This window comes from Streptomyces sp. NPDC018833 (assembly GCF_044390825.1).
Lineage (GTDB): Bacteria > Actinomycetota > Actinomycetes > Streptomycetales > Streptomycetaceae > Streptomyces.
This window is the reverse complement of sequence record NZ_JBIRZM010000013.1, coordinates 1-110805: the sequence shown is the minus strand read 5'-3', so window position 1 is coordinate 110805 and position 110805 is coordinate 1. Positions and strand designations below refer to the sequence as shown.

The 110805-nt window shown below is 71.6% G+C and carries 104 protein-coding genes, 7 tRNA genes and 4 pseudogenes (1 of these 115 only partly in view); 35 read left to right on the top strand and 80 right to left on the bottom strand.

What is annotated here, in order from left to right; translation table 11 throughout:
• On the bottom strand, positions 1–849 hold the 5' portion of the coding sequence (gene hisS / locus ACH5AF_RS24780; RefSeq protein WP_398904306.1) for a histidine--tRNA ligase. The gene continues 414 nt to the left of window position 1, outside the view; only the first 849 of its 1263 coding nucleotides appear in the window; it begins with the start codon at positions 847–849; its stop codon lies off the left edge, out of view.
• 11 nt (positions 850–860) lie between these two features.
• On the bottom strand, positions 861–1571 hold the full coding sequence (locus ACH5AF_RS24775) for an MBL fold metallo-hydrolase (protein WP_398904304.1): 711 nt from the start codon (positions 1569–1571) through the stop codon (positions 861–863).
• 232 nt (positions 1572–1803) lie between these two features.
• Here ACH5AF_RS24775 and ACH5AF_RS24770 point away from each other — a divergent pair, with 232 nt between their 5' ends.
• Together ACH5AF_RS24770 and ACH5AF_RS24765 are read left to right on the top strand one after the other, a co-directional pair.
• Entirely contained in the window at positions 1804–2592 is a 789-nt protein-coding gene (locus ACH5AF_RS24770) for a peptidylprolyl isomerase (RefSeq protein ID WP_398904303.1), read from the top strand.
• Between the two features lie 175 nt (positions 2593–2767).
• A complete protein-coding gene (locus ACH5AF_RS24765; protein ID WP_398904300.1) occupies positions 2768–3997 on the top strand; it encodes a DUF349 domain-containing protein in 1230 nt (409 codons plus the stop codon).
• Between the two features lie 137 nt (positions 3998–4134).
• On the opposite strand, the gene ACH5AF_RS24760 is transcribed toward ACH5AF_RS24765, so the two are convergent.
• The 15 genes from ACH5AF_RS24760 to pgsA form a co-directional block, all read right to left on the bottom strand.
• On the bottom strand, positions 4135–6618 hold the full coding sequence (locus ACH5AF_RS24760; protein ID WP_398904299.1) for a RelA/SpoT family protein: 2484 nt from the start codon (positions 6616–6618) through the stop codon (positions 4135–4137).
• Positions 6619–7417: 799 nt separating this feature from the next.
• Positions 7418–7963 (bottom strand): adenine phosphoribosyltransferase, encoded by a 546-nt coding sequence (locus tag ACH5AF_RS24755; protein ID WP_398904297.1) that lies wholly within the window; start codon positions 7961–7963, stop codon positions 7418–7420.
• The gene (gene secF / locus ACH5AF_RS24750; RefSeq protein ID WP_398904295.1) at positions 7960–9066 is read right to left on the bottom strand and encodes a protein translocase subunit SecF; all 1107 of its coding nucleotides are present in this window, start codon (positions 9064–9066) and stop codon (positions 7960–7962) included. Before secF ends, ACH5AF_RS24755 begins: the two co-directional genes overlap by 4 nt.
• Position 9067: 1 nt before the next feature.
• Complete coding sequence (gene secD, locus ACH5AF_RS24745; RefSeq protein WP_398904294.1) at positions 9068–10852, bottom strand: protein translocase subunit SecD; 1785 nt, start codon at positions 10850–10852, stop codon at positions 9068–9070.
• 147 nt (positions 10853–10999) lie between these two features.
• Positions 11000–11503 (bottom strand): preprotein translocase subunit YajC, encoded by a 504-nt coding sequence (yajC, locus tag ACH5AF_RS24740; RefSeq protein ID WP_398904292.1) that lies wholly within the window; start codon positions 11501–11503, stop codon positions 11000–11002.
• A 164-nt stretch (positions 11504–11667) separates the two neighbouring features.
• On the bottom strand, positions 11668–12732 hold the full coding sequence (ruvB, locus tag ACH5AF_RS24735; RefSeq protein ID WP_398904290.1) for a Holliday junction branch migration DNA helicase RuvB: 1065 nt from the start codon (positions 12730–12732) through the stop codon (positions 11668–11670).
• A gap of 377 nt (positions 12733–13109) precedes the next feature.
• The gene (gene ruvA, locus ACH5AF_RS24730; protein ID WP_398904288.1) at positions 13110–13718 is read right to left on the bottom strand and encodes a Holliday junction branch migration protein RuvA; all 609 of its coding nucleotides are present in this window, start codon (positions 13716–13718) and stop codon (positions 13110–13112) included.
• Entirely contained in the window at positions 13715–14248 is a 534-nt protein-coding gene (gene ruvC, locus ACH5AF_RS24725; RefSeq protein WP_398904286.1) for a crossover junction endodeoxyribonuclease RuvC, read from the bottom strand. The genes ruvA and ruvC overlap by 4 nt, the downstream gene beginning before the upstream one ends.
• A gap of 118 nt (positions 14249–14366) precedes the next feature.
• A complete protein-coding gene (locus ACH5AF_RS24720; protein WP_215183074.1) occupies positions 14367–15119 on the bottom strand; it encodes a YebC/PmpR family DNA-binding transcriptional regulator in 753 nt (250 codons plus the stop codon).
• Between the two features lie 63 nt (positions 15120–15182).
• A complete protein-coding gene (gene pdxT, locus ACH5AF_RS24715; protein WP_398904284.1) occupies positions 15183–15767 on the bottom strand; it encodes a pyridoxal 5'-phosphate synthase glutaminase subunit PdxT in 585 nt (194 codons plus the stop codon).
• The gene (pdxS, locus tag ACH5AF_RS24710) at positions 15767–16675 is read right to left on the bottom strand and encodes a pyridoxal 5'-phosphate synthase lyase subunit PdxS (RefSeq protein WP_177153221.1); all 909 of its coding nucleotides are present in this window, start codon (positions 16673–16675) and stop codon (positions 15767–15769) included. The genes pdxT and pdxS overlap by 1 nt, the downstream gene beginning before the upstream one ends.
• A 290-nt stretch (positions 16676–16965) precedes the next feature.
• Positions 16966–17460 (bottom strand): hypothetical protein, encoded by a 495-nt coding sequence (locus ACH5AF_RS24705; protein WP_398904482.1) that lies wholly within the window; start codon positions 17458–17460, stop codon positions 16966–16968.
• A 190-nt stretch (positions 17461–17650) separates the two neighbouring features.
• Positions 17651–18814 (bottom strand): glycosyltransferase family 4 protein, encoded by a 1164-nt coding sequence (locus ACH5AF_RS24700; RefSeq protein WP_398904282.1) that lies wholly within the window; start codon positions 18812–18814, stop codon positions 17651–17653.
• Entirely contained in the window at positions 18811–19713 is a 903-nt protein-coding gene (locus ACH5AF_RS24695; protein ID WP_398904480.1) for a phosphatidylinositol mannoside acyltransferase, read from the bottom strand. The genes ACH5AF_RS24700 and ACH5AF_RS24695 overlap by 4 nt, the downstream gene beginning before the upstream one ends.
• Positions 19713–20408, bottom strand: a complete 696-nt coding sequence (gene pgsA, locus ACH5AF_RS24690) for a phosphatidylinositol phosphate synthase (protein ID WP_398904280.1) — start codon at positions 20406–20408, stop codon at positions 19713–19715. Before pgsA ends, ACH5AF_RS24695 begins: the two co-directional genes overlap by 1 nt.
• A gap of 265 nt (positions 20409–20673) precedes the next feature.
• On the opposite strand from pgsA, the gene ACH5AF_RS24685 reads away from it, so the two are divergent.
• Both ACH5AF_RS24685 and ACH5AF_RS24680 read left to right on the top strand, forming a co-directional pair.
• Positions 20674–22881: an elongation factor G-like protein EF-G2 gene (locus ACH5AF_RS24685; RefSeq protein ID WP_398904278.1), complete on the top strand. Its 2208-nt coding sequence runs from the start codon at positions 20674–20676 to the stop codon at positions 22879–22881.
• Positions 22882–23038: 157 nt separating this feature from the next.
• Positions 23039–24703 carry a hypothetical protein gene (locus ACH5AF_RS24680; protein ID WP_398904277.1) on the top strand — a complete coding sequence of 555 codons (1665 nt, stop codon included), beginning with the start codon at positions 23039–23041 and terminating at the stop codon, positions 24701–24703.
• 47 nt (positions 24704–24750) lie between these two features.
• Here ACH5AF_RS24680 and ACH5AF_RS24675 read toward each other — a convergent pair whose 3' ends face one another.
• The 4 genes from ACH5AF_RS24675 to ACH5AF_RS24660 all read right to left on the bottom strand — a co-directional run bounded on the left by ACH5AF_RS24675 (position 24751) and on the right by ACH5AF_RS24660 (position 29300).
• Complete coding sequence (locus tag ACH5AF_RS24675) at positions 24751–25308, bottom strand: HIT family protein (protein WP_398904275.1); 558 nt, start codon at positions 25306–25308, stop codon at positions 24751–24753.
• A 72-nt stretch (positions 25309–25380) separates the two neighbouring features.
• Positions 25381–27357, bottom strand: a complete 1977-nt coding sequence (thrS, locus tag ACH5AF_RS24670; RefSeq protein WP_398904273.1) for a threonine--tRNA ligase — start codon at positions 27355–27357, stop codon at positions 25381–25383.
• Between the two features lie 105 nt (positions 27358–27462).
• Complete coding sequence (locus ACH5AF_RS24665; RefSeq protein ID WP_398904271.1) at positions 27463–28710, bottom strand: hypothetical protein; 1248 nt, start codon at positions 28708–28710, stop codon at positions 27463–27465.
• Positions 28710–29300: a DUF4365 domain-containing protein gene (locus tag ACH5AF_RS24660; RefSeq protein ID WP_398904269.1), complete on the bottom strand. Its 591-nt coding sequence runs from the start codon at positions 29298–29300 to the stop codon at positions 28710–28712. Before ACH5AF_RS24660 ends, ACH5AF_RS24665 begins: the two co-directional genes overlap by 1 nt.
• A 121-nt stretch (positions 29301–29421) precedes the next feature.
• Between ACH5AF_RS24660 and ACH5AF_RS24655 the strand changes: the two genes are divergently transcribed.
• Positions 29422–30147, top strand: a complete 726-nt coding sequence (locus tag ACH5AF_RS24655; RefSeq protein WP_398904267.1) for a 3'-5' exonuclease — start codon at positions 29422–29424, stop codon at positions 30145–30147.
• A 61-nt stretch (positions 30148–30208) separates the two neighbouring features.
• Here the strand turns inward: ACH5AF_RS24655 and ACH5AF_RS24650 are convergent.
• Together ACH5AF_RS24650 and ACH5AF_RS24645 are read right to left on the bottom strand one after the other, a co-directional pair.
• Positions 30209–30280 (bottom strand) — tRNA-Val (locus ACH5AF_RS24650).
• A gap of 39 nt (positions 30281–30319) precedes the next feature.
• Positions 30320–30766 carry an SRPBCC family protein gene (locus ACH5AF_RS24645; RefSeq protein WP_398904265.1) on the bottom strand — a complete coding sequence of 149 codons (447 nt, stop codon included), beginning with the start codon at positions 30764–30766 and terminating at the stop codon, positions 30320–30322.
• Between the two features lie 103 nt (positions 30767–30869).
• On the opposite strand from ACH5AF_RS24645, the gene ACH5AF_RS24640 reads away from it, so the two are divergent.
• The gene (locus tag ACH5AF_RS24640) at positions 30870–33392 is read left to right on the top strand and encodes an SCO7613 C-terminal domain-containing membrane protein (protein WP_398904263.1); all 2523 of its coding nucleotides are present in this window, start codon (positions 30870–30872) and stop codon (positions 33390–33392) included.
• A gap of 47 nt (positions 33393–33439) precedes the next feature.
• Here ACH5AF_RS24640 and ACH5AF_RS24635 read toward each other — a convergent pair.
• Together ACH5AF_RS24635 and ACH5AF_RS24630 are read right to left on the bottom strand one after the other, a co-directional pair.
• Positions 33440–33511: transfer RNA gene (locus ACH5AF_RS24635), tRNA-Val, on the bottom strand.
• A gap of 54 nt (positions 33512–33565) precedes the next feature.
• Positions 33566–34054, bottom strand: coding sequence for a TIGR02611 family protein (locus ACH5AF_RS24630; RefSeq protein ID WP_398904261.1), 489 nt, complete (start codon positions 34052–34054; stop codon positions 33566–33568).
• Positions 34055–34244: 190 nt separating this feature from the next.
• On the opposite strand from ACH5AF_RS24630, the gene ACH5AF_RS24625 reads away from it, so the two are divergent.
• Both ACH5AF_RS24625 and ACH5AF_RS24620 read left to right on the top strand, forming a co-directional pair.
• Positions 34245–34658 carry an SsgA family sporulation/cell division regulator gene (locus tag ACH5AF_RS24625; protein WP_003959770.1) on the top strand — a complete coding sequence of 138 codons (414 nt, stop codon included), beginning with the start codon at positions 34245–34247 and terminating at the stop codon, positions 34656–34658.
• Between the two features lie 193 nt (positions 34659–34851).
• Positions 34852–35412 carry a CGNR zinc finger domain-containing protein gene (locus tag ACH5AF_RS24620; protein WP_398904260.1) on the top strand — a complete coding sequence of 187 codons (561 nt, stop codon included), beginning with the start codon at positions 34852–34854 and terminating at the stop codon, positions 35410–35412.
• Between the two features lie 16 nt (positions 35413–35428).
• On the opposite strand, the gene ACH5AF_RS24615 is transcribed toward ACH5AF_RS24620, so the two are convergent.
• Together ACH5AF_RS24615 and ACH5AF_RS24610 are read right to left on the bottom strand one after the other, a co-directional pair.
• Positions 35429–35596 carry a hypothetical protein gene (locus ACH5AF_RS24615; protein WP_398904492.1) on the bottom strand — a complete coding sequence of 56 codons (168 nt, stop codon included), beginning with the start codon at positions 35594–35596 and terminating at the stop codon, positions 35429–35431.
• 114 nt (positions 35597–35710) lie between these two features.
• Positions 35711–36148, bottom strand: a complete 438-nt coding sequence (locus ACH5AF_RS24610; RefSeq protein ID WP_398904258.1) for a hypothetical protein — start codon at positions 36146–36148, stop codon at positions 35711–35713.
• A 166-nt stretch (positions 36149–36314) separates the two neighbouring features.
• Between ACH5AF_RS24610 and ACH5AF_RS24605 the strand changes: the two genes are divergently transcribed.
• Positions 36315–36839, top strand: coding sequence for a DsbA family protein (locus ACH5AF_RS24605; protein WP_398904256.1), 525 nt, complete (start codon positions 36315–36317; stop codon positions 36837–36839).
• A 20-nt stretch (positions 36840–36859) separates the two neighbouring features.
• On the opposite strand, the gene ACH5AF_RS24600 is transcribed toward ACH5AF_RS24605, so the two are convergent.
• The 3 genes from ACH5AF_RS24600 to ACH5AF_RS24590 are packed head-to-tail and all read right to left on the bottom strand — an operon-like array spanning position 36860 to position 39642.
• Entirely contained in the window at positions 36860–37699 is an 840-nt protein-coding gene (locus tag ACH5AF_RS24600; protein ID WP_398904254.1) for a GNAT family N-acetyltransferase, read from the bottom strand.
• Positions 37700–37756: 57 nt separating this feature from the next.
• On the bottom strand, positions 37757–38587 hold the full coding sequence (locus ACH5AF_RS24595; protein ID WP_398904252.1) for an aminotransferase class IV: 831 nt from the start codon (positions 38585–38587) through the stop codon (positions 37757–37759).
• Positions 38584–39642, bottom strand: coding sequence for a chorismate-binding protein (locus ACH5AF_RS24590; RefSeq protein ID WP_398904250.1), 1059 nt, complete (start codon positions 39640–39642; stop codon positions 38584–38586). Before ACH5AF_RS24590 ends, ACH5AF_RS24595 begins: the two co-directional genes overlap by 4 nt.
• A gap of 189 nt (positions 39643–39831) precedes the next feature.
• Between ACH5AF_RS24590 and ACH5AF_RS24585 the strand changes: the two genes are divergently transcribed.
• The 5 genes from ACH5AF_RS24585 (at position 39832) to ACH5AF_RS24565 (ending at position 40313) form a co-directional block, all read left to right on the top strand.
• Positions 39832–39904: transfer RNA gene (locus tag ACH5AF_RS24585), tRNA-Gly, on the top strand.
• Positions 39905–39940: 36 nt separating this feature from the next.
• A tRNA-Cys gene (locus ACH5AF_RS24580) sits at positions 39941–40014 on the top strand.
• Between the two features lies 1 nt (position 40015).
• A tRNA-Val gene (locus tag ACH5AF_RS24575) sits at positions 40016–40087 on the top strand.
• A 19-nt stretch (positions 40088–40106) separates the two neighbouring features.
• Positions 40107–40178: transfer RNA gene (locus ACH5AF_RS24570), tRNA-Val, on the top strand.
• 60 nt (positions 40179–40238) lie between these two features.
• Positions 40239–40313: transfer RNA gene (locus ACH5AF_RS24565), tRNA-Val, on the top strand.
• A gap of 163 nt (positions 40314–40476) precedes the next feature.
• On the opposite strand, the gene ACH5AF_RS24560 is transcribed toward ACH5AF_RS24565, so the two are convergent.
• The 4 genes from ACH5AF_RS24560 to ACH5AF_RS24545 all read right to left on the bottom strand — a co-directional run bounded on the left by ACH5AF_RS24560 (position 40477) and on the right by ACH5AF_RS24545 (position 43340).
• Positions 40477–40767, bottom strand: coding sequence for a zf-TFIIB domain-containing protein (locus ACH5AF_RS24560; RefSeq protein WP_398904249.1), 291 nt, complete (start codon positions 40765–40767; stop codon positions 40477–40479).
• Between the two features lie 67 nt (positions 40768–40834).
• Positions 40835–41845 carry a phosphotransferase enzyme family protein gene (locus ACH5AF_RS24555; RefSeq protein ID WP_398904247.1) on the bottom strand — a complete coding sequence of 337 codons (1011 nt, stop codon included), beginning with the start codon at positions 41843–41845 and terminating at the stop codon, positions 40835–40837.
• Positions 41846–42704: 859 nt separating this feature from the next.
• Positions 42705–42887, bottom strand: coding sequence for a hypothetical protein (locus ACH5AF_RS24550; protein WP_398904245.1), 183 nt, complete (start codon positions 42885–42887; stop codon positions 42705–42707).
• 159 nt (positions 42888–43046) lie between these two features.
• Positions 43047–43340, bottom strand: coding sequence for a hypothetical protein (locus ACH5AF_RS24545; protein ID WP_398904244.1), 294 nt, complete (start codon positions 43338–43340; stop codon positions 43047–43049).
• 230 nt (positions 43341–43570) lie between these two features.
• Here ACH5AF_RS24545 and ACH5AF_RS24540 point away from each other — a divergent pair, with 230 nt between their 5' ends.
• Positions 43571–44800: a protein kinase gene (locus ACH5AF_RS24540; RefSeq protein ID WP_398904242.1), complete on the top strand. Its 1230-nt coding sequence runs from the start codon at positions 43571–43573 to the stop codon at positions 44798–44800.
• A gap of 3 nt (positions 44801–44803) precedes the next feature.
• Here ACH5AF_RS24540 and ACH5AF_RS24535 read toward each other — a convergent pair whose 3' ends face one another.
• The 3 genes from ACH5AF_RS24535 to cobT all read right to left on the bottom strand — a co-directional run bounded on the left by ACH5AF_RS24535 (position 44804) and on the right by cobT (position 50753).
• Entirely contained in the window at positions 44804–45622 is an 819-nt protein-coding gene (locus ACH5AF_RS24535; protein ID WP_398904240.1) for a TrmH family RNA methyltransferase, read from the bottom strand.
• Between the two features lie 64 nt (positions 45623–45686).
• A complete protein-coding gene (gene cobA, locus ACH5AF_RS24530) occupies positions 45687–46916 on the bottom strand; it encodes a uroporphyrinogen-III C-methyltransferase (RefSeq protein ID WP_398904239.1) in 1230 nt (409 codons plus the stop codon).
• A gap of 180 nt (positions 46917–47096) precedes the next feature.
• Complete coding sequence (gene cobT / locus ACH5AF_RS24525; protein ID WP_398904237.1) at positions 47097–50753, bottom strand: nicotinate-nucleotide--dimethylbenzimidazole phosphoribosyltransferase; 3657 nt, start codon at positions 50751–50753, stop codon at positions 47097–47099.
• Positions 50754–51353: 600 nt separating this feature from the next.
• Here cobT and ACH5AF_RS24520 point away from each other — a divergent pair.
• A pseudogene (locus ACH5AF_RS24520) lies at positions 51354–51482 on the top strand (IS5/IS1182 family transposase); the annotation flags it as partial.
• A gap of 36 nt (positions 51483–51518) precedes the next feature.
• On the opposite strand, the gene ACH5AF_RS24515 reads toward ACH5AF_RS24520, so the two are convergent.
• Positions 51519–52133, bottom strand: coding sequence for a TetR/AcrR family transcriptional regulator (locus ACH5AF_RS24515; RefSeq protein WP_398904236.1), 615 nt, complete (start codon positions 52131–52133; stop codon positions 51519–51521).
• 89 nt (positions 52134–52222) lie between these two features.
• Between ACH5AF_RS24515 and ACH5AF_RS24510 the strand changes: the two genes are divergently transcribed.
• Positions 52223–53161, top strand: coding sequence for an alpha/beta fold hydrolase (locus ACH5AF_RS24510; RefSeq protein WP_398904234.1), 939 nt, complete (start codon positions 52223–52225; stop codon positions 53159–53161).
• Between the two features lie 96 nt (positions 53162–53257).
• Here the strand turns inward: ACH5AF_RS24510 and cbiE are convergent, their stop codons facing one another.
• From cbiE to ACH5AF_RS24480, 6 genes are all read right to left on the bottom strand, one after another.
• Positions 53258–54490 (bottom strand): precorrin-6y C5,15-methyltransferase (decarboxylating) subunit CbiE, encoded by a 1233-nt coding sequence (gene cbiE, locus ACH5AF_RS24505; protein ID WP_398904232.1) that lies wholly within the window; start codon positions 54488–54490, stop codon positions 53258–53260.
• A gap of 146 nt (positions 54491–54636) precedes the next feature.
• Entirely contained in the window at positions 54637–55338 is a 702-nt protein-coding gene (locus tag ACH5AF_RS24500) for a GNAT family N-acetyltransferase (RefSeq protein ID WP_398904230.1), read from the bottom strand.
• A gap of 103 nt (positions 55339–55441) precedes the next feature.
• Positions 55442–56302, bottom strand: a complete 861-nt coding sequence (locus ACH5AF_RS24495; RefSeq protein WP_398904228.1) for a MetQ/NlpA family ABC transporter substrate-binding protein — start codon at positions 56300–56302, stop codon at positions 55442–55444.
• 93 nt (positions 56303–56395) lie between these two features.
• A complete protein-coding gene (locus tag ACH5AF_RS24490) occupies positions 56396–57067 on the bottom strand; it encodes a methionine ABC transporter permease (protein ID WP_398904226.1) in 672 nt (223 codons plus the stop codon).
• Positions 57064–58125: a methionine ABC transporter ATP-binding protein gene (locus ACH5AF_RS24485; protein ID WP_398904224.1), complete on the bottom strand. Its 1062-nt coding sequence runs from the start codon at positions 58123–58125 to the stop codon at positions 57064–57066. Before ACH5AF_RS24485 ends, ACH5AF_RS24490 begins: the two co-directional genes overlap by 4 nt.
• Before the next feature lie 387 nt (positions 58126–58512).
• Complete coding sequence (locus tag ACH5AF_RS24480; RefSeq protein WP_398904222.1) at positions 58513–59160, bottom strand: HAD family hydrolase; 648 nt, start codon at positions 59158–59160, stop codon at positions 58513–58515.
• 85 nt (positions 59161–59245) lie between these two features.
• Here ACH5AF_RS24480 and ACH5AF_RS24475 point away from each other — a divergent pair, with 85 nt between their 5' ends.
• Positions 59246–59605 carry a hypothetical protein gene (locus ACH5AF_RS24475; protein WP_398904221.1) on the top strand — a complete coding sequence of 120 codons (360 nt, stop codon included), beginning with the start codon at positions 59246–59248 and terminating at the stop codon, positions 59603–59605.
• A gap of 2 nt (positions 59606–59607) precedes the next feature.
• Entirely contained in the window at positions 59608–60048 is a 441-nt protein-coding gene (locus ACH5AF_RS24470) for a hypothetical protein (RefSeq protein ID WP_398904220.1), read from the top strand.
• 23 nt (positions 60049–60071) lie between these two features.
• Here ACH5AF_RS24470 and ACH5AF_RS24465 read toward each other — a convergent pair whose 3' ends face one another.
• From ACH5AF_RS24465 to ACH5AF_RS24455, 3 genes are all read right to left on the bottom strand, one after another.
• Positions 60072–60575 carry a GNAT family N-acetyltransferase gene (locus tag ACH5AF_RS24465; RefSeq protein WP_398904218.1) on the bottom strand — a complete coding sequence of 168 codons (504 nt, stop codon included), beginning with the start codon at positions 60573–60575 and terminating at the stop codon, positions 60072–60074.
• 36 nt (positions 60576–60611) lie between these two features.
• A complete protein-coding gene (locus tag ACH5AF_RS24460) occupies positions 60612–61157 on the bottom strand; it encodes a sigma-70 family RNA polymerase sigma factor (protein WP_398904216.1) in 546 nt (181 codons plus the stop codon).
• A gap of 261 nt (positions 61158–61418) precedes the next feature.
• Positions 61419–62570 carry a glycerophosphodiester phosphodiesterase gene (locus ACH5AF_RS24455; RefSeq protein ID WP_398904214.1) on the bottom strand — a complete coding sequence of 384 codons (1152 nt, stop codon included), beginning with the start codon at positions 62568–62570 and terminating at the stop codon, positions 61419–61421.
• Between the two features lie 268 nt (positions 62571–62838).
• Here ACH5AF_RS24455 and ACH5AF_RS24450 point away from each other — a divergent pair, with 268 nt between their 5' ends.
• Positions 62839–63510 (top strand): lysophospholipid acyltransferase family protein, encoded by a 672-nt coding sequence (locus tag ACH5AF_RS24450; RefSeq protein ID WP_398904212.1) that lies wholly within the window; start codon positions 62839–62841, stop codon positions 63508–63510.
• A 263-nt stretch (positions 63511–63773) separates the two neighbouring features.
• Here the strand turns inward: ACH5AF_RS24450 and ACH5AF_RS24445 are convergent, their stop codons facing one another.
• Together ACH5AF_RS24445 and ACH5AF_RS24440 are read right to left on the bottom strand one after the other, a co-directional pair.
• On the bottom strand, positions 63774–65318 hold the full coding sequence (locus ACH5AF_RS24445; RefSeq protein WP_398904210.1) for an MFS transporter: 1545 nt from the start codon (positions 65316–65318) through the stop codon (positions 63774–63776).
• Entirely contained in the window at positions 65315–65866 is a 552-nt protein-coding gene (locus tag ACH5AF_RS24440) for a TetR/AcrR family transcriptional regulator (protein ID WP_398904209.1), read from the bottom strand. Before ACH5AF_RS24440 ends, ACH5AF_RS24445 begins: the two co-directional genes overlap by 4 nt.
• A 616-nt stretch (positions 65867–66482) precedes the next feature.
• On the opposite strand from ACH5AF_RS24440, the gene ACH5AF_RS24435 reads away from it, so the two are divergent.
• Positions 66483–66758 carry a hypothetical protein gene (locus tag ACH5AF_RS24435; protein WP_398904206.1) on the top strand — a complete coding sequence of 92 codons (276 nt, stop codon included), beginning with the start codon at positions 66483–66485 and terminating at the stop codon, positions 66756–66758.
• Between the two features lie 199 nt (positions 66759–66957).
• On the opposite strand, the gene argH is transcribed toward ACH5AF_RS24435, so the two are convergent.
• Positions 66958–68385, bottom strand: a complete 1428-nt coding sequence (gene argH / locus ACH5AF_RS24430) for an argininosuccinate lyase (RefSeq protein ID WP_398904204.1) — start codon at positions 68383–68385, stop codon at positions 66958–66960.
• Positions 68386–68484: 99 nt separating this feature from the next.
• Entirely contained in the window at positions 68485–69681 is a 1197-nt protein-coding gene (locus ACH5AF_RS24425) for an argininosuccinate synthase (RefSeq protein ID WP_398904202.1), read from the bottom strand.
• A gap of 163 nt (positions 69682–69844) precedes the next feature.
• On the opposite strand from ACH5AF_RS24425, the gene ACH5AF_RS24420 reads away from it, so the two are divergent.
• Both ACH5AF_RS24420 and ACH5AF_RS24415 read left to right on the top strand, forming a co-directional pair.
• On the top strand, positions 69845–71227 hold the full coding sequence (locus tag ACH5AF_RS24420) for a hypothetical protein (RefSeq protein ID WP_398904200.1): 1383 nt from the start codon (positions 69845–69847) through the stop codon (positions 71225–71227).
• A 42-nt stretch (positions 71228–71269) separates the two neighbouring features.
• Positions 71270–71872 (top strand): pyridoxamine 5'-phosphate oxidase family protein, encoded by a 603-nt coding sequence (locus ACH5AF_RS24415; protein WP_398904197.1) that lies wholly within the window; start codon positions 71270–71272, stop codon positions 71870–71872.
• Between the two features lie 45 nt (positions 71873–71917).
• Here ACH5AF_RS24415 and ACH5AF_RS24410 read toward each other — a convergent pair whose 3' ends face one another.
• Genes ACH5AF_RS24410 through argC form a run of 5 tightly spaced genes read right to left on the bottom strand, consistent with a single transcriptional unit; the run spans position 71918 to position 76741 of the window.
• Positions 71918–72463, bottom strand: a complete 546-nt coding sequence (locus tag ACH5AF_RS24410) for an arginine repressor (RefSeq protein WP_398904195.1) — start codon at positions 72461–72463, stop codon at positions 71918–71920.
• A gap of 7 nt (positions 72464–72470) precedes the next feature.
• Complete coding sequence (locus ACH5AF_RS24405) at positions 72471–73667, bottom strand: acetylornithine transaminase (RefSeq protein WP_398904193.1); 1197 nt, start codon at positions 73665–73667, stop codon at positions 72471–72473.
• A 1-nt stretch (position 73668) separates the two neighbouring features.
• Positions 73669–74568 carry an acetylglutamate kinase gene (gene argB / locus ACH5AF_RS24400; RefSeq protein WP_398904191.1) on the bottom strand — a complete coding sequence of 300 codons (900 nt, stop codon included), beginning with the start codon at positions 74566–74568 and terminating at the stop codon, positions 73669–73671.
• Entirely contained in the window at positions 74565–75716 is a 1152-nt protein-coding gene (argJ, locus tag ACH5AF_RS24395) for a bifunctional glutamate N-acetyltransferase/amino-acid acetyltransferase ArgJ (RefSeq protein WP_398904190.1), read from the bottom strand. Before argJ ends, argB begins: the two co-directional genes overlap by 4 nt.
• Positions 75713–76741 carry an N-acetyl-gamma-glutamyl-phosphate reductase gene (gene argC, locus ACH5AF_RS24390; RefSeq protein ID WP_398904188.1) on the bottom strand — a complete coding sequence of 343 codons (1029 nt, stop codon included), beginning with the start codon at positions 76739–76741 and terminating at the stop codon, positions 75713–75715. Before argC ends, argJ begins: the two co-directional genes overlap by 4 nt.
• 564 nt (positions 76742–77305) lie before the next feature.
• On the opposite strand from argC, the gene ACH5AF_RS24385 reads away from it, so the two are divergent.
• Genes ACH5AF_RS24385 through ACH5AF_RS24375 form a run of 3 tightly spaced genes read left to right on the top strand, consistent with a single transcriptional unit; the run spans position 77306 to position 79376 of the window.
• Positions 77306–77659 (top strand): YciI family protein, encoded by a 354-nt coding sequence (locus ACH5AF_RS24385; protein ID WP_398904187.1) that lies wholly within the window; start codon positions 77306–77308, stop codon positions 77657–77659.
• Positions 77656–78915, top strand: a complete 1260-nt coding sequence (locus ACH5AF_RS24380; protein ID WP_398904186.1) for an RNA polymerase sigma factor — start codon at positions 77656–77658, stop codon at positions 78913–78915. The genes ACH5AF_RS24385 and ACH5AF_RS24380 overlap by 4 nt, the downstream gene beginning before the upstream one ends.
• 53 nt (positions 78916–78968) lie before the next feature.
• Positions 78969–79376, top strand: coding sequence for a PPOX class F420-dependent oxidoreductase (locus ACH5AF_RS24375; RefSeq protein ID WP_398904184.1), 408 nt, complete (start codon positions 78969–78971; stop codon positions 79374–79376).
• Between the two features lie 51 nt (positions 79377–79427).
• On the opposite strand, the gene ACH5AF_RS24370 is transcribed toward ACH5AF_RS24375, so the two are convergent.
• From ACH5AF_RS24370 to ACH5AF_RS24360, 3 genes and pseudogenes are all read right to left on the bottom strand, one after another.
• Positions 79428–80003 (bottom strand): histidine phosphatase family protein, encoded by a 576-nt coding sequence (locus ACH5AF_RS24370; protein WP_398904182.1) that lies wholly within the window; start codon positions 80001–80003, stop codon positions 79428–79430.
• Between the two features lie 40 nt (positions 80004–80043).
• A pseudogene (locus tag ACH5AF_RS24365) lies at positions 80044–80511 on the bottom strand (GNAT family N-acetyltransferase).
• Positions 80512–80533: 22 nt separating this feature from the next.
• Positions 80534–81970, bottom strand: coding sequence for a PLP-dependent aminotransferase family protein (locus tag ACH5AF_RS24360; protein ID WP_398904180.1), 1437 nt, complete (start codon positions 81968–81970; stop codon positions 80534–80536).
• Here ACH5AF_RS24360 and ACH5AF_RS24355 point away from each other — a divergent pair.
• Together ACH5AF_RS24355 and ACH5AF_RS24350 are read left to right on the top strand one after the other, a co-directional pair.
• Positions 81969–82865, top strand: coding sequence for a DMT family transporter (locus tag ACH5AF_RS24355; RefSeq protein WP_398904178.1), 897 nt, complete (start codon positions 81969–81971; stop codon positions 82863–82865). The genes ACH5AF_RS24360 and ACH5AF_RS24355 overlap by 2 nt on opposite strands.
• Positions 82866–83093: 228 nt before the next feature.
• The gene (locus ACH5AF_RS24350; RefSeq protein ID WP_215182960.1) at positions 83094–83285 is read left to right on the top strand and encodes a DUF1918 domain-containing protein; all 192 of its coding nucleotides are present in this window, start codon (positions 83094–83096) and stop codon (positions 83283–83285) included.
• Between the two features lie 35 nt (positions 83286–83320).
• On the opposite strand, the gene ACH5AF_RS24345 is transcribed toward ACH5AF_RS24350, so the two are convergent.
• Complete coding sequence (locus tag ACH5AF_RS24345; RefSeq protein WP_398904176.1) at positions 83321–84616, bottom strand: glycoside hydrolase family 10 protein; 1296 nt, start codon at positions 84614–84616, stop codon at positions 83321–83323.
• 174 nt (positions 84617–84790) lie between these two features.
• On the opposite strand from ACH5AF_RS24345, the gene ACH5AF_RS24340 reads away from it, so the two are divergent.
• The gene (locus ACH5AF_RS24340; RefSeq protein ID WP_215182956.1) at positions 84791–85651 is read left to right on the top strand and encodes a 3-hydroxybutyryl-CoA dehydrogenase; all 861 of its coding nucleotides are present in this window, start codon (positions 84791–84793) and stop codon (positions 85649–85651) included.
• A gap of 178 nt (positions 85652–85829) precedes the next feature.
• Positions 85830–86087 (top strand): hypothetical protein, encoded by a 258-nt coding sequence (locus ACH5AF_RS24335; RefSeq protein WP_398904174.1) that lies wholly within the window; start codon positions 85830–85832, stop codon positions 86085–86087.
• Between the two features lie 17 nt (positions 86088–86104).
• Here the strand turns inward: ACH5AF_RS24335 and ACH5AF_RS24330 are convergent, their stop codons facing one another.
• A complete protein-coding gene (locus ACH5AF_RS24330; protein WP_398904172.1) occupies positions 86105–86635 on the bottom strand; it encodes an NUDIX hydrolase in 531 nt (176 codons plus the stop codon).
• Positions 86636–86686: 51 nt separating this feature from the next.
• Positions 86687–88027 carry a transcriptional regulator gene (locus tag ACH5AF_RS24325; protein ID WP_398904170.1) on the bottom strand — a complete coding sequence of 447 codons (1341 nt, stop codon included), beginning with the start codon at positions 88025–88027 and terminating at the stop codon, positions 86687–86689.
• A 307-nt stretch (positions 88028–88334) separates the two neighbouring features.
• On the opposite strand from ACH5AF_RS24325, the gene ACH5AF_RS24320 reads away from it, so the two are divergent.
• Entirely contained in the window at positions 88335–88901 is a 567-nt protein-coding gene (locus ACH5AF_RS24320; protein WP_398904168.1) for an O-methyltransferase, read from the top strand.
• A 216-nt stretch (positions 88902–89117) separates the two neighbouring features.
• Here ACH5AF_RS24320 and pheT read toward each other — a convergent pair whose 3' ends face one another.
• The 7 genes from pheT to infC all read right to left on the bottom strand — a co-directional run bounded on the left by pheT (position 89118) and on the right by infC (position 96807).
• Positions 89118–91673, bottom strand: a complete 2556-nt coding sequence (pheT, locus tag ACH5AF_RS24315; RefSeq protein WP_398904166.1) for a phenylalanine--tRNA ligase subunit beta — start codon at positions 91671–91673, stop codon at positions 89118–89120.
• On the bottom strand, positions 91673–92794 hold the full coding sequence (gene pheS, locus ACH5AF_RS24310) for a phenylalanine--tRNA ligase subunit alpha (protein WP_398904164.1): 1122 nt from the start codon (positions 92792–92794) through the stop codon (positions 91673–91675). Before pheS ends, pheT begins: the two co-directional genes overlap by 1 nt.
• Before the next feature lie 136 nt (positions 92795–92930).
• Entirely contained in the window at positions 92931–94064 is a 1134-nt protein-coding gene (locus ACH5AF_RS24305) for an ATP-binding protein (RefSeq protein WP_398904162.1), read from the bottom strand.
• A 95-nt stretch (positions 94065–94159) separates the two neighbouring features.
• Positions 94160–95008: a TrmH family RNA methyltransferase gene (locus tag ACH5AF_RS24300; RefSeq protein ID WP_398904160.1), complete on the bottom strand. Its 849-nt coding sequence runs from the start codon at positions 95006–95008 to the stop codon at positions 94160–94162.
• 345 nt (positions 95009–95353) lie between these two features.
• Positions 95354–95737 (bottom strand): 50S ribosomal protein L20, encoded by a 384-nt coding sequence (rplT, locus tag ACH5AF_RS24295; protein WP_004002577.1) that lies wholly within the window; start codon positions 95735–95737, stop codon positions 95354–95356.
• 103 nt (positions 95738–95840) lie between these two features.
• Positions 95841–96035 (bottom strand): 50S ribosomal protein L35, encoded by a 195-nt coding sequence (gene rpmI / locus ACH5AF_RS24290; RefSeq protein ID WP_215182940.1) that lies wholly within the window; start codon positions 96033–96035, stop codon positions 95841–95843.
• A 121-nt stretch (positions 96036–96156) separates the two neighbouring features.
• Positions 96157–96807, bottom strand: coding sequence for a translation initiation factor IF-3 (infC, locus tag ACH5AF_RS24285; RefSeq protein WP_398904158.1), 651 nt, complete (start codon positions 96805–96807; stop codon positions 96157–96159).
• 352 nt (positions 96808–97159) lie between these two features.
• On the opposite strand from infC, the gene ACH5AF_RS24280 reads away from it, so the two are divergent.
• Positions 97160–97537, top strand: a complete 378-nt coding sequence (locus tag ACH5AF_RS24280; RefSeq protein ID WP_398904156.1) for a DUF1844 domain-containing protein — start codon at positions 97160–97162, stop codon at positions 97535–97537.
• Positions 97538–97622: 85 nt separating this feature from the next.
• Here ACH5AF_RS24280 and ACH5AF_RS24275 read toward each other — a convergent pair whose 3' ends face one another.
• From ACH5AF_RS24275 to ACH5AF_RS24265, 3 genes are read right to left on the bottom strand one after another with little or no spacing between them, the layout of a single operon-like run.
• Positions 97623–98357, bottom strand: coding sequence for an SseB family protein (locus ACH5AF_RS24275; RefSeq protein WP_398904154.1), 735 nt, complete (start codon positions 98355–98357; stop codon positions 97623–97625).
• 48 nt (positions 98358–98405) lie between these two features.
• Positions 98406–99623, bottom strand: a complete 1218-nt coding sequence (mycP, locus tag ACH5AF_RS24270) for a type VII secretion-associated serine protease mycosin (RefSeq protein ID WP_398904152.1) — start codon at positions 99621–99623, stop codon at positions 98406–98408.
• Complete coding sequence (locus ACH5AF_RS24265; protein ID WP_398904150.1) at positions 99620–100405, bottom strand: hypothetical protein; 786 nt, start codon at positions 100403–100405, stop codon at positions 99620–99622. Before ACH5AF_RS24265 ends, mycP begins: the two co-directional genes overlap by 4 nt.
• An 877-nt stretch (positions 100406–101282) precedes the next feature.
• Between ACH5AF_RS24265 and ACH5AF_RS24260 the strand changes: the two genes are divergently transcribed.
• Entirely contained in the window at positions 101283–102485 is a 1203-nt protein-coding gene (locus ACH5AF_RS24260) for an amino acid deaminase/aldolase (protein WP_398904148.1), read from the top strand.
• Positions 102486–102507: 22 nt separating this feature from the next.
• Here the strand turns inward: ACH5AF_RS24260 and ACH5AF_RS24255 are convergent, their stop codons facing one another.
• Positions 102508–103143: an NAD(P)-dependent oxidoreductase gene (locus ACH5AF_RS24255; protein ID WP_398904479.1), complete on the bottom strand. Its 636-nt coding sequence runs from the start codon at positions 103141–103143 to the stop codon at positions 102508–102510.
• Positions 103140–104114, bottom strand: a complete 975-nt coding sequence (locus ACH5AF_RS24250; RefSeq protein ID WP_398904146.1) for an EamA family transporter — start codon at positions 104112–104114, stop codon at positions 103140–103142. Before ACH5AF_RS24250 ends, ACH5AF_RS24255 begins: the two co-directional genes overlap by 4 nt.
• 61 nt (positions 104115–104175) lie before the next feature.
• Between ACH5AF_RS24250 and ACH5AF_RS24245 the strand changes: the two genes are divergently transcribed.
• Positions 104176–104970 carry a MarR family transcriptional regulator gene (locus ACH5AF_RS24245; RefSeq protein WP_398904144.1) on the top strand — a complete coding sequence of 265 codons (795 nt, stop codon included), beginning with the start codon at positions 104176–104178 and terminating at the stop codon, positions 104968–104970.
• A 269-nt stretch (positions 104971–105239) separates the two neighbouring features.
• On the opposite strand, the gene ACH5AF_RS24240 is transcribed toward ACH5AF_RS24245, so the two are convergent.
• From ACH5AF_RS24240 to ACH5AF_RS24220, 5 genes and pseudogenes are all read right to left on the bottom strand, one after another.
• The gene (locus ACH5AF_RS24240; RefSeq protein ID WP_398904490.1) at positions 105240–106031 is read right to left on the bottom strand and encodes a hypothetical protein; all 792 of its coding nucleotides are present in this window, start codon (positions 106029–106031) and stop codon (positions 105240–105242) included.
• A gap of 132 nt (positions 106032–106163) precedes the next feature.
• Positions 106164–106289 (bottom strand): annotated as a pseudogene (locus tag ACH5AF_RS24235) (DUF2510 domain-containing protein); the annotation flags it as partial.
• A gap of 37 nt (positions 106290–106326) precedes the next feature.
• Positions 106327–107112, bottom strand: a complete 786-nt coding sequence (locus ACH5AF_RS24230; protein WP_398904142.1) for a 3-oxoacyl-ACP reductase — start codon at positions 107110–107112, stop codon at positions 106327–106329.
• Positions 107113–107118: 6 nt separating this feature from the next.
• Positions 107119–108483 (bottom strand): aldehyde dehydrogenase family protein, encoded by a 1365-nt coding sequence (locus ACH5AF_RS24225; RefSeq protein WP_398904140.1) that lies wholly within the window; start codon positions 108481–108483, stop codon positions 107119–107121.
• Between the two features lie 8 nt (positions 108484–108491).
• On the bottom strand, positions 108492–109856 hold the full coding sequence (locus tag ACH5AF_RS24220) for a glutamine synthetase family protein (RefSeq protein WP_398904139.1): 1365 nt from the start codon (positions 109854–109856) through the stop codon (positions 108492–108494).
• 78 nt (positions 109857–109934) lie between these two features.
• On the opposite strand from ACH5AF_RS24220, the gene ACH5AF_RS24215 reads away from it, so the two are divergent.
• On the top strand, positions 109935–110675 hold the full coding sequence (locus tag ACH5AF_RS24215) for a FadR/GntR family transcriptional regulator (protein WP_398904138.1): 741 nt from the start codon (positions 109935–109937) through the stop codon (positions 110673–110675).
• Positions 110676–110693: 18 nt separating this feature from the next.
• On the opposite strand, the pseudogene ACH5AF_RS24210 reads toward ACH5AF_RS24215, so the two are convergent.
• A pseudogene (locus ACH5AF_RS24210) lies at positions 110694–110805 on the bottom strand (IS982 family transposase); the annotation flags it as partial.

The following is a 110805-nucleotide window of genomic DNA, read 5'->3' as shown; positions in this document are numbered from 1 at the left end:
GCCGCCGCCCACGGCCGACTGCGAGCCGAGGCCGTCGTGGACGAACTCGAAGGTGGTGCGCGTGTAGTAGTCGAGGCCGCGCACCAGCCTCTCGTCGTCCTCGAAGGAGACACCGGCCGCCGTCAGCAGCGCCCGCACCTCCTCGTGGTACGCCTTGCACGCGTCACACAGGTAGTCGCGCAGCATCGGCGCTCCCACCAGCTGCTTCTGCACCTCGGCGCGCTTGTCGTCGAGGACGCGCAGCGGGTTGATCTCCACCCGGCGGCGGGTGTCCTCGTCCAGGTCGAGGTCGCGCAGGAAGCCCTGGAGCGCCTCGCGGTAGACGGGGCGGCATTCCCTGTCGCCGAGGGAGTTCAGCAGGATGCGGAAGTTCCGCAGGCCGAGCGAGCGGTAGGCCTGGTCGGCCAGGATGATCAGCTCGGCGTCCAGCGCCGGGTCCTCCGCGCCGATCGCCTCGGCGCCGACCTGGGAGAAGTGCCGGTAGCGGCCCTTCTGCGGCTTCTCGTAGCGGTAGTACGAGCCGGAGTACCAGAGCTTCACTGGCAGGTTGCCGGCCTTGTGGAGGTTCGCCTCCAGGGCGGCGCGCAGCACGGACGCGGTGCCTTCGGGGCGCAGCGCGAGCCGGTCGCCGCCCTTGGTCTCGAAGGCGTACATCTCCTTGGTGACGATGTCGGTCGACTCCCCGACGCCGCGGGCGAACAGCTCCACGTTCTCGAAGCCGGGCGTCTCGATGTAGCCGTAGCCGGAGTTCTTCAGCGGTGCGGCGATCGCTTCGCGCACCGCGAGGTACGTCGCGGAGTCCGGCGGGATCAGGTCGTACGTGCCCTTGGGGGCCTGGAAAACACTCACGGAAAGTCTCGTCACATTCCTCGTCGGGGAGCGCCCTGGGTGCTCCCGAGGCCGGCCGCCACCTCGCGCAGATACGGGTTGGTGGCGCGCTCACGGCCGATGGTCGTCTGGGGGCCGTGGCCGGACAGCACCACGGTCGAGTCGTCGAGCGGCAGGCACACCCGGGCCAGCGACTCGAGCATCTCGTCCATGTCGCCGCCGGGCAGGTCCGTGCGTCCGATGGAGCCGGCGAACAGCAGGTCGCCCGAGAAGAAGACGGACGGAACGTCCGCGGACTCGGGCATCCGGAAGGTCACCGACCCCTTGGTATGGCCGGGTGCGTGCGAGACGGAGAAGTCGAGGCCGGCGAGGCTCAGCGCGGCGCCGTCGGTCAGCTCCTTGACGTCGTCGGGCTCCCCCACGGTCAGCTCGCCCATGAGCTGCATGCCGATGGAGCGGCCGAGGGCCTTCTCCGGGTCGCTCATCATGTAGCGGTCTTCCGGGTGGATCCATGCGGGCACGTCATGGGCGCCGCAGACGGGGACGACGGAGGCGACATGGTCGATGTGGCCGTGCGTGAGCACGACGGCGACGGGCTTGAGCCGATGCTTCTTGAGTGTCTCCTCGACCCCTTGGGCGGCCTGGTGGCCCGGGTCGATGATCACGCACTCCTCACCCGCGGCCGGGGCGACCAGGTAACAGTTGGTCCCCCAGGCCCCGGCGGGGAACCCGGCAATAAGCACGATCGTCCTCAGTTCGGTCGTCGAGAGGCATGCGGCGGATCGGCGGGCGGCACTGCCGCCCCGATCACAGCAGTTCAGAGCCTACCGGCGCTGCTCACCGCACAGCTAACCCATATACGGTACGGGGCAAGGTTCGCCGGTCGGCAGCACGCCGTGTGCACGGCACCCTCGACGGACACGACACTTTCGACGTTCACGACCTCACGTTCACGACCCACAAGGAGAAGACCCGGTGGTCAGCAGCGATCAGCGGCGGCGCCAGCTCGCCAGGGAGAAGTTCGAGCGCCAGCAGCAGCGTCGGGAACAGGCGCGGAAGAAGGCGAAGCAGCGCAACGCGATCATCGCGGCGGCCCTGGCCGTCGTGCTCGCCGCCGGCGGCGCCGCCTACGCGGGCGTGACCCTGGGCGGCGGCGACAAGAACGACAGCGCCTCGTCCGAGGCCTCGCCCAGCGCGACCCCGTCGCCGTCCGAGAGCAGCAAGCCCGAGCCCGCCATGTCGATCGACAAGAAGGCGAAGTACTCGTTCGCGCTTGCCACCAACGAGGGCGACATCACGATCGCGATGGACGCTGCGAAGACCCCGCGCACGGTCAACTCGTTCAAGTCGCTGGCGGACAAGGGTTACTTCAACGGCACGAAATGTCACCGTCTCACTACGCAGGGCATCTTCGTGCTCCAGTGCGGCGACCCGAAGGGGGACGGCACGGGCGGTCCCGGCTACACGATCCCGGACGAGAACCTCACGGCACTCGGCAAGGCGGGCGCCGACGGCACGGTGACATACCCGGCGGGCACGGTCGCGATGGCGAACACCGGCCAGCCGAACACGGGCGGCAGCCAGTTCTTCCTCGTGTACAAGGACAGCAAACTCCCGCCCACGTACACGCCGTTCGGCACCATGGACGCCAAGAGCCTGAAGGCCGTCGAGGCCGTGGGCAAGGCGGGTGTGGCGGGCGGCGCGAGCGACGGCGCCCCGAAGAAGGCCGTCACCATTGAGAAGGCCACCGTCCCGAAGGTGTGAGCGGGGCAATTTCGGCCGCGCTGAGTGCGGACAGTCAGGCAGCCGGTCGCCTAGATTGGCGTTGTGCAGCGCGGGCCGGCTTCGCGTTGCTCAGGACGGGCGAGGCCCGTCCCAGGAAACTGTGGACGATGCCCGGGGACGAACTCCCTCGCGGGCATCAGGTTGAGGAGGCGCTGTGAGCAGCGACCCGTGGGGCCGCGTCGACGAGACGGGCACCGTGTACGTGCGTACTGCCGAGGGCGAGAAGGTCGTCGGATCGTGGCAGGCGGGCTCTCCCGAGGAGGCGCTGGCCTACTTCGAGCGCAAGTACGAGGGCCTGGTGGTCGAGATCGGCCTCCTCGAGCGGCGGGTGAAGACCACCGATCTGTCGGCCAAGGACGCCCATGCGGCGATCGGCCATCTGCGTCAGCAGGTGGACGAGCACCACGCCGTGGGCGACCTCGATGCGCTGCGTGTCCGTCTGGACGCTCTCGCGGCGACGGTCGAGAAGCGCCGCGAGGAGCGCAAGGCGCAGCGCGCGAAGCAGAGCGACGAGGCGCGTCACGCCAAGGAGGCCCTGGTCACCGAGGCCGAGGAACTGGCCCAGAGTGAGCAGTGGCGGGCCGCGGGTGAGCGGCTGCGGGCCCTGGTGGACACCTGGAAGGGCCTGCCCCGGCTCGACCGGAAGTCCGACGACGAGCTGTGGCACCGCTTCTCGCACGCCCGCTCGGCGTTCTCCAAGCGGCGCAAGGCGCACTTCGCGTCGCTGGACGCGCAGCGCGAGGAGGCCCGCCGGACCAAGGAGCGCCTGGTGGCCGAGGCCGAGGCGCTGTCGGGCTCGACGGACTGGGGGCCCACCGCAGCCCGGTACCGCGACCTGATGACGCAGTGGAAGGCGGCCGGCCGGGCGCAGCGCGAGGCCGAGGACGACCTGTGGAACCGCTTCCGCGGTGCCCAGGACGTGTTCTTCGCCGCGCGCAGCGGGGTGTTCGCCGAGCGCGACGCCGAGCAGGCGGAGAACCTCAAGCTCAAGGAGGAGCTCGCGGCCGAGGCCGAGAAGCTGGTGCCGGTGACGGACCTCAAGGCGGCACGCGCGGCCTTCCGGGCCATCAACGAGCGCTGGGAGGCCATCGGCCATGTGCCGCGCGACGCCCGGCCGAAGGTCGAGGGCCGGATGCACACGGTGGAGCGGGCCATCCAGGAGTCCGAGGAGAACGAGTGGCGCCGTACGAACCCCGAGGCGCGTGCGCGTGCCGAGGGTCTGACGGGCCAGCTCCAGGCGGCCGTGGACAAGCTGCGTGAGCAGATCGACGCGGCGCGTGCGGCGGGCAACAACGCCAGGGCCGACAAGCTCGCCAGGGAGCTCGAAGGCCGTCAGGCGCTGCTGGACCAGGCGCTGAAGGGCCTGGAGGAGTTCGGCGGCTGATATCCCGTCGTGTCGCATGGTGAAGGGCTCCCCGCCGGTGGCGGGGAGCCCTTCATCCTGTCGGCCCGTGCGCTGCTGCGCCCGTGAGCGGGCCGTGCGCGGGACTGCCGCGCGGAGGGTTCCGGTGGCCTGGCCCGTCAGGGCCGCCGGGCCGAGGTGACGCGGTAGACGTCGTAGACGCCCTCCACGCCCCGTACCGCCTTCAGCACATGGCCGAGGTGCTTGGGGTCGCCCATCTCGAAGGTGAAGCGCGAGGTGGCCACCCGGTCGCGGGAGGTCTGCACGGCCGCCGACAGGATGTTGACGTGCTGGTCGGACAGGACGCGGGTCACGTCGGACAGCAGCCGGGAGCGGTCCAGGGCCTCGACCTGTATGGCGACGAGGAAGACCGACGACTGGGTGGGCGCCCACTCGACGTCGAGGATCCGCTCGGGCTGCTGCGAGAGCGAGTCGACGTTGACGCAGTCGGCGCGGTGCACGGACACCCCGCTGCCGCGGGTCACAAAGCCGATGATCGGGTCGCCGGGGACGGGCGTACAGCAGCGGGCCAGTTTGACCCACACGTCCTCGACGCCCTTGACCACCACGCCCGGGTCCGTGCTCTTGCGGCGCTTGCCGCGGGTGCGCGAGGGCGGAGTGGACTCGGCGATGTCCTCGTTCGCGGCCTCCTCGCCGCCGAGGGCCTGCACCAGCTTCTGCACGACGCCCTGTGCGGCGACATGGCCCTCGCCGATCGCCGCGTACAGCGACGAGATGTCGGGGTAGCGCATCTCGTGCGCGAGGGTGACCAGGGAGTCACCGGTGAGGATCCGCTGGATCGGCAGGTTCTGCTTGCGCATGGCGCGCGCGATGGCGTCCTTGCCCTGCTCGATGGCCTCGTCGCGGCGCTCCTTGGAGAACCAGGCGCGGATCTTGTTGCGTGCCCGCGGCGACTTGACGAAGCCGAGCCAGTCGCGGGAGGGACCGGCGCCTTCGGCCTTGGAGGTGAAGACCTCCACCAGGTCGCCGTTGTCGAGGGTCGACTCCAGCGGTACGAGCCGTCCGTTGACCCGCGCGCCTATGGTGCGGTGACCGACCTCGGTGTGGACGGCGTAGGCGAAGTCGACGGGGGTGGCGCCTGCGGGAAGCGCTATGACGTCGCCTTTGGGCGTGAAGACGAAGACCTCGTTGCGGGACAGGTCGAAGCGCAGCGACTCCAGGAACTCGCTGGGGTCCTCGGTCTCCTTCTGCCAGTCCAGGAGCTGCCGCAGCCAGGCCATGTCGTTGACCGTGTCCTGGCCCGCGGTGCCCTTGCCCGCCCTGGGGACGTCCGTGCGGATCTTGGACGCACCGGCGACGGTCTCCTGCTTGTACTTCCAGTGGGCCGCGATGCCGTACTCGGCGCGGCGGTGCATGTCGAAGGTGCGGATCTGCAGCTCGACGGGCTTGCCGTTGGGGCCGATGACCGTCGTGTGCAGCGACTGGTACATGTTGAACTTCGGCATCGCGATGTAGTCCTTGAACCGGCCGGGAACCGGATTCCATCGCGCGTGCACCGTGCCGAGGGCCGCGTAGCAGTCGCGGACCGTGTCGACGAGGACGCGGATGCCCACCAGGTCGTAGATCTCCGCGAAGTCACGGCCGCGGACGATCATCTTCTGGTAGACGCTGTAGTAGTGCTTGGGGCGGCCGGTGACGGTGGCCTTGATGCGGGCGGCGCGCAGGTCGGACTGGACTTCGTCGGTCACTATGGCGAGGTACTCGTCGCGCTTGGGCGCACGCTCGGCGACCAGGCGCACGATCTCGTCGTACATCTTGGGGTAGAGGATCGCGAAGGCGAGGTCCTCCAGCTCCCACTTGATGGTGTTCATGCCCAGCCGGTGTGCCAGCGGGGCGTAGATCTCCAGCGTCTCGCGGGCCTTCTTCTCCTGCTTCTCCCGCTTGAGGTAGCGCATGGTGCGCATGTTGTGCAGGCGGTCGGCGAGCTTGATGACCAGGACGCGGGGGTCCTTGGCCATGGCGACGACCATCTTGCGCACGGTCTCGGCCTGCGCGGCCTCGCCGAACTTGACCTTGTCCAGCTTGGTGACACCGTCGACGAGCAGGGCGACCTGGTCGCCGAAGTCCCGGCGCAGCTGGTCGAGCCCGTACTCGGTGTCCTCGACGGTGTCGTGCAGCAGGCCCGCCATCAGCGTCGCCGGGTCCATGCCGAGCTCGGCGAGGATGGTGGTGACCGCGAGCGGGTGGGTGATGTACGGGTCGCCGCTCTTGCGCTTCTGGCCGCGGTGCCAGCGCTCGGCGACCTGGTAGGCACGCTCGATCTGGCGGAGCGTGGACGTCTCGATCTTCGGGTCGTTGCTGCGGACGATCCGCAGCAGTGGTTCGAGCACCGGGTTGTACGGCGACGAGCGCTGCACTCCGAGACGGGCGAGGCGGGCGCGCACGCGGTTCGAGGAGCCGCCGGACCGCGGTGTGACGGACGGCACGGGCTTGGGCGCGGAAACGGGCACCGGACTCACGCGCTCGGGCGCGGGGGGCTGCGGCTTCTCGCCCTGCTTCGGCTCGGGCGTGACAGGGGCTGCCGCGGCCTTTTCGGCCTTCTGGTCGGGCTGCGCGGCGGCGGACTGGGCCTCGTCTGGCAAGAGCACTCCTCGTGCGGTTCCGGGTCCCCCGGTCAGGCCCGGAAAGCCCATGGTATCGACCTGACTGTCCCGGTGCGCACGAGGCGGTGGAGAGGCATGTGCCACACGGTGCCCGCGCCGGGGCGATCACGACGCGGGGGGCTTCGCGGCACAGAGGGGACGCGGGAGCGGTCTCGGCACCGGGACACCCGGCGCGGTCACGCGCCGGGAACGGCACCGACGGGCGCGCGACGCGGCGCGGTCACGCGCCGGGACGGCACCGACGCGGTGGCGGCGCAGTGGAAACGGCGCAGGACGCCGGGGCGGTCGCGGCGGCCGGGCCACCCCGAACGGTTACACACCGGGACGGCACCCGCGGACGCGGGAGACCGCGGCACTGACGGACGCCGGGAGCGATCACGCGCCGGGAACGGCACCAGCGAACTGAGCGGTCGCAGCACCAGGGACACCCGGCGCGGTCACACACCGGGACGGCACCCGCGGACGCGGGAGACCGCGGCACCGGCGGACAACGGGCGCGGCGGCGGCGCGGGGGGAACGGCAGCGCCGGACACCTGAGCGGCTGCGGCACCGGGGGCGCGGGAGGAAGCGGCACCAGCGGCGGACACCCGGGGCAGTCACCCGCCGGGAACGGTACCGGCGAACCCGGGGGGATCGCGGCACCCGGCGCGGTCACCTGCCGGGGACGGCAGGACCGGACGCCGGAGCCGTCGCGGTGCCCGGGACGACGGAACGGGTGCCCCGGAGCGATTCCGGGGCACCCGTCGTGTGCCGTCGTCCCGTCTGCGGCTGCAGACCGTCAGAGTGTGATCAGTGCCTCCAGCGGCGCCCCTCGCAGGGCGCCGTCCAGCCGCGAACGGCCGCCGAGGAAGCCGAGCTCCATCAGGACCGAGATGCCGGCGACCTCCGCACCCGCCCGCCGGATGAGCTCCAGCGAGGCCTCGGCGGTCCCGCCGGTGGCCAGGACGTCGTCGATGACCATGACGCGGTCGCCCGCGCTCAGGTCCTCGGCATGCACCTCGATCTCGGCGGTACCGTACTCCAGCTCGTACGCCTGTCCCAGCGTCGCCCCGGGCAGCTTGCCCGCCTTGCGCACCGGGATGAACCCGATGCCGGCGCGGACGGCGACCGGTGCGGCGAGGATGAAGCCGCGCGCCTCCAGTCCGACGATCTTCGTCGCCCCATGGCGGACGCTGAGCTCGCACAGCGCTTCCGTCAGCGCGGTGAAGGCGACCGGGTCCGCGAGCAGGGGAGTGATGTCCTTGAACATCACTCCCGGCTGCGGATAGTCGGCCACGTCACGGATGCGGCTGAGCAGCAGTTCCCGGATGCCGGCGGCGGTCACCGGCGCCTGCTCGAGGGCCGGCGCCCGCGCCCGCGCGGGCCCACGACGGCACCCGCCGGGGCCGCGGCGGGTGCCACGTCATCGGCGCCGTCGGCCTGCTCCGGCGCCGCCGCCTCGCCCGACTCGCCCTTGGCCGCGGCGGCCGCGCGCTTGGCGAGCACCCGCTTCTTCAGGGCCTTCATCTGCGGCTCGCGCTCCTTGAGGTCGGCGACCAGTGGAGTGGCGATGAAGATCGAGGAGTACGCACCGGCGGCGAGACCGACGAACAGGGACAGCGAAATGTCGTTCAGCATGCCGGCGCCGAGGACACCGCCACCGATGAACAGCAGGCCTGCCACCGGCAGCAGCGCGACGACCGTGGTGTTGATCGAACGCACCAGGGTGCTGTTGATGCTGCGGTTGGCGACCTCGCTGTAGGTCCAGCGGGTCTGCTTGGTGATGTCCTTCGACCCCTCCTTGAGGGAGTCGAAGACGACGACCGTGTCGTAGAGCGAGTAACCGAGGATCGTGAGCAGACCGATCACGGTGCCCGGCGTGACCTCGAAACCGACGAGGGCGTAGATGCCGACGGTGATCGTGATGTCGTGGATGAGCGCGACCAGGGCCGCGACGGCCATGCGCCACTCGAAGGCGATCGCGAGGTAGATCACCACGAGGATCATGAAGACCCCGAGACCGGTCCACGCCTTGTTGGCGATCTGCTCGCCCCAACTGGGGCCGACCAGCTCGGCGTTGATCTTGTCGGCGTCGACGTCGAGCGTCTTCGAGAGCTCGGCCGCGACCTTGTCGGCCTGCTGCGTGTCCAGTTCGCTGACCTGGATGCGCATACCGCCGGTGCCGAGCTCCTGGACGATCGCGGGGTGCCCGGAGGCCTCCTCGGCGGCGTCCTGGGCCTGGGCGACCGACACGCTCGTCTTCGGAGTGGTGAAGACGGCGCCGCCCTTGAACTCGATGCCCATGTTGAGGCCCTGGACCACCAGGCCGAGGATCGCCGTGATGGTGATCAGGATCGAGACGCCGTACCAGATCTTGCGCTTGCCGACGAAGTCGTACCCGACTTCGCCCTGGTACAGCCGGGCACCGAGGTTTCCGAGTCGTGACATCTCACGCCTCCTTCGGGTCGGTGGGGGCGGAGACGCGACGGGAGCGGCGCAGCGGGGGCTTGGCGCCGAGCCGCTTCGGGTCCAGTCCGGACCAGGAGTGGCCGTTCGCGAAGAACTTCTTGCGGGCGAGGATCGTCATGATCGGCTTGGTGAAGAGGAAGACGACCACCACGTCGAGCAGGGTCGTCAGACCCAGCGTGAACGCGAAGCCCTGGACCTTGCCGACGGTGACGACGAAGAGCACGGCGGCGGCGAGGAACGACACGAAGTCGGAGACCAGGATGGTGCGCCGCGCGCGCGGCCAGGCACGCTCCACGGCCGGACGCAGGGTGCGGCCCTCGCGGATCTCGTCCCTGATGCGCTCGAAGTAGACGATGAACGAGTCGGCGGTGATACCGATCGCCACGATGGCACCGCAGACAGCGGGCAGGTTCAGCGCGAAGCCGATACCCGGGCCGAGCAGGGCCATGATCGTGTAGGTCAGGAGCGCCGAGGCCATGAGGCTGACGATCGCGATGAGCGACAGACCGCGGTAGTAGACGACCAGGTAGACCACGACGAGCGCGAGGCCGATCGCACCGGCGATCAGACCCGCCCTCAGCTGCTCGCCGCCGAGGGCGGCGGTGACCGTGGTGACGCTCTGCTCCTCGAAGGAGAGCGGCAGCGCACCGTAGGACAGGATGTTGCCCAGTTCCTGGGCGGACTCCTGGGTGAAGTTGCCGGAGATCTCGGCATTGGCGCTCAGCGTCGTGCGGACCGCGGGAGCGGAGACCACTTCGCCGTCGAGCACGATGGCGAACTGGTTCATCGGCGCCTGCTGCGCCGAGAGACGGCTCGTGATCTTCTGGAACTTCTTGGAACCCTTGTCCGTGAACTCCATCTGGACGATCCACTGACCGTTGCGCTGGTCGATGGTGGCGTTGGCGTCGTCGACGTCCTTGCCGTCCACCTCGGCCGGGCCGAGGATGTACTTCTCCCACTCGTTCGCGCTGTTCTTGCCGCAGGCGACCGTGGTGTCGGTCGGCTTGACGTTGTCGCCGAGCCTGCCGCGGGCCTTGTCGTCCGAGCAGTCAAGAGCGGTGAACTGCTTCTCCAGCGCGGCCGAGGCCGGGTCGCTGGACGGCGTCGGCTCGGGGCTGCCCGACGGCTTGGGGCTCTCGGAGGCCTTCGGCTTGTCCGGGGCGGACGGTGTGGGGCTCGCCGCGGGGGCCTTGAGGCCCTCGGTCACGGCGCGGCCCTGCGTGGTCGCACTCGCCGACGGGGTGGCGGAAGGGGAGCCGGACGGCGCGTTGGCTTCCGGCTTGTCCGTCGCCTTGTCGCCCTTGGGCTTGCCGCTGGGCGAAGCGCTCGGGGAGGGGTCGGGGGCGATGGGAGCGCCGGGGGCGACCGTCAGCACGGGCCGGAAGAAGAGCTGGGCGGTGGTGCCGACCTGCTCACGGGCCTGCTCGGAATTCGTCCCCTTGGGGATGTTGACGATGATGTTCCGGTCGCCCTGGGTCTGCACCTCGGCCTCGGAGACACCCAGACCATTGACACGGCGCTCGATGATGCCGACCGCGGTGTTCATGTTGGTCTCGTTGACGGCGCTCTCTTTGCCGGGCTCGCTCTTGGCCTCGAGCGTGATGGTCGTACCGCCCGCCAGGTCGATGCCCAGACGCGGCGTGAGCTGCCCCGCCCAGAACATGCCGCCCGTGAGCGCGACCATGGCGATCAGGATCAGAGCCAGGGCACGCCCCGGCTTGCCCTGAGCCCCCGCGGGCCTTCGGCCCCTGTTCGGTGCTGCCACCTTCTCGTTTCTCCCTGTCCAACCGCCCGCGCCGGGTGTGCGCCGAGGCGGCCACGAAGTGTTGTGGGGACCTGCCCCCGAAGGTCAGTCGGCACAACCGGGGGACCGCCCGGCGCCGCTGGGCGCCGTCGCGGTCCCCGATCGTGACTACTTCGCGTCGGCCTCGCCGTCGGTCTTGCCGTCCTTGCCGTCCGCGTCCTTCGCCTCGGCGTCCTTCGCCTCGACGTCGCCCGCGTCGGCGTCCTTCGCCTCGGTCTTCTTGCCGAGATCGATCTTGTCAGAGTCCGTGGCCTCATCGGCCGCGGCGTCGCCGCTCAGCGAGCCGGCGTCGTCCGGAACGACGGTGGAACCGTCGACCTTGACATCGTCGTCACCGTGGACGATGCGGTTGTACTCGTCGTCGGCGAGGACCGCGCCGATGGCGTTCTTCGCGAACACCAGGTGGACCCCGGGAGCGGCCTCCACGAGGACCGTGTCGTCGTTGACCTCCTTGACGGTCGCGTAGATGCCACCGATGGTCCGCACGCCGGTACCGGGCTGGAGCTGGTCACGCATCTGCGCGGCCTGCTGCTGCTTCTTCTTGGCGGAGCGGGTCATCAGAAACATGGCCCCGATGAGGACGATGAAAGGGAGGAGGGTCAAGATATCCACGGCGGGGAATTCCTTCGCACGACCGCGCTGATGAACGGCCTGGTCTACGGGGGTGGGCACGCCGACCCTGGAAGGGCGGCATCGGCGGAGTCTAAGCGAGTCCGCATCACTGGAACAACGCCCAGCATCCCACCGTGGTTCCTCATGGACGAGTCTCCTCGCCGTCACGCCCCGAACAAGCCCGGTTGTCCACTTGCGCCCTGCCGCGGCGGCACGAGCCCGAGGTGCGCCCAGGCCGCCGGCGTGGCCACCCGTCCCCGGGGCGTCCTGGCCAGCAGACCTTCCCGTACGAGGAAGGGCTCGGCCACCTCCTCCACCGTCTCGCGCTCCTCCCCCACGGCCACAGCCAGCGTGGACAGGCCGACAGGGCCGCCGGCGAACAGCTTCAGCAGCGCCTGCAGCACCGCCCGGTCCAGCCGGTCCAGGCCGCGGCTGTCGACCTCGTACACACCAAGGGCCGCCGCTGCCACCTCCCGGGTGATCAGCCCATCAGCCTTGACCTGGGCGTAGTCGCGCACGCGGCGCAGCAGACGGTTGGCGATACGCGGCGTGCCGCGCGAGCGGCCGGCGATCTCGGCGGCGCCCTCCGCCTCGATGTCGAGGTCGAGCAGCTGTGCGGACCGGTGGATGACGCGCTCCAGCTCGACCGGCTCGTAGAACTCCATGTGCGCGGTGAAGCCGAAGCGGTCGCGCAGCGGCGGCGGCAGCAGACCGGCCCTGGTGGTGGCGCCGACCAGCGTGAAGGGCGGCAGCTCCAGCGGGATGGCGGTGGCTCCCGGGCCCTTGCCGACGATCACGTCGACGCGGAAGTCCTCCATCGCCATGTAGAGCATCTCCTCGGCGGGCCGGGACATGCGGTGGATCTCGTCGAGGAAGAGGACCTCTCCCTCCTGGAGCGAGGAGAGGATGGCGGCGAGGTCGCCCGCGTGTTGGATGGCGGGGCCGGAGGTGATGCGGATCGGAGCGTTCATCTCCGCGGCGATGATCATCGACAGGGTGGTCTTGCCGAGGCCCGGGGCGCCGGAGAGCAGGACGTGGTCGGCGGTGGCGCCGCGGGCGAGGGCCGCCTTGAGCACGAGGTCGAGCTGCTCGCGCACGCGCTCCTGGCCCACGAACTCGTCCAGCGACTTGGGGCGCAGGGCCGCCTCGACGGCCTGGTCCTCGCCGTCGGCGGCTCCGCCGACCAGCCGCGGTTCCGCCTCGGCGGTGGTCTCGTCGTCCCAGTTCACGTGGTGTCTGCCTTCTTGGATGGGTCGGTACGGGTGGTGGTGCGGCGGGGGCGTCGGGCCGGGGCGGGCTCGTTCCGCTACCTGCCCCTACGGCCAGGCCGCAGATGGGGGTGTGGTCCCCCTCGGCCGTCAGGCCGCAGCTGGGGGCACCTCCCGACGGCCGCCATGCCGCGGGTGCGGGAATCTCCCACCCCCACCAAGCCGCAGACCTCCCACGGCCGCCAGGCCACAGGCGAGGGCACCTCCAAGCCCGCCAAGCCCGCCAAGCCGCAGGCGGGGATACCTCCACGCCCGCCAGGCCACATGTGCGCGCACCTCCCACGGCCGCCAGGCCGAAGGGGCGGTCCAGGGGCGGAGCGCCACGGTTACGGGACATGTCACCGCGTGCGGTTCAGGGTCTGGAGCGCTGACCGCAGCAGCGGGCCCACCGTCGGGGACGGGCCCATCGTCTCCGCCTGCGGAGCCACCGCGCCGACCGCCTCGTCCGCCTCGCGCGTGGCGTAGCCGAGGCCGATCAGCGCGGCGTGCAGCTGGTCCCGCCAGGACTGACTGACCGGGGCGCCGACGGCGGGGGCGGAGCCGATCGGCGAGCCGAGGCGGTCCTTCAGCTCAAGAAGCAGCTTCTGTGCGCCCTTCTTTCCGATGCCCGGCACCGCCGTCAGCGCCTTCTCGTCCCCCGTCGAGACGGCGACGCGCAGCGCGTCCGGTGTGTGCACGGCGAGCATCGCCTGGGCCAGACGCGGTCCCACTCCGCTCGCGGTCTGGAGCAGCTCGAAGACCTGGCGCTCGTCGTCGTCGGCGAAGCCGTACAGCGTCAGCGAGTCCTCGCGGACCACCAAGGACGTGGCCAGTCGGGCTTCCTGACCGAGCCTCAGCTCCGACAGGGTGTTCGGTGTGCACTGCACGGCCATGCCGACGCCGCCGACCTCGATCACGGCCGTGGTCGGGGCGAGGGCGGCCACTGTGCCGCTCACAAAGGCGATCATGCGGTCCGGCCTTTCGTTGCGTGATGGGCGGCGACCGCCTGTTGGAGGCGGCTCCGCGCGGGGGCGCGCCAGATGTGGCAGATGGCAAGGGCGAGCGCGTCGGCCGCGTCGGCCGGCTTCGGCGGTGCGTCGAGTCGCAACAGCCGGGTGACCATCGCCCCCACCTGGGCCTTGTCGGCCCGTCCGCTGCCCGTGACGGCCGCCTTGACCTCGCTGGGCGTATGCAGGGCGACGGGGATACCGCGCCGGGAAGCACAGAGCATGGCGACGGCGCTGGCCTGGGCCGTGCCCATCACCGTACGCACATTGTGCTGGCTGAACACCCGCTCCACCGCGACGAATTCGGGGCAATGCTCGTCGAGCCACTGCTCGATGCCCTGCTCGATCGCGACCAGCCGGTGGCCCAACTCGGCATCCGCCGGCGTCCTGACGACTCCGACGCCGCGCATGGTCAGCGGACGGCCGGCCACGCCCTCCACGACGCCCACACCGCACCGGGTCAGTCCAGGGTCCACGCCGAGAACGCGCACGCGCCCCACCCCTCCTTCGCTCAGCTGTTTGTGCAGGCTATCGGCTGCCACCGACAACGCGACGGGCCGACGGGGATGTGTCCCCGTCGGCCCTGTCTGCCCGTCGTACGAGCGTGGCTCAGGCGTCGACCTTCTCCATGACGTCGTCCGAGACGTCGAAGTTGGCGAAGACGTTCTGCACGTCATCGCTGTCCTCCAGCGCGTCGATCAGCTTGAAGATCTTGCGCGCGCCTTCCTCGTCCAGTTCGACCTGCATGGTCGGGACGAAGTTGGCCTCGGCCGAGTCGTAGTCGATTCCGGCCTCCTGGAGCGCCGTGCGGACGGCGACCAGGTCCGTGGCCTCGCTGAGCACCTCGAAGTTCTCACCGAGGTCGTTGACCTCCTCGGCGCCCGCGTCGAGCACGGCACCCAGGACGTCGTCCTCGGTCAGCTCGCCCTTGGGGACGATGACGACGCCCTTGCGGTTGAACAGGTACGAGACGGAACCCGGGTCGGCCATGGAGCCGCCGTTGCGGGTCATGGCGACGCGCACGTCGGAGGCGGCGCGGTTGCGGTTGTCGGTGAGGCACTCGATGAGCACCGCGACACCGTTCGGGCCGTAGCCCTCGTACATGATCGTCTCGTAGTCGACGCCGCCGGCCTCGAGGCCGCCGCCGCGCTTGATCGCCGAGTCGATGTTCTTGTTCGGAACCGAGCTCTTCTTGGCCTTCTGCACGGCGTCGAAGAGGGTCGGGTTGCCATCCAGGTCGGCGCCGCCGGTACGCGCCGCGACCTCGATGTTCTTGATCAGCTTCGCGAAGAGCTTGCCGCGCTTGGCGTCGATCACGGCCTTCTTGTGCTTCGTCGTAGCCCATTTAGAGTGGCCGGACATCTGCCTGTCTCCTTCGCGTAACCAATTTCTTCAACGAACCCCAGAGATCCTACCGGGATCGTCTCAGCCCACCGTGCGCACCATGTCGACGAACAGGCCATGCACCCGGTGGTCACCGGTCAGTTCGGGATGGAACGAGGTCGCGAGCGCATTGCCCTGCCGCACCGCGACGATGTGGCCGTCGTGTTCGGCGAGCACCTCGACCTGGGCGCCGATGGACTCCACCCACGGAGCGCGGATGAACACGCCCTCGACGGGTCCGACCCCGGACACCTCGACGGTCGCCTCGAACGACTCGTTCTGCCGGCCGAAGGCGTTGCGACGGACGATCATGTCGATGCCGCCGAGCGTCTCCTGGCCCGACCGCGGGTCGATGATCTTGTCGGCGAGCATGATCAGTCCGGCGCAGGTGCCGTAGACGGGCATGCCGGCCGCGATGCGCTCCCGCAGCGGCTCCAGCACGCCGAACAGCGTGGCGAGCTTGGACATGGTCGTGGATTCACCGCCGGGGATCACCAGGGCGTCGACCTCGGCCAGTTCCTCGGCCCGCCGCACCGGCCTGGCCACGGCGTCCGCCGCGGCCAGGGCGATCAGGTGCTCCCGTACGTCGCCCTGGAGGGCCAGGACACCGATCACCGGGGTCGTCATCACCAGCCCCGGTTCGCGTAGCGCTCGGCCTCGGGCAGGGTGTCGCAGTTGATGCCGACCATGGCCTCGCCCAGGTTGCGGGAGGCGTCCGCGATGATCTTCGGGTCGTCGTAGAAGGTCGTGGCCTTCACGATGGCGGCGGCGCGCTTGGCCGGGTCGCCCGACTTGAAGATGCCGGAGCCGACGAAGACGCCCTCGGCGCCGAGCTGGCGCATCAGCGCGGCGTCGGCCGGGGTGGCCACGCCACCGGCGGAGAACAGCACGACCGGCAGCTTGCCGAGCTCGGAGACCTCCTTGACGAGCTCGTACGGGGCGCGCAGCTCCTTGGCGGCGGCGTACAGCTCGTTGTTGTCGAAGCCGCGCAGCTTGGCGATCTCGTTCTTGATCTGGCGCAGGTGGCGGACGGCCTCGACGACGTTGCCCGTGCCGGCCTCGCCCTTGGAGCGGATCATGGCCGCGCCCTCGGCGATACGGCGCAGGGCCTCGCCCAGGTTGGTGGCGCCGCACACGAACGGGGTGGTGAAGGCCCACTTGTCGGAGTGGTTGACCTCGTCGGCCGGGGTCAGGACCTCGGACTCGTCGATGTAGTCGACGCCGAGGGACTGCAGGACCTGGGCCTCGACGAAGTGGCCGATGCGGGACTTGGCCATCACCGGGATGGAGACCGCGTCGATGATCTCCTCGATCATGTTCGGGTCGGACATCCGGGCCACGCCACCGTCCTTGCGGATGTCGGCGGGCACGCGCTCCAGGGCCATGACGGCCACGGCGCCGGCATCCTCGGCGATCTTCGCCTGCTCGGCGTTGACCACGTCCATGATCACGCCGCCCTTGAGCTGCTCGGCCATGCCGCGCTTGACGCGGGCGGTACCGGTCTCGGGGGTCTGCGGGGTGGTGGTGCTGGACACGGATGGACCTCACTCGATGACGACGTTGTGATGCATCATCGATGGAACATCGGGGGACCAGTCCACATCAAGGGCCAATATTCACCCCGTGGATCGTTTTGGGTCGCGGATGATGGGCGCGATCGTCGCCATGGACCGTTCAAGCTCCTGAATCGTTGCTCGCCCATCGTTGCTCGCCCATCGCTGCCGCGCATCGCTGCCGTGGGCCGTTGCCGCGCATCGCTGCCATGCGTCGCGTTGCCGTGCGCCGGTGCCTTGGACCATTGCCGTGGACCGTTGGCGTTGATCGTTCAAGCCGGCCGGTCCGCGAGCGCTGTCGGGGGCTCGTCGTCCATCTCGAAGGCCAGGGGGAACGGGGCGTGGCCCGCGAGCCTGAACCAGCGCACCGTGCGGTGCCGGCGCAGTGCCCGTGCCGCGCGGACGGCGTCGTTGTGGAACCGGCGCGCCATGGGCACCCGGCGTACCGCCTGCGCGAGCTCCCCCGCGGCCTCCTCGCCGCCCGGCACCACGCGCAGCGCCTCCATCTGCTCCGGCTCCCCGAACACGGCCCGCAGGGCGGCGCTGAGCTCGCTCTCGGCGACCTCGCGGTGCTCCTCCTCCGCCTGCCGGGCCTCGTGCGCGGCCTCGTACAGCACGATCGACGCGGCCGGGTCGAGCACCCCGGAGGTCGCGAGCTCCTGTGCGACCGACGCGCGCCGCAGGAGCTGCGCGTCGAGCGCGGCGCGGGCGGCGTCGATCCGCGTGTGGAGCCGGTCGAGTCGCCCGGCGGTCCAGCTGAGGTACATGCCGATGGCCACGAGGGCGACGACGATCCAGATCACGGTGGTCACGGGCGGCAAGGCTACCGGGCCGTCCGCCGGGCACCGGGCACGGTGTTGTGCCGGGGCTGACGCCGGTGCCGGACCCGGGCCGAGGAGAAGAGCCCCGGCCCCCAGCTTTCCTCGGCGGCGTCAGTCCCGGCCCGCCTCGGCGGGGTCAGTCGCGCGCCGCCAGGCCGAATCGGGCGCGCAGGCCGGGGCGGTCGTCAGTCGCCACCGAAGCCGCGCCGTCCGTCACCGTCTCGTACACGGCCAGGATGTCCGCGCCGACCGTCGACCAGTCGAAACGCCGCACATGCGCGCTGCCCCGCTCGTGCAGCTCGCGGCGCCGGTCCGGGTCGCCGAGCAGGCGGATCGCCGCCGCCGCCAGCGCGTCCGCGTCCTCGTTCGCGAACAGCTCCCCCGCCGCGCCCTTGTCCAGCACCTGCGCGAACGCGTCCAGGTCCGAGGCCAGCACCGGCGCACCCGCCGACATCGCCTCGACCAGGATGATGCCGAAGCTCTCGCCGCCCGTGTTGGGCGCCACGTACACGTCCACGCTGCGCAGCAGCCGCGCCTTGTCCTCGTCGCTGACCATGCCGAGGAACTCGACCCTGGTACGCATCTCCTCGGGGAGTGAGGCGACGGCCTCCTCCTCGTCGCCGCGCCCCGCGACCAGCAGCCGCGCGTCCGGGCAGGCCTCGAAGATCGTGGGGAGCGCCTTCATCAGCACCGGCAGGCCCTTGCGGGGCTCGTCGATGCGGCCGATGAACCCGATCGTGCCGTTCTGCCACTCCGCCTTCGGCTCGGCCTTGTCGAAGAAGCCGACATCCACGCCGTTGGGGATGACGACCGCGTCACCGCCGAGGTGCTCGACCAGCGTGCGGCGGGCGTACTCGCTGACGGCGATCCGGGCGCTGATCTTCTCCAGCGCGGGCTGGAGGATCGGGTACGCCGCGATCATGGCACGGGAGCGCGGGTTCGACGTGTGGAACGTGGCGACGATCGGTCCCTGCGCGGCCCAGCAGGAGAGCAGTCCCAGGGACGGCGACGCCGGCTCGTGGATGTGGATGACGTCGAAGGTGCCGTCGTGGAGCCAGCGCCGTACCCGGGCCGCCGACAGGAAGCCGAAGTTGAGCCGGGCGACCGAGCCGTTGTACGGCACGGGCACGGCGCGGCCCGCGGAGACCACGTACGGCGGCAGCGGCGTCTCGTCGTCCGCCGGAGCGAGGACGGAGACGTCGTGCCCGAGCCGGATCAGATGCTCGGCCAGGTCCCTGATGTGGAACTGCACCCCGCCGGGCACATCCCAGGAGTACGGACAGACGATGCCGATCCTCACGCGTGGTCCTTCCGGGCTTCGAGGTCCGAGAGCCACAGGCGCTGCAGCATGTGCCAGTCCTCCGGATGCTCGGCGATGCCTCTGGCGAAGACGTCCGCCAGGGCCTGCGTCATGGAGGACGTCTTCTCGGCGCGCGTGCCTGACTCCGGCACCTCGACCGGCTCATGGATCCGGCCCTTCATCACGGGCGTCTCGTCGTACCAGAGAGTGACCGGGAGCAGCAGCGCCCCGGTCTGCTGGGCGAGGAGCGCGGGCCCCGCGGGCATCCTGGTGGTCTCGCCGAAGAAGGACACCTCGACGCCGGAGGCCGACAGATCACGGTCCGCCACCAGGCAGACGAGGCCCCCGTCCCGCAGCCGCCGGGCCAGCGTGCCGAAGGCCGACCCGCCCGTGTGGGGCAGCACCTCCATGCCGAGGCTTTCGCGGTAGGCGACGAACCGGTCGTACAGCGACTCCGGCTTGAGGCGTTCGGCGACCGTGGTGAACGGGATGCCGAGCGCCCGGGTGACCCAGATCCCGGCCACGTCCCAGTTGGCCAGGTGCGGCAGGGCCAGGACGACGCCCCGGCCGGCGGCGAGAGCTTCGGTGAGGAGGTGGATGCCCTTGGGGTCGAAGCTGTGCTGCGCCCGCTCATGGGTCCAGCTCGGCAGCCGGAAGGATTCCATCCAGTAGCGCATGTACGAGCGCATGCCCGCCTTGGAGAGTTCGGCCAGGCGCTCGGGGCCCGCGTCGGGCACCACGCGTGCGAGGTTGGACTCCAGCCGCAGCACGCCCTTGCCGCGCCGCTTCCAGGCGGCGTCGGCGATGGTGCGGCCCAGAGCGGCGGCCGCCGGCTCTGGCAGCCTCCTGACGGCTCCCCAGCCCAGTCCGTACAGGGCGTCGGTCAGACGGTCGCGCATCACGATGCCCCGGCCTCCCGCTGCCCGGGCTCCGACGGCGCGGTCTCGCCCGGCAGGCCCGTCGCGGCTTCCGCCTCGGCGGACTCCCGCCTGACGGTGACGACCCGCTGCCCCAGCGTCACCAGGCTGCCGATGGCGACGATCCACAGGGCGATCGGCAGCAGGATGTCGATGCCGGACACACCGAAGCCGTGAAGACCGGCGAGGCCGGCGGCCACCAGGGAGATGACGAGCCGCTCGGCGCGCTCGACGAGTCCGTTGACGGCGACGGGCAGTCCGATCGATTCTCCTCGGGCCTTGGTGTACGACACGACCTGACCGCTCGCGAGGCAGAAGATCGCGACGGCGCAGAGCACGTTGTTGTCGCCCTTGCCCGCGTACCAGAGCGCGAAGCCGCCGAAGATCGCGCCGTCGGCGACCCGGTCGAGCGTCGAGTCGAGGAACGCGCCCCAGCGGCTGGAGATCCCCGCCTGCCGGGCCATGTTGCCGTCGACGAGGTCGGAGAAGACGAACAGTGTGATGACGATCGTGCCCCAGAAGAACTCGCCCCTGGGGAAGAAGACCAGCGCTCCCGCCATGACTCCGGCCGTGCCGATGAGGGTGACGGCGTCGGGGCTCACCCCGCGGCGGAGCAGAAATGCGGCGAACGGTGTGAGAACACGCGTGAAGAATGCACGCGCGTACTTGTTCAGCATGGCCTTCCCGAGGGTTCGGTGGGCCGCGTGGCCCCTACGGCCACCGGCTGGCCCATCGTAGCCACGACCGTCGCGGCGTACCGTCGGGACCCGGACAGGTGCTGCGGCGTCCGACGTATGGACGCACCATGACGACAGTGGAAAGCTCGAAAGACCACCGCGGGCATCGCCGGAGCTGCCCCGGACGACGATTCGGGACACCGTCCCGGCTTCCCGCGCCCGCGGACAACCCTCCTCGCCGCGCAATCGATCGGGAGGCACGATCATGGGCGACAAGTCGCATGCACACCCCGGGGCCGCCGGCAGAGCAGTAACGGCCGGCCACCCCGCATCCATACGGAATGTGGTGCTGGTCGGCCACAGCGGGTCGGGCAAGACGACGCTGGCCGAGGCACTGGCACTGACCGCGGGGGCGGTCAACCGGGCCGGCCGGGTCGAGGACGGCGCCACGGTCTCGGACCACGACGAGATCGAGCACCGCCAGCAACGTTCCGTACAGCTGTCCCTCGTTCCCCTCGAATGGGGCGGGTACAAGATCAATCTTCTCGACACACCCGGATACGCCGACTTCGTCGGGGAGCTGAGGGCCGGTCTGCGAGCAGCGGACGCGGCCCTCTTCGTCGTCTCGGCCGCACAGGAGGCCGACGCCGTGGCGGGCGCCACCCGCGCGGTGTGGGAGGAGTGCGCGGCGGTCGGCATGCCGCGCGCCATCGTCGTGACGCATCTGGAGACCGCGCGCACCGGCTTCGAGGAGCTGACCGCTGTCTGCGGGCGGATCTTCGGCGGCGACGACCCCGATGCCGTGCTGCCGCTGTACCTGCCGCAGTACGGGACGCCGCAGCCCGACGGCCACGCACCGGTCACCGGCCTCGTCGGACTGCTGACGCAGAGGGTCTTCGACTACTCGGCGGGCGAACGGAAGGAGCTGCCACCCGACGCCTCGCAGACCTCTCTGATCGATGAGGCCCGCAACCGGCTCATCGAGGGCATCATCGCGGAGAGCGAGGACGAGACCCTGATGGACCGCTACCTCGGCGGTGCGGAGATCGACCTCAAGACCCTCGTCGACGACCTGGAGAAGGCCGTCGCACGCGGCACCTTCCACCCGGTCCTCGCCGCCGCCCCGGCGGCCGACGGCGCCCGGCACGGGCTCGGCACTGTCGAGCTCCTGGACCTGATCACCGGCGGCTTCCCGACCCCGCTCGAGACGGACCCGCCCGACGTCACGACCCCCGAAGGCTCCCCGCGGCCGGCCATCAGCTGCGACCCGGCTGGCCCGCTCGTCGCCGAGGTGGTCAAGACCGCCTCGGACCCGTACGTCGGCCGTGTCTCCCTGGTCCGCGTCTTCTCCGGGACCCTGCGGCCCGACGAGATCGTGCACGTGTCCGGTCACGGCCTCGCCGACCGGGGGCACGAGGACCACGACGTCGACGAACGCATCGGCGCCCTGTCCGCCCCCTTCGGCAAACAGCAGCGACCACTTCCCCATGCCATCGCCGGGGACCTGGCCTGCGTCGCGAAGCTGTCGCGCGCCGAGACCGGCGACACTCTGTCCGCCAAGGACGACCCGCTGCTGATGGCGCCCTGGACGATGCCCGACCCGCTGCTGCCGCTCGCCATCCAGGCGCACAGCAAGGCGGACGAGGACAAGCTGTCCCAGGGGCTGACCCGGCTCGCCGCCGAGGACCCGACGATGCGGCTCGAACAGAACCAGGACACCCACCAGGTGGTGCTGTGGTGCATGGGCGAGGCGCACGCCGACGTCGCCCTGGAACGGCTCCGCACCCGCTACGGGGTCCAGGTCGACGTCGTGCCCCACAGGGTGCAGCTGCGCGAGACGTTCGCCGCGGGCTCCGCGGGGCGTGGCCGCCATGTGAAGCAGTCCGGCGGGCACGGGCAGTACGCGATCTGCGAGATCGACGTCGAGCCGCTGCCTCCGGGCTCCGGGCTCGAGTTCGTCGACAAGGTCGTCGGCGGAGCGGTGCCACGCCAGTTCATCCCGTCCGTGGAGAAGGGTGTGCGCGCCCAGGCCGCGCGCGGTGTCGCCGCGGGCTATCCGCTCGTCGACGTACGGGTCATCCTGCGGGACGGCAAGGCGCACTCGGTGGACTCCTCCGACGCGGCCTTCCAGACCGCGGGCGCCCTCGCCCTGCGCGAGGCGGCTGCCGGGGCGCGGATCAACCTGCTGGAGCCGGTGGCCGAGCTCCAGGTGCTCGTCCCTGACGAGTACGTGGGCCCGGTGATGAGCGACCTGTCGGGCCGGCGCGGCCGGGTGGTCGGCACCGAACAGGCCGGCGGGGGCCGCACGCTGGTGCGGGCGGAGGTGCCGGAGATCGAGATCGGGCGCTACGCGGTCGATCTGCGCTCCATCTCGCACGGCACGGGCCGGTTCGGCCGCACCTACGCACGGCACGAGCCGATGCCGCAGCAGGTCGCCGACCGGATGCGCGAAAAGGCGGCGGAGAAGGTCTGAGCTGCCGGGGGCCGTCCGCCGGCGCACATCGCCGGCGGGCGGCCTTGCGATGTCCCCTGCCGCGGCGGCCCGACCCCGGATACGCTGAGGCGTCCAGGTCACCAGGTGTGCGGGGCACGGTAGTTGGGAACAGGCCGCAGTGCGGACGCTTGCGGCGATGGGGGCGGTAGTGACAGACGGATTCGATTTCACACCCGGGGCCCAGGTCCCGCTCATGGGGTCGGCCGGGCAGACCGCGGCAACCCATGCGCTCGCCTCGGCGGCGTACCGCGACAGTCCGGTCGCCGACATCCTCAAGGCCAACAGCGAGTGGCACAAGTCCAAGGTGACGCCGGGCAAGTTCTCCCTCTTCGAACCGAACCTCGGCGAGGCGTTCTCCCGCGCCGTCCAGGTGCGGATGCTCGGCGGCGCCCGCAACGCGCTGATCCAGTCCTTCGGCACCGAGCCCCAGGCCGTGGTGGAGCACTGCCTGGCCGCCACCCGCATCCGCAAGGAACGGGACGCCAGGCTCACCGCCGTCATGGCCCTGTGCGGACTGCTCTTCCTCCCCGGACTCCTGCTGTGGCTGGGCGTGTTCCAGCTGCGCCGCACCCTCGCCGGTGCCGCGAACAGGCGCGCCGGAGCCCTCGGCACGCTCCTGCTCGTCGGCATCGGCGCCCTCGCCGTGATCCTGTTGCTGCGGCTGCCGTTCAGCGGGTTCTGGGGCTACTACATCCGCGGCATGATCGTCGCCCCCGTCGTCGGCTGGGTGCTCGCCAAGAGGATCTGCGAGGCCACCGCGAAGGACATGCGCGCGCGCTGGGACAATCTCCTCTCCGGAGGCGGCATCGGCGCCAAGATCCCCGAGGCCGTGCCGGGCAACCCCAACGAGACCGCCCGCGAGCAGCTGCGCCAGGGACTGCAGAAGCTCACCGCCGAACAGCACTCCAACGTCGTCTTCTACGCGGGCCCCAAGGGAATACTGGGCATGGGCACCCGCTGGGGCAGCTGGCAGATGGCCGAGGAGCTCGTCTCCGGTGAACCGGGCAAGGAGATCAACCAGTTCCGCAGCTGGGACGTCATAAGGGCCATCCACGACAAGCTCAAACTGCTGGAGCGCGGCCCGCTGAACTCCGGCGGCTTCCCGACCCCGTCCGTCAAACACTGGATCGTCTCCCCGGTCGGCGAGAACGCAGAGGCGGTCGCCAGGCCCGACGGTCAGGACGTGGAGACCTTCCAGGTCAAGGGGCACGAGATACAGCGCATCTGCAACCACCAGCAGTTCGGCGGCGGCAACCGGCACTATCTCGGCGTCCAGTTCACCCTTTGGGACGGCCAGTTGGTCATCACCATGATGATCACGGTGACCGTGCTCCACGAGACCCTGCGTGTGGAGGTCACCGGGCATGCGCTCGGCCCGGTGCACTCCCTGTTCACCACCAAGCCCGAGCCCAAGACCGTCACCGTCAGCAAGACCGTCAGATTCTGGGAGACCGTCGACCGGGTGCTGCCGCTCGTGGACGCACCGGAGGTCGTACGCCTCGCGGTGCGCGCCCCCTTCACCTGGTACCCGCCGCTGCTCGACTTCCTCGGCGGCAAGCTGGTGCTGCCGGAGCCGTTCGGACTGCGGCACGCCTGGGCGGAGAAGCCCTGGCGGCACCGGTTCATGGCGGACGACGCGATGCGCGCCGCCACGCCGGTGCTGCGCGTGGCCCACGCCGCCGCGATGAAGGTCCTCGCCGACAACGGCGTCAGCATCGAGAAGTTCGACAACCGCTCGATGGTCGTCAGCGGATTCGTCCAGGACCCGACTCCGCGCAACGCCGACCTCTACGACGCGTGAGGCGCCGGGTAAGGGCGTGAAGGCCGTGCCTCGTGGGGGCGTGAGGCTCAGACGGGCCAGGCGTCCGCGAGCATCGCGCGGGTGTCGGCCAGCAGCTGCGGCAGCACCTTTGTCGCGCCGATGACGGGCATGAAGTTGGTGTCGCCGCCCCAGCGGGGCACGACGTGCTGGTGCAGATGGGCGGCGATACCGGCGCCCGCGGCGCTGCCCTGATTGAGACCGATGTTGAACCCGTGCGCGCCGGAGGCGGCGCGCAGGGCGGTCATGGCCTGCTTCGTCAGCCGCGCGAGCTCGACGGTCTCGGCCTCGTCCAGCTCGGTGTAGTCGGCCACGTGACGGTAGGGGACGACCATCAGGTGGCCGCCGTTGTAGGGGTACAGGTTGAGCACGGCGTAGACGCTCTCGCCGCGGGCGATGATCAGGCCGTCCTCGTCGGACTTCGCCGGGATCGAGCAGAACGGGCAGCCGTCGTCGGCCCCCGGGCCGGTCGGCTTGTTCTCGCCCTGGATGTACGCCATGCGGTGAGGCGTCCACAGGCGCTGGAACGAGTCAGGCGTGCCGACTCCGATCTGCTGCTCCGGCTCAGTCGTCATGCCAGCCAGCATATTCGCCGCCGGAAGCGCCATGCCGCGAGGGGCGGCCCCTCGCGGGACCACCCCTCGCCACCTCCTTCGAGGTCAGACCTGGACCCGGCGCTCCACCACGTCCACGAGCTTGGCCAGCGCCTCGTCGCGCGGGATGCCGTTCTCCTGGGAGCCGTCGCGGTAGCGGAAGGAGACCGTGCCGGCGTTCATGTCGTCGTCACCGACGATGATCATGAACGGGACCTTCTGCTTCTGCTGGTTGCGGATCTTCTTCTGCATCCGGTCCGAAGACGCGTCGACCTCGACCCGAAGCCCCTTCCTCCTCGCATCGGCGGCGAACTGCTGGAGGTACTCGACGTGCGCGTCGCCGATCGGGATGCCGACGGCCTGCACCGGGGCCAGCCAGGGCGGCATCGCGCCCGCGTAGTGCTCCAGCAGCACCGCGAAGAAGCGCTCGATCGAGCCGAACAGCGCGCGGTGGATCATGACCGGCCGCTGCTTGGTCCCGTCGGGGCCGGTGTACTCCAGGTCGAAGCGCTCCGGCAGGTTGAAGTCGAGCTGTACGGTCGACATCTGCCAGGTGCGGCCGATCGCGTCCTTGGCCTGGACGGAGATCTTCGGGCCGTAGAAGGCGGCGCCGCCCGGGTCCGGGACCAGCGGCAGCCCCTGCTTCTCGGCCACCTGCCGCAGCGTCTCGGTGGCCTCCTGCCAGACCTCGTCGCTGCCCACGAACTTCTCCGGGTCCTTGGTGGACAGCTCCAGGTAGAAGTCGGTCAGACCGTAGTCGCGCAGCAGGTTGAGCACGAAGGTGAGGGTCGAGTCGAGCTCGTCCGCCATCTGCTCCTTGGTGCAGTAGATGTGCGCGTCGTCCTGGGTGAAGCCGCGCGCACGGGTCAGACCGTGCACGACGCCCGACTTCTCGTACCGGTACACGGTGCCGAACTCGAAGAGGCGCAGTGGCAGTTCACGGTACGACCGGCCGCGCGCGTCGAAGATCAGGTTGTGCATCGGGCAGTTCATGGGCTTGAGGTAGTAGTCCACGCCCTCGTCGAGCTGCATGGGCGGGTACATGCCCTCGGCGTACCAGTCGAGGTGGCCCGAGGTCTCGAAGAGCTTCCCCTTGGTGGCGTGCGGGGTGTAGACGAACTCGTAGCCCTCCTCCTCGTGCCGCTTGCGCGAGTAGTCCTCCATGACCCGGCGGATGATGCCGCCCTTGGGGTGGAAGACCGCGAGGCCGGAGCCGATCTGGTCCGGGACGGAGAAGAGGTCCAGCTCGTTGCCCAGCTTGCGGTGGTCGCGCTTCTCGGCCTCGGCGAGGAAGTCCAGGTGCGCCTTCAGTTCGTCCTTGGACGGCCAGGCTGTGCCGTAGATGCGCTGGAGCATCGGGTTCTTCTCGCTGCCGCGCCAGTAAGCGGCGGCGTTGCGCATCAGCTTGAACGCCGGGATGTTGCGGGTGGTGGGCAGGTGGGGACCGCGGCAGAGGTCCTTCCAGCACAGGTCGCCCGTCTTGGCGTCCAGATTGTCGTAGATGGTCAGCTCGCCAGCACCGACCTCCACGTCCGCGCCGTCGTCGCTGGAGGCGGCGCCCTTGATGCCGATGAGCTCCAGCTTGTACGGCTCGTCGGCGAGCTCCTCGCGGGCGGCCTCGTCGGTCACCACACGCCGCGAGAAACGCTGCCCGCGCTTCTGGATCTCCTGCATCTTCTTCTCGATGGCCTTGAGATCCTCGGGGGTGAACGGCCTCTCGACGTCGAAGTCGTAGTAGAAGCCGTCCTTGACCGGCGGTCCGATGCCGAGCTTGGCCTCGGGGAACAGCTCCTGCACGGCCTGGGCCATGACGTGCGCGGTGGAGTGGCGCAGGATGTTCAGGCCGTCCTCGGAGGAGATCTCGACGGGCTCGACCTCCTCGCCGTCCCTGATCTCGTACGCGAGGTCCTTCAGCTCTCCGGCGACGCGGGCGGCGACGACGGTGCGCTCGCCGGCGAAGAGATCGGCGGCCGTAGTGCCCGTCGTCACCACGCGCTCTTCCCGCTCGGAATCGCGTTGGATGATCACACGGACGTCTGACACCGGTCTCTCCTGACTGAAGGTGGATGCGCGGCCTGGTACAGCACGCGCACCCAGAATCGTACCGAGACGGAGGGGCCACTCGCGAAACGGTTACCGGGGCCGCCGTCAGTCCTCCTCGTCGCCCGCTTCCCCGAAGAAGTCCAGGTTCTCCTGGAGCGACTTCATCAGCCGGTCCCGCTCCGCGTCGTCGACCGGCACCGGGGTCACACCGGCGGCGCCGGTCAGCCGCCGGAAACCGCCCCGGCTCTCCAGCCTGCCCACGACCCGGATCGGCAGCCCCATCAGATGGGCCTGACCCGCCGTGCGGTACGCCTCCTCGTCCAGCGCCACCCGTACGTGCGGCACCTCGGCCCCGGCCAGCACCCGCAGCCGTACGGTCCCGGAGCCGCGCGGCCCCGAGCGGCGCAACCGCACCACGGTGCCCGTGATGCGCACCGGGACGGACGGCTCGTCCTGGAGATAGCGCGCGCCCGCCTGCCGCAGCGCGGGCAGGTCCCCGGCCGAGAACTCCACCGGCTCCATCCGGGCGGCGCAGCCCTGCGGCACCCCGGCCGCCGGTGACCACGCCAGCGCGATGCGGGCCCCCTCTGAGCCGCGGACCAGCGCGATCAGGGCCTCGGTCAGTTCCCGGCTGACGCCGGCCCGGATCGCGGTGTCGAACGCCTCCATGCCGCCGGCCGCCCGCTGGTAGTCGATGGCCTCCCGCGCGGCCTGCAGCGCATGGGCCAGCCGCACGGCGACGGCCCGGCCGCTCCGCACGGGAAGGAAGGCGGTCAGCGTGCGGCCGCCGGGAGCGGGGCCGACGAGGACGCCGCCGAGGGATGCCTGTGCCTGTCTGCGGTGGCGCACGCCGTAGTACCCGGCGCGCTCCCGTACGGCGAGGGCACCGGCCAGCAGCATCTGGCGGGCCGCCGAGCGCAGCTGTTCCTGCGCGGTCCAGGAGGCCGTGCCGGACACGCCCTGGGGCACGTCGCGCCACCAGCGGATCTCGTCGCTGGGGACGGTGAGGCCGACGAGGACGTCGCGGGCGGACGGCACGGCGCTGCACGCGAGCGCGGTGAGCGCTTCGCCGAGCAGGTCCTCGTAGTCCGGGAAGGCCCGGCTCTCGGGTACGAGCAGGCTGGGGCCGCCGGCGGTGGGGCCGGGCGGGGTCCAGCGCGTGTAGCGCCCGGCGGCCCCGCCGCGGCGGCGCCAGCCGTGCCGGTCGAGGAGCGCCCCGAGGACGGCCGGGTCGATCCGGGCCGGGTCCGGCTCCGCGGGAGCACCCAAGGGGCCGGGCGGATCGGTCGTCGGATGGGGGCGGCTGCCGGGCTGGAAGGACTGGTGGAGGTGCTCGTCGAAGGGCCGGTGCATCAGGGTCTCCCTCCCGCCCCGACGCGCGCCATGATCTCGCAGAGCGCGCGGTCGTCGAAGATCCTCGTGGTCGGGATCCGCACGGTGGTCCGGCGCCTGCCCGTCACCGGGTGGCCGGCCAGATTGGTCCAGTAGCAGCAGTGCCTCAGGTCGAGCCGGTCGTGACCGGCACGCAGCCATTCGTCCTGTGTCCGGGGGACGAGCATGACGACCAGGATCTTGTGCACCGAGACCGGTGTGCGGGCGAGCTTCACCAGGTGGTCGTTGTCGAGGGTGAAGGAGAACGCGGGCCCCGGTGGGTGCGGCGGAATCTGGTAGGTGCATTTGAGCTGCACCTTGATGGTCACTTCGTCGTCCACCGTGTGGCCGGCGGAGCTGTGGCTGACGTGCCAGTCGATGCCGTTGTCCGGGAACGGCTGGGACAGTGAGCATCCGGCCGCGGCGGCGACCGCGTGCAGGTAGCCCACCTGGAGCGTCTCCATGCAGGCGGTGGTGGCGAGCGCTCCGCGCAGCGGAACGGTCCGCTGGGGCTGGGGGCACCTCCCGCTTGCGGGGGTCAGCCCTCCCGATTCGGGCTGGGCGAGCGCCATGGCAATTTCCTTCCCCGTCACCTGTGTTGTCACCGCGCGGCGTACGGCGCAAACAGCCCGGGTATCACCGATTCGGGCAGGGCACTCGCCCATCCGCCAGGCTTGCGCGAGGAGTTCGGGGATGACGCACTGGTTCGACGGCCCACTGGCCGCATTTGACACGGAGACAACCGGAGTGGACGTCGAGGCGGACCGGATCGTGTCGGCCGCGGTGGTCGTCCAGGACACTCCGGGCGGACGGCCGCGCATCACACGGTGGTTGGTGAATCCGGGGGTGCCGGTGCCGCCGGCCGCCACCGAGGTGCACGGCCTGACGGACGATCACCTCCAGCGCAACGGCCGATGGCCGGCGCCGGTGATGGAGGAGATAGCGAGGTCGCTGGCCGAGCAGTGCGCGGCCTCCCGCCCACTGGTGGTGATGAACGCGCCGTTCGATCTGACGATCCTGGACCGGGAGTTGCGCCGCCACCGGGCCTCGTCTCTGGCGCGCTATCTGGCGAACGTGCCGCTGTGCGTACTGGATCCACGGGTGCTGGACAAGCATCTGGACCGCTACCGCAAGGGCCGGCGCACGCTCACCGATCTGTGCGCGCAGTACGAGGTGACGCTGGACGGCGCGCACGACGCGGCCGCCGACGCGCTCGCGGCGATGGAGGTCGTACGGGCGGTGGGGCGACGTTTCGCGTCCCGGCTCGATCGGTTGTCCGTGGCGGAGCTGCACACCTTGCAGGCGGTGTGGCACGCGGCGCAGGCGCGCGGGTTGCAGGCGTGGTTCGCGCGCAGCGGGGCTCCGGAGCCCGTCGATCCGGCGTGGCCGCTGCGTCCGGAGATGCCCGCCGCCGCGTAGGGACAATGCCCGCACATACGTGTGAGGCCGGTCCGTCTGCTGACGGACCGGCCTCTCCCGGTGGGCGATACTGGGTTCGAACCAGTGACCTCTTCGGTGTGAACGAAGCGCTCTCCCACTGAGCTAATCGCCCGGGAACGCACTGAACCATACAGGGCGTCGCGGCCTTCCTTCAAACCGCTTCCAGGCAGGCGGCGAGACCGCGCCGCCCGCCGCGCATCATCAGGGCGTGGTTGGCCCGGAAGACCGGGCGGCACGGTACCGCCAGCCGTCTCATCAGCGGCTTGCGCACTTCCACCTCCTGCTCGAACAGGGCGCGGGTGCCGTCGCCGGACGCCCGCACGGTCCAGCGCAGCCCGCCGACGAGGTCTCCGTCGAGCGCGATCTCCAGTACGCCGGCGTCCGGCTCGCGGCGCCGGACGTGCGCGGTGACGCGGAGGCCGTACGGGAGGAAGGAGCGGAAGCGTGCGGTGCCGGACTCCTCCCCGGTCGCGGCCACTTCACGCACCTGCGGCCACCACCGCGGATACTCCTCGGCCCGCTCCAGCACCCGGTAGACGGTCTCCGGGGCGGCGGGCAGGTCCCAGACGCTGCGAAAGCGGTAGCGGCACCAGTCCATGGGAGCAGTCTGTCGCCATGGGGCATGGTTCTGGGCGTACTCAGGGCGGATCTGAGTACCCGCGCCCATGGCCGGGTCATGTGGTGCCCGCCACACTTCGGCCATGGAGAACGTCCCGACACCCGCCGACGAGCTGGCGGTCATCGACCGTGAGCTGCGTCAACTGGACGCCCGGCGCGGCCAGTTGCTGGCGCGGCGCACCTGGCTTCTGGCCGCGATGCGGCCGCCCGCCGCCTCCGCGGCACCGCCCTTCCCGCCGCCGGGCACCTGGCCGGCGGGCCAGAGGCCGCAGGCCGAGGCGTCCGCGCCGAGCGTGCAGAACGTGCTGCTGGCGCTCGGGGGCATCCTGCTGGCCGTCGCGGCGATCGCCTTCACGCTGGTCAGCTGGGGCCATATGGGCATCGGCGGCCGCGCCGCGGTGCTGGGCGCGGTGACCCTGGCGGCCCTGGCCACGCCGGTCGCCCTGCTGCGCCGCGGCCTGGTCGCGACGGCCGAGTCGGTGGGCGTGGTGGGCCTGGTACTGCTCGTCCTCGACGCGTATGCGCTGCACCGCGTGGCCGTGGCGGACACGGGCGGCCTGGCGTACACGGCCGGTGCGTCGGCCGCGCTGGCCGGCCTGTGGTCCGTCTACGGCCTGGCCCTGCCGCGGCTGCGCACTCCGCTGCCGGCGGCCGTCGTGGCGGCTCAGCTGCCGCTGCCGCTGTGGGCGCTGGCCGGCGGTGCCGCCGCGCCGTCGATGGAGTGGGCCCTGCTGCTGACCGCGGTGCTGGATGTCGTATCCGCGGTGTGGATCCGGCCGGTGGTGGTCCGCCGGTTCGCCGGGGTGGCCGCCTCGGTCACGGGCGGTCTCGCAGCGCTGACGGGGCTTTGGCAGTCGCTGGCCGCCGGTTCGCCGGCGGGTGCCGCCGAGCCGGCGCTGCTGCTGCTCACGGCGGCGGCGGTGGCCCTGTTCGCGGCGTGGCGTTCGCCGGCCGCCGCGGTGGCCGCGTCGGTGGCCGCCGGCCTGGCGGCGGTCGCGGCCGTCGGCGGTGTGATCCGTACGACGGTGCCGCAGGGCTGGGCGGCGCTGGGTTATCTCCTGTGCGCCACGGCCCTGCTCGCGGCTGTCCGTGCCTCCCTGCCGGGCCGCGTGGTGCGGGGCCTGGCCTGGGCGTCGGTCGCGGTGCAGGTGGCGGCCGCGGTGTCGGCCCTGCCGGTGGTGCTCGTGTCTCTGGCGGGACCCGTGACGCGGCTGACGGACATCTGGTCGGCGGCTCCGTCGGGGGCGCGGGAGGCACTGGACCTGGACATCCCGCTGCCCACCCTCGCGGCGACTCCGTTGGTGCTCGCGGTCCTCGCGGCTACTGCTGCCCTGGTGTCCCGCCGCCTGCCGGCTGGATCGGACGGCATCGGCATGCGGACCGTCCCGGGCCGGGCCACGCCAGGCCCCGAGCATGCGGATGCCGGTCCGCCTCCGGCGGCCGCCGGAGCCCCGGTTCCGCTCCGCACCTGGGTCGGTCCTGCGGCAGCCTGCGGTTCCCTGGTCCTGGCCTGGACCGCGCTGCTGGTCCTGCCCGTGGTCCTCGATCTGCCGTACCACTTCGCGGTGGGCTGGCAGTTGGTCCTCGCCGTGCTGCTGTCGCTGCTCGGCGCCGTACGGACCGCGCCCGGTGCCCTGCGGTACGCCCCGTTCGCGTACACAGCTGTGGCGTGCGGCCTGGCCGCCTCGGTGAGCGTCGCGCTGCTGTCGCTGGCGACGCGTCCGGCGACGTTGGCGGTGCTGGGAGCGCTGCCGGCCCTGCTGACTGCCGCGGCGTTCCGAGCGCGGGGCCCGGTGCAGCAGGTGCTCGCCAGTGCCGCGACGGTGTTCGTCACCGGGTTCGCGGGGGCAGCGGCGGCCGCAGCTGGGCTGCCGCAGCACCGTACGGCCCTCGTGCTGCTGCTCGTCCCCGCGGCGGCCGCGGCGGCGGGTGCGCGCCTCCGCCGCCACCCCGTGGCCCTGCCGGTCGAGGCCGTCTCGGCGGCCGCGGGCCTGGTCGCCGTGGCGCTCGCCGCCGGACACGCGCCGACCCTGGCCATGGTCCTCGCGCTCTGCGGCGTGATCACCGCGGGCACGGCCGTGCGCCCGGAGCGCCGCCCGTCCGCCGGGTACGTGGCCGCGGTGCTGTTCGTGCTCGCCACCTGGGTGCGCCTGTTCGCCTCCGACGTCACCTCGCCCGAGGCGTACACGCTGCCCGTCACCGTCCCCGCGCTCCTGATCGGCGCGCTGCGCCGCCGACGGGACCCGCAGGCGTCGTCGTGGACGGCGTACGGCCCCGGTCTCGCGGCGACCCTGGTGCCGAGCCTGTTCGCGGCCTGGGGCGACGAGCACTGGCTGCGGCCGCTGCTGCTGGGCCTCGCCGCGCTCGTCGTGACCCTCGCCGGAGCCCGGCTGCGGCTCCAGGCTCTGCTGGTGCTGGGTGGCACGGTACTGACCCTGGACACGCTGCACGAGCTGGCCCCGTACGTGGTTCAGGCCGTCGGTGCACTCCCCCGCTGGCTGCCCCCGGCGGCGGCGGGTCTGCTGCTGCTCGCGGTGGGCGCCACCTACGAACAGCGGCTGCGGGACGCGCGCAGGCTCAAGGAGACCCTCGGCCGGATGCACTGAACGCCGAAGGCCCTGGAGACTGATGTCTCCAGGGCCTTCGGTCGGGGTGGGCGATACTGGGTTCGAACCAGTGACCTCTTCGGTGTGAACGAAGCGCTCTCCCACTGAGCTAATCGCCCGGGCGCACCGCAAACATTACCGCATGTCAGCGGGCCCCCATGACCACTTGGCGGTCACTCGTCGATGTTCCAGGGCATCGCGAGCCCGAACTTCCAGAGGTAGATGCCGACGAGTACGGCGATGATCACCAGGCCGACAGTGGTGAGGATGATGTTCCGCCGCCGGACCTTGGGGTCGAGCGCGCGCTGGGCCGCTTCGGTGACCTTGCGCTTGGTCCAGCGCAGCACCAGTTGTGCCCAGACGAATTCGGTCGCCCAGATCGCCATGCCGCCGAAGATGACCACCCAGCCGGGCCCCGGCAGCACGAGCATCGCCACGCCCGCGCCGACGACCGCCAGGCCGACGACGAAGACGCCGACCTGCCAGCTGATGTGCAGCGTTCTCGACCTCTTGATGAAGTGCGGTGCCCGCGAGCCGAGCTCCCGGTCCTCCTTCTCCCCCTCCTGGGGCGGCTGTGCCGCACCCGCCGTCACGTCCCCCGTCGCGGGGCCGGAAACCGTCGCCGCGACGGCCTCGTCCCGCTCGTCACTCTGCGCATTCATGACGCCCAACGTACCGGATTGAACTTCGTCACCGGAATGGCCGTATAACACAACGTAATGCACGTCCGTACGAGCGACGCGAGGCATCACAAAACGGTCAGAGGGGTTTACAACGGCACCGTAGGTGGCATGTCGATTTCGCCGACGTGCGAATCCCCGAGCGCACACTGAGCGAAAGGCCCTGGCGCTTATGAACACCACGGTCAGCTGCGAGCTGCACCTGCGCCTCGTTGTATCGAGCGAGTCATCACTGCCTGTACCCGCGGGCCTGCGGTATGACACGGCCGATCCTTATGCCGTGCACGCCACCTTCCACACCGGAGCCGAGGAGACGGTCGAGTGGGTCTTCGCCCGCGACCTCCTCGCCGAGGGGCTGCACCGCCCCACCGGCACGGGCGACGTACGGGTCTGGCCGTCGCGGAGCCACGGTCAGGGCGTCGTCTGCATCGCCCTGAGCTCCCCGGAGGGCGAAGCCCTGCTCGAGGCCCCGGCGCGGGCCCTGGAGTCGTTCCTCAAGCGGACGGACGCCGCGGTGCCACCGGGCACCGAGCACCGGCATTTCGACCTCGACACCGAGCTCTCGCACATCCTGGCCGAAAGCTGAGCCAGGCGAGAAGCGGCCCGGCGCCGTCCGTCTCGGGGAGACGGCGCCGGGCGGAAAATCCCCTGCGTCCGACACCGGCGCCGCCGTCACGGAAATCCACCGTGACGACGGCGCCGCTGCGTTCTGGGCACGAACCGCTAGAGTCGGCACAAATTCGTCGGGCACCGGCCCGCGGCAGGCCAGGGAGCGAATCGTGCTGATCCCCCACGACACCCGTATCGCCCTCGATACCGTCGTCGATCTGGTGAACACCGCACCGGAGGGCGGCCAGGAGGACGGACTCGCGGACGTCGCGGCGCTCGACGAGTTCGTAAGAGGCCACGACATCAGCGACGTGGCCGAGCTGGGGGAGAAGGACCTCGAAGCGCTGCAGGACGTACGGGCCCGGTTCGCGGAGATCTTCGCCGAGCGGGACAGCCGTACCGCGGCGGAACTGATCAACCGGCTGGTCGCGGCGGCCGGGACGACCCCGCAGCTGACCGATCACGACGGCTACGACTGGCACGTGCACTACTTCGCACCGGGCGCCTCGGTGGCGGAGCACCTCGCGGCCGACTGCGGGATGGCGCTGGCGTTCATCGTCGTCGCGGGGGAACAGGAGCGGCTTCGGCGCTGCGAGGCACCGGACTGCGGGCGCGCCTTCGTCGACCTGTCACGCAACCGCTCACGGCGCTACTGCGACAGCCGGACCTGCGGGAACCGGCTGCATGTCGCGGCCTATCGGGCCCGCCGCCGGGAAGCCGCCGCCGGCTGAGGGGGCTGCGGGGGTGTCACAGCAGGAACAGGTCGTGCACCGCGCCCATCAGCAACAGGACGCCGATCACCCCGAGGAAGATCATCAAGGGTGGCTGGGAGAGCGCGAAGAGGCAGCCGCGCGGCTCCTGGGTCGGTGCGGGGGCCTGGCCCCGGGAGGTATCGAGCATCTCGGGGCCGATCATGACGCAGCGCATCGCGGGGTGATCGACCAACACACCCCGACGGCCGGGTAGTTCATCACATCCCGTGCAGCCGGGCGGTACGGCCCGGCGCCCCTCGAAGGAGCTGTCGGGAAGCTAGATGCCGTGCTTCTTCAGGATCGCCTCGATGTCGCTGAAGTCGTCGGCCGCCGTCGTCTTCGGCCGGGATCGCGGCGCGCCGGCTTCGGGTGCACTGCCGAGGGCTGGCGTGGACGCACCGGACTTCGCGGCAGCCCGCTGCGCCGCGGCGGCCGCCTTGCGCTCCCGTCGGGTGCCTCCGGAACGCCGCTCGATGACACGAGTGGTCATGAACAGCAGCCACGCGGCGCCGAGCAGGCCGAAGCCGAGCCAGGCCGTGGGGCTGAAGGCCGTGTTCACGATCCACTGCACGGCCCCGGCGAGCACCAGGCCGAGGGGAACCAGGGAGTACGCGGCGATACGGGTCGCGGCGAGGAAACGCCTGCGGTAGGCCGTGATCGCGGCGATGCCCAGGCCCGCCGCGGACAACGCGGAACAAATGGTCTCGGCAAGCATCCGGTCCTCCAGGCATCGGCGGGCATGAGGTGTTACGTCCCTTCCATCCTGCACCGTCCCCCTGATCGCGGGCCATGCCCGGGGGCGACCTCAGGGTGATCTGGGGGACGGTCTCCTCCCGAGGTCCCGGTTGGGTGCGACCGCACCAGGCTGGGAGACTGGCCCCATGAGCGACTCCACCACCGTCCGCCCGGTCGTCATCGACGTCTGGTGCGAGCTCCAGTGCCCCGACTGCCACGCCGCCCTGGAGGATCTGCGGGCCCTGCGCGCGCGCTTCGGCGACCGGCTGGACCTGCGGCTGAGGCACTTCCCCCTCGACAAGCACAAGCACGCCTTCGCTGCCGCGCAGGCCGCGGAGGAGGCGGCCGAGCAGGGCAAGGGCTGGCCGTATGTGGAGGCCGTGCTGGAGCGCACCGAGGACCTCGCGGCGAGGGGCGAGCCCGTGCTGCTGGAGGTGGCACGCGAACTGGACCTGGACTCCGAGGAGTTCGACACGGCTCTGATCGACGGCCGGCACATCCTGATCGTCGACGCGGACCAGGCCGAGGGCAAGGCGATCGGCGTGACGGGGACCCCGACGTACGTCATCGGCGGCGAGCGCCTCGACGGCGGCAAGAGCCAGGAGGGGCTGCGCGCCCGGATCGAGGAGATCGCCGACCGGTTGCTCGCGGAGCAGACGGACACACCGTAGGCCCTCCTGCGAGCGGGTCCCTAGAGGAGCTGCTTGACGAAGTTGCGGTGAGTGGTCCGGTAGCCGAGGGAGTCGTACAGGCTCAGCGCCCGCGTGTTGCCCGCGATGACGTGCAGTCCGATCAGTGTGTCGCCCGCGTCGAGGGCGATGCGCTCGGCGAGCAGCATCAGTGCGCGACCGTAGCCCCGGCCGCGGTACTCCTCGGCCACCTCGACGTCGAAGACGTACGCGCCCTGCTCCCCCGGGCGCAGCTCGCGCTGCGCGACCCAGACGTGCCCGACCACTGTCCCCCCGGCGAGCATGCATCGCAGTTCGGCGCCGGGGGTCGCCAGACCGTCCGGAAGGAGATCGCGGTGGAGCGCCTCGGAGCGGGCCAGGGCGTCGTCGCGTGGCACACCCCTGGTGATCCAGTCCTGCACGTACTGCGTGACCGCCCCGGCGCGCCACGCGTCGAACTCGGCCTCGCTCATGGGACGCCCCTGGACTCCGTCGGGCAGCGCGGGCGGTTCGGCCGGCAGCTCCTTGAGCATGTTGCGGCCGCGCTCGGTGTAGCCGAGGGCGGAGGTCAGGCGCAGCGCCGCGGCCGCCTCGATCGGGACGGAGGTGCGGACCTCGGTGCAGCCCCAGCCGCGCAGCACCTCCTCGGCGGCGAGCGCGGCGACCGTGCCGCGGCCGCGCCGGCGCTCCGCCTCGTCGATGCTCAGGGACCGTACGCAGCCGACCGACAGGTCGGCGCCCGGGGCCGTCGCGAGACGTACGGAGCCGACCGGCCGGCCGTTCACACAGACGTCGTACGCCCGAGCCGCGGCGCCGGAGTCGTCGCGCTGGATCGGCCCGGTGGGCCGCAGGGTTGTGGTCATCGGGGACTTTCTACCCGGCCCGGCAGCCCGGCACCAGGTCTTCCGACGGGCCTGCTGCTACAGGGACTTGGGGTCCTGGTCGGCCGTCGCCCGCTCCTCGAAGACGCGCATCGCCTTCGTCGTCACGGGCCCGGGGGTCTCCGCGATGTCGCGGCCGTCGATACGGACCACGGCCTGCACATCCCGCAGGGTGGACGTGAGGAAGACCTCCTCGGCCCGGTCGAGCACGTCCAGCGGCAGGTCGGTCTCCTTCGCGCCCGTCCATTCCACGGTCAGGGCACGGGTGATGCCGGCGAGGCAGCCGGAGGAGACCGGCGGCGTGTGGAGTTCGCCGTCGAGGACGACGAAGACGTTGGAGCCGGTGCCCTCGCAGAGCTGCCCGACGGTGTTGGCGAACAGCGCCTCGGAGGCGCCCTGCTCGTGCGCCCTGGCCAGGGCGACGACGTTCTCGGCGTAGGACGTGGTCTTCAGGCCCGTCAGCGCGCCGCGCTCGTTGCGCGTCCACGAGACGGTGATCACGGCGGTGGTGTCGGGCCGCCGACCCGTCTCCCCCAGGGCGACGACCAGGGTCGGGCCGGCGTCGCCGCGGTCGGAGCCGAGCGGCGAAAGCCCCCCGGTGTAGGTGATGCGCAGGCGGCCGAGCGGCATCGGGTTGGCGTCGAGCACGGCGGCGCAGGCGCGGCGCACCTCGTCGTGGTCGGGCTCGGGGAGGCCGAGGCCCTGCGCCGAGCGCGTGAGCCGCTGCAGATGGCGGGTGAGGGCGAAGGGCTGCCCGTGGACCGCCTTCACGGTCTCGAAGATGCCGTCGCCCACGGTCATGCCGTGGTCGAGGACCGACACCCGGGCGTCCTCGGCGTCCTTGAGCTCGCCGTTGACCCAGAGCTTCATCCAGCTGTCCTTCCGCTTGCCTCGTACGCACCCGACGCTACCGCGAGCAGCCGGGACGCCTTCAGTTCGGTCTCGGCCCACTCGCGGTCGGGGTCCGAGCCCCAGGTGATGCCGGCGCCGGTACCGAAGCGCAGCGCGGGACCGCCCGCCGCCCGGCGGTCGATCCAGAACGTGCGTATGCCGACGGCGAGCTCACCGGTGCCGCGGTCGGCATCGACCCAGCCGATGCCTCCGCAGTACGGGCCGCGGGGGGACGTCTCCAGCGCCTCGATGATCCTCAGTGCGCTGGACTTGGGGGCGCCGGTGACGGACCCGGGCGGGAACGTGGCCGCCAGCAGCTCGCTCCATCCCGCCGCCGCGGCGAGCTCGCCTCGCACGGTGGAGACGAGATGGACCAGGCCGGGGTGCGGCTCGACGGCGCACAGTGCGGGCACGCTCACGCTGCCGGTGGCGCAGACGCGGCCGAGGTCGTTGCGGACGAGGTCCACGATCATCACGTTCTCGGCGTGGTCCTTCTCGAGCAGGTCGGCGGCGGTCCTGCCGGTGCCCTTGATCGGTCCCGACTCGACGGTGCGGCCGGTGCGGCGCAAATACAGCTCGGGCGACGCGGTGGCGATCTCCACCCCGTGCGCGCGGAGCCGGATCGTTCCTGCGTACGGGGCCGGGTTGCCGCGGGCCAGCAGGGCGGTGAGCTCGTCGACGTCGGCACCGTCCGGGTCGGGCAGCGCCGCGGACAGGACCCGGCACAGGTTCGCCTGGTAGACGTCGCCGGCCGCGATGTGCTCGCGGATCCGCCGTACGCCCGCGATGTAGGAGGCGCGGTCCAGCGACGACGTCCACTCCTCGGCGGCCGGCCCCCGCCACCGTCCCGGCACGGGCCCGGGCACCGGCTCCCTGCGGACGTCGCCGAAGCGGGCACAGGTCAGCCGCCCCTCGAAGTCCGCGGCGACGGCCCAGAAGCCGGCGGAGTCCAGAGCCGTGGGGTCGCTGGTGACGTCCCGGAGGTCGGTGGCGACGAGGGGGCCGAAGCGGGCCAGAGGAGCGAGGTCGTGCACGTCTGCGAGTCTATGACCGGTGGGGATCGGGCGGGGAAGAGCGGCCCATCAGCCGCCGGTGCGCTGCCGGTGAGCTGCTGCGACGTGCACACACCTCAGCACGCTGCACAAACGCGTTTTTGTACTGGCCCAGGAATCCGCTAGAGTTCAACACGTCGCCGGGACGCGCAAGCGGAACGGAAACGACAGGCGGACGTGGCTCAGTTGGTAGAGCATCACCTTGCCAAGGTGAGGGTCGCGAGTTCGAATCTCGTCGTCCGCTCGAGAAAGGGGGGTCTTCCCGACCCCCCGCACTCCGGGTGGAGTGGCCGAGAGGCGAGGCAACGGCCTGCAAAGCCGTCTACACGGGTTCAAATCCCGTCTCCACCTCCATGGACGATTAGCTCAGCGGGAGAGCGCTTCCCTGACACGGAAGAGGTCACTGGTTCAATCCCAGTATCGTCCACTGGTCCGCAAGGATCCCCGCGCGATTAGCTCAGCGGGAGAGCGCTTCCCTGACACGGAAGAGGTCACTGGTTCAATCCCAGTATCGCGCACGCAGTAGGCCGCGGCGGCTCGCCGTGGTTCGCACTGTCTCGCAGCGATGCGGGTGACCCGCGCGATTAGCTCAGCGGGAGAGCGCTTCCCTGACACGGAAGAGGTCACTGGTTCAATCCCAGTATCGCGCACCAGCTGAAGCCCCCGGCCGTCTCGACGGCCGGGGGCTTCGTGGTGCATGTGCCAGCCCGGGTGTGCCCGCGCGGGCCCGGGCGTCTCGGTCGGCGCCCCGGCCCGCCCCCGGCCCACGCGGCGGGTCGTGCGGGGCGTTCAGGTCGTTCAGGTCGTGCGGGTCGTTCAGGAGGAGAAGAGCATCCGGCCGAAGCTGCGCTGGCGGTAGTGCCCGCCGTGGTGGCCACCGTGGTGCGGGGCTCCCCACGCCGGAGCCGCGGGAGCCGGAGGGGCGGGGTAGGGGGCGGTCGGGGCCGCCGGCGGCGGGGCCTGCTGCATCCACTGCGACTCCAGCCGGGTCAGTGACTCGAGCTCGCCATAGTCGAGGAATATGCCCCGGCAGCCGCTGCACTGCTCGATCTGGACCCCGTTGCGGTCGTACGTGTGCATCGCCGCATGGCACTTGGGACACTGCATCGTCTGGTCAGCCTTTCGCCGTTCGGTCGACGTCCCCGGATCCATGCCCGGTGACGGTTACTTCACCCTATGACGAAGGTTCGCACTCCAACTCGGGCGGGAGTGTGGCGATTCGGGTACAAGCGTCGATCACCGCACTTTCGACGTCGTCCGGTTGCCGGTCCTCGGCGGCGGACTTCGCCAGGGCAAGCGCGGCGGTCTGCACCGTGAGCGTGCGGGCCGGGACGTCGAGTTCGGGCCACGGGTCGGCGCCCGCTGGGACCGCGGGGCCGAGCGCCGCCGTGTAGGCGCCGAGGAACCGCTGCCAGATCTCCGGCGGCAGAATGCCGGCCGCGTACCAGGCCGCCGGGCGGGCGAGATCCCAGGCAGGGTCGCCGAGACCGAGGTCGTCGATGTCGATCAGCAGCCACGGGCCGTCGGGAGCGGGATGGCGTACGAGCTGTCCGAGATGCAGGTCGCCGTGGCAGAGCGCGCGGGGGTGGTGGTGCGGGGCGCTCGCCTCCGTCCCCCTTGCCCAGGCGGGCAGGCGCTCCCAGGCGCGCCGAACCGTGCTCGCGGCGGGGTGGCCGGCCGCGGAGTCCTCCATGCGCGCCATGGCGGCGGCGGCCTTGGCGGGGCCGCGCATGGGCGGTAGCGGGCCGGGGAGGCCGGCGGTCCCGACCCGGTGCAACCGGGCGAGCAGGACGGCGACTTCTTCCCAGGGGGCGGCGTCGGGGTCGGCGGGGTCGACGGGGACGCCGTAGGGCCAGGCGCTCACGGGACGGCCCAACACTGCCGGGGCCGTACTCGGCAGGGGCGGCAGGAGGATCCCGGCCAGGTCCGGGTGCGCGGCGACGGCGAGGCGGGTGCGATGAGCCTGCCGGTCCGCGTCGGGGGCGTGCGCCTTGGCGACGGCGGGTCCGTGGCGTACGACGGCACCGTCGGGGCGGTCGGCGAGGGTCTCGCGGCCGTCGTACGGATCTTGGCCGGAGACTCCGCCGGCGCTGTGGCCGCAGGCGGGACAGGCGTCGCCGGGCGCGGCGAGGTGGGCGGCGGTGCGCGCGACGTGGGCGAGCGTGCGGAGGAGGGGGGTGGGCACGGGAGGGAGAGTAGCCGGGGTCCTCCGCCGCCCGGCCCTGCCCTGTACGGACCCCCATCCCGTAACCGGGGCTCCGGCGCGCCCCGGACCCCGCGACGGCGACGGACGGACGGCGCGGTCGAGCGGCTGGACGAACCGCCCACCGGCCGGGCCCGGCGATGCCCTGTCGCCGGGGCGTCGCGGTACGGACGCCGGGCCGGTCGCCGGGGTACATGCGGCAGGCACCACGCCCGAACCCTCGCAGGGCGCAGCCCGACCGGTCGCCGGGGTGCATCGGGTGGGCGCCGTCGCCGGGCGGTCGGGCGGCACGCCGCCACCGTCGCGGAGGAGCCCCACCCCCGCCGCGCGGGCCCGCTGCACGCCGGCCCTGACCGCTCGGCACACACGCCGCTCCCCTCACGGCCCCGACCACGATCACCGTGAGGGCATGCTCCGGCCCGGCACCGGGAGGGGACGGCGCGGCCGAACGGTCAGAACGCTCACCGCCCACGCCCGTGCGATGACCGCCCACCAGGCAGTCGCGGTACGGACGCCGGGCCGGTCGCCCGGGTGCATGGAGGGGTCGCCACGGCCGGAACCCACGCGAGGCGCAGTCCGACCGGTCGCCGGGGCGCATGAGTGGCCCCGTCGTCGGGCGGGGTGGCAGGTATGCCGGCCTGGCCAGGGCGGGCCGCCCACCCCGGTAGGTCACGTGGCAAGCCTCATGCATCGCAGGCGGCCAAAGGCGCCAGATGCGCGTCGGCCGGTCAGCTCCCCAGCTGACCGGCCAAACGCTGCCGTCCGCCGCACCCCCGTCCCCACGGGGTTGTTCGGCTGGATGTCCCCGACCCGGACCGCTCTTCCGGGCCCGGGGCGCTGTTCAGCGCCCCAGCATCACGCCCACGGACGACGCCTGTGCGACCACTGCGTCCCAGCCGCCGAAGACGACCACCAGCAGTGCCGCGAGGGGAAGGACCATGGCCGTCGCCACCAGCGGGTGGCGCGTGCCGGAAGGGCGGACGCCGAGCCCGGCGTAAGCCTTGCGCGATGCCGTGTCCGCCATGGTCCCTCTCCTGTCGTGGTTGGCAGCGGCGGGTGTCTGAACCTCGGGGGACGAGTGCTGCACCCGCCGCTTGACACCAACATTAGGGAAACGGCAGGGCCCGGGCGTCATGCCCGCGTACCGATTGCCGGGCCTCCCGGAGGATGAGCCGCCACCCGGTCATGTACTCCCCTGGGTGGAGACGCGGGCGCCGGACTTGGGGTCTTCCCGGAGGGGACGCTCCCGCTCGTCGTCGGCCTCGCGCGGCACCGGCTGCTCGACCAGCGCCAGGACGCGGCCCGCCATGAATCGGGCCGTCCGCACGACCGAGCCCGACCTGGTGACTTCGCTCACTTCCACCACCCCTCTGCGCACCGCGGTCTCCACCCGCCGGCCCGCCCGGCTTGCCACCACTTCATACGTACGTGTGGTGTCTCCCGCGTCCACGACGACTTCCACCCGGTCGCCCTTCACCGATCCAATCCCCCTTCTGCGACTGACCGTTGAGATCACGCACGGGCCCGGGGGGACGGACCCTCCCTCCCCTGACCACTGCTCAATTCTCCCACCGGGCACTGACATCGAACCGGGCGAGAGGGCGCGGCCTATGAGCACACCGGCGCGGCGGTCCGTAAGCTGTGGCACGTCAAACGGACTGACCGGGCAGCGGGGTGGGGCCTCCCACCGTAGGTAGGGGACGGACAATGGCGATGATGCGGCTCCGGCGCGAGGACCCGCGTGTCGTCGGCTCCTTCAGGCTTCACCGGCGGCTCGGCGCGGGCGGCATGGGTGTCGTCTATCTCGGATCCGACCGGCGCGGCCAGCGGGTCGCGCTCAAGGTGATCCGGCCGGATCTCGCGGAGGACCAGGAGTTCCGGTCGCGGTTCGCCCGGGAGGTCTCGGCCGCGCGGCGCATCCGCGGCGGCTGCACCGCCCGGCTGGTGGCCGCGGACCTGGAGGCGGACCGCCCGTGGTTCGCCACGCAGTACGTACCCGGCCCTTCGCTGCACGACAAGGTCGCCGAGGAGGGCCCGCTGCGGGCCGCCGACGTCGCCGCGGTCGGTGCGGCGCTCTCGGAGGGACTCGTCGCGGTCCATGAGGCCGGCGTGGTGCACCGTGACCTGAAGCCGTCGAACATCCTGCTCTCGCCCAAGGGCCCGCGGATCATCGACTTCGGCATCGCCTGGGCCACGGGCGCGAGCACGCTCACGCACGTGGGTACGGCGGTGGGCTCCCCCGGCTTCCTCGCTCCCGAGCAGGTGCGCGGTGCGGTGGTCACCCCGGCCACCGACGTGTTCGCGCTGGGGGCGACGCTGGCGTACGCGGCGATGGGCGACTCGCCCTTCGGGCACGGCAGTTCCGAGGTGATGCTCTACCGCGTGGTGCACGAGGAGCCGCAGCTGCACGGGGTGCCCGATGCGCTGGCACCACTGGTGGCCGCCTGTCTGGAGAAGGACCCCGACGAGCGGCCGAGCACGCTCCAGCTGTCCATGCGCCTCAAGGAGATCGCGGCCCGAGAGGCTCAGGGCCTGCACGACGCGCGGCCGCCGGTGCAGCGGGAGCGGGTCGAGATCGACCGGCCGACCTCGCGCTACACGGAGCGCAACGGCCGGATGGAGCGCCTGGAGCGGACCGAGCGCCTGGAGCGGCGGACGGGCGGCTCGACGACGCCGCGGCCGCAGTCACCGTCGCCGTCGCGCACGGGCGGTGGGTCAAGGCCGCCGCAGGGCCGCACCACGGGCCGCGGCACGGGTCCTACGAGCAGGACCAACAGCAGGACGAACGGTCGTCAGAACGGCACGCGGCCGGGCGGCCGCACGACGGCGACCGGTCGGCGGCCCGCCAATCCACGGCTGCTGCGCCAGCGGATCGTCGTCTTCGTCGTGGTGACGCTCATCGTGGCGCTGGGCATCGCCGCCGCGCAACAGCTGTAGGGCTCAGGCTCCGGGGCGGCCCGTGGCGACCGCGTAGAACGCGACCGCGGCCGCCGCGCCCACGTTGAGGGAGTCGACTCCGTGCGCCATGGGGATGCGTACCCACTCGTCGGCGGCCATCAGGGCCTTGGTGGACAGGCCGTCGCCCTCCGCGCCGAGCATGAGGGCGACCCGCTCCCGCCGGTGCGGGGCGGCCTCGTCGATGGGCGACGCCTTCTCGTCGGGCGTGAGGGCGAGGAGCTCGAAGCCCGCCTCCCGGACCGCTTCGAGGTCTCTCGGCCAGGTGTCGAGGCGGGCGTACGGGACCGAGAAGACCGCACCCATGGAGACCTTCACGGACCGGCGGTAGAGCGGATCCGCGCAGTCCGGGGAGAGGAGCACGGCGTCCATGCCGAGGGCGGCGGCGCTGCGGAAGATCGCGCCGATGTTGGTGTGGTCGTTGACCGACTCCATGACGGCCACCCTGCGGGCCGTGCGGAGCAGTTCCCCGGCCGGCGGCAGGGGTTTGCGCTGCATGGAGGCGAGGGCGCCGCGGTGCACGTGGTAGCCGGTGACGCGTTCGGCGAGGCCGGGGTCGACGGCGTAGACCGGCGCGGGGACCTCGTCGATGACGTCGCGCATGACGTCGACCCACTTGGCGGACAGCAGCATCGACCGCATCTCGTAGCCGGCCTGGCGGGCTCTGCGGATCACCTTCTCGCCCTCGGCGATGAACAGCCCTTCGGCAGGCTCGCGCCTGCGCCGCAGTTCGACGTCGGTCAGGCCGGTGTAGTCGGCCAGGCGCGGGTCGTCGGGGTCGTCGACGGTGATGAGTTCAGCCACGGGGTGATACTGCCTTCTTGGTGGTGCGGTGCCAACGGCTCGCGCGGAGTTCTGTTACCGCGGGTTACTTGATCGGCGGGACGCCGACGCCGACCACATCGCCGATGACGATGACGGCCGGCGGCCGCACCTCGTTCGCCCGTACGGCCTCGGCGACCGTGGCGAGCGTCGCGTCGACGCGGCGCTGGGCGGCGGTCGTGCCCTCCTGCACCAGGGCGACCGGGGTCTCGGGCGCCTTGCCGTGGGTGACGAGCGCCGCGGCGATGGCGCCGATCTTGTCGACGCCCATGAGGATCACGAGGGTGCCGGTCAGCTTGGCCAGGGACTGCCAGTCGACCAGCGAGCGCGGGTCGTCGGGCGCGACATGGCCGCTCACGACGGTGAACTCATGGGCGACGCCCCGGTGCGTGACCGGGATACCCGCCGCCGACGGCACGGAGATCGAGCTGGAGATACCGGGCACGACCGTGCAGGGGATGCCCGCCGCCGCGAGGGCCTGCGCCTCCTCCATGCCGCGGCCGAAGACGAACGGGTCGCCGCCCTTGAGCCGTACGACGGACTTGCCGGCCTTGGCGTGCTCGATCAGCGCGTTGTTGATGGCCTCCTGGGCCATGAAGCGGCCGTAGGGGATCTTGGCCGCGTCGATCACCTCGACGTGCGGCGGCAGTTCGTCGAGCAGGTCGCGCGGCCCGAGGCGGTCGGCGATGACGACGTCGGCCTCGGCGAGCAGACGCCGGCCGCGCACCGTGATCAGGTCCGGATCGCCGGGGCCGCCGCCGACGAGGGCGACGAACGGGGCGCGGGTGCGGCGGTGGGGTGCGGCGATGCTGCCGTCGCGCAGGCCCTCGACGATGGCGTCCCGCACGGCCGCCGAGCGGCGCGGGTCGCGGCCGGTGAGCACGGCCACCGTGACGCCTTCGCTACGGCCGGTCGCGGGGGTCCAGGCCGTGGCGGCCTCGGCGTCGTCGCTGCGTACGCACCAGGTCTTGGTGCGCTCGGCCTCGGCGGAGGCGCGGGCGTTGGCGTCGGGGTCGCTGGTCGCGACGAGGGCGTACCAGGCATCGGCGATGTCGCCGTCCTCGTACCGCCGCCGCGTCCAGGTGATCTCGCCCGACTCGGCCATCGCCTCGACGGACGGGGTCGCGGAGGGCGAGACCAGCGTGACGTCGGCGCCTGCCGCCACGAGCGCCGGGAGGCGGCGCTGGGCGACCTGGCCGCCGCCGATGACGACGACGCGCCGCCCGGTCAGGCGGAGTCCGACAGGGTAGGCGGGGTGCTCGGCGGGCTCGGGCATGGCGGTGCGGCTCCTCGTGCGGATGGTGCGTGTGCGGGGGCCGCTGCGGCGGTGAAGCGGCTGGTGGGGGCGCTGCTGGGACCAGGGTACGGTTCCGGGGCCGCGGGCCTGTGCCGGGACCCGGGGCGCGCGCCGCTGGCGGGTGCTGTCCGGCCGCTGCGGGCCGGACAGCACCCGGTGCTACTTCTCCGTGACGCCGGCCGAGTCGAACGTCGCCACCTCGTGCATGGCGCGCGCCGCGCTCTGCACGATGGGGAGCGCGAGCAGCGCGCCCGTGCCCTCCCCGAGGCGGAGGTCGAGATCGACCAGCGGGCGCAGGCCCAGCTTGTTGAGCGCGGCCACATGGCCGGGCTCGGCGCTGCGGTGGCCCGCGATGCACGCGGCCAGCGCCTCGGGGGCGATGGCCCGGGCGACGAGGGCCGCCGCGCCGGTGCTGACGCCGTCGAGGACGACCGGCGTGCGCAGCGAGGCGCCACCGAGGATCAGGCCGACGAGTGCGCAGTGCTCCAGGCCGCCGACGGCGGAGAGCACCCCGATGGGGTCGGCGGGGTCGGGCTGGTGAAGATCCAGCGCGCGGCGTACGACGTCGACCTTGCGGGCGTGCATCTCGTCGTTGATACCGGTGCCGCGGCCGGTGATCTCCGCCGGGTCGGCGCCCGTGTAGACGGCGATGAGGGCCGCCGACGTGGTGGTGTTGGCGATGCCCATCTCACCCGTCAGCAGGGCCTTGTTCCCGGCGGCCACCAGGTCGCGGGCGGTCTCGATGCCGACCTCGATCGCGGCGAGCACGTCCTCGCGGCTGAGCGCCGGACCGGTGGTGAAGTCCGCCGTGCCGGGCCTGACCTTGCGCGGCAGCAGACCGGGGGTCGCGGGCAGATCGGAGGCCACACCGACGTCGATCACGCAGACCTCGGCGCCGACCTGGCCGGCGAAGGCGTTGCAGACAGCTCCGCCGCCAAGGAAGTTGGCGACCATCTGGCCGGTGACCTCCTGGGGCCAGGCGGTGACGCCTTGGGCGTGCACGCCGTGATCGCCCGCGAAGATCGCGACCGCCGCGGGCTCCGGGATCGGGGGCGGGCACATCCGGGACAGCCCGCTCAGCTGTGCGGAGATGATCTCCAGCATGCCGAGGGCACCGGCCGGCTTGGTCATGCGCTTCTGGCGCTCCCACGCCTCGCCGAGCGCCTTGGCGTCCAGCGGCCGGATGTTGGTGACCGTCTCCTGCAGCAGGTCGTGCGGCTCCTCCCCGGGCAGCGCACGACGGCCATAGGTCTCCTCGTGGACGACCCAGGCCAGCGGGCGGCGCTTGGACCAGCCGGCCTGCATCAGCTCGGGCTCCTCGGGGAATTCGTCGACGTAGCCGACGCAGAGGTAGGCGACCACTTCGAGGTGCTCGGGCAGACCGAGCGTGCGGACCATCTCGCGCTCGTCGAAGAAGGACACCCAGCCGACGCCGAGGCCCTCGGCGCGGGCGGCGAGCCACAGGTTCTCGACGGCGAGGGCAGAGGAGTAGGGCGCCATCTGCGGCTGGGTGTGGCGGCCCAGTGTGTGGCGGCCGCCGCGCGTGGGGTCTGCGGTGACGACGATGTTCACGGGGGTGTCGAGGATGGCCTCGATCTTCAGTTCCTTGAACTGCTTGGCCCGGCCCTTGGGCAGAGACTTGGCGTACGCCTCGCGCTGGCGCTGGGCCAGTTCGTGCATCGTGCGCCGGGTCTCGGCCGAGCGGATGACGACGAAGTCCCAGGGCTGGGAGTGGCCGACGCTCGGCGCGGTGTGCGCGGCTTCGAGGACGCGGAGGAGGACGTCGTGCGGGATGGGGTCGCTGCGGAAGCCATTGCGGATGTCGCGGCGTTCGCGCATGACGCGCAGCACGGCCTCGCGCTCGGCGTCGTCGTAGCCGGGGGCGGGAGCGGTCGGCGGTCCGGTGGGCTCGTCCGCGGGGGCGCCGCTGCCGGTTTCGGCGCCGGCCGCGGGCTCGGCCGCCTCGACGTCCTCCCGCGCGGGGGCCGGCTCGGCCGCCGGCTCCGGCTCGGCCTCGGGGGTCGCCTCGACGACCGGCTCCGGTTCGGCGGCGGGCACAGGCTCGGGGGCGGGCTCAGTGGCGGCAGGCGCCTCGGCCTGGGGTGCGGGCACAGGGCCGGCAGGCACCTCGGCCTGGGGTGCGGGCGCCTCCGCGGCGACCGGTTCGACCTCCGGTGCGTCCGCCACGACGGCGGTCTCGGGCGCAAGGGTTTCGGCGGATTCCGCCACGGGCTCCTCCGACACGTGCTCCTCCGCGACGGGGTGACCCGACGGGACGGTTTCTCCCGACGCCATGGTGTCCGGCGCCGCGTCGGCGGCCTCGGGCGCCACCGGTTCCTCAGTGGTCTCCGCGGTCTGGCGCGGCTCGGAGCCGCCGGTCCGCGGGGCGGGCACGGTGACCTCCTGCGCGGTCGCGTGCACGGCCTCCCCGGTGCTTCCGGGGGCCTCGGCAGCTGCCGCCGGCTGTGCAGGGACCGCCGCCTCGGGGACGACCGTTTCTGCGGGTGCCGTCGGAGCAGGCTGCGCCTGATCCTGTGGCGGCTGCGGGTCCCAGGGCGCGCCCGCCTGGGGCGGGATGTCGCCGAGCTGCGGCCCCGGAAGATCGGCGGCCGGCCCCTCGTGCGGAACGTCGAGGTACTCCACGCCCGTTGCGGCGGGCTGCGCCTGGCCGGGCCGTACGACCATCGGGTGCGGCGGCGTCCCGGCGGGCCCTCGGTCGGCGAGCGAACGCACCACACCGCTGTGCGGCTCGGGCACCGGCGGCCCCATGTGGAGCGGGCGGCGCGTGGGCGGCGGCGTCGGCATGGCGGAGGTGGCGGCGGCGGGCATCCGTACGGCTCCCAGGTCGATGGAACCCGAGTCCCGACCCCCGGCCTCGTGGGCGCCGGCCTCGTGGGCGCCGGTCTCGTGGGCGGCCTGCTGCGCCGCCGCGGCCTCCTCCGGCGCGGGGACGGCCTCGGCAACGGCCTCCGTCGGCGCGGCCGCGACGGCCTCCTCGGCCGGGGCGTCGACCATGACTGCGGCATGCGCTTCGGCCGCAGCGGCGTCGGCGGGCATCGGCGCCGCGTCGGCCGGCGCCACACCGGGCACGACGGACATGGTGCCCTGGACCTGCGCCAACGGCTCCTGTGTCATGGCCTCCTGGGACTCCTGCGGGGTCGGGGCACCGGGCTGCGGCACGGCCTGGGCGTCGACCGCCCGGACATCCTGCGCGTGCGCGGCGTCCTGTGCATGGGCGTCCTGCGGCTGGACGGGCGCGGGCTGTTGTGCCTGCGTCTCCTGGAACGGGGGCTCCTGCGGCAGGGGCGTCTGCGCGTCGTGTTGCCGCGCCTCCTGTGCGTACGCCCCGGCGTCCGCCGCCGCCCGCGTCACCTCGACGAACTGCGGTGCGGGTACGCGCTCGGGTACCGGCTCCTGAGGAAGGGACTGCGCCAGGTCGGCACCGTGCTGCACGGGCGCAGCGGCCTGGTACTCGTGCGTGCCGTACCCCGCCGTCTGGTAGTCCACCTGGTACTCGCCGCTGCCGTGATGCGGCGCGGCGTGCTGAGGGGCCATCGGCTGAACGGAGACGGGTGCCGCCGCGTACTGATCGGCGGCGGACGCTCCCTGCGTGTGCGGTGCCTGCGCCGTCGGCGCCTGCGGAGAGTCGCTCCAGGCGCCCTGCGCCCCCGGCATCAGCAGGAGGTCGTCCTCTTCGGAAGCGTGCTCGGAGGGTTCGAGGTAGGTGTACGCGCCGGGGGCGGGGACGCCCGGCTGCTCCACCATGCCTGCGTTCTCCGGCAGCCCCTCGCCCGGGATCTGGCCGGTGTCGGTCATGCGTTCCCCTCGCCCATCGGTTTGCTCCTTCGCCCATCGCCCGGGACGTCCGACCGGCACACCTGACGCCCGTGAACAACAACGAGCGTGTGCGCCGCGCGGCACGATCGACCCCGGACCCCAAGCATTGTCGCCGTCGTTCGCCACCGTGGCAGCAAGATCCGCCGCGGTCCGCTGTGGGCTGCGCCACGTCGCGCGACCCCCCGGTTCCGACGTACCACAAACAGGAGCCAAAGTGACTCCTTTTTCCGGACATTGACGAAGGAATCGACGAACACCCGGCTGCGGTACAACGATCGGCCAGCCTACCGCGCACCGTCCGCCGCGAAGGGTGTGGGCCTTGCCTCACCGTGCGCGACGGGGCCCCGAGGAGTGTCCGCACCGTACCGTCGTCCGTCCGCAGGGGCGGGGTCCGTGGCGTCCGGTGCCGGAGGCACCTTGCGTACCGGAAGGCCACGAGGGAGATCACCAAGCCGCCGGAAGCGGCGGAGCCGTTCGGGCCTGTGTCCAACGCAACGCGGGGGCACCTCCCGTGCCGAACGCCTGAAGCGCGGCAGTCCCGGCATCCGGCCCCCGGCCTTCGACCAGCGCATCCACAAGCGGCGCAACGTGGTGGAACGGTGCTTCAACCGCCTGAAGCAATGGCGGGGCATCGCCACCCGGTACGACGAGACCGCAGAGTCCTACGAGGCAGCCGTCACCCCGGCATCGCCCCTGATGCGGGAGTGACATTGAGCGACACCTGCCGGCCGAAGCCGGGCCTGGTCATGGCCGAAGCCGGGAGGCCAGACCCTCGAAGTAGCCGCGGTGCACGGCGGTCAGGTCCACCTGCTCGGGGTCCAGCAGCCACAGCAGGTGGACCCCCTCGATGAACGCGGCCGTCTCCGCGGCCAGGATTGCCGGGTCCAGATCGACACGGGCCGAACCGTCGACCGCGGCGCGCGTGAACAGGGAGACGAGATGGGTCCGCAGTGCCCGGCCACGGTCCCGGAACCAGGTGTGGAGCAGGGAACCGGGCTCCAGGTGCTCTGCGGTGAGGGTGGCGTGCAGGGCAGCCAGCTCGCGTTCGGTGGCGGCGGTGTGCTCGGCGTCCCGTACGAACCAGTCGAACGCCTGGTCAAGGGTGGGTTCGGCGCCCCGCGTGATGGACAGCCGTTCCAGGGCGCGCCGGTCGGCCTCCTGCAGGACGGCTTGCACGAGTCCGTCCTTGCTGCCGAAGTGGTGGATGAGGGCGGAGGGGGTGGCGCCGGCGCGCTCCGCGATCGCGGCCACTCCGGTGCCGCGCACCCCCTGCCGTGCGAACAGCTCGATCGCGGCGTCGACCATGGCGCGGCGGCGCTCCACGCCCCGCTTCTGCACCTGTCCCTTGACTCCGGCCATGGGGATCAGGGTGCCCGGCAGGGGCCGCGGCGTCCAACTCACACGTGCCGGGAAACCGGTGCGGGGCCTGCACCAAACCATTATCTTGAATGATCATGCAGGAAAATAAATCTGAGAACGAGTACCTGACCGGCCGCGAGCGGATCGTCTGCGCAGGTGACCTTGAGTTATGGGCAGAGGGCTTCGGCAACCCGGACCACCCGGCGGTGCTGCTGGTGATGGGCGCACAGGCACAGGGCGTCCAGTGGAATGACGGCATCGTCCGTCGCCTGGTCGACGGGGGCCGCCGGGTCATCCGCTACGACCACCGCGACACCGGACGCTCTTCCACGGTCGACTTCGCCGTCCAGCCGTACACGATCGCCGACATGGCCTCCGACGCGCTCGCCGTCCTGGACGCGTTCGGGGCTGAACGAGCCCACCTGGTGGGCGCGTCCCTCGGCGGCATCATCGCCCAGCGGCTGGCCGTCACACACTCGCACCGGGTGCTGACCCTGACAAGCCTCTCGTCCCAACCCCTCGGCACGGACACGGCGGCGGCACTGCAACGCGTCCTGGAGGGGGCGCCTCCGCTCCCTGGCGAACTACCTCCGCCCAAGCCGGAGTTGCTGGCCGCGCTCGCCTCGGCCTTTCCCGAGCCGGAGGCGGGCTGGGAGGAATACCTCGCCGCCCGGCTGCCACTGTGGCGTGTGCTGCATGGCCCGGTGCTGCCGTTCCACGAGGACGAGTACCGCGCAATGGAGCAGCGAGTGTACGAGCGGACGCGCGATCTGCGGGCCGCGCTCAACCACACGTTCGCCGGAGCCGCCGGCACGGGCTCCACGGCGAACCTGGCCTCCGTCGCCGCACCGACGCTGGTACTGCACGGCACCGAGGACCCGATGTTCCCGCCCGCGCACGCCGAAGCCACCGCCGCCGCCGTCCCCGGAGCTCTCCTGGTCATGATCGAGGGCATGGGCCACACCCTGCCCACGGCACTGGACGACCGGCTGGCCGACGAGATCCTGCACCATACGGGGCGCGCATAAGAATCCCGTGACCAGCGTGGGTGCGGCCCGGCCGGACAAGCGGCGGGGCCGGACCACGCCGGGAGAGGCATCACACAAGATCGTTCGACGCAGGGCCTAGCCCCGGGACTCCGCGTGGCGGCCGCAGAGGAGGAAGACGACGGTGCGTTCGCGTTCCGTCCAGTCGGTGGTGTCCAGTTCGACGGCCTGGAGCAGCGCGCATTCGACCTCGTAACCGCCCGCCGCCAGGGCCGCGCCGATGGACTCCGCCTCGTCGCGAGTGGAGGCGTGGGTGACGATGCGCTGCGGCCGGCGGTCGGCGACCGCCGTGACGACGGGCACTCCCCCGCCCCCGATGCGTACGACGTCCGGTTCGGGCAGCCGTTCCAGGACGTGGGGGGCGCGGCCCTGGACGACCTGGAGCTGGACGCCGAGGCGTCGTGCCTCGCTCGCGCTGCGGCGGCAGGCGTCCGGGTCGGCGTCGACCGCGATGACCGCGGCTCCGAAGCGGGCGGCCTCCGCGGCGAGCGCGCCGCCGCCGGAGCCGATGTCCCAGACGAGGTCGCCGATACGGGGGCCGAGGCGAGCCAGTTGGGCGGCGCGCAGTCCGGCGTACTCGCCCTCGCGGGCCGGGGGCGCCTGCGGGTCCGCGGGCGGCAGGGCCCAGCCGCGCAGCTCGGGCGGATAGCCCGGCTCGCGTCCGGCGATCCAGCCGGAGCGGTTGCCGGATGCGGTGGTGAGGCTGCCCACCCCGCCGATGACGATGACGACGTTGGGGTCACGCCAGACGTGGTCGGCGACCTTGTCGGAGGTGAGGACGGTGACCTGTTCGCGGGCGGCGCCCAGCTCCTCGCAGATGACGAAGGTGCGGTGCACCCCGTCGAGGAGGAGCGCGAGCTCTGCCGGTCCGGCGCCCGGGGAGGTGAGGACGGCGACCTTGGTGTGCGCCCGGCACACGTTGACGGCGCGGCGCAGCGTGCGAGGGTGGGCGACGACGATCTGGGCGTCGTCCCAGGGCATGCCCGCCCGGGCGAAGGCGGTGGCGACGGACGAGACGGCGGGGACGACCTCGACCTCCAGGCCGTGTTCCGGCGCCCGCAGGGTGCGTACGACGCCGAAGAAGCCGGGGTCGCCGTCGGCGAGGACGACGGCGCTGCCGCGGTGGCTCGCGATGCGCCGGGCGGCGAGATCGACGCTGCCGAGGCGGATGCGTTCGGCTCGGGGCGGGACTTCGGGCAGGGCCAGGTGGTGGGCGGCGCCGGCGACCAGGGTCGCGGCCGACAGCGCGGACCTGGCCGCCTGGGTGAGCGGCGAACCGTCCCAGCCGATCACCGTGACCCGGTCGGCCATCTCGTCAGTCTCCTGGATTTGTTGCAGTTCGGGGGTGTTTCGCGCGATGCGCGTCGTCTCGTGAGCGTACCCGGAGCGATTCAGGGGGTGAGGGTGTGCCCCGTGACGGTGGGCGGGTGTACCGGGTCCCTGCCGGAGGCGGGAGGTCAGTTCCAGTCGGTGTAGGAGGCGTAGCCGGCCTCCGCCACGCGGTCGGCCTCCAGGTCCTCGGGGAGCAGGCTCCACACGATCAGGTCGGTGCGGATGTCTGTCCAGCCGCCGTCCTCGGTCTGGCTGCGCGCTATCCAGGCGTTGCGCAGGACGCCTTCGCTGATGCAGCCGATCTTCTGGGCGACCTGCTGGGAAGCGGTGTTGTCGGCGGCCGTGCGCAGCTCCAGGCGCTCGAACTTCTGGTTGCGGAACAGCCACTGGGCGACGGCGAGGACGGATTCGGTGGCGTAGCCCTCGCCGCGCGCCCAGGGTGCGGTGACGTAGGCGACCTCGGTGGCGAGCGTGCGCCAGTTGGTGTTCCGCAGGTGGACGGTGCCGACGAGCCGCTGGGTGAGGAACTCGGTGACGGCGAGGACGATGCCGCGGCCCGTCGTGCGCTCCGCAGGAGCGATCCTGCGGACCCAGTCCTCGGCGTCCCGGGTCGTGTAGGGGTACGGCACCGACGTCCAGGCAGTGGTCAGCTCGTCGTTCATCATCTCGGTGAACGACGCGATGTCGGCGTCCTCCAAGGGACGCAGCACCAACCGCTCCGTGCTGATGGACACGTCCGGGAAGGTGTGAGTCATGCACTGCTCCATGCCGGGGACCGTCGAAAGGGTCGTTGCCGTGTGTGCGTCGTAGCCGTAAAGGCACAGCATGCAACATCGGCTGTCGGCTGTGCATGGGCGGGTGCAGGTACGACGCGGCCCCGCGCACCTTGGTGGGTGCCCGGGGCCGGCGTCAAGTTGCCTGCCGCCCCGACTACTTGGCCGCGCCGATGGCGGAGACGACGGAGCCCTGGTACGTGTCCTCGATGAACTTCTTCACCTCGGGCGAGTTCAGGAGCTTCGCGAGCTTCTGTACGCGCGGGTCGTCCTGGTTGCCGTCCTTGACGGCGAGGAAGTTGGCGTACGGGTTGTCCTCGGCCTTCTCCAGCACCAGGGAGTCCGAGGCGGGCTTGAGGTCCGCCTCGATGGCGTAGTTGCCGTTGATGACGGCGGCGTCGACGTCGTTCAGGGCGCGGGGCAGCGTGGCGGCCTCCAGCTCCTTGAACTTCAGGCCCTTGGCGTCCTCGATGTCGGAGAGCTTGGCGTCGGTGCCGGCGCCGTCCTTGAGGGTGATCAGACCGTTGTCGGCGAGCAGCGCCAGCGCGCGGCCCTCGTTGGTCGTGTCGTTGGGGACGGCGACGGTCTGGCCGGCCTTGATGTCCTTGACGTCCTTGGCCTTCTTGGAGTAGAGGCCGAGGGGCTCGATGTGGACGTCGACGACCGGGACGATGGTCGTCTTGTTCTTCTTGTTGAAGTCGTCCAGGTACGGCTTGTGCTGGAAGTAGTTGGCGTCGACCTGGCCCTGCTGGGTCGCGGTGTTCGGCAGGACGTAGTCCGTGAACTCCTTGACCTCCAGCTTCAGGCCCGCCTTGGCCGCCAGGTTGTCCTTGACGTAGTTCAGGATGTCGGCGTGCGGCGTCGGGGATGCGGCGACGACGAGCGCCTTGGACACGTCGCCCTTGGCGCCGGAGTCGTTCTGGGCGCCGGGGTCGGAGGCCGTGCCGCAGGCGGTCAGGCCGAGGGCGAGGGCGGCGGTGGCGGCGGCAGCCGCGGTGAGCTTGATGTTCTTGCGCACGAAGAGTGCCTCTTTCTGATGGGTGGAACAACGCCCGGACAAGGAGTGCGGGCTGTTTGGGGGGCGGGATGTCCGGAGCCGACGGTCCGCGGGTCAGCTCGCGGTGCGTCCGCGGCGGGCCAGCAGCCGTACGGCTCCGTCGCCGACGAGCTGCACGACGGTCACGATCGCGATCAGGATCACGACGGTGATGAGCATGAACTGCGTCTCGAAGCGCTGGAATCCGTAGGTGACGGCCTTGGAGCCGAGTCCTTCGCCACCGACCGCTCCGGCCATCGCCGAGTAACCGACGAGGGCGATCACGGTGGTGGTGACAGCCGAGACGAGCGAGGGAAGGGCCTGCGGGAGCAGCACCTTGCGGACGATGGTGGGGATCGAGCCGCCCATGGACTGGACGGCCTCGACGAGCCCGTGGTCGACCTCACGGATCGCCGTCTCGACGAGCCGGGCGAAGAAGGGGATGGCGCCGACGGCGAGCGGCACGATCATCGCGGTGGGGCCGATGAAGGTGCCGACGACGAGGGTGGTGAAGGGGATCAGCGCGATCAGCAGGATGATGAACGGCAGGGAGCGGCCGATGTTCACGATCACGCCGACGACCTTGTTCACCGCGGTGTTCTGCAGCAGGCCGCCCTTGTCGGTGAGGACGAGGAGCACACCGAGCGGGAGTCCGCCGGCCACGGTGACGAGGGTGGACCACAGCACCATGTAGAGGGTGTCGAGCGTGCCCTGGGTGAGCAGGGGCTGCATCTCGGACCAGGTCACTTCGCGACCTCCTCGACGAGCGGGGCGCTCTGCGCGGGAACGGCGGCGGGGGTGTCGAGCTCGACGACGTCGACCTGGAGGCCCTGCTCGCGCAGGAAGCCGACGGGGACGACGTTCTCCTCATAGCGTCCGGGGAGTTCGATGCGCATGCGGCCGATCTGCCTGCCGCCGACGGTGTCCATCGCGGCGCCCAGAATCGAGATGTCGACGTTGTACGTCCGGGAGAGCTGGGAGATCACCGGCTGCGTCGCCGCCTCGCCGCGGAAGGTGACGTCGACGACGGTGCGGTCGGGGGCGGACGCCTCGCCGCTCACCGGGAACAGTTCCTGGGCGAGCTCGGAGCCAGGGGTCGCGAGCAGTTCGCTCACCGTGCCGGATTCGGTGATCTTCCCCTTCTTCATCAGGGCGGCGGAGTCGCAGATGGTCTTGACGACGTCCATCTCGTGGGTGATGAGCAGGACCGTCAGGCCGAGCTGCTGGTTGAGGTCACGCAGCAGCTGGAGGACCGACCGGGTGGTCTCGGGATCGAGGGCGCTGGTCGCCTCGTCGGACAGCAGCACCTTGGGGTCGCCGGCCAGCGCGCGGGCGATGCCGACGCGCTGCTTCTGTCCGCCGGAGAGCTGGGCGGGGTACGCCTTGGCCTTGTCGGCGAGACCGACGAGGTCGAGGAGTTCGAGCGCCTTGCGGGAGCGCTCGGCGCCGGTGACGCCGAGGATCTCCAGGGGCAGTTCGACGTTGTCCTTGACGGTGCGCGAGGACAGCAGGTTGAAGTGCTGGAAGACCATGCCGATGCGGCTGCGGGCCTCGCGCAGGTCCTTCGACGCGCGCCGGCCGCGGCCGGCGAGTGCGGTGAGGTCCTGGCCGGCGACGGTCACGGTGCCGGAGGTGGGGCGCTCGAGGAGGTTGACGCAGCGGATGAGCGAGGACTTTCCGGCGCCGCTGCGGCCGATGACTCCGTAGACCTCACCCTCGCGGACGTGCAGGTCGACGCCGTCCAAAGCGGTGACTTCGCGGCCTCGCGATGAGTAGACCTTGGTCAGGCCCGTAGTGGTGATCACAGGGTTTCCGTCACTGTCGAGTGCGCGGCGCGGTGTCCGCCGGGCACGGGGCATTCGGTTCAGACAGTCCTCTGCGGCACGGCATCCGCGGCTTGTGGCCGGGGGCAAGGCGTGCGCAGGGCAGGCTCGGTCCGGGAGTTCTCCGTGGCTGCGGGGACGATCGGACGCGGCGCGGCTGTCGGGCTCGCTTCGGGGCGCGAGTCGGCTCAGGCAGGGACCCTCAGAAGGCGCGCATTCGACACATACAACGAGCACCGGGCGTCGTGATCGCCTCGGTCGCAAGGGTGCGGCTGCTCGTCGTGGTCATGGTGGGAAGTAAAGCAGACAGCTCGGTGCACGAATCCGGGCGTCCGCTATACGGACACCCCTGGCACACCATACGGACACTCAGCCGCCAGCGGTGACCGTGAGCCCGAACGCCGTCACCTGTACGGACACGTCCGCCAGGTCGCTGACGACCACATCGGCGCCCAGCTCGCCGGGGTGGTGCGTTGTGGTCAAGGCCACGGTGCGCATGCCGGCGGCGCGTCCGGAGGCCAGCCCGGCAGGGGCGTCCTCGAAGACGACGCAGCGCGCGGGGTCCACGCCGAGGAGGCGGGCCGCGAGCAGGTACGGCTCGGGGTCCGGCTTGCCCCGGGTGATGTCGTCGGCGGCGACGGTCGTCTTGGGCCGGATGCCCACCTCTTCCAGCCGGGCCTCGGCGAGCCGCCGGGTGGCCGAGGTGACCAAGGCCCACCGCTCGGGCGGCAGCTGGGCGAGGAGCGCCTGTGTGCCGGGCAGCGCCACCACGGACCCGGCGACGTCCTCGACCTCCAGGGTCTCGATGCGGGCGACCGCCTCGGGCACCACATCGGCGGGCAGCAGATCGGCGGCTATCTCGGCTGCGGGCCGGCCGTGCAGCTCGACGCGGGCGAAGTCCTCCGCCGTGATTCCGTACTCGCGCGCCCACTTCGCCCAGCAGCGGTCGACCGACTCCAGGGAGGAGACGAGGGTCCCGTCGTTGTCGAACAGCAGGGCTTCGGCGTGGATCTCCATGGCGACGACCCTAAGCGCCGATCGCAACGCACTCGGAGCGGGGTCGAGCGCATCGCGCCCCTGGGGCCGTAATACGCTCGAGCCCATGCTCGACGCCCTGACGGTCGCGGTCGCCGTGACCGCGCTCGCCCTCGCCTCATGGTGCGGCTTCGCCGCGTACCGCGATCAGCCGACCAAGGACTGGCACTTCATCGGCATGGCCGTGGTGTCGGTACTGGCGCTGGCCCAGCTGGTCGTCGGGATCGTGCAGCTGGCGCGGGGCGAGAAGGCCGACGAGGGCACGGCGATCTTCCTGGCGTATCTGATCGGCTCCGCGCTCGCGGTGCCCGCCGCCGGGTTCCTGTCGCTGGCTGAGCGCACCCGCTGGGGCTCGGCGACCGTGGCGGCAGGGGCCGTCGTGCTAGCGGTCCTCGAAGTACGGCTCCACGACATCTGGGGAGGCTGACGATGGCCGGGCCCACGACGGGAACGGGACCGAGGACGGGGCGGACCCGGCTGGTGCAGGGTCCGGGGCTGCTCCTGGTCTGGCTGTACGGGGTGATGTCGGTCGGCGCCGTGTCGCGCTCCGTCTACCAGATCCTCACCGACTTCGGCAGTGCCCCGCTCGCCCATGTGCTCTCCGCCGTGGCCGCCGTGGTGTACGCGTTCATCACTTACACCCTGGTCCGCGGGGGCGAGACGGCCCGCAGGGCGGCGCTGGTGTGCTGCGCCGCCGAGCTCGCCGGCGTACTGATCGTGGGCACCTGGACGCTGGTGGAGCCGTCCGCCTTCCCCGACTCGACGGTGTGGTCGGAATACGGAATGGGCTACCTCTTCATCCCGGTGCTGCTGCCGGTGACCGGAATGCTCTGGCTGCGCCGCGCGCGCGGCCGGGACGCGACCGCCTAGGCGCTCACGGCGCAGGCCCGGGGTCAGGCGCTCGCCGCGTAGGTCCGCGGCACCGGTTCTTTCTCCAGGGTGACCAGCGTCAGGCGCGGGCCTACCTGCTCGCTGGAGACCGGCACGTATCCCCGGCTGCGGTAGAGGCGGAGATTGCTCTCGCTGCGGTGACCGGTGAAGAGCTGGAACCGCTTTATGTGAGGGTCCCCGGAGAAGCGGGCCTCGATCGCGTCGAGCAGCCGGCCGCCGAGGCCGTGACGCTGCATCCGCGGGTGCACGATGAGCTTCGCGATCCTGGCGGTGCCGCTCGCGTCGACCCGGCCGCGCACGGAGGCGACCACCTCGTCGCCGAGCCTCGCCACCAGCGCGTGGCCCTGGGAGATCTCCTCCGAGAGGTCGGCCAGGGTCTGCGTCAGGGGCTCGATCCCGTAGTCGCCGTAGAGCCCGGCCTCGGTCTGGTAGCACAGGTACTGCAGTTTGAGGATGTGTTCCGCATCGTCCTCGGCCGCCGCTGAGATGGTCACACTCATGCCCATGTGCGCATGCCTCCCGCTCACCTGTCCGCCGGTTGTCTACCGCTCCTTTCCCCGATGTTCAGGAGCTGCAACCTCTGCCGCGAGCATTCTGCGCAGACATCCCAGGCACCGGGAACGCATCGGTCCCAGACTGCCCTGTGAGATACCCAACGTCCCTGCGATTTCCCGGTAGGTGGGGTCCTTCGGGGACAACATCGCAGCCAGCAGCCGGGGACATCGGCCCGGGGTGCGGGCGACGGCGGCGCGCAGCACGCGGCGGCGTTCGGACCGCAGGGCGGCGCACTCGGGACCGCCGGAGGTATCGGCGGCGGTGCCGTCGGCGGGCTCGTGACGGTACGGCAGTTCCCGGGCAGCCGTACGGCGGGCACGGCGCGCCTCCGCGCGTACCGCCGCCTTGACCCAGCGTGCGGCGTCCGGCGGCGGGCCGTCGTCGTCGAGCCGCTCCAGCAGCCGTACCCAGACGGCCTGTTCGAGATCGCCGGCCTCCAGAGCGGTGCCGGGTGCCTCCGCGGTGGCCTCGGCGCTGACCAGCGGGCCGAGGACGCTGACGACATGGGCGGGAGTTTCGTCGAGAACGGTCATGCCCCGCCTGACGTACGGCCGCGGGCCTGCGGTTTCGTGTGGCGGGCGGCATCACCCGTACGAGGTGGCCCTGCGCGGCCGAAGCCGCCCGTGACGGGGGCGGGGCGTCAACCGGGCGAGGCGGTCGTTCAGCGGTTCCGGCCGGGCCGGCGCTCGTCCGGGGCGGCCGGGTCGCGGTGGCAAGCCGCTCGTCCGGGGCGGCCGGGTCGGCGGGGGCCGGGCGTGGCATGGCCCGGGCCCCGCCGCGGGCGCGTCCGGGCGTCAGGCGCGGACGTCCGCCACCGCGAGCAGGCCCGTGTCCGGGTTGTCGGTGAAGATGCCGTCGATCCCGGTCGCCAGGTACGCCTTGTACGCGCCGAAGACGTCCCCGTAGGCGTGCGGGTCGGTGCCACGGCGGAAGTCGGCGGGCAGGAAGCTGTTCTCGTTGCGCATCGTGTACGGGTGGACGACCAGGCCCTTGGCGTGGGCGTCGCGCACCAGCGTCGTGGCCGTCGTGAGGCGGCCGTCGGCGTCCTTGGGGATGACCAGGTCGAGCAACGGGCCGATGCCCTGCGCGAATCCGGCTATCCAGGCCAGTCCCTCGGGCGTGACCAGGTCGGCGACGGTGCGCGGGTCGCCGGACTCGCGGAAGTCCCACGGGCGGTCGTCGGGCGTCCACAGCAGGACGACGCGCGGCGTGCCGACGAGGCGCGCCATGCGCTCCATGCTGGTCGGCTCGAAGGACTGCAGGAACGTCGGCGAGTCCGCGCGGTGGCGCCCGTAGCGCCGTAGCAGCTTGGCCAGCCGCTCCTCCAGGCCGAGTCCGATGCTCCGGAAGTAGGTGGGGTGCTTGGTCTCTGCATGCAGCCACACCGGGCGGCCGCGGCGGCGGCCCTCGTCCTCGGCCCAGCGCAGTACCTCCTCGAACGTGGGCACGGCCCAGCGGCCGTCGTAGAGGGTGTTCTCCTGACGGGTGCCGGGAATGCGCTCCTTGGCGCGCAGCGTCTTCAGTTCGGCGAGCGTGAAGTCCTCGGTGAACCAGCCGGTGATGCTGACGCCGTCGACGGACTTGGTGGCCTTGCGTGAGGCGAACTCGGGGTGCTCGGCGACATCCGTGGTGCCGGTGATGTCGTTCTCGTGACGGCATACGAGATGGCCGTCCTTGGTGGGCACCAGGTCCTGCTCGATGACGTGCGCGCCCATGTCGAGTGCCAACTGGTACGCCCCGAGGGTGTGCTCGGGCCGGTAGCCGCTGGCGCCCCGGTGCGCGATCACGGCGGGCACGGGCAGCCCCTTGTACGACGGGCCGCCGCCGCGGCGCCCGCCCGCCTGGGCTACCCCCGCGCCCGCGCCGACGCCGAGAGCGGCCGTACCCAGAACAGCGGCCCCCAGCAAGGTCCGGCGCGCCGGACTGCTGCTCGCACCCTGTGTCATGAAACGTTCCTCCATGTGATGTCCCGCACCTGTCGAGCGTCGCCCGATGGTAGGCAGCAACGTCTTAACCGCGGCAGACCCTGGGCGAACACAGTGAAAACACGTGTCAACACTGTGTATCTCCTCCGTGAACCCGATGTGCGATGCGGCCGGACGCGCGAGTATGGTCCTCACCTGCACAGACTCACGCACCACAGACACACACAGACAGACCACGGACAGACTGCGCCGACCATCACCGTCCCGTCCCACGACACCGGAGGACCCGTTGTCCCGCTTGACGCTCATCAAGGCAGTGCTCGGGCCGTTCCTGCGCCTGATGTTCCGCCCCCGTGTGGAAGGCGCCGAGAACATCCCCGGGACGGGGCCGGTGATCCTCGCAGGGAACCACCTCACGTTCATCGACTCGATGGTCCTCCCGCTGGTGACCGACCGCCCGGTGTTCTTCATCGGAAAGGACGAGTACGTCACGGGCAAGGGTCTCAAGGGCCGTGCGATGGCGTGGTTCTTCACCGGCGTCGGCATGATCCCGGTCGACCGCGACGGCGCCAACGGCGGTGTGGCCGCGCTGATGACGGGCCGCCGGGTGCTGGAGGAGGGCAAGGTCTTCGGCATCTACCCCGAGGGCACCCGCTCCCCCGACGGCCGTCTGTACCGGGGGCGTACGGGCATCGCGCGTCTGACGCTGATGACCGGCGCGCCGGTCGTCCCCTTCGCGATGATCGGCACGGACAAGCTCCAGCCCGGCGGCGCGGGCCTGCCGCGCCCGGGCCGGGTGACGGTCCGTTTCGGCGAGCCCATGGAGTTCTCCCGGTACGAGGGCATGGACCGCGACCGCTATGTGCTGCGGGCCGTCACCGACTCGGTGATGACGGAGGTCATGCGGCTGTCTGGCCAGGAGTACGTGGACATGTACGCCACGAAGGCGAAGGCGGCGTAAGCCCGCCCGGCGCGTGGGCGTGGCGCCTGCGGCGGGCTTTCCTCCCCTCCCCGCCCTTCCCGGACCGGGGGCTCCGCCCCCGGACTCCGCGCCTCAATCGCCGACTGCCTCCTGCTTTGCAGCCAGTCCGGCGCTTGAGGACACCACGCGAAGCGCGGTACCGGTCCGGGCGGAGTCCGGTTACGGGATGGGGGTACCGTCCGCGGCCGCCATGCCGCAGGGGGAGGGCGGGGTGGGAAACGGCCGCCCTGCGACCCCGTGCGTCAGTGCTCCACGCCGTCCGCCAGTCTCTGGCCCCGTAGCAGGAACCACGCCGCGACTGCCGTCGCCAGCAGCACCGCCGCGCCCACACCCGCCGCTAGGCGCAGGCCGTCGACGAATGCCTCCTGCGCCGCGCCGAGCAGCGCCGTCGCCTGCCCGTGGGGGAACCCCGCCGCCGCTTCCACGGCGCCGCCGAGCGACTCGTGCGCTGCCGATGCCGTGTCCGCCGGCACTCCGGCCGGCGTGGTGAAGCCGCGGTATACGCCGGTCACGATGGAGCCCAGCAGCGCGATACCGAGGGCCGCGCCCAGTTCGTACGCGGTCTCGGAAACCGCGGAGGCGGCACCCGCCTGTTCCTTGGGAACGCTGGAGAGGATCACGTCTGCGGTGACGGTGAACGAGAAGCCCGCGCCGACACCGACCACCAGCAGCGCCGCGCCGAGGAGCGGATAGCCGGTGGACCGGCCGAGCAGCGTCAGCGTGGCCAGCGCCAGACCGACGGCGGCCAGACCGCCCGCGACGACGGCCCGTACGGAGTAGCGCCGCGCCACCGTGCCCGCGACGAGTCCGGTGGCCACCGCGCCGATTGCGGCGGGCAGTTCCGCGAGTCCGGCCTCGAACGGCGGCCTGCCCTGGACCAGTTGCAGGAACTGGGACAGGAAGAACACCAGACCGGACAGGCCGAGAATGGTCAGCAGGTCGGCGAGGACGGCGGCGGAGAAACCCCGGTGCCGGAACAGCCGCATGTCGAGCAGCGGTGCGGGCAGCGTGAGCTGCCTGCGCACGAATCCGTACAGCGCGGCGATGCCGATCAGCGCGGCGGCAGCGGCGCCCGGGCCGGGCCCGTGGCTCGCCGCCTCCTTGATCGCGTAGACGACGCCGACCACGCCGATGAGCGACAGGGCGACACTGACCAGGTCCCACGGGCCGGCCACCGCGTTCTTGGACTCCGGCAGCAGCTTGACGCCGACGAGGACCAGGACGGCCATGACGGGCAGGTTGATCAGGAAGACCGACCCCCACCAGAAGTGCTCCAGCAGGAAGCCGCCGACGACGGGCCCGACGGCTGCGCCGGCGGAGGCCATGGCGCCCCAGATGCCGATGGCGAGGCTGCGCTCCCTGGGGTCATGGAAGATGTTGCGGATCAGGGCCAGCGTGGACGGCATCAGCGTGGCGCCCGCGACACCGAGCAGGGCCCGGGCGAGGATCATCGTCTCGGGGCTGGTTGCGTACGCGTTGAGCACGGACACCGCGCCGAACGCGACGGCGCCGCCGAGGAGCAGCTTCTTGCGGCCGATGCGGTCGCCGAGGCTGCCCATGGAGACGAGCAGCCCGGCGATGACGAACGAGTAGACGTCGCCGATCCACAGCAACTGGTTGCCGGTCGGTTCGAGGTCCTCGCTCAGGAACGGGGTCGCGAGGCCGAGGACGGTCGCGTCGACCGCCACCAGCAGAACGGCCAGCACCAGGACGGCGAGCGCCAGCCACCGCCCGGGGCGGTACACGGTCTCGTCCGCCCTGGTCGTGGGCCGGATGGTGCTGCTCATGTCCTCACACTCCGTCGAGCCCCGCCGAGCAGGAGCTCGGCGGTCATGTACTGGAAGTCCTTCTTGGCGACGCGGCCGTCCATGACCGCCCACGCGCAGGAGCCGATCAGCGCGTACAGCGCCTCGGTCAGCCATGCGGGCGTGAGGTCGATGCGGAACTCGCCCCGCTCCTGACCGCGCCGGAAGAGCGCCGAGACCCTGGCGTCGAGCCGGGACCAGCCCTCGTTGACCTGGTCGCCCTCGAACAGCTGGTTCTCGGTGACCAGGAAGGCCAGCAGATCGGCGGCCGGCTCCATCTCGGCGATCAGCCGTCGCAGCCCGTCGCTCGCGTCGCCCTCGTCGAGCCGGGCCCGGTCGAGGGCGGCCTCGAACTCCTGGATGCCGAACGCCTCGAGCGCCCTGACGAGCGCGTCGCGGCCCGCGAAGTGACGGTGCAGCGTGGCGCGCCCGATACCGGCGGCCCGGGCGACCTCATCCATGGTGGCGGTCGATTTCCGGGACAGCAGGGCGGCAGCGGTACGGAGCACCTGTTCACGATCCATGGCCATGAGACAAGCATAGCCCACATGAGACGTTCATGTCTCATTCAGTACGCGGACGTCTCGATATCGCAGGTGGCGAGGCTGCACCATCTGCGCCGCCCGCTCTCGTTGGGGAGCAGTGGCCGCAGCCCGCACCGGGGCGCGCGGGGTTGAACGCTGCGGGTCGGCCGGCAGCTCGGCGGCGCTGCGCGCCACGGCGAGAACGGGCAGCCGCAGACCGGCGGACGGGGAGCCGCCAGCGCAGGCAGTCGCCGCCTCGGATGAACGCCGACACCTTCGCGGCGTCCTCCACTACATCGGCCACCGCCTTGAAGGCCCTCGGGTCGTCGGGTTCGGTCAGGCAGGCGTACAACTGCCTGCGGAACTCCCGCGCCCTCCAGAGCGGCCGCGGCCTCCTCGGGGCACTGCCGCGCCCGCTTGAGGAGCCCCGTCACCAGCCAGTCCTCCGCGAGGTCGCCGCGACCACGCTCATGGGCGCGGCACCCGGGTCCGCAGCCGGGTCCGCAGGGTCCGAGCTCGGCTGGGAGCCGGCACCGTCCGCGCCGTGCGACGTCGCGGCGGGCCTGCGCTGCGGCCTCCCCGTCCACGTCGAGAGCCGGTCATGGACGAGGTGGTGCGGCGCGTGCTGAACACTCACCCCTACGGATCGCAGAAGCGGGTCGCGTGCAAGACCGACCTGATCGTGCGGGTCTCCAACCAGGAGACGGGCGACTCCTACGACGCGGACGTCAGCGGCACCGCGGTCGTCGACCGCACCGACGGCTCCCGGTTCAGGTGGGTGCTCGGCCCCGGACTGGTCCGGGGGCGGGAGAGGGCGCCGGCAATCTCGACCGGGGCCTGTACGTCGTCTACGGCGTCTGCACCATGGACATCAGCTCGTCCGGCTACAGGACAGTGACCATGGCTCATGGCTCATAGCCCATGGCTCGACGACCGACCCCTGCGAGCAGATCGATCGAGCCGCTGTTCAGAACGACGACTGCGTGGAGCAGAACGTCGCCGCCGCCCCGTTGCCGCACATCGACGAACGGGTCGGGCCGGCCCGGCCCGACTTCGACACACTCGCGGACCGGGCGGCGGCGCTGTGGGTCAGGGCGTCACCGCTTGGCCGTGGCCCAGGCGTGCTGTACCACCAGATCGGCCTTGATCTCGTTGAGCTGGACGGCGACCGCCGAAGGGGCCGTGCCGCCCCTGCCGTTGCGGGACGCGAGCGCGCCGGGGACGTTCAGGACCGTGCGGACCTCGGGCGTGAGGTGCTCGGAGATCTTCGCGAACTGCTCGTCGGTGAGCTGGTCCAGCTCGATGCCCTGCTGCTCGCACACCTTGACGCACTCGCCGGCGACCTCGTGCGCCACCCGGAACGGCACGCCCTGCTTGACCAGCCACTCTGCGATGTCGGTGGCGAGCGAGAAGCCGGCCGGGGCGAGCTCCTCCATGCGCTCCCGGTTGACGGTGAGCGTCGCCATCATGCCCGTGAACGCCGGGAGCAGGACCTCCAGCTGGTCGCAGGAGTCGAAGACCGGCTCCTTGTCCTCCTGGAGGTCGCGGTTGTACGCCAGCGGCAGCGCCTTGAGCGTGGCGAGCAGGCCCGTGAGGTTGCCGATGAGGCGGCCGGACTTGCCGCGGGCGAGCTCCGCGATGTCGGGGTTCTTCTTCTGCGGCATGATCGACGACCCGGTCGAGAAGGCATCGTGCAGGGTTACGAAGGAGAACTCCTTCGTGTTCCAGATGATGACCTCCTCGGCGATCCGGGAGAGGTTCACACCGATCATCGCGGTGATGAAGGCGAATTCGGCGACGAAGTCGCGCGAGGCGGTGCCGTCGATCGAGTTGCCCGCGGAACCGCGCTCGAAGCCGAGGTCCTTGGCCACGGCCTCCGGATCGAGACCGAGCGAGGAGCCGGCCAGCGCGCCGGAGCCGTAGGGCGAGACGGCGGTACGGGTGTCCCACTGACGCAGCCGCTCCGCGTCCCGGGACAGGGACTGCACATGAGCGAGCACGTGGTGGGCGAACAGGACCGGCTGGGCGTGCTGGAGGTGCGTACGGCCCGGCATGGCGACGTCCGGGTGGGCCTCGGCGAGGCCGACGAGGGCGTCCTGGAGGTCGGCGATCAGACCGCCGATGATGCGGGCGTGGTCGCGCAGATACATCCGGAAAAGGGTGGCGACCTGGTCGTTCCGGGACCGGCCGGCACGCAGCTTGCCGCCGAGGTCGGGACCGAGCCGCTCCAGCAGGCCCCGTTCGAGGGCGGTGTGGACGTCCTCGTCGGCGATGGTGCCGGTGAAGGCTCCGGACGCGACGTCCGCCTCCAGCTGGTCGAGGCCGGCGAGCATGCGCGTCAGCTCGTCCTCGGTGAGCAGGCCCGCCTTGTGCAGCACACGCGCGTGGGCTCGGGAACCGGCGATGTCGTACGGCGCGAGACGCCAGTCGAAATGCACCGACGCGGACAGCCTCGCCAGCGCCTCGGCCGGGCCGTCGGCGAAGCGGCCGCCCCAGAGCCGGACGTCACCGTTGTTGCTGCTCACAGCTGTTGCTCCTTGGGAGAAGTGTGAAGACGCCTTCCCGCCGCGAGAGAAGGGGAGGCGCTGTGTTCAACGCGTGCGGATTACGCGAGGTCCGTCTGGCTACGCCCGCAGATGACGCCGCGCCGCGATCTTCTGCGACAGGCCGAAAATCTCGATGAAGCCCTGCGCCTTGGACTGGTCGAACGTGTCGCCCGAGTCGTAGGTGGCGAGGTTGAAGTCGTACAGCGACTCGTCGGACTTCCGGCCGGTGACGACGGCCCGGCCGCCGTGCAGCGTCATCCGGATGTCGCCACTGACGTGCTGGTTGGCCTCGTTGATGAAGCCGTCCAGGGCCCGCTTGAGCGGGGAGAACCACAGGCCGTCGTAGACCAGCTCGCCCCAGCGCTGTTCGACCTGCCGCTTGTACCGGGCGAGCTCGCGCTCGACCGTGACGTTCTCCAGCTCCTGGTGGGCGGTGATCAGCGCGATGGCGCCCGGGGCCTCGTAGACCTCGCGGGACTTGATGCCGACAAGCCGGTCCTCGACCATGTCGATGCGGCCGATGCCCTGGGCGCCGGCCCGCTCGTTGAGCTGCTGGATGGCCTGCAGGACGGTGACGGGTTTGCCGTCGACGGCGACCGGGACGCCTTCCTTGAAGGTGATGACGACCTCGTCGGCCTCCTGCGGCTCCGCCGGGTTCGAGGTGTACTCGTAGATGTCCTCGATCGGCGCGTTCCAGATGTCCTCCAGGAAGCCGGTCTCGACGGCCCGTCCGAAGACGTTCTGGTCGATGGAGTACGGCGACTTCTTGGTGGTGGCGATCGGGAGCTGCTTCTCCTCGCAGAAGGCGATCGCCTTGTCCCGGGTCATCGCGTAGTCACGGACCGGGGCGATGCACTTGAGCTCGGGGGCGAGGGCGACGATGCCGGCCTCGAACCGCACCTGGTCGTTGCCCTTGCCGGTGCAGCCGTGGGCGACGGTGGTGGCCCCGTGCTTCTTGGCGGCGGCGACGAGGTGCTTGACGATCGTCGGCCGGGAGAGCGCGGAGACCAGCGGATAGCGGTCCATGTAGAGGGCGTTCGCCTTGATGGCGGGGAGGCAGTACTCCTCGGCGAATTCGTCCTTGGCGTCGGCGACCTCGGCCTCCACGGCACCGCAGGCGAGCGCGCGCTTGCGGATGACGTCCAGGTCCTCGCCGCCCTGGCCGACGTCCACGGCAACGGCGATGACCTCGGCGCCCGTCTCCTCGGCGATCCAGCCGATGGCGACGGAGGTGTCAAGGCCGCCCGAGTAGGCGAGTACGACGCGCTCGGCCACGAGTTTCTCCTTACAGTGCAAACGCTGATGGGTATAACTATGCAGTGCTCCGTATGTTTTGTCAATTGACGAGAAAATGGCTGGTCACACTGGGTGCCCCACTTCTAGAGTCGGCGGACCGACAGCCGAGGGGGACACGGTGCGCGCAGGAAGACGCTGGGACATGAGGGCCGGACTGGAAGCGGCGCAACACCTGGCCGACGGCCTGCCGGCGAGCCGGGTCCTCAGTTTCGAGGACCCCGCCTGCTGGGCCGCGCTCGACCACGGGGTCCGGCATTCCGCCTGGTACGACCCCATGGCCGCCGCCCGGCTGAGCGCCTGCCCTGAGACCGCCCTGTGCCACCCCGACGGCCGGGTCCGGGAAGCCGCCCTCCGCGCAGGGCTCGACGCACCGGCCTTCTGGTACCTGGTCGTCGTGCGGTGCGCGGACTGGGCCGAGGCCGTGCGCGAGTGCGCTCGCCGGCTCCTGGATGAGCGGCTGACAGCCGCCACGGAGGACACCCTGCGAACGCTCACCCCGCTGGTGCTGCGCGTCGGGCGCCGCGAGCAGGGCACGTGGGCACGCAACCGGTTCGAAGCCGCCCTGCGCACTCCCCCGTATCCCGCACTCGCGGGACTCCGCGACAGCCGGGACACGGCCACACGACGGCTCGCGGCCCGCATCACCCTGGACGAGGGCTTGCTCGGCGTCCGGGAACTGGCGCGGCGGGCCGCCGACGACCTGGACCCCGTGTCGGCCCGCTGGTGGTCGGACGCCGCGCTCGCCGCACTGGCGAACGGCGCGGAGTGCGGGGAGAGTGTCGACATCCTGCTGAGCGCCCGGGCTCCCCTCGTACGCTCCGCCGGAGTCACCGCGCTGCGGCGGGCGGGCCGGGCGGCGGAGGCGGCCGCCCACCTGCTCGACCGCTCGCCCCTGGTGCGTGCCTGCGCCCGCTGGCTGGTGAGTCAGGGCGGCGGTGACCCGCACGCCCGCTACCTCGAACTGTGCGCCGACCCGACCGGGATCGCGCCGTATGCGATGACCGGACTCGCCGAGTGCGGCAGGCGCGAGGACGCCGGCCTGCTGCGCACCTTTCTGACGCACCCCGTCGCCGCCGTGCGCGCCCAGGCCACCGCCGGTCTGCGACTGCTCGACGCGGTGCCGGCGGATCGCGTACTGCCACTGGTGGACGACCCTTCGGCGGCCGTCGTGCGGGAAGCGACGCGGGCGCTCCTGCCGCTGGCCCGCCGGTTTCCGGCGGACCCGCTGTTTGAGCGGCTCGCGCCAGAACGGCCGGTCCACACGCGCCGTGCGGCGTTCCGGCTGCTGAAGGAACACGGCGGGCTCACCGAACTCCGCGCGGCGGTCGCCGCGTTGACCGACCCGGATCCGGCGCTGCGGCAGAACGGGGCGGCCTGCGTGCAGGAGCGGCGCTGGGTGGACACACTTCAGCCCGTCGACCCCGGCGTACGGGCGGAGCTGGAGGCGATGCTGCACCAGTGCACGCCTCTGTTCAGCGACTTCGTCATGACCGGGCTGCGGGGCCGCCTCGGTCTCAGGAGCTGAAATACCTGGGCCGGGCGACACTGGCCACGGCACAATCGCCCCATGGGAAAGACGTATGAGCGCATAGACGGAAGACTCCGCGCCTTCATCGAGGCCCAACCGCTCTTCTTCACGGCCACCGCGCCGCTCGACGGGGAGGGAACGGTCAACCTCTCCCCCAAGGGCCTGAAGGGCTCCTTCGCCGTCATCGACGAACAGACCGTCGCCTACCTGGACTTCGCCGGCAGCAACGCCGAGACGATCGCCCATCTGCGCGAGAACGGGCGCATCACGCTCATGTGGTGCGCCTTCCAGGGGCCGCCCGACATCGTGCGTGTGCACGGCCGCGGGGAGCCGGTCTTCCGGGACGACGAGCGCTGGGCGGAGCTGCTCGCGCACTTCCCCGGCATCGACCCCGTGCCGCACGGGCTGCGCGCCGTCATCGTGGTGAGGGCCGAACTGATCCGGGACACCTGTGGGTACGGGGTGCCCTTCATGACGTACGACGAGGACCGCGACCTGCACCGGAAGCGTTTCGCGCGCGAGGATGACGCCTCGCTGGACGCCTACTTCGCCAAGAAGGAGCACATCGCGGCGAGCATCGACGGCCTGCCGGGGCTTCCGCTCCCGCTGCCTCCCCTGCCCTCGGCCGCGCCCGCCGAATAGCACCTCATGACCCCGCCCCCAGGGGCGGGGCCATGGCGTATCGGTTCAGCGCTCCTTCTGGGCCAGCCGCAGGAGATGGTCCGCGAGCGCCTGGCCGCCGGCCGGGTCGCGGCTGATCAGCATCAGGGTGTCGTCACCCGCGATCGTGCCGAGGATGTCGTGCAGTTCGGCCTGGTCGATGGCCGAGGCCAGGAACTGGGCCGCGCCCGGCGGCGTCCGCAGCACCACGAGGTTCGCCGACGCCTCCGCGGAGATCAGCAGCTCGGCGGAGAGGCGCCGCATGCGCTCCTCCTTCGCGGATTCGCCCAGCGGCGCCTGCGGGGTGCGGAAGCCGCCCTCGCTGGGCACCGCGTAGATCAGCTCACCCCCGGTGTTGCGAATCTTCACCGCGCCCAGCTCGTCGAGGTCGCGGGAGAGCGTCGCCTGCGTGACGCTCAGACCGTTGTCCGCGAGGAGCTTTGCCAGTTGGCTCTGGGAGCGCACCGGCTGACGGTTGAGGATGTCCACGATCCGGCGGTGGCGGGCCGTGCGGGTCTGCGGTACGGCGGGGCCGCCGTGCTCAGCGCTTTCGGGGTACCGGGCCTGTGTCATCGTCGTCTCATTCTCCGGCTTGTCCTTCCCCGTTGCTCGCGTCGAGGATGCCGGGCAGGGCCCGGAGGAACGCGTCCACCTCGACGTCACCGATGATCAGGGCCGGCATGAGCCGTACGACATCGGGCGCGGGGGCGTTCACCAGGAAACCCGCATCCTGGGCCGCCTGCTGCACCTTCGGTGCGAGCGGTCCGGTGAGCACGATACCCAGCAGCAGGCCGCTGCCACGGACATGGGAGACGACCGGGTGCCCGAGACCCTCGATTCCGTCGCGCAGTTTCTCGCCGAGCCGCTTGACCGAGTCGAGCACGCCGTCGGCCGCGAGCGTGTCGAGAACGGCGAGTCCGGCGGCGCAGGCGACGGGGTTGCCGCCGAACGTCGTCCCGTGCTGACCCGGCTTCAGCAGGTCCGCCGCCGCGCCGAAGACGACGGTCGCACCGATCGGCAGTCCGCCGCCGAGGCCCTTGGCCAGCGTGACGATGTCGGGCTCGACGCCCTGGTGCGCCTGGTACTCGAACCAGTGCCCGGTCCGGCCGATGCCGGTCTGGACCTCGTCGAGGACCAGCAGCGCGCCGGTGGCCCGGGTGATCTCCCGGGCGGCCTCCAGATACCCCTTGGGCGGTACGACCACGCCGTTCTCGCCCTGGATGGGTTCGATGATCACCAGGGCGGTGTCCTCGGTGACGGCCGCTCGCAGCGCCTCGGCGTCGCCGTAGGGGACATGGGTGACGTCCGGGGGCAGCGGCAGGAACGGCTGCTGCTTGGCGGGCTGTCCGGTCAGCGCGAGGGCGCCCATGGTCCGGCCGTGGAACCCGCCGGTCGTCGCGACCATGTGCCGGCGGCCGGTGAGCCGGCCGATCTTGAAGGCGGCCTCGTTGGCCTCGGCGCCGGAGTTCGCGAAGTAGACGCGCCCCTGGCGGCCGAAGAGCTGGATCAGCCGCTCGGCGAGCGCGACGGGCGGCTCGGCGACGAAGAGGTTGGAGACATGGCCGAGGGAGGCGATCTGGCGGGAGACGGCCTCCACGATCGCCGGGTGGGCGTGGCCCAGCGCGTTGACCGCGATGCCGCCGACGAAGTCGGTGTACTCGGTGCCGTCGGCGTCCCAGACCTTGGTGCCTTCGCCGCGGACCAGCGACAGCTTCGGCGTGCCGTAGTTGTCCGTCATCACGCCCTGCCACCGGTGCGTGAGCTCCTGGTTGCCCATGTCAGTCCCCCTGTCCGTCCGGCACGACCATCGTGCCGATGCCCTCGTCGGTGAAGATCTCCAGCAGGATCGAGTGCTGGACCCGGCCGTCGATCACCCGGGCCGTGTTGACCCCGTTGCGCACGGCGTGCAGGCAGCCCTCCATCTTGGGGACCATGCCGCTGGAGAGGTCGGGCAGGAGCTTCTCCAGCTGGGTGGCGGTGAGGCGGCTGATCACCTCGTCGCTGTGGGGCCAGTCCTCGTACAGGCCCTCGACGTCGGTGAGGACCATCAGCGTCTCGGCGCCCAGCGCCGCGGCGAGTGCCGCAGCCGCCGTATCAGCATTGACGTTGTAGACATGTCCGTCGTCCTCGGAACGGGCGATCGAGGAGATCACCGGGATGCGTCCATCGGCGAGCAGCGCCTCGATGGCCCCGGTGTCGATGTCGGTGATCTCGCCGACCCGGCCGATGTCGACGAGTTCCCCGTCGATGGTCGGCTGATGCCTGGTGGCGGTGATGGTGTGGGCGTCCTCGCCGGTGAGGCCGACGGCGAGCGGCCCGTGCTGGTTGAGCAGGCCTACCAGCTCGCGCTGGACCTGCCCGGCGAGCACCATCCGTACGACGTCCATGGCCTCGGGCGTGGTGACCCGCAGGCCGGCCTTGAACTCGCTGACCAGCCCGTGCCGGTCGAGCGCCGCGGAAATCTGCGGACCGCCGCCGTGCACCACGACGGGCTTGAGCCCCGCGTGCCGCAGGAAGACGACGTCCTGGGCGAAGGCGGCCTTGAGCTCCTCGTCGACCATGGCGTTGCCGCCGAACTTGATGACGACGATCTTGCCGTTGTGACGGGTCAGCCAGGGCAGCGCCTCGATGAGGATCTGCGCCTTGGGCAGTGCGGTGTGCTTCCTCGTCGTGCTCATGAGCTGTACGCGCTGTTCTCGTGGACGTAGTCGGCCGTCAGGTCGTTGGCCCAGATGACGGCGGACTCGGTGCCCGCGGCCAGGTCGGCGGTGATGCGCACCTCGCGGTAGCGCATGTCGACCAGGTCGCGGTCCTCGCCGACGGAGCCGTATCTGCAGACCCAGACGCCGTTGATGGCGACGCCCAGCTGGTCGGGCTCGAAGACCGCGGTGGTGGTGCCGATGGCGGAGAGCACCCGGCCCCAGTTGGGGTCCTCGCCGTGGATGGCGCACTTGAGGAGGTTGTTGCGGGCGATGGAGCGGCCGACCTCGACGGCGTCGTCCTCGGTCGCCGCGTTGATCACCTCGATGCGGATGTCCTTGGACGCGCCCTCCGCGTCGCCGATCAGCTGCCGGGCGAGGTCGTCGCACACCGTGCGTACGGCCTCGGCGAACTCCTCGTGCGCGGGCTTCGCGCCGGACGCGCCGGAGGCGAGCAGCAGCACGGTGTCGTTGGTCGACATGCAGCCGTCGGAGTCGACCCGGTCGAAGGTCTGCCGGGTCGCGTCGCGCAGCGCCCTGTCCAGGGTGGCGGCGTCCAGGTCGGCGTCGGTGGTGAGGACGACGAGCATGGTGGCGAGTCCGGGGGCGAGCATGCCGGCGCCCTTGGCCATGCCGCCGACCGTCCAGGCGTCCTTGGTGACGACGGCGGTCTTGTGGACCGTGTCGGTGGTCTTGATGGCGATGGCGGCCTTCTCGCCGCCGTGTTCGCTGAGCTGGGCCGCGGCCTGCTCGATGCCGGGCAGGAGCTTGTCCATGGGGAGCAGGACGCCGATCAGGCCGGTGGAGGCGACGGCGATCTCGCCCGCGCCGATACCGAGGACGTCGGCCGCCTTCTCGGCGGTGGTGTGGGTGTCCTGGAATCCCTTGGGGCCCGTACAGGCGTTGGCACCGCCGGAGTTGAGCACCACGGCCGTGACCTCGCCGCCCTTGAGGACCTGCTCGGACCACAGGACCGGCGCGGCCTTGACGCGGTTGGAGGTGAAGACGCCCGCGGCGGCGCGGCGCGGCCCGTTGTTGACCACGAGAGCGAGGTCCGGGTTGCCGTTCTGCTTGATTCCGGCGGCGATGCCCGCTGCCGTGAATCCCTTCGCTGCGGTCACGCTCACGGCGCAACTCCAATCGTGGAAAGACCGGTTCCCTCGGCGAACCCGAGGGCGATGTTCATACTCTGCACCGCGCCGCCTGCGGTGCCCTTGGTGAGGTTGTCGATGGCGCTGATGGCGATGATGCGGCCGGCCGCCTCGTCGTACGCCACCTGGATCTGAGCGGCGTTGGACCCGTACACCGACGCTGTCGCGGGCCACTGGCCCTCGGGCAGCAGGTGCGCGAACGGCTCGTCGGCGAGGGCCTTTTCGTAGGCGGCGCGCACGTCCTGCGCGGCGGTGCCCGGCACGGCCTTGGCGGAGCAGGTGGCGAGGATGCCGCGGGGCATCGGCGCGAGCGTGGGTGTGAAGGAGACGGTGACCCGCTCGCCTGCCGCCGCGCTGAGGTTCTGGATCATCTCAGGGGTGTGGCGGTGGCCGCCGCCGACCCCGTACGGGCTCATGGAGCCCATCACCTCTGAGCCGAGGAGGTGGGGCTTGAGTGCCTTGCCCGCGCCGGAGGTGCCGCTCGCGGCGGTGATCACGGCCTCGGGCTCGGCGAGGCCCGCCGCGTACGCCGGGAAGAGCGCGAGCGAGACGGCGGTGGGGTAGCAACCGGGTACCGCGATGCGCTTGGCCCCCTCCAGCGCGGCGCGGGCACCCGGCAGTTCGGGCAGGCCGTACGGCCAGGTCCCGGCGTGCTCGGAGCCGTAGAACCTCTCCCAGTCGGCGGCGTCCCGGAGCCGGAAGTCGGCTCCCATGTCGACGACGAGGACGTCCTCACCGAGCTGCTCGGCGACGGCGGCGGACTGACCGTGCGGGAGGGCGAGGAAGACGACGTCGTGGCCCGCGAGAGCGTCGGCGGCCGTCGGCCGGAGCACCCGGCCGGCGAGCGGCAGCAGATGCGGCTGCAGTGCGCCGAGGGGCCGGCCGGCGTTGGAGTTGGCGGTGAGAGTGCCGATCTCCACCTCGGGGTGGGCCAGCAGCAGTCGGAGCAGTTCACCGCCCGCGTACCCGCTCGCCCCTGCCACTGCTGCTCGAACCGTCATCGGAAATCCTCCTCATCGATGGCATGACTATACGCAGCAATGCAGATGTATGCAATCACCTTGGATCACATAGCTGCATGCACCATCAAGGGAGTGTCCGAACCTTACAGAATCGTACTCCGGCACCCGGTTGATCACCGCACCCGATCTTCGACCACTGGCTGGGCAGGGGTGGTCCCCGCGGCACAGTGCCCATCGGAGATGATCGGGCCGGAAGTTGTCACTCCACCACAAAGGGGCTTCGCTTCGGCGCGTACAGGCCCGCCACCTGGACCGCTGCGAGCAGACCGAACTCATCGGGGACGGAAAACCTGGGCGGACGCCGGCTGCTCCGACGTCGCCCTGGAGCCCACCCCGCGTGAGGCCATCGTGCGGGCCGTCGGGTGCGGGTCCCCCGCGCTCGGCAGGGGCGAGGGCATCGGACCCGGCTCGGGCGACGAAACCGGGACGACCTCGCGCGACGGGCGGAAAATTGTCTGCGGGGCGTGTCGAGAACGGGCCGGCCCGTTCGTGTAGAGGGTGAGAGCGCGGCATGCCCGCCGCGCCCGCACCGAGGAGGTCACCATGCAGCAGTACCTGCTCAGCATCTACCAGCCCGACGGGAACCCCCCGCCGCCCGAGATCCTTCAACCGATCATGCGCGACGTCGAGGCCGTCAACGCCGAGCTCAGGGAGGCCGGTGCCTGGGTGTTCTCGGGCGGCCTGCACCCGCCGTCCACCGCCACCGTCCTCAGGCTCAAGGACGACGAGGTGCTCACCACCGACGGTCCGTACGCCGAGGGGAAGGAGCATCTGGGCGGCTTTGCCGTCATCCAGGCGCCCGACCTCGACGCGGCCCTCGCATGGGGCCGCAAGCTGGCCCGCGCGGTCACCCTTCCGATCGAGGTGAGGCCGCTCGCTCACGTCAGCCGCGGATGATGTCCGCCACCGACGCGGCAGGGCGCGCGCCCGCTGTGACGGCGGAGGCGACCGAGCGCGTGTTCCGCGAGGAGTACGGCCGCGCAGTCGCCGTCCTCGTCCGGGTCTTCGGCGACATCGACATCGCCGAGGAGGCGGTCCAGGACGCGTTCACCACGGCGCTGGAGCGGTGGCCCGCGACCGGGCTGCCGCCCAGCCCGGCGGGGTGGATCATCACCACCGGCCGCAACCGGGCGATCGACCGTCTGCGGCGGGAGGCCTCCCGGGCGAGCCGGCACGCCGAAGCCGCGCTGCTGCAGGCGCGCGCGAGCCCCGTCGAGGAGGATCCCGTGCACGACGACCGGCTACGCCTGATCTTCACCTGCTGCCATCCGGCACTCGCCCCGGCCGCACGCGTCGCTCTGACCCTGCGGCTGCTCGGCGGGCTGAGCACGGCGCAGGTCGCCCGCGCGTTCCTGGTGGCGGAGCCGACCATGGCGCAGCGCCTCGTCCGCGCCAAGGGCAAGATCCGCGATGCGCGGATCCCCTACCGCGTCCCGGGCCAGGCCGAGCTGCCCGACCGGCTGCCCGCCGTGCTGTCGGTCGTCTATCTGATCCTCAACGAGGGCTACACCGCCGCCTCGGGCGACCGCCTGGTGCGCGAGGACCTGTGCGCGGAGGCGGTGCGCCTCGGCCGGCTGCTGGCTCGCCTGATGCCCGACGAGCCCGAGGTCCTCGGCCTCCTGGCGCTGATGCTGCTGACGGAGTCCCGGCGCCCGGCACGCACCGGGCCGGACGGCGAAATGGTGGTGCTGGCCGAGCAGGACCGGACCTTGTGGGACCGCGACCTGATCGCCGAGGGGCAGGCGCTGGTGCGGCAGTGTCTGCATCGCGGCAGGCCGGGGCCGTACCAGATCCAGGCGGCGATCAGCGCGGTCCACAGCGACGCGGCGGACGCTGCCGCGACCGACTGGGACCAGATCCTTCGTCTGTACGACCGGTTGACGGCGATCGCGCCGACTCCGGTGGTCGCGCTCAACCGGGCGGTCGCCGTGGCCGAGGTGCAGGGGCCCGGACCGGCGCTCGGCCTGGTGGACGCGCTCGCCCCGGCACTGGACCAGTTCCGTGTGCTGCACGCCGTGCGGGCCGATCTGCTGCGACGGCTGGGACGCGGGGCCGAGGCGGCGTCTGCCTACGAAGCGGCGATCGCGAGCCCCGGGAACGCGGCGGAGACGGCGTTCCTGCGGCGCAGGCTCCGCGAGCTCCCGTCGCTGTGAGAGGCGCGGTGCCCGGCAACTGCCATGGCCCGTACCGCCGTTACCCTCTGACCATGCCGATGTCTCTGAGCGACTCCGCCCGCCTGATTTTCGATGCGCCGAATCCCGCGGTGCTCGCCACCGTCCTGCCCGACGGCAGCCCGCAGACCTCGGTCGTCTGGGTGGGCCGCGAGGGCGACGAGCTCGTCGTCTCCTCGCAGGCCGGCCGCCGCAAGGACCGCAACATCGCCCGCGAGCCGCGCGTCTCACTCACCGTGTACGACCGCGAGGACCCGCTGCGCTACGTGGAGGTACGCGGAACCGCCACGGTCGCGGAGGACGAGGGACGCGAGCTCGCGATGCGGCTGGCGGAGGAGTACGAAGGCCCGGGCGCGGGCCAGGAGTATCTGGACCTGCCGCCGGAGGCCGTACGCGTCGTCATCCGGATCACGCCCGAGCGGGTGGTGGGAACGGCGAAGTAGCCGGTTCCGGCAGCGCGGCCCGCACGGCACGGGCACAGCGGCCCGGCCGGTTCAGGCGGCGGCCTCCAGGCAAAGGTTCCAGCGACCCGGCCGACCGGTGAGGGTGACCGTCGACAGCGGGCGGACGTCGACGTTCCAGTACATCGCCGGGTGGGCGCGCAGGGCGTACACGAAGGCCGCCCGTACGACGGCGGGCTCGGCCACGGCGACGATCGAACCGCAGTCGTTCGCGGGCCGGGTGTCGAGCCAGCCGCCTATCCGCGAGATGAAGGCGAGCAGCGGCTCGCCGCCGTGGGGTGCGCTGCGCGGGTCGGCGAGCCAGGCGTCGACCGCGGCGGGCTCGCGCGCGGTCACCTCGGCGAGCGTGTAGCCGCGCCAGCGGCCCATGTCGCAGTCGCGCAGGGCCGGCTGGGCGAGCGGCGCGAAGCCGAGTGCCTCGCCGGTCGCGCGACTGCGGGTGGTCGGCGAGCAATAGCGCAGCTCGGCCGCGCTCAGCGGCACGAGCGCGTGCGCGGCGAGCTGCACCTCGTGCCAGCCGGCCTGATCGAGCGGCCGGTCGTCGTCGAACCGCTCGGTGAGCAGCGAGGAGCTGCGCGCCGCGGCGACCAGGGTGACCCGGACAGTCATGGCGTGATGGTGATGGGGAAAGCCTTGCAGGTCAAGGGGGTCACTCGAACATCAGGTTGAGCCAGTTGCCGGGGACGTCGAGCTCCTTGAAGCCGAGCTTCTCGTACAGGCCGTGGGCGTCGTCGGTGGCGAGCAGGATCCGGCGCGGCCCGAGGGGGGCGAAGTGGTCGCGGACGGCGGCGACCAGCGCGCTGCCCAGCCCGTTGCCGCGGGCGGACCGGTCGACGTAGACGTCGCAGAGCCAGGCGAAGGTGGCATGGTCGGTGACGATGCGCGCGTAGCCGGCCATCTACCCCGAAGTGGTCTCGTACGCACCGAAGTTGACCGATCCGGCGACAGCCCGGTCCTGCTTCTCGCGGCTGCGGCCGAGCGCCCAGTACGCGTCGGTGGAGAGCCACCGGTGGATCCTGTCCGGGTCCAGCCGGGCGGGGTCGGTGGAAATCGTGTACGCGCCATGGATCTTCTCGGTCATGGCGGGAGACTCGCACAGCGGCGCGAGGACTGTCATCGGGCATTCCGGGCACTTCCGGTCACCGCGAAAACTCTTGCCAGGCGTCGCGCAGCCGTCGTACGCCTTCCGTGATCTCGGCGGCGCCCGCGACGCCGGCGAAGCTCAGGCGGATGTGACCTGCGGGCGGTTCGGCACAGAAGTACGGGCGGCCGGGGGCCACGGCGACGTCGGCCCGCAGTGCCGCGGCGACGAATACGCCCTCCTCAGCGGTGTCGGGCAGGCGGAGCCATAGATGGTAGCCGCCGGATGGGATGTGCGGCAGCGCGAGTTCCGGCAGGTGGACCCGCAGGGCCGCGGTCATGGTGTCGCGGCGTGCCTTCAACTCCGTGGCCACGCTGCGCAGATGACGGTTCCACGCGGGCGCGCCGACGAGTTCGAGTGCGGCTTCCTGGAGGGGGCGGGGGACGAAGAAGGTGTCGACGACATGGATGGCGCGGAGCCGTTCGAGCACCGGTCCGCGCGCGGCGAGCATGCCGACCCGCAGGCTGGGCGAGGTGGCCTTGGTGAGCGAGCTGACGTGGACGACGACGCCGTCGCGGTCGTCCGCGGCGAGGGGTCCGGGCAGCGCGCCGGCGTCCTCGTGGACGAGGCGCCGCGCGAAGTCGTCCTCGACGACGAAGGCGCCCGCCTCGCGGGCGATGCGCAGGACGTCGGGGCGGCGTTCGGGGGCGAGGACCGCGCCGGTCGGGTTCTGGAAGAGCGGTTGGCAGACGAAGACGCGGGCCCCGGTGGCCTGGAAGGCGGCGGCGAGGAGTTCGGGCCGCACCCCATCGGCGTCCACGGGGACAGGGACCGGCCGCAGCCCGGCGGCCCGGGCGATGGCGAGCATTCCGGGGTAGGTGGGCGATTCGACGAGGACGGGCGAGCCGGGCGGGGCGAGCGCGCGCAGGGCGGTGGTCAGCGCGGACTGCCCGCCCGCGGTGATCAGGACGTCCGCCGGGCCGACGGTATCGCCGATGGAGCGGGCGAACCATTCGCGCAGTTCGGGCAGACCATCGATGGGCGGCCTGCTCCAGGCGCCGGGCCGGCGGCCCGCCCGGGCGAGAGCCGCGGCCATGGCCCGTTCGGGCTGGAGCGAGGGGTTCAGATAGCCGCCGTTGAACTCGATCACCCCGGCCGGCGGCGCGGCCAGGGTGACGAGCACGCCGGAGGCGTCGACGGCGCGGGGCACGACCTCAACGGCGGCGTCGGCGCTGAGCGTGACCTCCTGCCAGGAGGTGTCACCGCTCGGCGGGGTGGCGGTGCGCGGGTGGGCGCGGAAGGCACCGGCGCCGGGACGGGTGACGACGAGCCCCTCGGCGACGAGCTGGGCGAGCGCGCGGGAGACGGTCACCGGGGAGACGCGGTAGCGCTCGACCAAAGCCCTGCTCGACGGGAGCTTTCCACCCGGGGAGTAGCGGTCAAGCTCCTGCTTCAGGGAGTTCGCCAGTTCCGCCACACTGCTACGCTCTTGCATGACAGCACAGGATAGCGCTACTCGCACCACCTCGATAGCGGTCAGCAGCGGCACCCTCCTCGCGGCGTTGGGCGTCGTCGCCTTCTCGCTGACCTTCCCCTCCACCGTCTGGGGCCTGGAGAGCTTCGGCCCCTGGTCCCTGGTCACCGCCCGCAGTGTCCTCGCGGCGCTCGTCGCGGGCGGGTTTCTTCTCGCGCTGCGCGTCCCCGTCCCCGAGCGCCGCCACTGGGCCGGTCTCGCGGTGGTCGGCGGCGGGGTCGTGCTGGGCTTCCCGCTGCTGACGACCCTCGCCCTGCGGACCTCCACCTCCTCGCACGCGGCAGTGGTGGTCGGTCTCCTGCCGCTGACCACGGCGGTCCTCGCGGCGGTGCGCACGGGCCGCAGGCCGTCGCGCACGTTCTGGGCCGCGGCGCTCGCGGGAGCCGTGGTGGTGATCGCCTTCACCGTGCAGCAGAGCGGCGGGACACTGCACTCCGGCGATCTGTACCTCTTCGGAGCGCTCCTGGTCTGCGCCGCCGGGTACACCGAGGGCGGCAGGCTCGCCGCGGTGATGCCCGGCTGGCACGTCATCGGCTGGGCCCTGATCCTGTGCCTGCCGCTGAGCGTGGCGGGATCCTTCGTGGCGCTGTCCTTCGAGCCGGTGCACCTCACCGCGCGGGGCGTGACCGGGCTCCTCTGGGTCGCGGCCGGGTCGACGTTCTTCGGGCTGTACGTCTGGTACCGGGGCATGGCGGAGATCGGGATCGCCCGCGCCAGCCAGCTCCAGCTCGCGCAACCGCTGCTCACCCTGGTCTGGTCGGTGGCTCTGCTCGGTGAGCACCTCTCGCCCGCGGCCCCGGTCGCCGCCGTCGGCGTCCTGGTGTGCATCGCAGTCACGCAGCGGGCCCGAGCCTGAGCCGCGCCCGGGCGGGTGCGGCCGCGGGCCCCGCGCCCGAGCCCTGTCCGCGGCCGTTTTCGCGGCCGTTTTCGCGGCCGTCTCCGCAGCCATTTCCGCAGCCATTTCCGCAGCCATTTCTGCGGCCGTCTCCGCGGCCGTCTCCGCGGCCGGGGATGCGCGGCGCACCCTCGGCCGTAGACTCGAAACGACCCCACAACGGACCGGCTATCGAGGAGGTCACTCCCGATGCAAGCAAACGAGGGCGACACGCTGCTGGTGCACGGCAGGACCGTGGGCCAGCACGACAAGCACGCCGAAGTCCTCGAGGTGTTGGGGCCCGACGGCACTCCCCCGTTCCGTGTCCGTTTCGACGACGGGCACGAAGCGGTCCTGTCCCCCGGACCCGACTGCGTGGTGCAGCACCACGAGAAGACCTGATCACGCTCCCCATGCCCGGTGCGCGGGCACCGGGCTCAGCCCGCCGTCCGCACCCGGGTCGGGTAGTGGTCCGCCACCACCCGCGACATGGCCCCGAGCGGATCGGCCCCGACCTCCAGCGCCGAGAAGAAGCAGTGGCCCCCCACCTGGGGGTACCGCGAGGCGTACGTGAGGTGGCGGGAAAGCTCCTCCGGTTCGTGCCACGCCGTGGGCTGCCCCGGCATTCCCACCTTGTACAGCGCCTCGCCGATGTACAGGTCCACTCCCGTGCCGTCGGCGACCCCGGACCACCAGGGCACGAGCGTGGCGTAGTCGGCGGCGGCGAAACCCATGTGCCAGTAGACCTGCGGGACGACGTAGTCGATCCAGCCCTGGCGGACCCAGGTGCGGGTGTCGGCGTGGAGGTCGTCGTACGTCTGCACGCCCGCCCTGGTACGTGATCCCCTGGGGTCCGTGGAGTCGTTGCGCCAGACGCCGAAGGGGCTGATTCCGAAGCGCAGGTGCTTCTTCTCGTCCTTGATCCGCCCGCACATCTCCCGCACCAGCCGGTTGATGTTGGCCCGGCGCCAGGCGGCCCTGTTCGCGTACCCCGCGCCGTAGCGGGACCAGGCCGCGTCGTCGTCGAAGACCTCGCCCGCGACGGGGTACGGGTAGAAGTAGTCGTCGAAGTGCACGGCGTCGATGTCGTAGCGGCGGACGGCGTCCATCATCGCGTCCTGGACGAAGGCCCGGACCGCTGGGATGCCCGGGTTGTAGTAGAGCTTCCCGCCGTACGGGACGACCCACTCAGGGTGCACTCTCGCCGGATGCCCGGGCACCAACCGTGACGGGTCCGCATGGATCGCCACCCGGTAGGGGTTGAACCAGGCGTGCAGCTCCAGACCACGTCGGTGCGCCTCCTTCACCGCGGTGCCCAGCGGGTCCCACCCAGGGTCGCGTCCCTGTACACCGGTGAGGTACTGGCTCCACGGCTCGTACGGCGACGGCCACAGCGCATCGGCCGACGGCCGCACCTGGAAGACCACCGCGTTCAGCCGGCGCTCCACCGCGGTGTCGAGGTGGGCCAACAGCTCGGCGCGCTGTCGGGCGGCTGTCAGGCCCGGCCTGGACGGCCAGTCGCGGTTGGCGACCGACGCCAACCACATCCCGCGGAACTCCCGTGTCGCGCGCTTTCCCCGCGCGGCCGTGCCCATCGGCTCACCCTCCCCCGCACTCGCCGCCTGCGCCCCGCCCCCGGACCGGACGGAGGCCGCCGTGTCCCCGGCCGTCGCGAGCGCGGCCGCTGCCCCGGCCGTCGTGACCACGAAAGCCCTTCTCCCCATACGCCCCATATGTCAGCCCTTGTCGTTGTCGGTAGCGATTGCCGTACTCCGGGAGAGCATGCCCGCCCCTGACGCCCGCTGACCCACACATCCGGAGTAACGTCGGGGGGTCGGCGGGCGCCGGAACCATACGGGGGACCCGCCGAGCGAAAGAACAGCGAAAGGCATGAGGTGACGGACTCAATGGCCGACATTGCACGCGTCGGAGTGGTGGGCTGCGGCCAGATGGGCGCAGGCATCGCGGAGGTGTGCGCCCGCAGCGGCCTCGAGGTGATGGTGGCCGAGACCACGGGTGAGGCGCTGGAGATCGGCCGCACCCGGCTGTACAACTCCCTGACCAAGGCGGCCGAGCGCGGCAAGATCACCGAGGAGGAGCGCGACGCCACCCTGGAGCGCCTCTCCTTCACGACCGACCTCGGGGAGTTCGCCGACCGCGACCTCGTCATCGAGGCCGTGGTGGAGAACGAGCAGGTCAAGACCGAGATCTTCCAGGTGCTGGATCAGGTGGTGACCCGCCAGGACGCGATCCTCGCCTCCAACACCTCCTCGATCCCGCTGGTGAAACTGGCCGTCGCGACCTCGCGGCCCGATCAGGTCATCGGCATCCACTTCTTCAACCCCGCCCCGGTGCAGAAGCTGGTGGAGCTGATTCCTGCGCTGACCACCTCGGAGGAGACGATCAAGCGCTCCGAGGCCGTGGTGCAGCAGGTGCTGGACAAGCACCCGATCCGGGCCCAGGACCGCTCGGGCTTCGTGGTGAACGCCCTGCTCATCCCGTATCTGCTGTCCGCGATCCGGATGTTCGAGTCGGGCATCGCCAGCCGCGAGGACATCGACAACGGCATGGAGATGGGCTGCGCCCATCCGATGGGCCCGCTGAAGCTGTCGGACCTGATCGGCCTGGACACGGTCGCCTCCGTCGCGGACTCGATGTACGCGGAGTTCAAGGAGCCGTTGTACGCCGCTCCCCCGCTGCTCCAGCGGATGGTCGACGCGGGCCGGCTCGGCCGGAAGACGGGCTCCGGCTTCTACACCTACTCCTGACGCACGATTACTCCTGACGCACGATCGCCAGGGAAATTCGAACAAGAATTCACACGGGGTGCGCGGGACGTGCTCGCATATGCCATGCGCGCACGCTCCCGCCCTGTGATCAGGGCCAGTTGACTCGATCCCGCTCAGTAAGGGACCGCGCACACCTACCCGAACAGGAGAAGCATCCGTGTCCACCGACCCTGATCATTTAGTGGTCGTCGAGGAATTCGCCGAACTGCGCCGCAGCATCGATGTGGGACTGGCCCGTATCGACGGCCACCTGGCACTGCTCGCCCAGCGGAGCGACCAGACCGACCGGGAACTGACCGATCTGGCCGCTCGTGTGACGGCGCTCGAACACGCCCGCTGGCCCCTGCCCGCCGTCGCGGCGCTCACCGCGCTTGGGGCGCTGGCGGTCGCGGTGTGGCAGGCGGTGAGCCCCTAGGGAATTCCCAGGGGCCGTCACTCCATGCGCAGATGGTGGAGCATCAGGAGTCCGGCCGCCATGTTGGCGGCCGGGACCTCACCGCGGGCGATCATGTCGGGCACCTGCTTGAGCGGGACCCACTCGCGGCGTGAGGACTCGAAGTCGTCCTCGGGCTGGCCGATGTAGGTGGCGTCTTCGGCCCAGTACAGATGGTGCCGGGCATCGGTGAGGCCGTTGGACGGTTCGACCGTGAGCAGATGCCGGAGGGGGCCGGGACGCCAGCCGGTCTCTTCCTCCATCTCACGCGCCGCCGCACCGACGATACTCTCACCGTCCTCGACGACGCCCGCGGCAAGCTCCCAACCCCAGCTGTCGGTGATGAACCGGTGCCGCCAGAGCATCAGCACCTCGTTGGCCTCGTTGACCGCGGTCGCGACGGCGACCGGGCGGAGCCGGATCAGGAAGTGGTCCAGGTGGCGGCCGTCGGGGAGAGCGACATCCGCCAGATTGACCCTGAACCACCGGTTCTCATATACGGTTTGTTCGCTTAAGTTCGTCCACTGCACGCTTCTGCCACCTTCCGACAAGTCGATGGCAATATGGCAGCAGTACCCGGCTCAGAGGGGAACGCGCAGCGCCCCGTCGATGAGACGGGCCGCCTCGGTGGCATCGGCACAGCCGCTCGTCACCAGGTGCTCGCGCACGACCCGCAGCCGGTCCCGCAGCCGCTGCGACTCCATTCCCCGTGCCCGCTCCACCATCCGTACCGCCGTCAGCGCCGCGCGGTCCGCCTCACCCCTGCGCAGCTCGATCTGGCTGAGCATCGCCAGCCGGTGCACCCGGCCGCGGTCGTGGGCGGGCGTGTCCACCGCCGCTGCCGCGTTCTCGTGGGCCGCCGTCACATCGCCCAGGCGGAGCAGCGCCTCCGCCACCTGCACGTTGACCAGTCCGGGCTGGACGTAACCCGTCTCGTCGGGCTCGTGTCCCGGGCGGATCCGCTGCGCCTCCGACTCGGCCCGGCGGATGCACGACAGCGCGCTCGTGGCATCGCCGAGGTGGGCGTACGCCTTCGCCTGCATCGCGTGCAGGTCTGCGGCGAGCGCGGGAGTGATCTGGCCGCCGGCCGCCCTCAGCGCGGCCTCCGCGAAGGCCACGGCCTGCCGGTGCTCGGACATGTACAGCGACTGGTTGACCAGCAGCGCGATCACATACGCGCCGAGTCCCCGGTCTCCGCTGGCCTTTGCCAGCCGGAGCGCCTGGTGGAAGTAGCGCTGGGCGAGGCCGTGGGCGTCGGAGTCGTACGCGCAGATACCGGCGACGGCGACCAGTCCGCCGGTGGCGCGGTGCAGTTGGCGGCCGAGGGTGTCGTTGTACGCGCCGCGCAGCAGCGGGGCGGTCTCGGCGTTGAGGAAGCCGACGACGCGGAAGCGGGTGGCGATCCCGCCGGCCTTGCGGTACATCAACTCGTAGTGTGCTCGGGCCAACTTGAGCATCTCTATGTCGGCCATGCCGACCCGTGTCCGGCCCTCGCGGGAGACATCCGCGTCCTCGGGAGGGTTCTCCCACTCCCAGACCGGCATCACGGCCGGTGTGCCGGTGACCGCGGCCGCCTCGATGATGTGCGGCCGCTGCTGCTCGTCGGAGCGCCACAGGGCCGTGGCGCGCTCCACGAATCCCGACAGCGACGATCCCTGCGGCGGCGCGGGCTCGCCCGGTACACCGAGGCCGATGTCGTCGAGAGTGACGACCCGGCGCAGCCGGGCGGCGAAGACCTCACAGATCAGGTCGGGCACCTGCCCTCGCGGCCGCTGGCCCTTCAACCACCGGGCGACCGCCGTGTGTTCGTAGCGCAGCGACAGTCCTCTGGCCCGGCCGACCTGGTTGACGCGCGCCGCGAGACCGGCGTGGGAGATGCCCGCTTCGTCGAGCAGGGCGTCGAGCAGGGTGTTGGGCTGCATGGGGCCCTCCGGTGCCTCGGTCCGCCTCAGCCTAGTAGAGGACGATTCGCACGGGGTGTGAAACAAGTGCCCTGTTCCGCAGGGTGCGTGCTCTCCCGCCGTGTACCGGGGGCCGGTTGACTGAACTGCCTCTCACAGAGGCGGCCGGGCCGCCGGCTCCCCCTCGTACAGTGCGGCGGCCCCTCGCGTCGTCTGCCCTGCTGATCTGCCCGACACTCCGCGGCAGGGCGGGCGGCGCCGGCCGGACTCCGTGCCAACGCCCCTGCTGTCGGATAGCGTCATGCTCACGGTGAAGGGGGGCGTGATCATGGCAGAACGTGTGGTTCCGCCTCGGGTGGTGGCCGCGGAGCGTGTCGCCTCCGAGGCGGGATTCAAGAAGAGCTGCATCCCGGAAGTGGGCAGGTTACTCAGGCTGGCCGCCGCTGCGAAACCCCACGGAGTCATTGCCGAGAGCGGCACCGGCTCGGGAGTGGGCACCGCCTGGCTGCACAGCGGCCTTGGCGCCGGTGCACGCCTGGTCACCGTGGAGCACGACGAGGAGCTGGCCCGTCGAGCGGCCGGTGTCTTCGCGGACGACAACCGCGTCAGCGTTCTCACTGGGGACTGGCGGCTGCTCGAGCAGCACGCCCCCTTCGACGTCTTCTTCTGCGACGGCGGAGGCAAGCGTGACGACCCCCAGGGGGTCGTCGAGCAGCTTGCTCCCGGCGGCCTGCTCATCCTGGACGACTTCACCCCGTCGCCCGATTGGCCGCCTCGTTTCGGCGGCGAAGTGGATGAGCTCCGCCTGTTCTACCTCACTCATCCAGACCTGGACACCACTGAAATACTCACAACACCAGCCAGTTCAGTGGTTGTTGCGGCACGCCGCCTCTAGCCGAGAAGGCTTGCGGGGTTCCTGATCAAGCCGCGACGGCCGGTCTGCCGCCCCAGCGGATGCCCGCAACGCCCTGGGCCGCGTTGAGCCCGGTCGGCGCACGAGGCGTCGGGCTCGGCCCAAAGCGCCCGACGAGGGCCGCGGCGGGTCGTGCCCGGGCCCGGACACATGTGTGGGGCGCGCCCGGTCCCGATCGGGCGCGCCCCACAGCACGCGTCACGCGCCGCGCAGCACCGCTCCCGTGCGCTCCGACGCCAGCGCCACCGCCGCGTCCCGGGCCGCCGACGCCTCGTCGACCGTCAGGGTGCGGTCCGCCGCGCGGAACCGGAGCGCATACGCCAGGGACTTGCGTCCCCCGCCGATCTGCTCGCCGGTGAAGACGTCGAACAGCCGGATGGACTCCAGCAGTTCGCCGGCCCCCTCGCGCAGCGCTGCCTCCACGTCGGCCGCCGGCACGTCGGCCGCGACGACCAGTGCGACGTCCTGCGTGGCCACCGGGAAGGTGGAGATGCTCGGGGCCTTGACGACGCCCTCGGACGCCCGCTCCAGGAGGTCGAGCTCGATCTCCATGGCGCAGGTCCGGTCCGGCAGGTGCAGCGCCTTGAGCACACGCGGGTGCAGCTCACCGGCGTGCCCGACGAGGGTCTCATCGCCGTCGACCGTCGCGTAGAACGCGGCGCAGCGGCCGGGGTGCCACGGCGCGTGCCGATCGGCGCGGACCGTCAGCTCGACACCGGCCTCGCGGCCGAGCAGCCGGGCCGCCTCCACGGCGTCCGCCCAGTCGGCCGGGCGACCCTTGCCCCACCAGCCGGCCTGCTCGCGGGCGCCCGCGAGAACGACGGCGGCGCGGCGCGGCTGACGCGGCAGGGCCGCGTTCAGCGTGGCGATCTCCTCGTCGGTGGGACGGCGGTCGACGGGCAGCCGGACCGCGCGGGTCTCCTCGCCGGTCGGCCGGAAGACCAGGCCGGTCTCGAAGAGCGCGAGGTCGTGGCTGCCGCGCCCGTCGTTGCGCCGCAAGGCGGCGAGCAGCCCGGGCAGCAGCGTGGTGCGCAGCGCCGGCTCCTCGTCGGAGAGCGGATTGACGAGCCTCACCACGCGACGGCGGGCGTCGTCCGCGTCGAGGCCGAGCTGGTCGAAGATCTGCTCGGAGACGAACGGGTAGTTCGGCGCCTCGACGTACCCGGCGCCGGCGAGCGCGCGCCCGACGCGGCGGTGCAGGCGCTGGCGGGCGGTGAGGCCGCGGCCGGACGGCGGGGTGGGCAGCGTGGAGGGCAGGTTCTCGTAGCCCTCCAGCCGGATGACCTCTTCGGCGAGGTCGTTCGGCTCGGCGAGGTCGGGCCGCCACGACGGCACGGTGACGACCAGCTCGTCCTGCCCATAGACGTCGCAGCCGACCTCCTGGAGGCGGCGTACGACGGTCTCGCGGCCGTACGTGACGCCCGCCACGCGGTCGGGGTGGTCCGCCGGCATCGTGACGGTGCGCGGCGCGGTGGGCGCGACGATCTGCGTGACGCCCGCTTCGGCGGTACCGCCCGCGAGCAGCACCAGCAGGTCGACGGTCCGCTGCGCGGCGGCAGCCGCGGCCTCGGGGTCGACGCCGCGTTCGAAGCGCTTGGACGCCTCGGAGGACAGCTTGTGCCGACGCGCGGTGCGGGCGACGGAGACCGGGTCGAAGTGCGCGGCCTCGATGACGACCTCGGTGGTGCCGGTGATCCGGCCGGTCTCCGGGTCGGGAAGCGCGTCGGCGATCTCGGTGTTGGCACCGCCCATGACGCCCGCGAGGCCGATCGGCCCGCGGTTGTCGGTGATGACCAGGTCCTCGGCATCCAGCACGCGCTTGGCGCCGTCGAGGGTGGTGAGCTTCTCGCCGGGCTCGGCGCGGCGCACCCCGATCGGCCCGTCGAGACGGGAGCGGTCGTAGGCGTGCAGCGGCTGGCCGAGCTCGAGCATCACGTAGTTGGTGATGTCGACGGCGAGCGAGATGGGGCGCATCCCGGCCTTCTGCAGGCGGCGCTTCAGCCAGATCGGGGAGCGGGCCTCGGGCTCGAGTCCGACGACGGTGCGCGCGGTGAAGCGGTCGCAGCCGATGGGGTCGGAGACCTTGACGACGTAGCCGTAGGAGTTCGGTCCGGGCACGTCGAGCAGCGCCGGGTCGCGCAGCGGGAGGCGGTAGGCGATGGCCGCCTCACGGGCGACGCCGCGCATCGACAGGGCGTAGCCGCGGTCGGGGGTGACGGCGATGTCGAGGACCTCGTCGACGAGCTCCAGGAGCTCGATCGCGTCGGTGCCGACCTCGTGCTCGGGCGGGAGCACGATGATGCCGCCTCCTCCGGCCTCCGTCCGGGAGGCCCCCCAGCCGTCGTCGCCCATGCCGAGCTCGGCGCCCGAGCAGATCATGCCGTGGGACGTCCTGCCGTACGTCTTGCGGGCGGAGATCGCGAAGTCACCGGGCAGCACGGCGCCGGGGAGGACCACGACGACCTTGTCACCGACGGAGAAGTTGCGGGCGCCGCAGACGATCTCCTGCGGCTCGCCGGTGCCGTTGGCCGAGCCGACGTCGACGGTGCAGAAGCGGATGGGCTTCTTGAACTCCGTCAGCTCCTCGATGGTCAGCACCTGGCCGACGACGAGGGGGCCCTTGAGCCCGGCGCCGAGCTGCTCGACGGTCTCGACCTCGAGGCCGGCGGCGATGAGCTTGGCCTGGACGTCACGGCCGGTCTCCGTCGCCGGCAGGTCGACGTACTCCCGCAGCCAAGAAAGCGGGACCCGCATCAGATCTCCATCCCGAACGGCCGGGTGAACCGGACGTCACCCTCGACCATGTCTCGCATGTCTTCGACGTTGTGGCGGAACATCAGCATCCGCTCGATGCCGAACCCGAAGGCGAATCCGCTGTACCTGGTGGCGTCGACGCCGCAGGCGGTGAGCACCTTGGGGTTGACCATGCCGCAACCGCCGAGCTCGATCCAGCCCTCGCTGGAGCAGGTGCGGCAGGGCCGGTCCGGGTTGCCGACGGACTCGCCGCGGCACACGTAGCACACCATGTCCATCTCGGCGGACGGCTCGGTGAAGGGGAAGAAGTTCGGCCGCAGCCGGGTCTTCATGCCCTCGCCGAACAGCGCCTGGACCATGTGGTCGAGGGTGCCCTTGAGGTCGGCCATGGTCAGACCCTCGTCGACCGCGAGCAGCTCGACCTGGTGGAACACCGGGGTGTGCGTGGCGTCCAGCTCGTCGGTGCGGTAGACGCGGCCGGGGCAGATCACGTAGACCGGCGGCTCGCGGTCCAGCATCGACCGGACCTGGACGGGCGACGTGTGCGTGCGCAGCACGACGCCGGAGTCCGACTTCCCGTCGCCGTCGGCGACGAAGAAGGTGTCGTGCTCTCCGCGGGCGGGATGGTCGACGGCGATGTTGAGCGCGTCGAAATTGAGCCACTCGGTCTCGACCTCGGGACCTTCGGCGACCTCGTAGCCCATGGCCACGAAGACGTCCTCGATGCGCTCGGAGAGCGTGGTGAGCGGGTGGCGGGCACCGGCGGGGACGCGGTCGTAGGGCAGTGTGACGTCGACGGATTCCTCGACGAGCACCCGGGCGTCACGCTCGGCCTCCAGCTCGGCCTGGCGTGCGGCCAGCGCCTTGCTGACGGCGCCACGGGCCTGGCCCACGCGCTTGCCGGCCTCGGCCTTGGCCTGCGGCGGCAGCGCGCCGATCTCGCGGTTGGCGAGGGAGAGCGGCGAGGTGCCACCGGCGTGCGCGGTCTTCGCGTGCGCGAGCGCGTCGAGGTCTGCCGCGGCGGCGAAGGCGGCGAGCGCCTCGTCCCGCATGCGCTCGATCTCTTCCGGTTTCAGTGCCTCGACCTCAACAGGGTCGTACGACTTATTGGGTGCGGACATCTCTTCCCGTACTTCCGAATGGGCTGGCTGGGGACCCCGCACGTCGACCAGGGACGACCGAGGACGCAAAGGTGCCAAAGGTCGAGTCTAACGGGGTGTGGGGATGCGGATGAGCCCGTGGGCTGCCCGGCGGCCTCTACAGGAGGTGGGCCGGAGTGCCGACGGGCAGGATAAATCGGAACTCGGCGCCGCCGCGGGGTCCCCGGCCGACGGTGATCGTGCCGCCGTGTGCCTCGACGATGCCCTTGACGATGTAGAGGCCGAGTCCGGTGCCACCGCGCTTGCTCCCCCGCCAGAAGCGGGTGAAGACACGACCCATCGACTCCTCGGGGATGCCGGGGCCTTCGTCGCTCACGGTGACCGCCGTGCCCTTCTCGTCGTCCTTCGCCGGTGCCGGCGCCACCTCGATGGTGACGGTTCCCTCGCCGTGGCGCACCGCATTTTCCAGCAGGTTTCCGAGGACCTGGTCGATCTTGTCAGGGTCGGCCCACAGGTCCGGGAGCCCCGGCCGGATGCGGATGAGGAACCGGTCGGGCTCATGGCCGGCGGCTATGTGCGCCTGGACGTGGCGGACGACGGCGGCGGAGATGTCGACGGGCTGGCGGCGTATCTCGAGCCGGCCGGAGTCGATGCGGGAGATGTCGAGGAGTTCGGCGATGAGCCGGGTGACCCGGCCCGCGTCGGCGTCGACGGTCTCCAGCATCAGCCGCTTCTGGTCGTCGGTGAACCTCTCCCATTTGGCGAGGAGCGTCGCGGTGAAGCCCTTGACGGAGGTCAGGGGGGAGCGCAGCTCGTGGGCGACGGTCGCGATCAGCTCGGCGTGGCTGCGTTCGGTACGGCGCCGGGCCTCGGTGCCGCGGAGGCTGACGACCAGCCTGCGCAGCGGGCCTGTGGGCACGTCGCGCACGAAACGGGCGGACACGAGGACCTCTCGGCCGCCGGGGAGCAGCAGATTGCGCTCGGGCTGGCCGACGCGGGTGGCGAGCCCGCCGTAGGGGTCGGTCAGGGTCCACCAGCGGCGGCCCTTGAGGTCCTCCAGCGGCAGGGCGCGCTCCAGCGGCGCGCCGATGGCCTCGGCCTTGGGAAGGGCGGTGATGCGCACGGCGGCCTCGTTGAAGCACACGACGCGGCCGGTTTCGTCGGCGACGACCAGCCCGTCGGGGAGGTCGTCGGGGTCGATCGCGGACACGGCCCCGGACGCCTCGGGACCGCCGTTTCGGCGCGGGAGGGCCTCCGGCGTGCGGTTCGGCCTGCTGGTCCCGACGGTCATCTCCCCGTATCCCACCTCTCTGCTGCCGAGTGGGCCCGAGTTCGTCACCCTACTAGCTGAACGTGACGTGGCGGACCCCCTGAGCGAGTAGTCGCTCAGCGGGCGGCGTCCCGGGCCCGGGCCCGCTGGGCGCGCGCCGAGGCATACAGACATACGGCGGCGGCGGTTGCCAGGTTCAGACTCTCCGCCTTGCCGTGGATGGGGACGCGTACGACGGCGTCGGCGAGCGCGCGGGTCTCGGCCGGCAGGCCCCACGCCTCGTTGCCGAAGATCCACGCGGTGGGTCCGCCCATGGTCCCCGCGTCGAGCTCGTCGTCGAGGTCGTCGTCGCCCGCGCCGTCGGCGGCGAGTACGCGTACGCCCGCCTCCTTCAGGCCCCGGACGGCCTGTTCGACGGGGACGCCCACGGCGACCGGCAGATGGAAGTGGGAACCGACCGAGGCCCGCACGGACTTGGGGTTGTACAGGTCCACGGAGGCGTCGGTGAGGACGACGGCGTCGGCGCCCGCGGCGTCGGCGCAGCGCAGGACGGTGCCCGCGTTGCCGGGGTCGCGCACGTGGGCGAGGACGGCGACGAGCTTGGGGCGCGCGGCGAGGATGTCCTCGAAGGGCGAGTCCAGGAACCGGCAGACGCCGACGAGCCCCTGCGGGGTGACCGTCTGGGAGACCTCGGCGAGCACGGTGTCGGCGGCGTGGTGCACGCGGGCGCCCGCGGCGCGGGCGGCGTCGACGATGTCGGCGTACCGCTCGGCGGCCTCGACGGTGGTGAACAGCTCGACGAGGGTGGGTTCGCCGCCGGGCCCTCGGTGCGCGACGGCCTCACGGACGGCCTGCGGCCCCTCGGCGATGAACAGCCGGTCCTTCCCCCGGAAGTTCCGCTTGGCGAGCCGCCGCGCGGCGGCGACACGCGGGGAACGCGGGGAGATGAGCTCGGGGGTGGGCATGGGTGCCTGTGGCTCTCTGACTCGGTCCGGATGGGAAGGCGGGGCCCGACGGGCGCTCGATGCGGGAGCGGGGGCGGGGTCGCTCGTGGGGCACTCGACCGTGGTGCCGGGCGGCCGGGGCCGGCCCCGTGGGCGCTGCCGGGGCCGGCCGGCGGAGGTGCCGGGCCGGGCGGGCGGGCCCGCTGCCCGGCGCGCTCGGCGCCGGTGCGGGGCCGGCCGCTCAAGGCTCCCCGGCGGGGCCTCGGCTCGGCGTCCGGGAGATCTGCCGAACACATCGGACCCGCAGGCCGGGGGCCTGCGGGTCCGATCGACTTCATACGACCCTCAGGGCCGCAGACGCAGCTCTCAGGCAGCCTTGGGCGCGTTGACGTCGCTCGGCAGCGCCTTCTGGGCGACCTCGACGAGCGCCGCGAACGCACCTGCGTCGTTGACCGCGAGCTCGGCCAGGATCTTGCGGTCCACCTCGACGTTGGCGGCCTTCAGACCCTGGATGAAGCGGTTGTAGGTGATGCCGTTGGCGCGGGCAGCGGCGTTGATGCGCTGGATCCACAGCTGACGGAAGTCGCCCTTGCGCTTCTTGCGGTCGTTGTAGTTGTAGACCAGAGAGTGGGTGACCTGCTCCTTGGCCTTGCGGTACAGGCGCGAACGCTGGCCGCGGTAACCGCTGGCCTGCTCGAGGATCGCCCGGCGCTTCTTGTGGGCGTTGACTGCCCGCTTGACGCGTGCCACTTGTTAACTCCTTGTAGCGGGGCCGTGGTCAGTGATCACACGGCCCGGAAACGAATAGGTCCCGGTCCCGGCGTCCCGTCCCCTGCGCGGGGGACGAGGAACGTCACTTGCCGAGAAGCTTCTTGATCTTCGCGGCGTCGCCCGGGGCCATCTCGGCGTTGCCGGTGAGGCGGCGCGTCAGACGGGACGACTTGTGCTCGAGCAGGTGGCGCTTGCCGGCGCGCTCACGGAGCACCTTGCCGGAGCCGGTGATCTTGAAGCGCTTCTTGGAACCGCTGTGCGTCTTGTTCTTCGGCATCGCGCCGTATCTCCTCATCAGTGGCGCTCCCCCGGTGCGGGCACCGGACTGCGGGAGCGTCAGATCTTCGTTGTGGATTCCGGGCGGGACCCGGGGCCGCCTGTCCGGCAGGCCCCGCGGGTCACCCCTCGGAGGATGTGTCGGCCGAAACGTCGTCGGAGCCCTGGTCCTGCGAGCCCTGGCGCTCCGCCTTGCGCGCGGCCTGAGCCTCACGCGCCTCGGCCATGGCCTCGGTCTTCTTCTTGTGCGGGCCGAGAACCATGATCATGTTCCGGCCGTCCTGCTTCGGGTTCGACTCGATGAAGCCGAGGTCCTCGACGTCCGCCGCGAGACGCTGCAGAAGTCGGAAGCCAAGTTCGGGGCGGGACTGCTCACGACCGCGGAACATGATCGTGATCTTGACCTTGTCGCCCTGCTTGAGGAACCGGACGACGTGACCCTTCTTGGTGTCGTAGTCGTGCGGGTCGATCTTCGGCCGGAGCTTCATCTCCTTGATGACCGTGTGCGCCTGGTTCTTGCGCGCCTCACGGGCCTTCATGGCCGACTCGTACTTGAACTTCCCGTAGTCCATGAGCTTGCACACGGGCGGACGGGCGTTCGCCGCGACCTCGACCAGGTCGAGGTCGTACTCCTGCGCAAGCTCCAGGGCCTTGGCAAGCGGAACAATCCCGACCTGCTCGCCGCTGGGACCGACAAGTCGCACCTCGGGAACGCGAATCCGGTCGTTGATGCGGGGCTCGGCGCTGATGGATCCTCCTAAGTAGCACCACACGACCGCCTGGCAGACAGCCGCGTAACGTCTGTTTCGTCAGACCAACCGCGCCGGAACACGAAAAATGCCCCGGACGGGACACAGGCGGCTGCTCCAATGAATACCGGAGCACCGCCGCGGTGACCGCGGGGCGCACATCGGGCGACCTCCATCGTCCGTACGGAACGATGGGCGCCGCCTGACCGGTGACCCGCCGCCTTGAGGGCGGCCAGGTGGGAGATCGGAGCCTCCACTTGTGGGCCGGACACTCAGATGTCCAGCCGGTCGTCACACAAGGCTAACAGCTCCCGGGGGATGCGGCTAACCGGTGGCCGCGGCGGTGAGCTGGACGGCGGGGCATATCGTGTGGGTCATGAGTGACGCGACCTCCCCCCAAGAGCCCTCTCCCGCAGAGGCCCCCGACTTCGACGCCATGACCCGCGACATCGCCGAGGTCCCCGCGGTCGAGGTGATCGTCACGGTCGCCGTCAACCTGATGAGCGCCGCCGCCGTCAAGCTCGGTCTGACCGAGGACGCGGAAGACCACAAGGACCTCGACGAGGCCCGCAAGCTGGTGCACGCGCTGGCCGGTCTGCTCGACGCGAGCACGACAGAGATCAGTTCCTTCCACGCGGCCCCGCTGCGGGACGGGCTGAAGTCGCTCCAGCTCGCGTTCCGCGAGGCCTCGCTGGTGCCGGACGACCCGGGCCAGGGTCCGGGTGAGAAGTACACCGGCCCGGTCTACGGCTGAGCCACTCCTCGCCGAGCTACTCCTTGACGTGGTGCTCCTTGACGAGGTGCTCCTTGACGCAGCGGAGCCGCTCGATGCAGCGGAGCTACTCCTTGATGTAGAAGGGCCCGCCCCGAGGGGTGGCCCCGGCCGGCAGCAGTGCCAGGTCGAGGCCCCGCACCAGGCGGGCCCTCAGTACGTCGTGGGCCGCCAGCGCCTCGGCGACCCGGCGCCCCGCCTCGGCCGGGACCGCGTCCGGCACAAGCACCAGCGCGAGCATGCCGTCCGCGTCGCGGCCGGGCCCCAGGTGGGCGCGGAGCACGGCCGGCTCGGCCGCCAGCGTGTCGCGTACGGCGGCGGTGACGGCCGGGTCGGCGAGCGGATCGGTGCTGGTGCGTCCCTCGGCGAGGGCGAGCAGGGCATGTCCGGTCACCTGGTACGGGACCGGGCCCGCCAGGTCGACGACGAGCGTGTCCGCCTTCTCGTGGGCTGCCGCCTGCAGGGCCTGGTGCAGCGGGACGGCGACGGGGCGGGCCTCGGGGTCCCAGCGGGCGAGCGAGGCGATCGAGGTGAACGCGGGCAGGGCGCGGCGGTCACCCGCCGTCAGCGTGGGGACGGCCATGTCGCTGGTCTTCTCGCGGCGCAGGCCGTTCTCGTCCTCCTCCACCTCGCCGAGCACGGCGACGATGGGGACGAGGAGCCGGGCGCCCTTGAGCGCCTCCAGCACGGGCTGTTCGGCGGTGCGGTCCTCGGCCCAGGCGGCGAGCGCCGCTTCGAGGGCGGGGTCGGCGGTGCCGTCGTCGTCGGAGAAGCCGGGGTCCGGAATGTTCTTGAGCGCCACGCGTCGAGCCTAACCTCCTGCTCATCGCCGTCGGCGGGCACGTCCCGGTCAGCGACCACCGCCCTGGCCGCGCCGGCCGCCGCTCCACAGCACGACGGCCGCGGCCAGGGTCAGCACGCCCAGTCCACCGGCCACGGGGGCGAGCCAGCTCGCCGGTTCGCCGTCGTCGCCTTCCGGGTCGGGGCCGCGGCCGAAGTACGGCTTGTCGTAGCCCGATGTCGCCGCTTTCAGGTCGGCGGGGCGCAGGCGCCTGCCTGCGCTGATCGCCGCTGCCGGGTCGACGAGGCCGTACCCGCGGGAGTCGTCGCGGCCGCCCTTGGGCGCGTTGCGGGCCGTTTCGCGCAGCAGCTTCTTGATCTGGGCGGGGGTGAGGGCGGGGTGGGCGGCCCGGACGAGGGCGACGGCGCCGGAGACGAAGGCGGCCGCGGCGCTGGTGCCCCAGCCCTGGTAGTACTTGCGGTCCGGGTCGGCGAGCACGACGTCGACGCCCGGTGCGCTGACCGTGGCGTACCAGCGGCGCGTGGAGAAGGCGGCGTGCGTCCCGAAGCGGTCGACGGCGGTCACCGCGATCACGCCGGGATACGCGGCCGGGTAGGAGATGTGGTCCCCCTTCTCGCCGCCGTTGCCCGCGGAGGCGACCACGACGGCGCCCTTGGAGAGTGCGTACTGGACGGCGGCGTCCTCACCGGCCTCGGGATGGGCGGACTTGCTGTCGTCGCCGAGGGAGAGGTTGATGACGTCCGCGCCCTGGTCGACTGCCCAGCGGATGCCCTGGGCGAGGGCGGTGCCGCGCGATTTGCGGGCCCGGTCGCGTGCCTTGTCGCTGCCCTCCAGGATGACGCGGACCGGGAGGATCTTCGCCTCCGGGGCGATGCCGAGGACACCTGACTCCTGGCCGAGGCCGTGCCCATGGGCGGCGATGATCCCCGCCATCGCGGTGCCGTGGCGGGCCCAGGCGCGGTCGCCGCGCTGGGCGCCGAAGCCGATGAAGTCCTTGCCGGGCAGGACGGAACCGGCGAGGTCGGGATGCTGGTCGTCCACGCCCGTGTCCAGGACGGCGACCGTGATGCCCTTCCCCTTGGTCGTCTGCCAGGCCTGCTCGGTGTGGAGGGCGTCGAGGCCCCACTGCTGGGCGCGAATGGCGTCGGCGTGCGCGGACGTCGCGGCGGGCAGGACGGTGAAGGCAGCGGCCACGAGTGCCGCGACGAGGCGGTGGCGGCGCACAGGCAGGCGGCGCGCAGGGAGGCGGCGCAGGGGGTGGCTCATTCCGTCTTCTCCGTGGCCCGGCCGACGGCGATGCGCAGGCCCCGTTCGATGCGGTCGGCGATGCCGGCGGTGTCGTGGCCGAGCCCGGACTGGGCGGGTGCCGTCGTCGCCCCGTCCGCCTTCGCCTCGTCGGCGGGCTGCGGGTCGGTGACTGGCCTGCCGTCGGCGAACCCGGAGACGGCGTAGACGACGACGGGCGCCTCGGTCACGACGTCGACGGTCCAGCTGGCGCGCTGTTCCTCGCCGAAACCGGCCGCGACGGTGCCCCTGGCCGGCAGGGTCCGGGGCATCAGGTCCGTGCGCTCGCCGAGCCCTTCGGTGGCGAACCGGTTGTGCAGCGCGAGCATGTCGTCCCGTTCGGCCTCGGTGAAGACCAGACCGACGGTGGTGACGCTGCTGGAAGTGGCGTCGGTGTACGTGGCGCGCAGCACGCGGGCGCAGCCGACCGGCTCCAGGGTCTTGACGAGCAACGGGTCGAGCGCGGGTGCGCAGCCGCTGTCGGGTGCGACGGCGATCCGCGTCCAGACCCGATCGGCGCCGCCGGGTCCGGCGCCGTCTCCCTTGAGAGTGCGCGGGAACAGCGTGTCCACGGGGACGTTGTGCCAGATCGTGTGCACCTTGGCGTACGTGTCCTGCTCGGCTGTGTCGGCGCTGGAGTCGTCGGTGAGCCACAGCCCGGTCACGGCGCCGCCGATGAGTCCGAGCCCGAGGACGGCACAGGCCACGGCGGCGGCGGTCCGCGCGGGGTGCCGGGTCCGCACGGGCCGCAGCCGCGTGGTCATTTCGGCGGGCGCCTCAGGCGGGGCCCAGTGGTGGGCGGGCGGCCGGGGCGCACCGGGCCGCGGCGTCATGTCGACGTGCCCGACGGGCCGCCGCCGGGGTGCCGGCGGCACGAGGGGCGCGGCGGGCGCGACTGGAGACGCGGGGGCAGGGGGCGCGACTTGGGACGCGGGTGCGGGGGCGGGGGGCGCGGCTTGGCGCGCCTGCGCCGGGGCAGGGGGAATGGGACGCAGGCGGGTGGTGGTCTCGACGTCGCGGATGCTCCCGTCACGACCGCTCTCGGGCGCTGCCGAAGGAGCGTTCGCGGGCGGCAGCGGCACCCTCGCCGCGGCAGCGCGGTCGCCGCCCGCGGGCGGCGCGGTGATCCGCGGGGTGGGGGACGTGGTCTGCTGCGGGGCGGGCGTTGCCGGTGCGGGCGGCACGGCCTTCTGCGGGGGCACGGCCGACCGGGACGCACCCCCCTGTCCGCCCGGGGCCGGCAGCGCGGTGCGCTGCAGAGAGACCGTCGGACGGGACGCAGCCGGGCCGCCGGTGGCGGGCGCGGGCTGTGCCGGGTGCTCCGGCGACGCATCGGGCCGGTCCATGGCCGGCGACGCCGGCGGGGCGGGCGGGAGGAGCGCTTCTGTGATACGGGAGCGAGGCGGGGGCTGTGCGCCGGAAGGGCGTTGCGCCTCCGTGCTCATTCCGCCCCCCGTTGCTCGCCACGTACCACCGACCGGATAACCGTTCGGGGCAGGCCTGTTCGCCACCTCGTGCAGGCCACTGTGCCTGTCACTCTAACGGGCTGCGCTCGGCCCGACCTCCATGCGCCCGGCGGTCCGGGGGATCTGCCCAGAACATCCCCTACCTCGGAGTAATCGAGTCTGGCAAGCTCGGGCCATGACTCCCCGTGCCGCAGACCGGGCCCGCTACGACAAGGCCACCGCGCATCTGGACGCACCCGTCGCGATCATCGATCTCGGGGCCTTCGACGCCAATGCCGACGACCTCGTCCGCCGGGCCGGGGGCAAGCCCATCCGGGTGGCGAGCAAGTCGGTGCGGTGCCGGACCCTGTTGGAGCGTGTACTGGCCCGCGACGGCTTCGCCGGGATCATGTCGTTCACCCTTGACGAGTCGCTGTGGCTGGCGCGGGCCGGATTCGACGACGTGCTGCTCGCGTATCCGTCCGTGGACCGGGCCGGCTTCGCGGAGCTCGCGGCAGATCCCAAACTGGCGGGGGCCGTGACGGTGATGGTCGACGACCTCGCCCAGCTGGAACTCATCGATCGGTCCCGCGCGGGCGGGAAGGAGGAGATCCGGGTCTGTCTGGAGCTGGACACGGCCCTGCATCTGCTGGGCGGGCGGATACGGGTCGGTGCGCGGCGGTCGCCGCTGCGCGAGCCCGCCCAACTGGCCGAGGTCGCCCGGTCGATCACCCGGCGGCCGGGTTTCCGGCTGGTCGGGCTCATGGCGTACGAGGGGCACATCGCGGGGGTGGGTGACTCCGTCGCCGGTTCGCCGCTGCGCTCCCGGGCCGTGCGGCTGATGCAGCGTGCCGCCCGGACCGAGCTCGCCGCCCGGCGGGCCGCCGTGGTGCGCGCGGTGCGGGCGGTGTCGCCCGATCTGGAGTTCGTGAACGGTGGCGGGACCGGGAGCGTCCAGCACACGGCGGCCGAGGACGCGGTCACGGAGATCGCTGCCGGTTCGGGTCTGTATGTCCCGCGGTTGTTCGACAACTACACCTCCTTCATCGGCCGTCCGGCCGCGCTGTTCGCTCAGCCCGTCGTCCGTCGGCCGGGGGTGGGCGTGGTGGCCGTGCTCGGTGGGGGCTATCCCGCCTCCGGTGCGGCGGGGGCCGATCGGCTGCCCGTGCCCTTTCTCCCGGAGGGCCTGCGCTACGACCCTCAGGAGGGGGCGGGTGAGGTGCAGACACCGCTGATCGGCCACGCGGCCGACGATCTGCTGATCGGCGACAAGGTGTGGTTCCGCCATGCGAAGGCCGGGGAGCTGTGCGAGCGCTTCGACACGCTGCACCTGGTGGAAGGCGACCGGGTGTCGAGCACCGCGCCGACCTACCGGGGCGAGGGCCGCACCTTCCTGTAGGCCAACCCCTCCTGCCGGCTGGTCAGTACGCCACGGTGAACCGGGTCCGCCGGTGCCGGGGACGCTCGGCCTCGTCCAGCAGCGCCACCGCGAAGTCCTCCATGGATATGAAGGACCGGCCGTCGCTGTCGACGAGCAGTTCGTCGCCGCCGAGGCGGTAGTCACCGGTGCGCTCACCGGGCTCCAGAAGCGCCGGCGGACTGAGATACGTCCAGTCCGCGCCCGCTGCGGCAGCCCGGCAGACATCGAGCTGCGCGGTACAGGCGGTGGCGATCGGACCCAACTCGGCGGGAAAGTCCGGGCCTTCGGCCAGGGTGAGCGGCCCCTTGCCGGGGAGCGTGAGCGACGCGGCGCCGCCGACGACGAGAAGCCGGACGCCGGTGCGGGCGACCCCCGCGAGCAGCGCTTCTACGGTCACCACCAGCTCGCGCTCCCGACCAGGTGCCGGTCTTGTCGCACTGATCACCACGTCCTGCCCGGCACTCGCCCTGGCGACGGCGTCCGGGTCATCGGCATCAGCCACGAGCGGGCGGGCCCGGTGGGGCAGTTCCGTGCAGCGGGCCGGATCCCTGACGACGGCGGTGACGTCATGCCCCCGGGACAGCGCCTCGGCCACCGTCCTTCGTCCGACATTCCCCACTGCTCCGAAGACGGTCATACGCACGGCCGGGCTCCTTGCTGTTGTGATCGGTGACCGGCGGATGCCGGGGTGGTGCCGGGAACGGAGGGCGGGACGGCGGAGGAGGCTGTGTCCTCGGCGGGTGCCGCGCGAGGTGTCCCCTTCTGCCGCTGCGCCGCCATGAGTGCGGCGATGACGACGACTGCGCCGACGGCCTGGAGTCCGTTGAGCCGCTCGCCCGCGACGATCAGGCCGAGCAAGGTCGCGACCAGCGGACTGAGCAGCCCGAGGAAGGAGACGGCGGCCGGAGGCAGCGCCCGGATACCCCGGAACCACAGCGCGTGCGCGACGGCCGCGCCCACGAGCGACAGGTAGGCGTATCCCAGGAGGTTCTGCACGGTCAGGGCGGCCGGCGGCGGGCCTTCGACGAGCAGGGCCACCGGGAGCAGCAGCAGTCCGCCCGCGAGCAGCTGCCACCCGGTCGTGGCGAGTAGCGGCGCGGGAGAGGTCCACCGCTTGGCGAGGACCACGCCTGTGGCCATCACCAGCGCGCCGCCGAGGGCGGCGGCGACGCCGAGCGCGTCCAGCCGGGCATCGGCCCGCAGGACGAGCAGACTGACACCGGCGATCCCCGCGAAGCCCGCGAGCGCGGTGCGCACGGTGAGGCGGTCACCGAGGAGCGCGGCCGACAGTCCTGCGGCGAGCAGGGGCTGCACGGCGCCGACGGTGGCGGCGACTCCGCCCGGCAGGCGGTAGGCGGCAACGAAGAGGAGCGCGAAGAACACACCTATGTTCAGCGCGCCGAGGACGAGCGCACGCCACCACCAGATGCCCTGCGGGAGTCGCCGGGTGACGGCGACGAGCAGCAGGCCGGCGGGCAGCGCACGGATCACCGCGGCGAGCAGCGGCCGCCCGGGAGGCAGCATCTCCGTCGTGACGAGGTAGGTGGTGCCCCAGATGACGGGCGCCAGCGCGGTCAGCACCACGACCGCGAGTCGGTTGCTTCTCAATAAATTACTTAGCACTAAGACAAAGTAACTCATCACTAAGACATTTGGCTAGACTGCTTTCATGGCAGACCACGTGGATCTCGTACTGCGGCAGTGGGGCGCACGGCGCCCCGACCTGGACGTGTCACCCATGGCCGTGATCGGACGCCTGTCGCGCCTCTCCCGGCTCATCGGCTCGGAGCTCTCACAGACGTTCGCCGCGCACGGCCTGGACCGGGCCTCCTTCGACGTCCTCGCGACCCTGCGGCGCAGCGGACCGGAGCACCGCCTCACCCCGGCGGCGCTGATGCGGTCGGCGATGGTCACGTCGGGCGCCGTCACCCAGCGACTCGACCGGTTACAGGCACGCGGCCTGGTCACGCGCACGCCGAGCGAGTCGGACGGGCGCGTCGTCCACGTCTCACTCACCCGGGAGGGTCTAGAACTCGTCGACCGGGTACTCCCCGACCACCTCGCCACCGAGGACCGGGTGCTGGGAGCGCTGGACGAGGCCGGCCGCCGGACCCTCGCCGGCCTGCTGCGCGACCTGCTGGAGTCCCTCGGCGACACACTCCCCGTCCAGTCAGCCGGATACGCGGGCCCCCTGAGTTATGAGAATGAGTTCTGCGAAAAACCGTCGCAGGACTTCTCGTGCGGGCCATTGCACATCGAGTACGCGGGGCACGGCGCCGCACAGACGCGGCGAGGCGGCGGACGCCCGAAAGTGATCGACGACGACATGCTCGCCACGGCCCGTGCACTGCGCGACCAGGGTGTGCCGGTCTCCGAGATCGCCGGACGGCTCACCATCAAGGCGGGGAAGAACGCGGGCAGGCACCCCTCGGTCGCCTCGCTCTACCGTGCACTCGCCGAGTGAGTGCCGCTCGGGAGCCCTGCCCCGGCCGCTCGCGGGCGGGCGGCCCTGGCCTGCGCCCGCTCAGGAGCCGGCGGCTCACCCGGCCGCGGGCCAGACCCGGCCGCAGCCCGTCGTGGTCTGTCGCGGCTCGGCAGGAACCCCGGACCACAGGCTCGGGTCATCCTGGTCAAGAACTCGAGCGCCGGGCCACGAGCTGGGGACTCCGGGCGACGAGCTCGGATCACCCCGGTCACGGCGACGTGCGTCGTTCAGGCCACGGCGACGTGGAGTCAGCCGGGCCCGATGCTGCTGCCGACGCCGCCGCTCGTGGCGTCGCCGATCGGGCGGATGCTGGACGCGATCCTGTCCATGTCAGCGAGCGGGGGGCCGTCGGGGCCGGCGTCGAAGGCGAAGCGCACGACCACCAGTGCCTCGGTCCCGATGGGGGACGGGAAGACGAGCGACTGCACATATCCGCCGGGGCCCGCCCCGGTGACGACGCGCCAGCGGACGAGGTATCCAGAGCGTCCTGCGACGGCGAAGTTCTGCGACTTCACGACGGTGTGCGACGTGATGCCGTCGTGGATGCGGGTGCCGAGCGCGTCCTCGTCGTACGCCTCCTCGGCCGCCTTCTCGACGTCCTGCTCGGCCACACCCTTCGGTGTGCTCGCACCGCCGGACGCGGCCGCCGTCATGGAGGTCACCTGGCCGTGGCGACAGATCGAAGAACCGCCACCGGGACAGTCGTAGGTCTCGTCGGTGTACATCGTCGTGCCGGAGCCGAGAGCGCTGCTGGATTTCTCCCAGCCCTCCGGGATGGGCATGGTGATGCCGTTGAGCTGGTCGACGAGCTCCCCGGACTCGTCGGCGGTGGCGGTGGGCGATGCGCTCTGCTCAGGGCCGGACGTCGCCGGAGCGGAGGTGGCGGACGTGGCCGGCGCCCCGGGCGTGCCCGGGTCGTCGTCGTTGCCGAGCAGTACGGCTGTGATGGCCACTGCCGCGACGAGCACGGCACCGGCGGCGGCCAGCGCGAGGACGGGGCGCCTGCCCCCGCCCGGCCCGCCGGTCGCGGGAGGCTGCATGGGCACGGTGTGCGGCCCGAACCCGCCGGACGGCACGGAGGCGGCCCCGGCGCCCTGCACGGGACCAGGACCAGGACCGTACGCCGCCTGCCCCGGCCCGTACGGCTGCGCCCCGGTGTCCCGGGGTGCCTGGGCCGCGCGCGAGTGCGCGGACCAGGCCGAGCCGTCCCACCACCGCTCGGTTCCGTGCGCCTGCGGGTCCGGATACCAGCCTGGGGGTCCACCCGCGCCGCCAGGCGTAGGGGGAGGGGTCGTCATGCTCATCGGGACACCCTATGCGGGGCCACCAACAGGACTACACAGGGGTGACATACGCTCCGGAGATGCCGCCGTCGACCAGGAAGTCGGTGGCGTTGACGAACGAGGAGTCGTCGCTGGCGAGGAACGCGACCGCGGCAGCGATCTCCTCGGCCTCCGCGAAGCGCCCGACCGGGATGTGCACGAGGCGGCGGGCCGCCCGCTCCGGGTCCTTGGCGAACAGTTCCTGGAGCAGCGGGGTGTTGACCGGTCCCGGGCACAGCGCGTTCACGCGGATGCCCTCGCGGGCGAACTGCACGCCCAGCTCGCGCGACATCGCCAGCACGCCCCCCTTGGAGGCCGTGTACGAGATCTGCGAGGTCGCGGCGCCCATGCGCGCCACGAAGGAGGCCGTGTTGATGATCGAGCCCTTCCCCTGCTGCCGCATGTAGGGGATGGCCGCCTTGCAGCAGAGGTAGACCGAGGTCAGGTTGACCTCCTGCACGCGCTTCCACGCCTCCAGGCCGGTCTCGAGGATCGAGTCGTCGTCGGGCGGCGAGATGCCCGCGTTGTTGAACGCGACGTCGACGCTGCCATAGGTGTCGTACGCCGTCCTGAACAGCGCCTCGACCTGCTCGGCGTCGGTGACGTCGACGCGTACGAACGTCCCGGCGACCTCGTCGGCCGCCGCCTTGCCGGCGGTCTCGTCGATGTCGCCGCAGACCACGTTCGCGCCCTCGGCGGCCAGCCGGCGCGCGGCGGCGAGGCCGATGCCGCTGCCGGCGCCGGTGATGACTGCGGTGCGGCCCACGAGGCGGCGGCAGATGGGGGTGTCAACGGTCATGGGTGTTCAGGCCTCCGTGCTGATGAAGACGTTCTTGGTCTCGGTGAAAGCGGCGAGGGCGTCGGGGCCGAGTTCGCGGCCGAGGCCGGACTGCTTGTAGCCCCCGAACGGGGTCCAGTAGCGGACGCTGGAGTGGGAGTTGACGGACAGGTTGCCCGCCTGGACAGCTCGCGAGACGCGCAGTGCGCGGCCCACGTCACGGGTCCAGATAGAGCCGGACAGTCCGTACTCGGTGGCGTTGGCGAGCCGTACGGCGTCCTCCTCGTCCTCGAACGGGAGCACGACGGCCACGGGTCCGAAGACTTCTTCCCTGGCGGCGGGCGCGTCGGGCGCGATGTCGGTGAGGACCGTCGGCGGGAACCAGAAGCCGGGCCCCTCGGGGGCCGAGCCGCGGATCGCCTTCACGTCGTCGGGGACGTACGACCGCACCCGGTCCAGCTGGGCACCGGAGATCAGGGGCCCCATCTGTGTCTTCTCGTCCGCAGGATCGCCCACGACGACGGCTTCGACCGCGGGGGCGAGCAGGTCGAGGAAGCGGTCGTACACCGAGCGCTGCACAAGGATGCGGGTGCGGGCGCAGCAGTCCTGCCCGGAGTTGTCGAGGAAGGACATCGGAGTGGCGGCCACCGCGGCGTCGAGATCACAGTCGGCGAAGACGATGTTCGGGCTCTTGCCGCCGAGTTCGAGCGTGACCCGCTTCACGCGGTCCGCGCACGTGGCCATGATCTGCTTGCCGACCCGGGTGGATCCGGTGAAGACGATCTTGGCGACGCCCAGGTGCTCGACCAGGGCGTTGCCCGCGACGTCACCGGCTCCCGGCAGCACCTGGAACAGATGCTCGGGAAGGCCCGCCACGAGGGCGAGTTCGGCCAGCCGCAGCGCGGTGAGCGGGGTGGTCTCGGCGGGCTTGAGCAGCACCGCGTTGCCGGCGGCGAGCGCCGGTGCAGTGCCCCAGGCGGCGATCGGCAGGGGGAAGTTCCACGGCGCGATGACGCCGACGACTCCCAGCGGTTCGAGGACGGTGATGTCGAGGCCGCCGGGCACGGGGATCTGGCGGCCGGTCAGGCGCTCCACTCCCCCGGCCGCGTAGTCGAGGAGGTCGCGGGCGTTGCCCGCTTCCCAGCGGGCGTTGCCGATGGTGTGCCCGGCTTCCAGGACTTCGAGACGGGCCAGCTCCTCGACGTGGTCGTCGACGACCGCGGCGAAGCGCCGCAGCAGCCTGGCCCGGTCGGCGGGGGCGGCCGCCGCCCACTGCCGCTGGGCCGCGGCGGCGCGGCCGACGGCGGCGTCGACCTCGGCGGGCGTGGTCGCCGGGACGGTGCGCACGAGCTCTTCGGTGGCGGGGTTCAGTACGTGGTGCTCGACGGTCAAGGAAGGCCTCACATGCGTTCGAAGGAGCGGCGGAGCTCCCAGTCGGTGACCGCCGCGTCGAAGGCTTCGAGCTCGACGCGTGCCATGTTCCGGTAGTGCGCGACGACTTCGTCGCCGAAGGCTGCCTTGGCGATGGGGCTGTTCTCCCACAGCTCGGCGGCCTCGCGCAGGGTGGTCGGGACGTGTTCGTAGTCGGCGCTGTAGGCGTTGCCCGCGCAGGCTTCGGGCAGTTCGAGCTGCTGCTCGATGCCGTGGAGACCGGCGGCGACGAGACCGGCGACGGCGAGATGCGGGTTGACGTCGCCGCCGGGCAGCCGGTTCTCGAACCGCATCGAGCGGCCGTGGCCGACGACGCGGAGCGCGCAGGTGCGGTTGTCGTAGCCCCAGGCGACCGCTGTCGGGGCGAACGAGCCGGGCTGGAAGCGCTTGTAGGAGTTGATGTTCGGCGCGTACAGCAGGGAGAAGTCGCGCAGGGCGGCGAGCTGGCCGGCGAGGAAGTGGCGCATCACCGGCGACATGCCGCCGGGCCCGTCGCCCGCCATGACGTTGGTGCCGTGGGCGTCCTGCAGCGAGAGGTGGATGTGGCAGGAGTTGCCCTCGCGCTCGTTGTACTTGGCCATGAAGGTGAGCGAGACGCCCTCCTGCGCGGCGATCTCCTTGGCACCCGTCTTGTAGACGGCGTGCTGGTCGCAGGTGACCAGCGCCTCGTCGTACTTGAAGGCGATCTCGTGCTGGCCGGGGTTGCACTCCCCCTTGGCCGACTCCACGGTCAGTCCGGCCGCCGCCATCTCGTTGCGGATGCGGCGCAGCAGCGGCTCGATGCGGCCGGTGCCGAGGACGGAGTAGTCGATGTTGTACTGGTTGGCCGGGGTGAGGCCGTGGTAGCCGCGGTCCCAGGCCTGTTCGTACGTGTCCTTGAAGACGATGAACTCCAGCTCCGTGCCCACGTGCGCGGTGTAGCCGTACTCGGCCAGGCGCTCCAGCTGCCGGCGGAGGATCTGGCGAGGCGCGGCGACGACGGGCGAGCCGTCGTTCCAGGCGAGGTCGGCGACGAGCAGAGCGGTGCCCTCGTTCCACGGGACACGGCGCAGCGTGGTGAGATCGGGGTGCATGGCGAAGTCGCCGTACCCCCGCTCCCAGGAGGACATCTCGTAGCCGTCGACGGTGTTCATCTCGGTGTCGACGGCAAGGAGGTAGTTGCAGCCCTCCGTTCCGTGTTCGACGACCTCGTCGAGGAAGAAAGGTGCGGCGAACCGCTTGCCCTGGAGCCGTCCCTGCATATCGGGGAAGGCCAGGACGACTGTGTCGATCTCGCCGCTCGCGACGAGGGCGCGCAGCTCCTCGAGTGCCAGCGGTGGTGTGCGGTCTGCCACGGGGTTACGCCTCCTTGGATCAGCCGGAAGTCATAAGGTATTGCTGAAGACCATTGCTTGGGAAGGGGAAACGGCGAGGTGGCGAAGACAGACGCGAAGACGGGCGGGCCGAGCGACCGGCTCACCCCCGTGCTGCGCCCCGTGCACGCGGGCAACGGCTTCGAAGAGGCCCTGGAGCAGATCCTCCAGCTGCTGCGGCTCGGCCTGGTCCCCGGCGGCGAGCGGCTGCCCGCCGAGCGGGAGCTGGCCGAGCGGATGGGGATCAGCCGGGTCACGCTGCGCGAGGTGCTCAAGGTGCTGACGGACCAGGGCCTGGTGGAGAGCAGGCGCGGCCGCTACGGCGGAACGTTTGTGCTGCACCGGCCGGACACCCACGGCGAGGACGAGCTGCGCCGGCGGCTGGCCGGCGTGGACGTGGACGACACCCTGCGTTTCCGCGAGGTGCTCGAAGTGGGCGCGGCCGGGCTCTGCGCGGCGCACGGGCTGACCGACGAGGGCGCCGAGCGGCTGCGCACGGCGCTGGCGGCGACGCACGACGCCCCGCTGTCCGAGTACCGCAGGCAGGACACGCTGCTGCATCTGACCCTGGCCGAGCTGTCGGGCTCGCCGACGCTGACCGCCCAGTACGCCGCGGTCCGCGCCAGGCTGAACGATCTGCTCGACTGCATCCCGCTGCTCGTGCGCAATCTGGAGCACTCGCAGCACCAGCACGCCGCGCTCGTCGAGGCGGTCCTGGACGGCGACGCGGACGCGGCGCGCGAGGTGATGCGGGAGCACTGCGAGGGGACGGCGGCGCTGCTGCGCGGTTTCCTGCCCTAGATGATCGATTCCAAGGGGTCAGTGATCATAGGCGCTCAGTGAGCGCAGGATGGGCTGCCCGGTGTGGTCGTTGTGCCAGATCGCGGCGGTCAGCGCGAGGATCCGCTGCATGACACGGGCGATGACACCG

Excerpts from the sequence above, each read along its gene's own strand:
- secF (WP_398904295.1), bottom strand. The coding sequence starts at position 9,066 with ATGTCACGACTCGGAAACCTCGGTGCCCGGCTGTACCAGGGCGAAGTC.
- ruvA (WP_398904288.1), bottom strand. The coding sequence starts at position 13,718 with ATGATCGCCTTTGTGAGCGGCACAGTGGCCGCCCTCGCCCCGACCACG.
- ACH5AF_RS24720 (WP_215183074.1), bottom strand. The coding sequence starts at position 15,119 with ATGTCCGGCCACTCTAAATGGGCTACGACGAAGCACAAGAAGGCCGTG.
- pdxT (WP_398904284.1), bottom strand. The coding sequence starts at position 15,767 with ATGACGACCCCGGTGATCGGTGTCCTGGCCCTCCAGGGCGACGTACGG.
- ACH5AF_RS24705 (WP_398904482.1), bottom strand. The coding sequence starts at position 17,460 with ATGTACCTCAGCTGGACCGCCGGGCGACTCGACCGGCTCCACACGCGG.
- ACH5AF_RS24695 (WP_398904480.1), bottom strand. The coding sequence starts at position 19,713 with ATGCGCGACCGTCTGACCGACGCCCTGTACGGACTGGGCTGGGGAGCC.
- pgsA (WP_398904280.1), bottom strand. The coding sequence starts at position 20,408 with ATGCTGAACAAGTACGCGCGTGCATTCTTCACGCGTGTTCTCACACCG.
- ACH5AF_RS24685 (WP_398904278.1), top strand. The coding sequence starts at position 20,674 with ATGGGCGACAAGTCGCATGCACACCCCGGGGCCGCCGGCAGAGCAGTA.
- ACH5AF_RS24680 (WP_398904277.1), top strand. The coding sequence starts at position 23,039 with ATGGGGGCGGTAGTGACAGACGGATTCGATTTCACACCCGGGGCCCAG.
- ACH5AF_RS24675 (WP_398904275.1), bottom strand. The coding sequence starts at position 25,308 with ATGCTGGCTGGCATGACGACTGAGCCGGAGCAGCAGATCGGAGTCGGC.
- ACH5AF_RS24665 (WP_398904271.1), bottom strand. The coding sequence starts at position 28,710 with ATGCACCGGCCCTTCGACGAGCACCTCCACCAGTCCTTCCAGCCCGGC.
- ACH5AF_RS24660 (WP_398904269.1), bottom strand. The coding sequence starts at position 29,300 with ATGGCGCTCGCCCAGCCCGAATCGGGAGGGCTGACCCCCGCAAGCGGG.
- ACH5AF_RS24655 (WP_398904267.1), top strand. The coding sequence starts at position 29,422 with ATGACGCACTGGTTCGACGGCCCACTGGCCGCATTTGACACGGAGACA.
- ACH5AF_RS24645 (WP_398904265.1), bottom strand. The coding sequence starts at position 30,766 with ATGGACTGGTGCCGCTACCGCTTTCGCAGCGTCTGGGACCTGCCCGCC.
- ACH5AF_RS24640 (WP_398904263.1), top strand. The coding sequence starts at position 30,870 with ATGGAGAACGTCCCGACACCCGCCGACGAGCTGGCGGTCATCGACCGT.
- ACH5AF_RS24630 (WP_398904261.1), bottom strand. The coding sequence starts at position 34,054 with ATGAATGCGCAGAGTGACGAGCGGGACGAGGCCGTCGCGGCGACGGTT.
- ACH5AF_RS24625 (WP_003959770.1), top strand. The coding sequence starts at position 34,245 with ATGAACACCACGGTCAGCTGCGAGCTGCACCTGCGCCTCGTTGTATCG.
- ACH5AF_RS24615 (WP_398904492.1), bottom strand. The coding sequence starts at position 35,596 with ATGATCGGCCCCGAGATGCTCGATACCTCCCGGGGCCAGGCCCCCGCA.
- ACH5AF_RS24610 (WP_398904258.1), bottom strand. The coding sequence starts at position 36,148 with ATGCTTGCCGAGACCATTTGTTCCGCGTTGTCCGCGGCGGGCCTGGGC.
- ACH5AF_RS24605 (WP_398904256.1), top strand. The coding sequence starts at position 36,315 with ATGAGCGACTCCACCACCGTCCGCCCGGTCGTCATCGACGTCTGGTGC.
- ACH5AF_RS24600 (WP_398904254.1), bottom strand. The coding sequence starts at position 37,699 with ATGACCACAACCCTGCGGCCCACCGGGCCGATCCAGCGCGACGACTCC.
- ACH5AF_RS24595 (WP_398904252.1), bottom strand. The coding sequence starts at position 38,587 with ATGAAGCTCTGGGTCAACGGCGAGCTCAAGGACGCCGAGGACGCCCGG.
- ACH5AF_RS24560 (WP_398904249.1), bottom strand. The coding sequence starts at position 40,767 with ATGCAGTGTCCCAAGTGCCATGCGGCGATGCACACGTACGACCGCAAC.
- ACH5AF_RS24550 (WP_398904245.1), bottom strand. The coding sequence starts at position 42,887 with ATGGCGGACACGGCATCGCGCAAGGCTTACGCCGGGCTCGGCGTCCGC.
- ACH5AF_RS24540 (WP_398904242.1), top strand. The coding sequence starts at position 43,571 with ATGGCGATGATGCGGCTCCGGCGCGAGGACCCGCGTGTCGTCGGCTCC.
- cobA (WP_398904239.1), bottom strand. The coding sequence starts at position 46,916 with ATGCCCGAGCCCGCCGAGCACCCCGCCTACCCTGTCGGACTCCGCCTG.
- cobT (WP_398904237.1), bottom strand. The coding sequence starts at position 50,753 with ATGACCGACACCGGCCAGATCCCGGGCGAGGGGCTGCCGGAGAACGCA.
- ACH5AF_RS24515 (WP_398904236.1), bottom strand. The coding sequence starts at position 52,133 with ATGGCCGGAGTCAAGGGACAGGTGCAGAAGCGGGGCGTGGAGCGCCGC.
- ACH5AF_RS24510 (WP_398904234.1), top strand. The coding sequence starts at position 52,223 with ATGATCATGCAGGAAAATAAATCTGAGAACGAGTACCTGACCGGCCGC.
- cbiE (WP_398904232.1), bottom strand. The coding sequence starts at position 54,490 with ATGGCCGACCGGGTCACGGTGATCGGCTGGGACGGTTCGCCGCTCACC.
- ACH5AF_RS24500 (WP_398904230.1), bottom strand. The coding sequence starts at position 55,338 with ATGCTGTGCCTTTACGGCTACGACGCACACACGGCAACGACCCTTTCG.
- ACH5AF_RS24480 (WP_398904222.1), bottom strand. The coding sequence starts at position 59,160 with ATGGAGATCCACGCCGAAGCCCTGCTGTTCGACAACGACGGGACCCTC.
- ACH5AF_RS24475 (WP_398904221.1), top strand. The coding sequence starts at position 59,246 with ATGCTCGACGCCCTGACGGTCGCGGTCGCCGTGACCGCGCTCGCCCTC.
- ACH5AF_RS24470 (WP_398904220.1), top strand. The coding sequence starts at position 59,608 with ATGGCCGGGCCCACGACGGGAACGGGACCGAGGACGGGGCGGACCCGG.
- ACH5AF_RS24465 (WP_398904218.1), bottom strand. The coding sequence starts at position 60,575 with ATGGGCATGAGTGTGACCATCTCAGCGGCGGCCGAGGACGATGCGGAA.
- ACH5AF_RS24460 (WP_398904216.1), bottom strand. The coding sequence starts at position 61,157 with ATGACCGTTCTCGACGAAACTCCCGCCCATGTCGTCAGCGTCCTCGGC.
- ACH5AF_RS24455 (WP_398904214.1), bottom strand. The coding sequence starts at position 62,570 with ATGACACAGGGTGCGAGCAGCAGTCCGGCGCGCCGGACCTTGCTGGGG.
- ACH5AF_RS24445 (WP_398904210.1), bottom strand. The coding sequence starts at position 65,318 with ATGAGCAGCACCATCCGGCCCACGACCAGGGCGGACGAGACCGTGTAC.
- ACH5AF_RS24440 (WP_398904209.1), bottom strand. The coding sequence starts at position 65,866 with ATGGCCATGGATCGTGAACAGGTGCTCCGTACCGCTGCCGCCCTGCTG.
- ACH5AF_RS24420 (WP_398904200.1), top strand. The coding sequence starts at position 69,845 with ATGAGGGCCGGACTGGAAGCGGCGCAACACCTGGCCGACGGCCTGCCG.
- ACH5AF_RS24415 (WP_398904197.1), top strand. The coding sequence starts at position 71,270 with ATGGGAAAGACGTATGAGCGCATAGACGGAAGACTCCGCGCCTTCATC.
- ACH5AF_RS24410 (WP_398904195.1), bottom strand. The coding sequence starts at position 72,463 with ATGACACAGGCCCGGTACCCCGAAAGCGCTGAGCACGGCGGCCCCGCC.
- ACH5AF_RS24405 (WP_398904193.1), bottom strand. The coding sequence starts at position 73,667 with ATGGGCAACCAGGAGCTCACGCACCGGTGGCAGGGCGTGATGACGGAC.
- argB (WP_398904191.1), bottom strand. The coding sequence starts at position 74,568 with ATGAGCACGACGAGGAAGCACACCGCACTGCCCAAGGCGCAGATCCTC.
- argC (WP_398904188.1), bottom strand. The coding sequence starts at position 76,741 with ATGACGGTTCGAGCAGCAGTGGCAGGGGCGAGCGGGTACGCGGGCGGT.
- ACH5AF_RS24385 (WP_398904187.1), top strand. The coding sequence starts at position 77,306 with ATGCAGCAGTACCTGCTCAGCATCTACCAGCCCGACGGGAACCCCCCG.
- ACH5AF_RS24380 (WP_398904186.1), top strand. The coding sequence starts at position 77,656 with ATGATGTCCGCCACCGACGCGGCAGGGCGCGCGCCCGCTGTGACGGCG.
- ACH5AF_RS24375 (WP_398904184.1), top strand. The coding sequence starts at position 78,969 with ATGCCGATGTCTCTGAGCGACTCCGCCCGCCTGATTTTCGATGCGCCG.
- ACH5AF_RS24370 (WP_398904182.1), bottom strand. The coding sequence starts at position 80,003 with ATGACTGTCCGGGTCACCCTGGTCGCCGCGGCGCGCAGCTCCTCGCTG.
- ACH5AF_RS24355 (WP_398904178.1), top strand. The coding sequence starts at position 81,969 with ATGACAGCACAGGATAGCGCTACTCGCACCACCTCGATAGCGGTCAGC.
- ACH5AF_RS24360 (WP_398904180.1), bottom strand. The coding sequence starts at position 81,970 with ATGCAAGAGCGTAGCAGTGTGGCGGAACTGGCGAACTCCCTGAAGCAG.
- ACH5AF_RS24350 (WP_215182960.1), top strand. The coding sequence starts at position 83,094 with ATGCAAGCAAACGAGGGCGACACGCTGCTGGTGCACGGCAGGACCGTG.
- ACH5AF_RS24345 (WP_398904176.1), bottom strand. The coding sequence starts at position 84,616 with ATGGGGCGTATGGGGAGAAGGGCTTTCGTGGTCACGACGGCCGGGGCA.
- ACH5AF_RS24340 (WP_215182956.1), top strand. The coding sequence starts at position 84,791 with ATGGCCGACATTGCACGCGTCGGAGTGGTGGGCTGCGGCCAGATGGGC.
- ACH5AF_RS24325 (WP_398904170.1), bottom strand. The coding sequence starts at position 88,027 with ATGCAGCCCAACACCCTGCTCGACGCCCTGCTCGACGAAGCGGGCATC.
- ACH5AF_RS24320 (WP_398904168.1), top strand. The coding sequence starts at position 88,335 with ATGGCAGAACGTGTGGTTCCGCCTCGGGTGGTGGCCGCGGAGCGTGTC.
- pheT (WP_398904166.1), bottom strand. The coding sequence starts at position 91,673 with ATGCGGGTCCCGCTTTCTTGGCTGCGGGAGTACGTCGACCTGCCGGCG.
- pheS (WP_398904164.1), bottom strand. The coding sequence starts at position 92,794 with ATGTCCGCACCCAATAAGTCGTACGACCCTGTTGAGGTCGAGGCACTG.
- ACH5AF_RS24305 (WP_398904162.1), bottom strand. The coding sequence starts at position 94,064 with ATGACCGTCGGGACCAGCAGGCCGAACCGCACGCCGGAGGCCCTCCCG.
- ACH5AF_RS24300 (WP_398904160.1), bottom strand. The coding sequence starts at position 95,008 with ATGCCCACCCCCGAGCTCATCTCCCCGCGTTCCCCGCGTGTCGCCGCC.
- rpmI (WP_215182940.1), bottom strand. The coding sequence starts at position 96,035 with ATGCCGAAGAACAAGACGCACAGCGGTTCCAAGAAGCGCTTCAAGATC.
- ACH5AF_RS24280 (WP_398904156.1), top strand. The coding sequence starts at position 97,160 with ATGAGTGACGCGACCTCCCCCCAAGAGCCCTCTCCCGCAGAGGCCCCC.
- mycP (WP_398904152.1), bottom strand. The coding sequence starts at position 99,623 with ATGAGCCACCCCCTGCGCCGCCTCCCTGCGCGCCGCCTGCCTGTGCGC.
- ACH5AF_RS24265 (WP_398904150.1), bottom strand. The coding sequence starts at position 100,405 with ATGACCACGCGGCTGCGGCCCGTGCGGACCCGGCACCCCGCGCGGACC.
- ACH5AF_RS24260 (WP_398904148.1), top strand. The coding sequence starts at position 101,283 with ATGACTCCCCGTGCCGCAGACCGGGCCCGCTACGACAAGGCCACCGCG.
- ACH5AF_RS24255 (WP_398904479.1), bottom strand. The coding sequence starts at position 103,143 with ATGACCGTCTTCGGAGCAGTGGGGAATGTCGGACGAAGGACGGTGGCC.
- ACH5AF_RS24245 (WP_398904144.1), top strand. The coding sequence starts at position 104,176 with ATGGCAGACCACGTGGATCTCGTACTGCGGCAGTGGGGCGCACGGCGC.
- ACH5AF_RS24240 (WP_398904490.1), bottom strand. The coding sequence starts at position 106,031 with ATGCAGCCTCCCGCGACCGGCGGGCCGGGCGGGGGCAGGCGCCCCGTC.
- ACH5AF_RS24230 (WP_398904142.1), bottom strand. The coding sequence starts at position 107,112 with ATGACCGTTGACACCCCCATCTGCCGCCGCCTCGTGGGCCGCACCGCA.